This is a genomic window from Rathayibacter sp. VKM Ac-2801, assembly GCF_009834245.1.
GTDB lineage: Bacteria > Actinomycetota > Actinomycetes > Actinomycetales > Microbacteriaceae > Rathayibacter.
In genome coordinates, this window is record NZ_CP047183.1 from 56,558 (window position 1) to 169,715 (window position 113,158).

Genomic DNA, 113,158 nt, shown 5'->3' on the forward strand with positions numbered 1-113,158 from the left:
GGGTCGAGTGGACAGCTGGGTGTGCGCTGAGCTGCCGGACGGGCGCCGGGTCGGGGGCTGGTTCTCGTCCGACAGTTTCGTGTCGACCTCGACGCGATCTCGCGACATGTACATCGAGGAGCAGTTCTCCGTCCGCGAGGATGGGACTCTGGGGGAGCGGATCGAGGACACGGCCGGAGTCTGGGTCTCGCTGCCGGACCACTCCCTCGTGGAGTGGCGCACCGCCCCCGAGGCGGGAACCGACAGGAGGAGCGCGACATGACCGAGAAGATCGTCTGGAAGTTCGGATCGGTCGCCAGGGGCCGCCGACCCGTCTGGGGGCGTTCGGCTCCGGCCGTCCCCCCGACCTCGCCCTCAGGGGTCTACTACCCGCCCTCGCACCCGAACGCTCCGCGCGAGAAGAAGTAGCGGGATCCAGCAGGTACCGCCTCCGCTCGGCGCAGCGGAGGACAATGGAGGGACCCCCAGCGAAGGAGACCACCGTGGATCAGCCGCGCATGAACGTCGAGTCGTTCAACCTCGACCACCGCACCGTCGCCGCGCCGTACGTGCGCCTCGCCGACGCGAAGACGCTTCCCGGAGGCGACCACCTCGTCAAGTACGACGTGCGCTTCACGCAGCCCAACCGCGGGCACCTCGAGATGCCCACCGTGCACTCGCTCGAGCACCTCTTCGCCGAGAAGTCGCGCAACCACTCCGACCGCGTGATCGACTTCTCGCCGATGGGCTGCCAGACCGGCTTCTACCTGCTCCTCTCGGGCGAGCCCGAGCTCTCCGAGGTGCTCGGCCTGGTCGAGGCGACCCTCCAGGACATCACCGAGGCCGACGAGGTCCCGGCCGCCAACGAGACCCAGTGCGGCTGGGGCGCCAACCACTCCCTCGAGGGGGCGCAGGAGGCGGCGCGCACGTTCCTCGCGCACCGCTCGGAGTGGGAGACGGTCACCGCGTGAGCACGGCGATCGTCCTGGTCGCGATGGACGAGGAGGCAGCGCCGTTCCTCGCCGCGGCGACCAGCGCCTCCGAGCCGCGCGCCGTCGGCAACGCCCTGCAGTGGGAGCTCGAGCTCGACTCCCGCGCGGTGCTGCTCGTCCGCACCGGCATCGGTCTCGTCAACGCGTCCGGCGGTCTCACCGCGGCGATCCTGCGGGAAGCCGGCGAGCGGCCGCTCGTGGTGAGCGCGGGGACCGCCGGCGGCCTGGGCGCCGACGTCCGCGTGGGCGAGGTCGTGATGGGCACCGAGCACGTGCAGACCGACGCCGATGCGCGGGCGTTCGGCTACGCGCTCGGGCAGGTCCCGGGGATGCCCGCCCGCTACTCCGGGGACGACGCGGCGCTCGCCGCGGAGCTCGACCTGCCCGAGGGGCCGCCGGTGCGCCGCGGCCTGATCGTCTCGAGCGACGTCTTCGTCTCCAGCGCCCATGTGGACCGCGTGAGGAGCGACTTCCCCGGCGCGCTCGCCACCGACATGGAGTCAGTCGCACTCGCGCAGACGGCGCACGTGCACGGGCTGCCGTTCGTCTCGGTCCGCGGGATCTCGGACCTCTGCGCCCCCGGCGAGTTCGAGGCGCACGTCGACGACGCGGCCGACCGCTCCGTCGCCGTGGTGCGGGCTCTGCTGCGCGGGCTCGGCGACCGGGACTGACGGACGGGCGGCCCTCCGCGACAGCGCGGGAGGGCCGCCCCGCGGGGTCAGTCGTTGCCGACGTGCTGGTCGCCGGCCTCCTGGGCCTTGTCGACCTGGCCGGCGAACTTCCCGCCGGTCGCGGAGTCGGCGGCGTCGCCCGCCTTGTCGAGTCCCTTGTCGGTCAGCTCCTCGCCCTTGTCGCTGCTCGCGGCGTTCTTCGCCTTGTCCGCGAGTCCTCCGAGATCCACCATGGGGTCGTTCCTTCCGTCGATGAGCGCCCGTCGGGCGACGGGCCGTTGCCAGTCTCCGCCGCTCGCGGAGGGTCCGCGCGGGGGTTGCGGCTCGCAGCCGCCCCGAGGACGATGCACCGGCACCCGGCCCGCCCCGTCAGCCCGCTGCGCCGAGCCCCGTCACCGCACCGGCGATCGCCGTCGTCTCCTCGCCGTCCGGCCAGCGCAGCCGCACACCCGGCTCCGTGACGACGCTGCCCACCGCGGCCGTCGCGGTCCAGGGCGTGGACATCCGCGACTCCCCCCGCCGGTCGGCGGTGATCATCGCGAAGCCGGGGAAGCAGCCGAGCCAGTCGGCCGTGCCGGCCGCCTCGGGGACGGGGACCGCCGCGAGGTCGATCACCGCTCCTCCTCCGCTGGCCTCGGCGAGCATGCCGACCGTCCCCACCAGCCCGGCCATGCTCACGTCCTTCGCCGCCCTCGGCCGCGCGAGTCCGACGGAGGCCGCCATCGCCCGGAGCTCCTCCGCGCGCCGGGACGACGTCGAGTCCCACTGGGCGCCCGCGAAGCCGGGCCGCCAGCCGCCGCCGAGGTCGGCCGTCAGCGAGAGCTCGTCGCCCGGAGCGGCAGCGCCCGGCACCGGCGCCGCGGCACGGCCGAGACCGGTCACGCTCAGCGCCGCCGGCACTCCGAGCTGCGTGTGCCCGCCGAGCACGGGGACGCCCCAGGCGGCGGATGCGGCCCGCAGACCGCTCACGATGCGCGCGGCGGCGGCGGCGTCGCGAGCGCCGATCGCGTCCATCAGCCCAATGCAGGTCGCGCCCATCGCGGTGAGGTCGTTGACGTTGACCAGCACGGAGCACCAGCCCGCCCATTCCGGGTGGCGCTCCACCATGGACGGGACGATCGCGTCGCAGACGGCGACCAGGTCGCTGCCCGGGACCGGTGCTCCGTCGTCGCCGACGAAGCCCGCCCCACCGAGGCCCCCCTCGGCCGCCAGCGGAGCCAGCAGGGCGCCGAGGGCCGCCTTGGCCGCGGTCGCCGCCCGGTCGAGCCGGTCGATCGGCCAGCGCATCCGGGCGTGCTCGACTCCGGCGACGGTGCTCGTGCCGATCCTCCGCCAGCCGAGCCGCCGGAACAGCACCTCGTTGCGCAGTTGCACCGAGGCCTCGAAGCGGAGCACCCCGCGCGCCTCCGCCTCGGCGCAGGCCGCGCGCACGAGGGCGGCGCCGATCCCGGAGCCGCCCCGCGCCTCGCGCGCCACCACCAGGCGGCTGCCGGTCCACCAGCCCAGATCGCGTCCGCCGCCCACAGGCGCGAGCCGGACCCCGCCGAGCACCGCGCCGTCCGGCGCCACCGCGACGAGCACCACCGAGCGCGGATCGTCGTCGGCGTCGTCGTGGTCGTCGCCCGCGAACAGCCCCTGCTCGGAGACGAAGACCTCGCGCCGCAGGGCCCGGTGGGCGGCGAGCTCGCGCTCCTCCGCCCGCACCACCGTGAACGCGGGCGCGACCCGCACGCCCTCGAGGATCGAGAGCTCCACCATCAGGCGCCGGCCGTCTTCAGGACGCCGCACGCCCCGCACGCCGCGCAGCCCGCGCTCTGGCCGCTGCTCAGCATCCCGGCCTCGATCAGGAGCGCGGCGACCTCGGCGCTGACCCGCTCCAGCAGCGACCCGGCCGGCGGGAGCACGTGGTCGACCTCGGTCGCCAGGGTCCCGCGCAGCGGACGGAAGGGCACCACGAAGGGGTAGACCCCCATCCCGATCAGCTCGCGAGCGCTCGCGACCAGCTCGTCCGGGTCCTCGCCGAGGCCCACCAGGAGGTAGGTCGAGACCTGGTTGCGGCCGAAGATCCGCACCGCCTCGCGCCACGCCCAGCGGTACTCGTCCAGGCTGACCCGCGCCTTGCCCGGGGTCCAGCGCTGCCGAACCGCGTCGTCCATCGACTCCACGTGGATGCCGATCGAGACGGCGCCCGCGTCCTTCAGCGCCTGCAGCGCCGAGACGTCGGAGGGCGGCTCGCACTGCACCTGGATCGGCAGCCCGGGGACCGCCGCGAGCACCGCGCGGACGCAGCGCGCGAGGTGGGCCGCTCCGCGGTCGCGGCCCTTGGAGGTGCCGGTGGTCATCACCATCTGGCGCACGCCGTCGAGGCGGACCGCCGCCTCCGCGACCTCGGCGAGCTGTGCCGGGGTCTTGACCGCGATGGTCGCACCGGCGTCGAGCGAGGCCTCGATCGCGCAGAAGCGGCAGCGCTCCGCCTCGTCGTAGCGCATGCAGGTCTGGACGACGGTGGTCGCGAGGATGTCGCGGCCGTGCAGCCGGGCGATCTTCTCGTAGGAGACGCCGTCGGCGGTGTCGAGATCGTAGAAGCGCGGGCGGCGGACGGGAGTCACGTCCAGGCCGATGTCGGCGCCCTCGAGCAGGAGGCGGTTCCCGCTCACCACGTAGGGGCTGTCGGGATTCACCGGGATCGCGGCGCCCAGGCCGCCGAGCATCACGTGCCCGTCGTCGCTCGGGCCGGCGCCGGCCTCGCGGTGCACCGGTGCCTCGACGCGGATGCCCTGCAGGGCGATGTCGACGCGGGTGCGGAGGGCGGACGGGCCGGTGCGGCGGATCCCGGTCGAGTGCGCCCCGCCCGCGGAGTGCGCCCCGCCGGCCGAGTGCGGGCCGCCGGCCGGGTGCGCCCCGCCGGTCGCCGGCGGCGAGGACGCGGGGGAGGGACTGCGGAGATCGGTCACGAGGACTCCTTCGTGGCACCGCGGAGCGGGCCGGACGGGCCGCGCACAGCGGCGGCCGGGATGTCGGTGCGGTCGTCTCGCCCCCCAGTCAAGGCGCATCGTGTTTCGCCCTCGTGACGGGAGGAACGCGGTCTCGTTACGGATCCGCCGTCACGGGAGCTTCTTCCGGTGGAAACCACTCCGAAACATCCCGGCCGTTGACTGGACGCGTTCCACTCCGCACCACTGCTCCACCCCGGCGGACGTCTTCCCGCGTCGTCTCAGCGCATCCCGCCGGAGCCATGCACTCGCACGCCGCTTCGGCGGACCGACACCAGGAGGAACCATGTCCGTCTCCCAGGAGATCGAAGACCAGGTCAGCGCCAACATCGAGAAGTCGCGCTCCGAGATCGCCCACCCGGCGCTCCCGAAGGGCAGCAACCTCTACGGCTCCACCAAGGTCTTCCCCGACTACCAGGCCGAGCCCGGGGAGTCGTACCTGACCCTCGTGCACGGCATCGCCCACGAGTCCTCGGTCAGCTTCGTCGCGGTGCTCCAGGCCACCCGCGCGGCGCGCAAGGGCTTCGAGTCCGCGCTCTACTTCTACGGGCCCGGCACCATCAACGCGATGGCCACCCGCGGCTTCCCGACGGTCGGCGACTCCGGATTCCCCGGCGAGCAGAACCTCAACAACGCGATCGAGACCTTCGTCCAGGAGGGCAACCGCGTCTTCGTCTGCCGGTTCGGCATGGCGCTGCACGGCCTCCGCGAGGAGGACCTGATCGAGGGCTGCATCCCCTGCCACCCGCTCGACGTGCAGGACGCGCTCATCCACTACGCCCGCAAGGGCGCGATCATCAACTCCACCTACAACCTGTAGGCGATCGCGATGACCCTCGTCGGATCGGTCGCGGCGAACTTCACCCGCGACCTGGAGCAGAACTACGCGCTCATCGCCTCCCTGACCGAGGAGGCCCGCGAGAGGGGGGTGCGCTTCCTCGTGCTCCCCGAGGCCGCGATCGGCGGCTACCTCTCCTCGCTCGGCAACCACGGCGACACGGTCGCCACCACCCGCCGCTCCCTCCCGCCGGCGGTGCGCCTGGACGGGCCGGAGCTGCGGCGGGTGCAGGAGATCGTCGGCGACCTGATGGTGGCGATCGGCTTCTGCGAGCTCGACGACGACGGCGAGACCCGCTACAACGCGGCCGCGCTGCTGGACGGCGGGCAGGTGTACGGCAGCTACCGGAAGGTGCACCAGCCGCTGGGCGAGCACCTCTCGTACTCGCCGGGCCCGGGCTACGGCACCTTCGAGACGCCGGTCGGCCGGGTGGGACTGCAGATCTGCTATGACAAGGCGTTCCCCGAGGCGGCGCGGTCGATGGCGCTTGACGGGGCCGAGATCATCGCCTCGCTCTCGGCGTGGCCGGCCGCTCGGACGGCGACGGCCGAGAACCTGCAGGAGGACCGCTGGACCTACCGGTTCAACCAGTTCGACATCGCCCGCGCCCTCGACAACCAGGTGTTCTGGCTCGCCTCGAACCAGTCGGGGACCTTCGGCTCGCTCCGCTACGTCGGGAACGCGAAGGTCGTCGATCCCGGCGGCAACGTGCTCGCGACGACGCTGCTCGGAGCAGGCATGGCCGTCGCCGACATCGACGTGCGCGGCACGTTCGAGGCGATGCGCGGCGGGATGTTCCACCTGCGAGACCGTCGGCCCGACGCCTACGACATCGACCGCGTCTGGAACGGAGGACTCGTCCATGCCTGAGATGACCTTCCACGTCCGCTGGCCGGACGGCTCGGAGGAGCGCTGCTACTCGCCGAGCCTGGTCGTGCACGAGTTCCTCGGGACCGGGACGGCCTACTCGCTCGAGGACTTCGTCGCCCGTTCGAGCGAGGCGCTGCGCATCGCGTCGGACCGGGTGCGGGAGCGGTTCGGGTTCGCCTGCACCTCCGCGATGCAGCAGGAGTCCGACATCCTCCGCACGGCGCAGCGCTTCGAGGGCGGCACGGTCAGGGTGCTCGCGATGGAGCCGCCCGCCCCGGCCGGGCAGCGGGTGCGGCCGTGAGCGCCGAGATCGAGCCCGGGCGCCACGTCGAGGTCGCGGTGGTCGGAGGCGGGCAGGCCGGGCTCTCGATCAGCCGGCACCTGGTCGACGACGGCATCGAGCACGTCGTGCTCGAGCGCGCGAGCATCGGCCACGACTGGGTCGACCGCCGCTGGGACGCCTTCACCCTCGTCACGCCGAACTGGCAGTGCCGCCTCCCCGGGTACCCCTACGACGGGCCGGACCCGGACGGATTCATGACGCGCGACGAGGTGCACGCGTGGGTGCGCCGCTACGCGCAGAGCTTCGACGCCCCGGTGGTCGAGGGCGTGGAGGTGAGCCGGCTGCGCGAGCGCGCCGGGGGAGGGTTCGAGCTGGTCACGAGCGCGGGCTCGATCACGGCCGACCAGGTCGTCGTGGCGACCGGCGGCTACCACCGCCCGGTCCTCCCCGCCGTCGCCGCGCGGCTGCCGGCGGACGTGCTGCAGCTCCACTCCGCGGACTACCGCTCGCCGGAGGCGCTCCCGCCCGGCGGCGTGCTCGTCGTCGGCTCCGGGCAGTCGGGCGCGCAGATCGCCGAGGACCTCTTCCTCGCCGGGCGCGACGTCCACCTCGCCCTCGGCAGCGCACCGCGGGTGGCGCGCTTCTACCGGGGCCGCGACTGCGTCGCCTGGCTCCAGGACATGGGCGTGTACGACGTGCCCGTCCACGCGCAGGTCGGCGGGTTCACCAAGCGGGAGTCGACCAACCACTACGTGACGGGGCGCGGGGGCGGGCGGGACATCGACCTGCGCGCCTTCGCCCGCGACGGGATGCACCTCTACGGCCGGCTGGCCGAGGTGGAGGGGTCGCGGCTGCGGTTCGCCCCCACGGCGGAGGCCTCGCTCGACTACGCGGACTCGGTCGCGGAGTCGATCAAGGACGACATCGACCGCTACATCGCGGCGCACGGCATCGACGCTCCCGAGGAGGCCCGCTGCCGTCCGGTCTGGCGGCCGGAGTCCGAGGCGACAGAGCTCGACCTCGCGGGCATCGGCAGCGTCGTCTGGGCGGTCGGGTTCCGCTCCGACTACCGCTGGGTCGAGATCGGCGTGTTCGACGGCTCCGGCCATCCCACCCACCGGCGCGGAGTGACGAGCGTGCCGGGCCTGTCGTTCCTCGGGCTGCCGTGGCTGCACACCTGGGGGTCCGGCCGCTTCGAGGCGATCGCCCGCGATGCGGGGCACCTGGCGGAGGAGGTCCGGCGCGTGCGCGAGGCGGGGCGCTTCACGCGCGAGCACGAGCCGGATCTCGCCGGATAGCCTCCTCGCATGACGGAGACGGTGATGGGTGCGGTCGCAGCGCACTTCGGTCGCGACATCGACCGCACCCTCGCCAAGCTCGCCGGCATCATCGCCCAGGCGCGCGAGCGCTCGGTCGACCTGCTGGTGCTCCCGGACGCGACCCTCGGCGGCTACCTGCTCGACCTCCAGCACCCCGGGCCGGACCTGCCGCCGAGCCTCGAGCTCGACGGGCCGGAGGTCGCCCGCGTGGCCGAGCTGGCAGGCGATCTCACCGTGTGCTTCGGGATCGCGGAGCGCGCGCTCGAGGGCGGGCGCGAGCTCCGCTACGACACCGCGGTCTGCGTGCACGGCGGGCGCGTGATCGGCACCCACCGCAAGGTCCACCTGCCGCTGGGCGAGTCCGAGGCGTACCTGCCGGGCAGCGGCTTCGCCGCCTTCGACTCGCCGATCGGGAGGATGGGGATGCTGATCGACTTCGACAAGACCTTCCCGGAGTCCTCGCGTTCGCTGGCCCTCGACGGCGCGGAGGTGCTGGCCTGCCTCAGCGCGTGGCCCGCGAGCGTGACCGACCGCTCCGATCGGATCCGCAACGACCGCCAGGCCCACCTGTTCGATCTCTACGACTGCGCCCGCGCCGCCGAGAACCAGGTCTACCTCGTCTCCTCGAACCAGACCGGCGTGCTCGGCGGCCTGCGGTTCCTCGGGCAGGCGAAGGTCGTGGATCCGGCGGGAGAGATCATCGCGAAGACCTGGGCGAAGGGCGGGCTCGCGCTGGCTTCCGCCGACGTCGCCGGCTCCGTCGCCCGCGCCCGCCGCACGATGCACCACCTCCGCGACCGCGCGGAGCACGCCTACCGGAGCTGAGATGCGGATCTGCCTGCTGACCTACTCCACCCGGCCGCGCGGCGGAGTGGTGCACACTCTCGCCCTCGCCGAGGCGCTCGCGCGCGCCGGACACGACGTCACGGTCCGCACGCTCGCCCGAGGCGGCGACGACTCCTTCTTCCGCCCCGTCGATCCGTCCGTGACCGTGCGCGTGGTGCCCTTTCCGCACCGCGAGGGCGAGCCGGTCGGCGCCCGCATCGTCCGGTCCATCGCCGCGATGGCCGAGGCCCTGCGGGGCGAGGACGCCCCTGTCGTCCACGCGCAGGACTGCATCTCGGCCAACGCGGCGCTCGCCGCCGGACTCGCGTCTATCCGCACGATCCACCACCTGGACGACTTCACCACCCCGGAGCTGCGCGCCTGCCACGACCGCGCCGTCCGGCTCCCCCGGGCCCGGCTGTGCGTGTCCGCCGCGGTCGCCGAGGAGGTGCGCGCCGGCTGGGGGCTGCTGCCCGAGGTGATCCCGAACGGTGTCGACGCGGCCCGGTTCGCGGCCGCCGTCGACGATCCGCTCACCGGGGCATGGCGCGTCGAGCTCGGCCCGTACCTCCTCGCCCTCGGCGGCATCGAGCCGCGGAAGGGCAGCATCGAGCTGCTCGAGGCGTGGGCTCTGCTGCGCGAGCGCGGCCACGACGTCGCGCTGGTGCTCGGAGGCGGCGAGACCCTGTTCGACTACCGCGAGTACCGGACCGCCTTCGACCGGAGGGCGGTCGAGCTCGGGGTCGCTCCGGTGATCCTCGGCACCGTTCCGGAGGAGAGGCTCGCTCCGCTCGTCGCCGGCGCCTCCGCGCTGGGCTTCGTCTCGGTGAAGGAGGGGTTCGGGCTGGCGGCGATGGAGGCGCTCGCCGCGGGGGTGCCGGTCGTGGCGCGGGAGCTGCCGGTGATCCGCGAGGTGTTCGGGGACGCGGTCCGCTACGGGCGGGACCCCGCCTCCTTCGCCGACGCGCTGGAGGAGGCCCTGACGCTGCCCTCGCCGGACGGTCGGACCCTGGCCGCCTCGCACTCCTGGGACGACGTCGCGGCCGCGCATCTGCGGTTCTACGAGCGGGTGCTCGACGGATCGGTCCAGGACTCAGGAGGAACTCCTCCGGACGGGCCGGGATCCGCGAGAACAGGCGCCACCGGATGACTCCGTCCTGCACCGTGCACACGATCGGGCGCCGCCGGTGACCCGGAAGTCGATCTCGCGCATCCTCACCGGTCTCGCCGACGCCGATCCCGACCGGATCGTCGCCGTGGCCGACGAGGGCGCGCTGACGGCGGGGGAGCTCGACCGCGAGAGCACCCGCCTCGCCCGCGCCTACCGCGATCTCGGCGTCCGGACCGACGACCTCGTCACCGTCTCGCTCCCGAACTCGCTGGACGCGCTCGTCGTCTGCGCGGCGGTCTGGAAGGCGGGCGCCGTGCCGCAGCCGGTCTCGACCGGGCTGTCGGCGGCGGAGCGCGCCGAGGTGCAGCGGATCGCGCGGCCGGCGCTCGTCATCGGCGCGCCCTCCTCCTCCGCCGTCCCGTGGCGCGCGGGCGGCTGGCGGCCCGGGCCGGAGGTGCCGGCCGGCCCGCTCGAGGACCGGTGGGCCTCGTCCTGGAAGGCGCCCACCTCCTCCGGCAGCACGGGGCGGCCGAAGGTGGTGCTCGCCGCGGGCCCGGCGCTGCTGGATCCGGACGCGCCGGTCGCGCCGTTCCTGCCGCGCGAGGGCGTGCAGCTGGTGAGCGGCCCTCTGATGCACTCGGCGACCTTCACCTACGCCTTCCGCGGGCTGATGACCGGGCAGCGCCTGGTGCTGCTGCCGCGGTTCGACGCCGCCCGGGTCCTCGCGGCGATCGAGGAGCACCGCGTCACCTGGACCCTGCTCGTCCCGACCACGATCCGTCGCCTGCTGGCCGCGCCTGAGCGGTCGAGGGCGGATGTGTCCTCGCTCGCGACGGTGCTGCACCTCGGAGCGCCCTGCGCGCCCGCCGACAAGCGGGCGCTGATCGGCTGGCTCGGCCCGGAGCGGGTGGTCGAGGTCTACGCGGGCAGCGAGTCGAACGGGCTGACGATGATCACGGGCCGGGAGTGGCTGGAGCACCCGGGCAGTGTCGGGCGGCCGATCGGCGGGACGACCCTGCGCATCCTGCGGGAGGACGGCACGGAGGCTCCGACCGGCGAGCTCGGCCGCATCTGGCTGCACCGCGGCGAGACTCCCGCCTACCGCTACCTCGGCGCCGGCTCGCGGCGGACGGAGGAGGGCTGGGACACCCTCGGCGACGTCGGCCGCGTCGACGGGGACGGGTGGCTCTGGGTGGTCGACCGCGCCGACGACCTGATCCTCCGGGGCGGAGTGAGCCTCTGGCCGGCGGAGGTCGAGCGGGTGCTGGAGGCGCTGCCCGGAGTCCGCGGGGCGGTCGCCTTCGGCGTGCCGGACGCGGAGCTGGGGCAGGCGGTGGAGGCGGTCGTCGACGTGGGCGAGGCGGGCGTGGACCCGGCCGGCCTGCTCGCTCGGGCGAACGCCGAGCTGGGCGCCGAGCGGCGCCTCCGGGCCCTGCGGATCGTGCACGAGCCCGTCCGGAGCGATGCGGGCAAGGTCCGTCGCTCCGCGCTCGCCCCCGCGGCGCAGACGCTCGGGATCCGCCGTTCCGCCGGCGCTCCGGAGGCGTCAGAGTAGGCCGTGCGCCCCCGCGCACCGACCCCAGGGAGCCCCGATGAAGTACATGCTGATCATGCGCGCGACCGATGCGGCGAAGGAGGCCTACGCCGCCGTCCCGTTCGACGAGATCATCACCCGGATGGGGCAGTACAACGAGGCGATGATCGAGGCGGGCGTGCTGCTGTCGGGCGACGGCCTGGCCGACGACGTGGCCTCCTCCGGCTTCGTGGTCGACTTCTCCTCCCAGCCGCCGACCGTCGTCGACGGCGCCTACGGCCCGACGGAGTCGCTCTTCAACGGCTTCTGGATCATCGGGGTCGACTCGAAGGAGCAGGCCCGCGAGTGGGCGCTGCGCTGCCCGCTGGTGCCCGGCAACCGCCTCGAGGTGCGCCGGATCACCGACGAGAGCGACTTCGCGGAGTTCGCCGACAACGAGTACGTGCAGAAGGAGGCCGGCTGGCGCGAGGACGAGGCGGCGCGGGCCGCGGGCGACTGACGCCGCGGGCGGGCGTCACGCCTCGGTGACGACGCCCGCCTCGACGTGCCAGTGGCGCGTCAGCTGCACCGTCTCGAGCATCCGCCGGTCGTGGGTGACCAGCAGCAGCGTGCCCTCGTACGCCTCGAGCGCCTCCTCCAGCTGCTCGATGGCGACGAGGTCGAGGTGGTTCGTCGGCTCGTCGAGCACCAGCAGGTTCGTGCCGCGGGCCTGCAGGAGCGCCAGGGCGGCCCGCGTCCGCTCGCCCGGCGAGAGCTCGCCGACGCGGCGGCCGACGTGGTCGGCCTTCAGCCCGAACTTCGCCAGGAGCGTGCGGACCTCGGCGGTCGGCCACTCGGGGACCAGCGCCTCGAACGCGTCCGCGAGCGGCACCGCGGCGGCGAGCATCCCGCGGGCCTGGTCGATCTCGCCGATCGCCACGCTCGCTCCGAGGGAGGCGCCGCCCTCCTCCGGCTCGGCGCGGCCGAGGAGGAGCGACAGCAGCGTCGACTTGCCGGCGCCGTTGGGCCCGGTGATGCCGATCCGGTCGCCCGCGTCGACCTGGAGCGACACCGGACCGAGCGTGAACGCGCCCCGGCGGGCGACCGCGCCGTTCAGCGTCGAGACGACCGAGCTCGAGCGCGGGGCGCTCCCGATCGTGAAGGCGAGCTGCCACTCCTTGCGCGGCTCCTCGACCTCCTCGAGCCGCGCGATGCGGCTCTCCATCTGGCGCACCTTCTGCGCCTGCTTCTCGCTCGACTCCACCGAGGCCTTGCGGCGGATCTTGTCGTTGTCGGGGGCCTTCTTCATCGCGTTGCGCACGCCCTGGCTCGACCACTCCCGCTGGGTGCGGGCGCGGGAGACCAGGTCGGCCTTCTGCTCGGCGAAGTCCTCGTACTTCTCGCGGCGCTGGCGGCGCGCGGTCTCGCGCTCCTCCAGGAAGGCGTCGTAGCCGCCTCCGTAGACCCGGTTGGTGCCCTGCGCGAGGTCGAGCTCGAGCACGCGGGTGACGCTGCGGGCGAGGAACTCGCGGTCGTGGCTGACGAGCACCGCGCCGCCGCGGAGCCCGCGGACGAAGGCCTCCAGGCGCTCCAGGCCGTCGAGGTCGAGGTCGTTGGTCGGCTCGTCGAGCAGCACCACGTCGAAGCGCGAGAGCAGCAGCGCCGCGAGGCCCACCCGGGCCGCCTGCCCGCCGGAGAGGGAGGTCATCGTCGAGGAGGCGGCCGCGGCGCCGAGCGACAGGCCCAGGTCGGCCAGGACGACCGGGGTGCGCTCGTCGAGGTCGGCCGCGCCGCTCGCGAGCCAGCGGTCGAGCGCGAGGGCGTAGCGGTCGGCGATCGAGCCGTCGGGATCGGGGTCGGCCAGCGCGGAGGCGGCGGCGTCGAGCTCGGCGGACGCCTCGGCGCAGCCGGTGCGGCGCGCGATGTAGCCGGCGACGGTCTCGCCCTCGCGGCGCTCGTGCTCCTGCGGCAGCCAGCCGACGAAGGCGTCGCCCGGCGAGAGCACGACGGAGCCCTCGAGCGGAGCCGTCTCGCCGGCGAGGATGCGCAGCAGCGTCGACTTGCCGGCTCCGTTCGCCCCCACGACGCCCACCACGTCCCCCGGGGCGACCGTCAGGTCGAGTCCGTCGAACAGGGTGCGGTGCGCATAGCCTCCGGAGAGGCCCTTGGCGACGAGGGTGGCGGTCACCGGTCCAGCGTAGGCGCGGGCGACTCGCTAGACGGTCTGGTGAGCAGCCGGTCTAGGATGTGCGGATGAGCGACACGAGCCTGCGGAGCGGCGCCGGGTACTGGTACCCCGACGAGTCGTCCACCCGCCGCGCTGTCGAGGTGCTGAGCGCCATGCGCACGTACCGCGTCTCCGAGGTCTCGATGCGCCGCCGCACCCGCGAGCGGATGGCGATGGGCGAGACGGACCTGATCGCCATCCAGTACCTGCTCCGCCAGCAGCGCAAGGGCGAGCTGGTGACCGGCAAGGATCTGGCGACGCATCTCTCGATCTCGTCCGCGTCGACCACGGTCCTCATCGACCGCCTGGTCCGCAGCGGCCACCTCGTGCGCAAGCCCAACCCGACCGACCGGCGCGGGATCGTCGTGGAGGCGACCGTCGACAGCGACGACGAGGTCCGCGCCACGCTCCAGGAGATGCACCGCCGGATGCTCGCGATCGCGGAGGATCTGGACGCTCCGGAGGCCGAGGTCGTCGTCAACTTCCTCCGCCGGATGAGCGCGGCCGTCGACGAGATCGACGCGGAGCACGGCGACGGGCACGATACGGACGACGCGGGCGGCGCGGAACCCTCCGCAGCGAAATAGCTAGACGGACTAGTAATAAGCCGAGGGACCTATAGTCTGGCGACATGGGTCAATTCCTCTACGGCACTCCTCCCGCCGTCATCGAGATCGAGGACCGGACCCTGGCCCACCTCCAGATCGTGATCTACGCGAAGTTCCGCCGCGACGAGCGCTTCAGCCTCACCCTCGACTCCATGCCCGAGGGGGCGCGCGGCCGCCACTCCTTCTGGATGAACCCGAACATCGCCCTGCAGTTCCACTTCGCGGGGAGCCGTCAGCCGACGATCAACCCGACCTGGGTCGAGCTCCTGATGGATGCGGCGAACAGCGGCGGCGGGCTGCGCCTGCTCTCCGAGCCCCCGTCCTGACCCGGTCCCGCTGACGCCGGCCCGACCCGCTCGGACGCGGAGCTTCCTCCGCGACGGTTCCACCGCGATCCGCACGACCGGCGTCCCGCGATGGTGCACCTGCTGCGGCCGCCCGTCTCCTAGGGTGGAGCGCGCGCCGCGGGGCGCGCGGAGGGCGGGGGACATGCGCAGGACGGTCATCGGAGCGACGGCACTGGCCGGGGTGCTCGCGCTCGCGGGGTGCTCGGCTCCCGCTCCGGCTCCCACGGTCACGGTCACCGTGTTCGCCACGGCGACGCCGACGCCGGTGCCGGACCCGACCGTCACGGCGGCGCTCCCGCAGTCGACGGCCACGGTCTTCGCGCCGGTCCCCGAGGCGACGGTCACCTTCACGCCCAACGCGACGCCGGACATCCCCGAGACGGCCTTCGCCGTCGACAACGGCGCGGTCCCCGGGGCGAACGGCGAGCCGACCCGCAACGGCGAGGGCGACATCGTGAGCTACACCGTGGTGCAGGGCGACACCTTCTTCGACATCGCGCAGCGCTTCGGGATCCCGGTGCAGCAGCTGCTCCGGATGAACCCGACGATCGCCGGAGCCGGCGAGGCGGTCTACATCAACGCCGTCGTCAACCTGGATGCGAGCACCCTGGGCTGATCGGAGCGGCGAGCCGCAGAGGCGGCCGCCCGGTCGGTCGCGACCCGGCTACTGCGACTTCGGCAGGACGTGGAACGCGACCGCGAGCGATCCCGAGATCATCAGGATGCCGCCGACGAAGAGGAATCCTGCGATGTCGGGCAGCAGGAACGAGTTGCCGAGAACGAGGATCCCGCCGAGGAACAGCACGAACGAGAGGACGACGCCCAGACCAGTCATTCCCTCATCGTACGCAGGTCACGGGAGCAGGAGGTCCGCGAGCTCCTCGGCACCGGACACCAGCGCGATCGTCCCGACCGCCTCGAGCGGCGATCCGTAGCCCCACTCGACCATGATCGTCGGCACGCCGTGGGCGGCGGCGCCCTGCACGTCGTGCTCGCGGTCGCCGACCATCACCGGCGCCGAGAGGTCGACGCCGAGCCCGCGGAGCCGGCGCAGCGCCTCCTCGACGACGTCGGCCTTGGCGCTGCGGACCTCGTCCTCGGAGGCGCCGCAGATCACCGTGAAGTACTGCGCCAGTCCGTAGTGCTCGAGGATGCGCGTGGCCGCCGACTCCGGCTTGGAGGTCGCGAGCGAGAGCGGCACGCCGGCCTCGGCGATGCGCGACAGCACCTCGGGCAGCCCGGGGTAGACCGAGGAGTCGAACAGCCCGCCCGCGTTGTAGCGGCGGCGGTAGACCACGAGCGCGGCTTGCGCCTCCTCGACGGTCATCCCGCCGAGCTCGCGGAACGCCTCGAGCAGCGGAGGGCCGACGTAGGCCAGCAGCTCCGCCGGAGCGGGCACGGGGCGGCCCAGCTCGACGAACGTCTCGACGAGGGTGCCGGTGATGCCCGGGGCGGAGTCGGTGATCGTGCCGTCGAGGTCGAACAGGATGCAGGACCAGGTCCCGGCGCGCGCGTCGAGGCCGGTGGCGGCGAGGGTCGTGTCGGACATGGCGGGCTCCTGACCTCGGAGGACGGGGTGACGCCGGCGCTGCCCCGCCGGGGGCCACACTCTACGGCCGTTCGGCGTCCAGAGCCCGTTCGACGAACGAACGGGTGACGACCTGGGCGATCGAGCCGGGGTCGAGCTGCACGGCGACGAAGTCGGCGGTGCGGATCAGCGCGAAGGCCTCGCGCCCGGGGAGGACCAGCATCTGCACCCGGGGATGCTGCTGCCGCGGGACCGCGGTTCGCACCTCGTCCGTGGAGGTGAACAGCGGCAGGACCTGCTCGCCGGTGGTCGTCGCGACGGTGCGGACGTGCGGCACGCCTCCGGGCTGGGAGCCCGTGACGTCGACCACGAGGGAGCCGTCGAGGCAGGCCTCGAGAAGCCTGTCGACGGCCTCGGCGGTGGGAGCGGCGACGAGCGCCTCCAGTGCTTCCCGTGCCTCCGCATTGCGGTACGGACCGGGTCGCGCCGGGCGTGCAGGGGGTCCGCCTCGTCGTGCCATGACTCTACGCTAACGAAGACCCGGGCGTGATCGGAATCGCCGGGACCGGTTCCCGGGAATGCCCGCGATCGGTGTCCGGAATCGTTACGGCCACGTGCGGACACCGTGTCCTCTATTCGACGGCTGATGGCGAAGTGCTCGAATCCGCCGTGATTGCCTCCGCTTATCCTGAACATTCCCCTCGACATGGCGCGAGAAAGTGACGAATGGCGCCATTCATGACGCAGTCGATTGTGAAAGGGGGTAATGTCTCTCCCGGTCCGGGTCGAGACAGTCCGGTCCCGCGAACTCCAGGAGGAAAAGTGGCCCAGAAGATCACGCTTGTCGACGATATCGACGGAACCCCTATCGATTCGGGTGACGGCGGTACCGTCCGCTTCAGCATCGAGGGCGCCAACTACGAGATCGACCTCGGCCCCGACAACATCGCCGAGCTCCACTCGGCCCTCGAGAAGTTCGTCTCGAGCGCCCGCCGCGTCGGCTCGCGCCCCGCGGCCGCCACGAGCGTCGCCACCGCCTCCAAGAGCGACCCCAAGCAGCTCAAGGCCATCCGCGAGTGGGCGAACGCCAACGGCCACCCCGTCTCCGACCGCGGACGCATCCCCTCCGAGGTCCAGGCCGCCTACCAGGCCGCCCACAAGTAGGAGCGGCCGCCGGGCCCTCGGCCCGGTGGGACGCCGCATTCCCGGGCCCCGGACCCGACGCGCGGAAGGCCCCCGCGATCCGATCGCGGGGGCCTTCGCCGTGCCTGTCGCCGTGCCTGTCAGAACAGGCGCGTGTGCGAATCGTCGGTGCCGCGCATGGCCTCGTAGTCGAGCACCACGCAACGGATTCCGCGGTCCTCGGCGAGGGTCCGCGCCTGCGGCTTGATCTCCTGAGCGGCGAAGACTCCCGTCACCGGGAAGAGATGCGGATCGCGATTCATCAGCTCGAGATAGCGGGTGAGCTGCTCCACTCCGTCGATCTCGCCGCGGCGCTTGATCTCGACGGCGACGGCGGCCCCCGAGGAATCGCGGGCGAGGATGTCGACCGGGCCGATCGCGGTCATGTACTCGCGCCGCACGAGAGTGTGCCCCTCTCCGAGGAGGCCGATCTGCTCGGCGAGAAGGCGCTGCAGATGCGACTCCACTCCGTCCTTCACGAGTCCGGGATCGACGCCGAGCTCGTGCGCCGAATCGTGCAGCACCTCGTGGATCGAGACGACGAGAGCGTCGCCGGTCTTGCGGTGCGCGACGGTCCACTGCTGCGTGACTCCCGCGGCGCGCGCCTCCTCGTCGGGCTCGCCCGTGATCAGCGTGCAGGGCGGGCTCATCCAGTTCAGCGGCTTGTAGGAGCCGCCGTCGGAGTGGATGAGGACGCTCCCGTCGGCCTTGACGAGCAGGAGACGGGTGGCGAGCGGGAGGTGAGCGCTGAGACGGCCGGTGTAGTCGACGGAGCAGCGCGCGATGACGAGACGCACCCGTCGAGGATAGACGGCGCGGCTCCGGCGGGCTCCCGGCTCAGCGCGCGGCGGCGGGAGGCCGACGGCCGAGTGGAGGGGCGGCCGGCGGCACCGAGAGCGAGGCGCGCAGCGCGACCGCGAACTCGGCCGGCGCCTCCGCCCACGGATGGTGGCCGCTCGACTCGATGACGGCCAGGCTCGCCTGCGGCAGGAGGGCGGTGAGCGCCTCGAGGGCGGCGACGCCGGTCACCGGATCGTCCTCACCGCCGAGGACGACCGCGGGGCAGTCGAGGCGCTGCAGAGCGTCGCGGATCGCCGCGGTGTCGTCGGAGCCCGCGCGAGCCGCGTGCTCCGCCTGGGGACTGGGAGCCCGGTCGTCGATCCCGAGCCAGGCGGTGCCGGGGGCGATCAGGAGCAGGTGGGCGATGCGCTCGGGCGCGTCCACAGCGGCGAGCAGGACGGCGCGGCATCCGGAGTCGTGCGCGGCGAGATCGAGCTCGTCGACGCCGAGGTGGCGGCGCAGGTCCTCCACGTCGGCGGCCGTCGTGGCCGGGGGAGCGGGAGGCAGCTCCGCGGAGCCGCCCACTCCGCGCGGGTGCAGCACGAGGACGCGGCGCGTGCAGGCGATCGAGGCGAACGAGCCGAGGTAGGAGGGGTGGCGCTCCGGCTCGCCGGGGACGACCACCATGGGCCGCCCCTGACCGGCTCCGTGCTCGTCGACGTGGAGCAGGGCGCCGTCGCGCGCTCGGTACCGCATCCGCTCTCCCTCCGCCGCCGTGCTGGGAAGCCTACGGGGAGGCGCGCCGGGGCGCCGCGGCTCCGCGGGGGCGTGCGGAGGCGGGTGGAGCGCGGCGGTCAGCTCCGCCGGCTGCGGGCGGCGGGGGAGGCGAGCCCGGCCACGACCACCAGGGCCAGCACCAGGAAGAGGGCGTTCAGCAGGCCGTAGTGCTCGCCGAGGAAGCCGATCGCCGGCGGCCCGACCAGGAACGCGACGTAGCCGAGCATCGCCACCGCGCTGACGCGGGCGGCCGAGTGCGGTCCCTCCGCGGCGGCGGACATGCCCACCGGGAAGCCGAGCGAGCAGCCCAGGCCCCAGGCGATCGCGCCGACGACCACGAGCGCGTCGACCGGAGCGAGGACGAACAGCAGGATGCCGACGATCGCGAGACCGGCGGAGGCGCGCAGCACCGGGACGCGGCCGAAGCGGTCGAGCACGGGCCCGCCGATCACGCGTCCGACGGTCATGGCGGCGACGAACACGCCGAACACGACGGCGGCGGTGGTCTTGTCGGTGCCGTGGCCGTCGACCATCGCGAGGGTCAGCCAGTCGTTCGCGGAGCCCTCGGCGAAGGCCATGCCCAGCATGATCAGGCCGATGAGGACGAGGCGGCCGTCGCGCCAGACGCCGAGGGAGGCGGCGACGCGCTCGCGGACGGGCGGCTTCACCGTGGTCGCCGCGCCGGAGGTGTCGAGCTCCTCGCGGACCGGGACGAAGCGGATCGCGATCACCGCGGTCACGGCGATCACCACGGCGATCGCGCCGAGGTGGACGGCGACGGGGACGGCCAGGGCGGAGGCGCCCGCGCCGATCAGCGCGCCGGCCACGGTGCCGAGGCTGAAGAAGGCGTGGAACAGCGGCAGGAGCGTCCTGCCGAAGGCCTTCTCGTTGGCCGCTCCCTCGACGTTCATCATCACGTCGACCGCTCCGTTGCCGAAGCCGAGCATCGCCATGCCGGCGAAGGCGGCGGGGAGGACGCCGATGACGTCGGCCGAGACGCCCAGCACCGCGAGGCCCGCCGCCGAGACGGCGAGGCCGAGCGCCATGCCGCGCCGGGCGCCGATCGCGCCCATGACCGGCGTCGAGAACGCGAGTCCGACGATCGCGCCGATCGACATCGAGAGGATCAGCAGGCCCACTCCGGCGGTCGAGAGCTGGAGCTCGTCGCGGATGGCGGGGGTGCGCGAGACCCAGGTGGCGATCGAGATCCCGCTGAGGACGAAGATCGTGAAGACGGCGTTGCGCCAGGCGACCAGCTGCGGGCGCGTGAGCGCGGACGTCGAGGTCATGGCGGTTCTCCTGGTGCGGGCGGGATCCGGACATCGGATCGAGAGGCACGGTCGAATCGATTCGAAGCGAGCCGGTCTAAGCTATCCGGAACCCCGGGGACGGTCAACCGACGACGAGCGCGCCGCCCCCACGAGGAGGAACGTGGAACCCCGCAAGAGCCCCCGGCCGACGCTCGCCCGCGTCGCGAGCCGGGCCGGAGTGTCCCCCTCTACCGCCTCGCTGGTCTTCAGCGGCTCCGGCCCCGTCTCGGAGGCCACGAAGGAGCGGGTGCTGCGCGCGGCGTCCGAGCTCGACTACGCAGGTCCCGACCCGAGGGCGCGCTCGCTCCGCCGCGGACGCTCGGGGATCGTCGGGGTCGTCGTGGACGAGCGGATGCTGCACGCGTTCCGCGACCCGATCAAGATCGCCATGCTCGACGGGATCGCGGACGTGCTCGGCGGAGTCGACGCCGGGATCCTGCTGCTCACCGAGACGGGGGACGGCGCGGGCCTGCTGGCGACCGCCCCGGTGGACGCGATGATCCTGGTCGGCTGCAGCCCGTCGGTCGACGACTCCGTCGCCGTGCTGCGTCGCCGGGGAGTGCCGGTCGTCGTGGTCGAGGGCCTCTCGGAGCTGGGGGGCGCCGTGATCTCGCTCGACAACCGCGAGGCCAGCCGCACTCTCGCGGAGCACCTGCGCGAGCTCGGCCACGAGCGGGTCGCCGTGGTCTCGCTCCCGTTCGCGAAGGACCGCCGCCGCGGCGCGATCCCGGCCGGCTGGCGGGCGAGCCCCAGCATCACTCCGGTCGACCGCCTCCTCGGCGTGCAGGACGTCTTCCCGGAGGCGTCGGTCGTCGCGGCCGCGGCGAGCTCGGTCGACGAGGGGGTCGCCGCGGGTCGGACGCTGCTCGAGGGAGCGGAACGGCCGACCGCGGTCGTGGCGCAGAGCGATCTGCTGGCCGCGGGCGTGATCCTCGCGGCGGAGGAGCGCGGGCTGCGCGTGCCCGAGGACCTCTCGGTGGTCGGCTTCGACGGCGTGCAGGTGCCCGGGCTCGCGGCCGAGTACGACCTCACGACGATGGCCCAGCCCGCGGTCGAGAAGGGCCGCGCGGCGGGCCGGGCCGCGGTCGCCCTCCTCGCCGACGAGGAGGCGGAGGCGGTCTGCTTCCACGCCGTCTTCCACCGCGGGAACACCAGCGCGCCGCCGCGCTGAGCGGAGTTGTCCACAGGCTTCTCCACAGGGGAGGGGAGCGCGGTCAGCGGAGCCAGACGTCGCTGCGGACCCGGAGTCCGAGGGTGACCGCGCGGGCGCCGAGGAAGCCCACGGCGAAGGCGAGCCAGAGCGCGAGGAGGCGCCACTCGGCGGGCGCGGTGGGCGCGAGCAGGGCGAGCGGGACGAAGGCGGCGAGGTTCGCCAGGCCGCTGAGAGCCAGGTAGCGGCCGTCGCCGGCGCCGATCAGCACGCCGTCGAGCACGAAGACGTAGCCGCCCAGCGGAGCGGTGAGGCCCACGACCGCGATCGCCGCGGGCAGCAGCCGCAGCACCTCCTGGTCGCTCGAGAAGACGTACGGCAGGACACCGCTCAGACCGGTGACCAGCGCTCCGAGCACCACGCCGGCACCGATTCCCCAGGTCACGCAGCGTTTCGTGACCGCTCGCGCCTGCTCGGCGTCGCCCGCGCCGAGGAGGCGGCCGAGCAGCGCCTGCGCGGCGATCGCCACAGCGTCGAGGGCGAAGGCGACCGTCGAGAACAGCGTCATCGCGACCTGGAAGGCGCCCAGCTCCTCCGCCCCGAGCGAGGTGGCGGTCGCGACCGCGAGCAGGATCGCCGCGCGGAGGCTCGCGGTGCGCAGCAGCATCCAGCCGCCGGATCCCGCGGAGGAGGCCAGGCCCGCGAGGTGCGGCCGCAGCGGCGCGCCGACCCGCCGGGCGAGCCGCAGCGCGACTCCCGCGTAGGCCGCGAGCATGGCCCACTGCGCGATCACCGTCCCCAGCGCGGAGCCGGTTATCCCCAGGCCCGCCGGGTAGATCAGCACGGCGTTGAGAGCGGCGTTGAGGCCGAATCCGCCGGCCGCGATCACCAGCGGAGTGCGGGTGTCCTGGAAGCCGCGGAGGAGCCCGGTGAGCGCGAAGACGCCGAGCATGGCGGGGATCCCGGCCATGCTCACCGACAGGTACCGCACGCCCGCCTCGGCCACCGCCGGCTCCGCGCCGAAGAGCGCCACGACGGCCGGAGCGGTCAGCGCGCCCACCACGGCGATGCCGGCGCCCAGGAGCAGGGCCAGCCAGCCGCCGTCGATCCCGGCCGCCACGGCCCTGCGCTCGTCGCCCTCGCCGAGGGCCCGGCCGACCCGCGGAGTAGTGCTGTACGCGAGGAAGACCATCAGGCCGACGATCGTCTGCAGCACCGTGCCGCCCAGCGCGAGCCCGGCGAGCGGGACGGCGCCGAGGTGTCCCACCAGGGCGGAGTCGGTGAGCAGGAACAGCGGCTCGGCGACCAGCGAGCCCAGCGCCGGGACGGCGAGCCGGAGGATGCTGCGGTCGAGGGCGGAGGTCACCGCTCGACGCTAGCGGCTGCCGCGGCTCCTGGACGGGCGTACCGTGGGCGGGATGCAGCGCTTCGGGATCGGGCTCGCGGCCGTGGGCCGGCCGGCGTACATCACGGCCGGGCGCGACGGCGACCTCGGTCCCGCCTCGGAGCGGAGCGTCGACGCGCTGCGCGAGCGCACGCACCTGCTCCTGGATGCGGCGTGGGACGCCGGCGTCCGCTTCCTCGACGCCGCTCGCTCCTACGGGCGGGCGGAGGAGTTCCTCGGCGGCTGGCTCGCCCGGCACCCCGAGCGGCGGGCGGCGCTCACGATCGAGTCGAAGTGGGGCTACGAGTACGTCGGCGGGTGGGCGATGGACGCGCCGGTCCACGAGCGCAAGGAGCACTCGGTCGCGATGCTCGACCGGCAGTGGCCGCTCACGCTCGACGCGCTCGGCTCGGCGCCCGACTCCTACCTCGTCCACTCGATCACCCCCGAGAGCCCGGCCCTCGCCGACCGGCCGCTCCTGGACCGCCTGCGCGGCCTCGCGGGCTCCGGAGTGCGGGTCGGCCTCTCGACCAGCGGCCCCGAGCAGGCGCGCGTCATCGAGCTCGCCCGCGCGATCCCGGAGTCGCCGTTCAGCGCGGTCCAGAGCACCTGGAATCCGCTCGAGCAGTCCGCGGGCCGGGCGCTCGCCGCGGCGCACGACGACGGCTGGCTGGTCGTGGTCAAGGAGGCCCTCGCCAACGGGAGGCTCGTCGAGCACCCGATCGAGCACGCCGGTGCCGCGCCGGACGCCGTCGCCCTGGGGGTCGCCCTCGCGCAGCCCTGGGCCGACGTCGTGCTGAGCGGTGCGGCGACTCCGGAGCAGCTGCGGGCCAACCTGCGCGCGCGGCCCCGGGAGCTCGCGGAGCTCTCGGCGCTCGCCGTGGATCCGGCCCGCTACTGGGCCGAGCGCGCCGCTCTCGACTGGACCTGAGAGCACTCGAACGAAGTGGTGCGTGCGTTCCGCCGCCGCATTGGATAGCGTTCTCTTCAGTACCCCGTCTGCCCTCTCTGCGAGGGCTGGCGCGCGGATCGGCCCTCGTGATATCGCCCGAGGGGATCCGCCCCGGCCCGCCACCCCTCTTCGAGTGCGGCTGAATCGAGACTTCCTCCGCACCCCGTGCGAGCCCCGCGTCCGGTCCTAGCGTGACGCGCAGGTCGTCGATGCGACCGGCTCGCCCCCACCCCCAGGCGAGCGTTCGATCCTCGATCCGACGCCCAGCGGAGTGCCCCCATGTCCCGTGCCCGAACCGTCCTCCTCGTCACCGCCGCCCTCGTCGCCGGCCTCCTCACGGCCCCGAGCGCCGCGGCGGCCGCGACTCCCGCGACCACTCCCGTCACCGGGTTCGAGAGCGGCTCGCCCGCGCTCGCGACGGTCACCGGCACGGCCTCCACGGCCGCGTCCGACGACAGCACGGAGGGGGACTCGTCGCTCGAGGTCTCGTACGACGTCACCGGAGGGCTCGCCGAGCTCGGCTTCGACCCGCTGCAGGCGCCGGTCCTCCCCGCGCCCGCCTCGGCCCTGACGGTGGACCTCCGCGGCGACGGCTCGTACAACACCGTCTACCTGCGAGTCCGCGACACGAGCGGCGAGACCTTCGTCCACCGTGTCGACGCGATGCGCTCGACGCAGTGGCAGACGCTCACGGTGGACCTGACCGCGGAGCCGGCGGCTCGCGACGGCGGCGACGGCAACGGAGTCATGGACGCGCCGCTCACCGTGGCCGGCGTCCTCGTGGTCCGCAACGGCGAGCAGCCGCCCACCGGCACCTTCGCCCTCGACGACGTGCGCGCGGACACCACCGGCTGGACCCTCCCCGTCGCCGCGTCGACCTACGTCGCCGCCGGGGCGAGCGCAGCGCTCTCCTTCGACGCGGGAGCCGCGGGCGACTGGGAGCTGCGGCTCGCGGACGCCGCCGGGCTCTCGCGCACCCTCACCGGCACGGCCGGCGCGGCGGGACCCGTCGCCGTCGACTGGGACGGACTCGACGACTCCGGAGCCGCGATGAGCGGCGACGTCCGCGCAGTCCTCCGCCAGGACGGCTCGGCCGACGGCTCCCTCGGCGCCGCGACGACGACCGGCGTCCCGTTCCTGCTGACCCTGGCCGCGGCGGACGACCCCGACGCGACCTCGGTGGTCGAGGCCTTCGACGGCGGGGACGCCGGCTGGGGAGTGGCCACCGGATCCGCCACCCTGCGCCGCGCCTCCGCGGCCGAGGCGAAGGGCGGCGCGACCAGCACCGAGGGCACCGACGCGCTCGCCGTCGACTACGACCTCACCGAGGGCATGGCCGGCATCACCCGCACCGCGCCGCTCGACGTCGCCACCGGCCCGGTCACTGGACTGAAGGTCGACCTCAAGGGCGACGGCAGCTACAACACGGTCTACCTCCGCGTCACCGACGCGAGCGGCGAGGCGTTCACCTACCGGATGGATGCGATGCGGCAGACCACCTGGACCTCGGTGCCCATCGACCTCACCCAGGACCCGGTGCTCGCCGAGGGCGGCAACGCCGACTCCGTGCTCGACATGCCGCTGACGCTCACCGGCTTCTTCGTCGTGCGCAACGGCGAGCAGTCCGCCACCGGCTCGCTCGTGCTCGACAACCTGCGCGCGGTGAGCAGCCGGTGGACGATGCCCGTCGCCGACACCGAGTTCCTGGTGCCGTCGGAGGGCGCAGTCGTGAGCCTCGCGTTCTCGGCCGCCACGGCCGGCGACTGGATGATCGTCCTCCGCGACGGGACCGGCCGCAGCCGCTCGCTCACCGGCACCCTCGCCGAGCCCGGCGAGGCCGCCGTGCAGTGGGACGGGAAGGCCGACGACGGCCAGGAGATGGACGGCCCGATCCGCAGCACCTTCCTGCAGGACTCGAGCCCCGACGGTCAGTTCTCCGCGTCGCGGACCCGCTCGGCGACGCCGACCCTGCTGACGGTCGCCGCGGCGCAGCCGTCGACGACGAGCGTGGTGGAGGGCTTCGAGGGCGCGGCGTCGGGCTGGAGCGTCGCGATGGGCTCGGCAGCGATCTCGCGCACCAGCGCGCAGAAGACGCAGGGCTCCTACGCCCAGCGCATCGACTACGACGTCTCCTCGGGGCTCGTCGAGACGGTGCAGAGCACCCCCGCGACGGTGATCGCGAAGCCGGCCACGTCGCTCCGGATCGACCTCAAGGGCGACGGCACCTACAACACCGTCTACACGCGCCTCCGCGACGCCTCGGGCGAGACCTTCACCTACCGGCTCGACGCGATGCGCTCGACGGCGTGGGCGACCATCGACGTCGACCTCACCGCCCCGGCCGCGCTGATCGAGGGCGGCGACGGCGACCAGGTGCTCGACTTCCCGGTGAAGCTCTCGGGCGTCATCATCGTCCGCAACGGCAGCCAGCCCGCCACCGGGACCGTCGTGCTCGACAACCTGCGCACCCTCGCCTCCGGCTGGTCGCTGCCGGCCGCCGCGAACGCGTTCTTCACTCCGGCCGCCTCGGCGACCACCTCCTTCTCGTTCACCGCCGCCGGCCCGGGCGACTACCGGCTCGAGCTGCGCGACAAGGAAGGGCGCCTGAAGACGATCACCGGGCGCGCCGCCGCCGCCGGCCCGGTGACGCTGCCCTGGGACGGCTCCGACGACTCCGGAACCCGCCTGCGAGGCGACGTCAGCGGCGTCTTCTCGCAGGACGGGACCGACGACGGCGCTCTGGCCTCGAACGCCACCCGCAGCGGGATCCCCCTTCTGCTGACCCTCGCCGAGATCGACGCCGACGCGAGCCTCGCGCAGTCCTTCGACTCCGCCGGGACCGACTGGGTGCAGGCCGCCGGCACCGCGACCCCGTCGACCTCGGCCACCCGCACGGAGGGCTCGGGCGCGCTCAAGATCGCCTACGACCTCTCCCGCGCCGACGCCGAGATCGAGACGACGACGACTCCGGTGCCGCTGCTGACGCAGCCCGCGACCGCGCTCAAGGTCGACCTGCTCGGCGACAGCAGCTGGAACACCGTGTTCCTCAAGCTGCGGGACGCCACCGGCGAGATGTTCTTCTACCGGGTCGACGCGATGAGCCTCAGCCGGTGGACGACCGCGACGATCGACCTCCGGTCGCCCGCCGCGAACACCCACCTCGGCAACGACGACGGCGTGCTCGACTACCCGGTCTCGCTGGTGCGGGTCAACGTGGTGCGGAACGGCGCCTCGGCCCCCGCCACCGGCACCGTCGTGCTCGACAACCTGCGCGTGCTCGACAAGGACTGGACGCTGCCGACCGCGAGCGCCGCGCGCTTCTCGCGCGAGAACGCGGCGACCACGACCGTCCGCTTCACGGCGGGCGGGCCCGGCGACTACGCCCTGGTCCTGCTCGACAGCGCCGGCCGCACCCGCACCTTCGGCGGGACCGCCGCCGCCGCGGGTGAGATCACCACGACCTACGACGGCACCGACGACAGCGGAGCCGCGATGTCCGGCAGCATCGCCGGACGCCTCACCTGGGACACGACCGCCGACGGCGCGCTCTCGGGAGCCGCCACGGCGACCCGCCCGTACCTCACCGGAGTGAGCGCCCGGGTCACCGAGGCGTCGCCCGCCTCGATCAGCGGCATCAACAGCTTCCTCACCGAGCAGGACTCGCCCGCCGAGGCCGACCGGCAGGCCGCCCTCCTCGAGGACGCGCAGGTGCGCTGGGCCCGCGAGGAGTTCGAGTGGAAGCGCATCGAGCCGCGGAAGGGCTACTACGACTGGGCGAAGTTCGACCAGGCCGTCGCGATCAGCCAGGCGCGCAACGTCGACATGATCGGCAAGCTCGCCTACTCGGCGCCCTGGGCCTCGTCGGCCCCGGCCGGCACCGCGGCGGAGGACGCGCAGTACTACCCGCCGCGCAGCAACGCCGACTTCGCGTCGTACGCGGCGGCGACCGTGGCCCGGTACAAGGACCGCGTGCACGTCTGGGAGGTGTGGAACGAGCCGAACACCGACTACTACTGGCGCGGAGGTGCCACGGCCGGCCAGTACGGCGAGATGCTGAAGGCCGCGTACACGGCGATCAAGGCCGTGGACCCGACGGCGACCGTGCTGGTCGGCGGGCTCGACCAGTTCAGCGACCCGTTCATGGCGGGGGTGCTGGCGGCCGGGGCGGGCGACTCCTTCGACGGACTCGCGATCCACACGTACACGGTCGACGGAGCGCCCGAGACCGGAGCGATCCCGACCTACCTCGATGCGGCGCAGAACTTCCTCACCCGCAGCGCGCCGGGCCGGAGCCTGTGGATCACCGAGGTCAGCTGGGCGACCTGCACCACCTGCACCGGCGCCACCAGCGAGGCCGACCAGGCGTCGTACCTCTCGCGCTCCTACCTCGACGCCGCGGCCCGCGGGATCAAGGCGATCGCCTGGTACAACCTCGTCGGAGGCCCCGACCCGCAGGCGCCGCTGGACACCTTCGCGGTGACCGAGCGCTCCGGACGGCAGAAGCCCGCGTACGCGGCGCTGAAGGAGGTCGGCGCGGTCCTCGCGACCGGCACCGCGGTCGGCCGGGCGAGCGCGACCGCCTCCGCCTCACCGGTGAAGGTCGACGACCTCTCCTCCACGAGCGGATGGGCCGTGGCGCCGATCGGCGGCGGGACCGCCTCGCTCGCCGCGACCTCGGCCGGCTACTCCGGCTCGGGCGCGCTGAAGCTGACCTACGACTTCTCCGGCACCTCGAAGGGCGCACAGCTGCACACCTCGCGCACCCTCCCCGGCTCGCCGACGGCGGTCTCGGTCTGGGTCAGCGGCGACGCGAGCACCAGCCCCGTCTACCTGAAGCTGCAGGACGCGACCGGGGAGACCTTCCAGGGCCTCGTGGGCAACGTCGGCGGAACGCCCTGGCAGAAGATGACGCTGTTCTCGGACGGGCTGAACGCCAACTACACGCACTCCGGCGGAGACGGCGACGGCGTGTGGGACTACCCGGTGAAGCTCGTGGACGCCTTCGTCTACAAGGCGATGTCGGGCATCACCTCCGGCACGGTCTCGATCGACGACGTGACGGCCGACTACGGGGTGAACCTGCACGGGACGGTGCTGCAGACGCCGACCGAGACGGTGCAGGCGCTCTACACCGCGGGTCCGTCGACGGCCTCGGTGCAGGTCTCGGGGGCGACGGCGTCGGTCCGGACCACCGCGGGCAGCACGGCGCTGACCGTCGCCGACGGCCACGCGACGGCGACGCTCGGCAGGACGCCGGCCTTCGTGGTCTCGGCGCCCGCGGTCACCCGCCCCGGCGGCACGACGACGCTCGACTGGATGACCGGCGACGGCGCGACGACCAGCGTCGCGGTGCTCACCGCGTCCGGGGGAGTCGCGAAGCAGCTGACCTCGTCGATCCGGTACCTGGCGGGCCGGCAGACCCTCGCCTGGGACGGACGCCTGACGAACGGCGCCGTCGCCCCGGCCGGGTCGTACAGCATGCGCATCACGACGACGACGCTCGACGGGCGCACCAGCGTGCAGAAGGTCGCGTTCACGCAGCCCTGATGCGGGTCGCCGCGGGACGGCCGCCCCCTCGACTCCTGGAGTCTCGGGGCGGCCGTCCCCCTCGACTGTTCAGGAGTTGTCGCACTCGGGTGTCGAGTGCGACAACTTCTGGACAGTGGCGAGCGGCGGACGGTCGTCCTGTCGACTCTCCAGGAGTTGTCGCATTCGGGTGTCGAGTGCGACCACTTCTGGACAGTGGCGAGCGGCGGACGGCCGTCGCGGGCGGGCGCCGGGGCGCCTCAGGACCAGTCGCCCTCGCCCGTGCCGAGGCGCTCGCGGCCGAGCTCGGTGATCGGGACGGCCGCGAGGCTGGTGAGGCCGATGCCGAGGAGCGTCGCCCGGGGCGCGCCGGACGCGCCGAGCAGGGCCATTCCCTCCAGCACCGCGCAGAAGTAGGCGCCGAGCGCCTCCGGATCGGCGGAGGCGTCGATCTCGCCGGCCGTCCGCGCGTCGTCGATGCAGGCCGCGTAGTGCGAGCGCATCGCGTCGAACGCGGTCGCGACCGTCGCCGCGATCTCGGGGTCGCGCGCCGAGAGCTCCACCGCGGTCCGGGTGAACAGGGACGGAGCCGACTGCGCCGCGCCGTGCTCGACCGCCACCCTCACGAGCTGCGACCGGATGCGCGCCAGCGGGCTCTCGGTTCCGTGGCGGATCGTCTCCACGGCGTCGACCGCCTCGGCGGTGTCGCTGAGGAACGCCCGCATGAAGAGCTCCTTCTTGCCTCCGAACGCGTTGTAGAGGCTCTGCCGCGCCAGGCCGGTCGCCTCGAGCAGCGTGTCGAGCGAGGTGCCCGCGTACCCGGTCTCGGCGAAGGCCGTCCGTGCGCGGGCGACGACGTCGGCCTCGTCGAAGGTGCGGGGTCGGGGCATGATCGTCCTCCTGGTCGGGTGGCCCGTCCATCCTGACCCACCGCGGGGGGTCCGCGGGCCGGGCGGCGGATCGGAGGGACGGGCGCGCGGGTCGGGGTCCGAGGCTCCGGGTCCGGGGTCCGAGGCTTCGGGTCCAGGCTCGGGTTCGCGCTCGGGCTCGCGCTCGGTGCTCCGGGCTCAGGCGATGGACGCGCCGCCGTCGACGAGGATCTCCGCACCGGTGATGCCCGAGCTCTGGTCGGAGACGAGGAAGAGCACGGTCGCGGCGATCTCCTCGGGACGCAGCAGCCGGCCCAGCGGCATGCCGGAGGCGATCTGCTCGAGGAGCGCGGAGGGGTCGCCGAGGGCCAGGGCCGCGAGGCCGGGCGTCTCGGTCGGCCCGGGCACGACGGTGTTGATGCGGACGCCGCGCGGCGCCAGCTCGGCGGCCCAGGTGCGGGTCATCGTCGCGACGGCCGCCTTCGAGGCCCCGTACAGGCCGAAGCTCTTCTCGGTCCCGGAGCCGGCGGTCGAGCCGGTCACCACGATCGCGGCCCGGTCGGTGAGGTGGGGGAGCGCCCCCTGGACCGTCAGGGCGGTGCCGCGGACGTTGGTCGCGAAGGCCGTGTCGATGTCGTCGGCGGTCACGTCGGCCAGGTCCTTGAACCCGCCTCCACCCGCATTGGCGTGCACGGCGTCGAGGCCGGACCTGCGGGCGGCGACCGCGTCGAAGACCGCTCGCGCGCCGTCGGGCTCCGCAGCGTCCGCGCGGACGACGGTCACGGCGTCGCCGAGCTCCTCCGTCACCGCGTCGAGCTGCTCCTGGCGCCGGCCGGTCACGAACACGTGCGCGCCCTCCTGCACGAACCGGCGGACGACCGCCAGGCCGATGCCCGAGGTCCCGCCCGTCACGAGGGCCGTCCGACCGCTGAGTGCTGCATCCATGAGAATCTCCGTCCGAGTTGTTGACTGATCGTTCTCGTACGGTAGTCGTGCTGGATCGATCAGTCAATAACTCGCGCGGTTCCCGCTCATCGCCGGGCCGCCCACGCAGAAGCGCACCGCCCCCGGAGGGACGGTGCGCTTCTGCGGCGGATCAGACCGGGACGAGCCAGGTGAGCTGCGAGTGCGGCTCGACGATCAGCGGGCCCAGCTCCCTGTTGAACTCGGCTCCGTAGTCGGCCGAGATGTGCGCCTGGAAGGCGTCCTCGTCGCGGTAGACCTCGTAGACGAAGAACCGGGCCGGGTCGTCCTCCCGGCGGTGAGGCGTGAACTCGATGTTCCCCGGCTCCCGGCGGACCAGGACGGCGAGGTCGGCGATCATGCCGGCGACCGTCTCCTCGTGGCCGGGCTTCGCGGTGAACTCGGCGTAGAGGATGCGGGCGCTCATGCCGTCGCCGCCCCGGTCATGATCGCGACCGCGTCGGTCATCGAGTGCGACTGCGGGGTGATGGTCGCGGCCTTCTTGCCGAGGCGCTGGATGTGGATCCGGTCGGCCACGTCGAAGACGTGCGGCATGTTGTGGCTGATCAGGATGACCGGGATGCCGCGGTCGCGCAGATTGCGCACGAGCTGCAGCACCTGGTTCGACTCGCGGACGCCGAGGGCGGCGGTCGGCTCGTCGAGGACGACGACCTTCGAGCCGAACGCGGCGGCACGGGCGACGGCCACGGCCTGGCGCTGTCCTCCGGAGAGGTTCTCGACCGGAACCGTGACGTCCTGGAGAGTCGAGATGCCCAGCTCGGTCAGCTCGGCGCGCGCCTCCTTGCGCATTCCGGCGGTGTCGAGCATCCGGAAGACGGAGCCGAGGATCCCCTTCTTGCGCTTCTCGCGGCCGAGGTAGAGGTTCGAGGCGACGTCGAGCGCCGGGGAGACGGCGAGGTTCTGGTAGACCGTCTCGATGCCGGCGCCGCGGGCGTCCTGCGGGCGCTTGAACGTCACGGGCTGCCCGTCGAGGAGGATCTCGCCCTCGTCGGGGATCTCGGCGCCGGTGAGGCACTTGATCAGCGTCGACTTCCCAGCGCCGTTGTCGCCGATGATGGCGAGGACCTCGCCGGGGTAGAGCTCGAGGCTGACGCCGTCGAGCCCGACCACGCGGCCGAAGGTCTTGACGAGGCGCTTGGCCTGCAGGACGGGGGTGCGGGTAGCGGCGGGAGCGGTGCCCGCGGCGTCGATGAGGGTCACTTGCGAACCTTCCGGATCCACTGGTCGACCGAGACGGCGACGATGATGAGGACGCCGACAGCGAGCGTCTGGTAGAGGACGTCGAGCCCGGCGAGCGAGAGCCCGTTGCGGAAGACGCCGACGATGAGGGCGCCGAGGAGCGTGCCCCAGACCGTGCCGCGCCCGCCGAAGAGACTGGTGCCGCCGATGACGACCGCGGTGATCGAGTCGAGGTTGAGGTCGGCTCCGGCGTTCGGGCTCGCCGCGTTGGTGCGGCCGATCTGGATCCATGCGCCGATGGCGAGGATCGCGCCGGCGGCGAGGTAGACGCTCATCAGGACGCGGTTCACGCTGATCCCGGCCAGGCGGGCGGCCTCCTTGTCGTCGCCCACCGCGTAGACGTGGCGGCCCCAGGCGGTCTTGCCGAGGATGAACGCGATCACGATGTAGACCAGGAGCATCAGCAGGACGCCGTAGCTGATGCGGACGCCGAGGATGTCGAAGGTGCCGCCGGTGGAGGGCAGCAGGGCCGGCATGTCGGTGCCGCGGACCGTCGATCCGCTCGAGTAGAGGAGCGTCAGCGCGACGAAGATGTTGAGCGTGCCGAGGGTGACGATGAACGGGGGGAGCCGGAGCTTCGTCACGAGCAGGCCGTTGAAGGCGCCGGCCGCGAGGCCGACGACCAGGCCCAGGAGGAGGGCGACGATCGCCGGAAGGCCGTTCTCGGTCGCGGTCTGCGCGATGACCATCGAGGTGAGGACCATGACGGCGCCGACCGAGAGGTCGATGCCGGCGGTGAGGATGATCAGCGTCTGCGCAACGGCGAGGGTGCCGACCACCGCGACCTGCTGCGTGATGAGCGAGAGGTTCGACGGGTCGAGGAAGCGGTCGTTCAGGAGCCCGAAGACGATGACGGCCAGGACGAGGACGACCGCCGGGCTGACGGCCGGATAGCGGTGCAGGACTCCGCGGACGCGGTCCAGCGGCGTGCGGCGGTCGAGGAACTCGCTCGCGAGGTCGAGTGCGGAGGTCGGCGGATTCGGGTCGGTGGTCTTCTGAGCCACGATGGCCTTTCTGGAGTCGCTGGGAGCGGGAGGAGGAGGGCGGGGCGCCGGGGCGCCCCGCCCGCGGTGGGCTACTCGCCCCAGCAGATCCCGGCGGCGTCGTCGGAGGTGATGCTGTCGAGGCCGTCGACGGGGGTGTCGGTCACCAGCTGCGAGCCGGTGTCGAAGAAGTCGAGGCCCTCGCTGGTGCTGGGCTTGGTGCCGTCCTCGGCGAGCTGGGCGATCGCCTCGACGCCGAGCTGGGCCATCTTCACCGGGTACTGCTGCGCGGTGGCGCCGATGAGACCCTCCTTGACGTTCTTCACGCCGGCGCAGCCGCCGTCGATCGAGACGAGCAGGACGTCCTTCTCCTTGCCCGCGGCCTGGAGGGCCTGGTAGGCGCCGTAGGCAGCCGGCTCGTTGATCGTGTAGACGACGTTCACGTCGGGGTTCTTCGACAGGAGCGTCTCCATGGCGGTGCGGCCGCCGTCCTCGGCGCCCTGGGTCGCCTCGTTGCCGACGATCTCGTAGTCGCCGCCGCTGTAGCTGCCGGTCTTCGCCTCGTCGCCGTTGGTCTGGTCGTCGGCGACGTCGATCCCCATGCCGGTGAGGAAGCCCTGGTCGCGGTTGTAGTCGACCGAGACGACCTTGTCGTCGAAGAGGTCGAGCATCGCGATGGTCGCCTTCTTCCCGTCGAGCTGCGCGGCGGTCCACTCGCCGATGGCCTCGCCGGCCTTGAAGTTGTCGGTGGCGAAGGTGATGTCGACGGCGTCGGCGGGGTCGGGCGCCGTGTCGAGGGCGATGACGAAGAGACCGGCGTCGCGCGCCTTCTGGATGGCGTCGACGACAGAGGGGCCGTTCGGGGTGATCAGGATGCCCTTGTCGCCCTTCGAGATGGCGTTCTCGATGGCCTGGATCTGGGTGTCCTCGTCGCCGTCCTCCTTGCCCGCGGCGAGCGTGAGGTTCACGCCGGCGGAGGTGGCCGCCTCCTTGGCGCCGTCCTCCATCGCGACGAAGAAGGGGTTCGTCGTGGTCTTGACGATGAGGGTGACGCCGACGCCGTCTCCGCTGCCGGCGGTGGAGCCGGCGTCGGACGAGCCGGGGCCGGAGCTGGAGCAGGCGGTCATGCCCAGGGCCGCGAGGATCGCGACGGAGCCGAGGCCGATGTACCGGGTGAGGCGAGGGGAACGGTTCGTCATTGAAAGTCCTGTTCATAAGGCGGGAGCAGCCTCCCGACAACGATGTCAGAGGTAGGTCTATCGGGTTTGTGACGCTATGGTCAAGCGATCCTCCAGAAAGCGAGACCCGACCGTGACATCGTTGTCAGATCGAAGCGGCGCCGGTGCAGGCCGCCGTCCGACCATGAAGCACGTCGCCGCTCTGGCCGGCGTGGGCATCAAGACGGTCTCCCGGGTCATCAACGGCGAGCCGAACGTGTCGGCCGCCACGATCGAGCGGGTGCAGGCCGCCGCCTCGCAGCTGCAGTACCAGCCGGATCTGCACGCCGGGAACCTCCGCCGCTCCAACGGGCGCACCAACACGCTCGGCCTGCTGGTGGGCAGCGTGGCGAACCCCTTCTCGGGTGCTCTCCACCGTGCCGTCGAGGATCTCGCGAACGAGCGCGGTGTCGCGGTCTTCGCCTCGAGCCTCGATGACGACCCCGCCCGCGAGCGCTCCTCGGTCAACGCGTTCGTCTCGCGGCGCGTCGACGGGCTCATCCTGACCACGGTCGCGCCCAGCCAGGCCTACCTGGGCGTCGAGGTCGACCGAGGCACGCCCGCCGTGTTCGTCGACCGCGTCCCCTCGGGGATCACGGCGGACGCGGTGATCACCGACAACGCCGCCGGCATCGCCCGCGCGGTGGGCCACCTCGCCTCCTTCGGGCATCGCCGCATCGCCTTCCTGGGCGACCGGCCCGAGATCTTCACCGCGCAGGAGCGGGAGCGCGGCTTCCTCGAGGAGATGAGCCGGCTCGGCCTGCCGGTGCCGCCCGGGTACGTGCGCCACGGCGCCCACGACGAGCACGCGGCGGAGGAGATGGCGACCGCTCTGCTCGACCTCGAGGTGCCGCCGACCGCGATCGTCGGCGGGCAGAATCTGATCACGATCGGCGTGCTCGCCGCGCTCCGGCGTCGTGGCGCGCACGGAAGAATCGCCCTGATCGGCTTCGACGACATCCCTCTGGCCGAGCTCCTCGAGCCCGCCGTCTCGGTGATCGCGCAGAACCCCGCGGTCATCGGGCGGACGGCCGCCGAGCGGGTGTTCCTCCGCCTCGACGGCGAGGACGAGCCGGCGCAGACGTTCGTGATCCCCACCGAGCTGATCGCCCGCGGCTCCGGCGAGGTGCCCTGCCCCGACTGAGAAGCCGCGGGACGGAATCTGATCTTTCTCGCAGACCGCTCTTGAATTGTCCGGAGGACAGTCCGTAGATTGCCCAGCAATTGACAACGTTGTCACTCGTGACACGCGCAACGAAGGGCGTTCTTCCGTGCTTTCTCCTCATCGCTCGCTCCCACGGCGCAGCGGCCTGGTGGCCGTCGCCGCCGCGCTCTGCCTCGTCGGCGGCGGGCTCTCCGTCCCCGCCGTCTCTGCTGCTCCGCTCGACGCCGCAGCGGAGACCTACCGTCCGGCGATCCACTACTCGCCGACGAAGAACTGGATGAACGACCCCAACGGGCTCGTCTACTACGAGGGCGTCTACCACCTCTACTACCAGTACAACCCGCAGGGGACGCGCTGGGGGAACATGAGCTGGGGCCACGCCACCAGCACCGACCTCACGCACTGGACCGAGCAGCCGCTCGCCATCCCGGGCGACGCGGAGTCGGACATCTTCTCCGGCTCGATCGTCGTGGATAAGGACAACACCTCCGGGTTCGGCACCGCCGAGAACCCGCCCCTGGTGGCGATGTACACGGCCGCGTACAAGACGGGGGAGCAGGCGCAGGCGCTCGCCTACAGCACCGACGCCGGGCAGACGTGGACGAAGTACGAGGGCAACCCGGTCATCGACCGGGACCAGAACGACTTCCGCGACCCGCACGTGTTCTGGTACGACGGCGGCACTCCGGAACTCTCCTACTGGGTCGTCGTCACCGTGGAGGCGGACGACCACAAGGTCCTCCTCCACAAGTCGACCGACCTCAAGAACTGGACCGAGCTCAGCGAGTTCGGCCCGGCGAACGCGACCGGCGGCGTCTGGGAGTGCCCGGACCTCTTCCCGCTGGCGGTCGACGGCGACCCGTCGAACATCAAGTGGGTCATGGTCGTCAACCTCAATCCGGGTGCGGTGGGAGGCGGCTCCGGCGGACAGTACTTCGTCGGCGATTTCGACGGCACCACCTTCACCTCCGAGTCGACCGTCGGCTCCGACACCCTCCCCGAGGGCACGACCCTCGCCGGCTTCGACGACGGCACCTACAACGGGTGGACCGCGAAGAACGAGCCGGGGAACTGGAAGGACGGACCCTTCGGCGCCGCGCCCGCCACCGGAGCGATCGACGGTCAGCAGGCCGTCACCGGCTTCGCCGGAACGGGTCTCATCAACGGCTTCAACGACGGCGACTGGCCGGTCGGCTCGATGGAGTCGCCCGCCTTCACCCTCGACCAGGACCACCTGAACTTCCTCGTCGGCGGCGGGAACCACCCGCACGTCGACGGCACGCAGCTCGCCAACGACCCTCCCGCGGGCAGCGAGCTCCTCTTCGAGGGCTTCGAGTTCCCGGACCAGCAGAGCCTCGCGGACAACGGCTGGACCGTGACCGGCGACTTCGCCGGCGGCACGAACCCCTCCACGAACGGCGGCGAGTTCTTCCTCGGCCAGAAGCGGATCAACACCTTCGAGGGCGGTCCGAAGGGCGACGACAACACCGGCACCATGACCTCGCCGGAGTTCACGATCGACAAGAGCAGCCTCAGCATGCTCGTCGGCGGCGGCTTCCGCCCCGAGGGCGACGCCCAGACCCTCGAGGTGCAGCTCGTCGTGGACGGCGAGGTGGTCGAGACCACGGCCGGGACGAACGACGGCGCCCTCAACTGGAAGAGCTGGGACGTCTCGGCGTACCAGGGGAGGACGGCGACGATCGTGGTGCAGGACGGCGCGACCGGCGGCTGGGGCCACCTCACCGTCGACCACGTCGTGCTCGCCGACACCGCTGCGCAGGTCCGCTCGAACGAGACGAGTGTGAACCTCGTCGTCGACGGCGAGATCGTCCGCACCGCGACCGGCAGCGACAGCGAGACGCTGGACTGGAAGAGCTGGGACGTCGCGGACCTCGCCGGCCGCACCGCGCACCTGCAGGTCGTCGACAACAACCGCGCGGGCTGGGGCCACATCCTGGCCGACCAGTTCATGCTGTCCGACGAGCCCGCGCAGAGCCGCCTCGTCGACTACGACTGGCTCGACTGGGGCCGCGACTACTACGCCGGAGTGACCTTCGACAACGCACCCGACGACAAGCGCATCATGATCGCGTGGATGAACAACTGGCAGTACGGCGAGGCGATCCCCACCGGCACCTGGCGAGGAGCGATGGCGCTCCCGCGCGAGCTCTCCCTCGAGACAGTGGACGGCGCCCCGAAGCTCGTGCAGAAGGTCGTCGACCAGACGGCGGGCCTCGAGCGCGGCGACGAGGCGTTCACGCTGGGCGCCACGGACATCGCCGACGGTGAGACCGCACTCCCGGCCGCGGCCGAGGGCAGCGTCTACAAGCTCGACGCCACCTTCAGCGCCGGGGACGCGGACTCCTTCGGCCTCTCGGTCCGCAACTCCGCTGACGGCTCCCAGCGCACGCCGATCACCTACGACGTCGCGTCCGGTCAGCTGAGCGTCGACCGCACCCGCTCGGGCGACGTCGGCTTCGACGCCGACTTCCCGTCGGTCGAGACCGCGCCGGTGTCCCTCGACGACGGCGAGCTGCACCTCGAGCTCTACGTCGATCACGCCTCCGTCGAGACGTTCGCGCAGGGCGGCCGCGCGACGATCACCGACCAGGTCTTCCCCGACCCGAGCAGCACGGGTGTCTCGCTCCTCTCCTCCGGGGGGACGGCGCGCCTCGAGAGCCTGACGGTCACACCACTCACTCCGTCGATGTTCACCGACCCCGCGGCGGTCGCCTCGCTGACCCCCGCGGGCGCGCCGCAGACCGTCGAGACCGGAGCGGCGATCACCGGCCTCGGAGTCACCGCGGCGAACGCGGCCGACGAGCCGGTGGCGGGTGCGGACGTCGCGTACACGATCGAGGGTCCGGCCCGCTTCGCCGACGGAGGCACGACCGCCACCGCGACGACCGGCGCCGACGGCTCCGCTCCGCTCCCCGCGGCCACGGCGGGTCCCGGCACGGGTGCCGTCTCGATCACCGCGGTCTCGGGAGGCGTCAGCCGACTCCTCCCCGCCGTCACCGTCGTCGCCCCGGCGACACGGGTCGACGTCGACGTGACGATCACCGGCGTGAAGCGCGGCGGATCGGTCGTGCTGACCGCCACCGCGACGAACCAGGGGAGCACGCCGGTCCGTCTCAGCATCCCGACGGCCTTCGGTGAGCTGAAGGTCACCTCGCTGGCGGCGGGCCGCACCAGGACGGTCTCGGTCGACACGCACCTCTCCCGGGTGCCGTCGGGCTCGTTCCGCGTGACGGCGACCGCACCGGACGGGACCCGGGAGACCTTCCGGGTCGCGTACCGCGGCACCGGGAAGTAGCGGCGGGATGAGGGGGCGGCGGCTCGGGGCTGGACCCGAAGCCGCCGCCCCCTTCCCGCGCCCGCTGCCGGATCGCGCGTCCAGGAGACCGCGTCCGGGCGCCACGCCCGGGCGCGGGAGCCGCGGTCGACCGCGCTCGTTCTCGGACGAGCGGGCCGACGGACGCTCTCCGGCCCGGCCAGGGCTCCTCCCCGCGCCGCCGGGCGAGCCGCCGCTGCAGCCCTTCCGCTCCCAGGGCGGCGCCCAGGATGGAGTCCTGCCTCGGACGAGCGATCGATGCGTCACGAATGGGCGCCATGCGCGGCCGGAAGCGACCGTTCGTGACGCATCGATCGCGGGCCGGGGGAGTGCGCGGCGAGCGCCGCGCGGAGCGGGGTCGTCAGGTGCCGAACGGCTCCCGGTCGCGGGTCAGCGGTGCCGCCCGCAGCGCCCGCATGTAGATCCCGTAGCGCCGCAGCTGTGCGGCCGATGCCGCGGCGCGTCCGGGGCGCAGGCCGGACAGCCGGTACACCAGCATCCGCGACGCCATCCCCGCGAGCACGACCGCCCGCCAGACCTGCTGCTGCAGATCCGAGCGCGCCATCCGCCAGCCGTAGAGGTCGAAGAGGTTGACGATCCAGGCGGTGCTGACGCGGCCGTCGACATCGCTCGAGGAGCCGCCCATCGCGTGCAGGGCGTGCAGGCTCGGATCGAGGACCACGCGCAGGCCCTCGGCGCGCAGGCGGAGGCAGATCTCGACGTCCTCGGCGTACATGAACCAGCGGTCGGTGAGGCCGCCGACGCGGTCCCAGACGGCCAGCGGAATCATCAGGCAGCCGCCGCTCACCCAGTCGACGTCGCGCGGCCGCCCGTGCAGGTCGGCAGCGAACAGGTAGTGGCCCTCGAGGGAGGGGAAGCGCCGGCCGAGGCGCGAGAGGCCGGTCTGATGCAGGAGCATCCGCCGGACCGTGGGGGCGTGGCCGGCGGCGACGATCACGACGTCCTCGCCCTCGTTCTCGAGGAGGGGGGAGACGGCGCCGATCGTCGGATCGCTGTCGAGAAGTGACGCCAGCGAGCCGACGACCTCCGCCGAGATCTGCGCGTCCGGGTTCAGCAGCAGCAGGTGGCGGCCGGTGGCGTGGGCGGCTCCGAGGTTGACGGCCCGCGAGAACCCGGCGTTCTCGGTGTTCTCGACGACATGGACGTCCGGGTACTCGGCGCGCAGCACGGCGACCGTCTCGTCGCGCGAGAGGTTGTCGACCACCAGGATCTCGACGCTCTCGTCGCGGCCGGCGAGCGCGTCGAGGCAGGAGCGGATCACGCCGATGCTGTTGTAGGTGACGATCACGATCGACACGGACGGCCCGCTCACGGGAGCACCGCCACCATCGCGGCGCGCAGCCGGGCGACCACGGCGTCCCAGCTGTAGTACTCGAGCACCGGAGCCGGATCGAGCGGTTCCGGCGGGTCGGCGACGAGTTCGCGGATCGCCGCCGCGATCGCCCGCACGTCGCGCGGATCGACCAGGCGGGCGTGCTCGCCGAGGATCTCGCGGAACACGGGGATGTCGCTGGCGAGGATCGGCGTGCGGCAGGCCAGGGCCTCGAGGGTCGGCAGGCCGAAGCCCTCGTCGAGGGTGAGGAAGAGGAACAGCGCGGCGTTCTCGTAGAGCCAGCGCAGCTCCTCCGTCTCGATCCGGCCGAGCAGGCGCACCGAGCCGTCGTCGAGCGCGGCGCGCACGGCGGGAGGGAACTCGGTGGGCACTCCGGAGGCCTCGCCGACGACGAGGAGCGGGAAGGAGGGGGAGAGCACCTGGGCGGCGAGTGCGGCCTCGATCGTGGTCGCGAGGTTCTTGCGGGCGTTGAGGCGTCCGACGGCGAGGAGGAAGCCGTCGAGTCCGTCGACGCCCGAGGGCGCCATGGGCTCCGCGTCGGCGAACGCCCGGTTGAGGCCGAGGCCGACGGGCACGGCGCTCGGCGCGGCCGACGTGCGGACGATGCGGTGCGACTCCGCGACGCTGCTCGCGATCACCACGTCGGCGCGGCGGACGGTGAGAGGCATGAGCGAGAAGTAGGCGCGCTCCCTGCGGGTGAACCACTCCGGATTCGTGAGGAAGAGGAAGTCGTGGATGAACACCGCGGACCGCCCCAGAAGGGGGGTGAAGTTGTGCGTCAAGGTGATGTCCGGACGGAGTCGGAGAGAGAGCAGGGCGAGTTCGAGAACGGCACTGACGCCCTGCGGCCGGAGCCTTGTCGGTACCACTCGGGCGAGTCCCGCTAATTCCCGTCTCGCCGTCTCCACCCCCGTCAGGGGGACGGCAATGACAAGTGAATCCTCAGGAAAGAGTCGTGCCCAGGAGAAGGCGATCTCTCGCATGACCTCACGGTTCGAGATCGGGCCGCGAATCCACCAATTACCATCGAGCAGGACCCGTAGGGATCCTCGGTGCGAACCTGTGCCGGGCATTCGACCCCTGTCTGGGAATGGGTTCTCATGGATGTCCCGACTGTAGCGAACGGACTCCTGCACCGGACGCCCACGAGTACCGGCCCGAGGGCCGCCGCACCGAGGAGAGGGCCCCATGAGAGCTCGACGCCGCACTGCACTCGTCCGCTGGGCCGTCGCCGCGCTGGGGGCGGTCGTGGTGCTCGACGCGGTCGTCGTCGCCCAGACGCAGGTGGGCTCGGACGCGACCGCCGACTTCCTGAGCTCGGTCACGGCGCTGACCAACATCCTCTCGGTGGTCTCCTTCGCGATCGCGGGGCGGAGCGCCTGGCGATCCGCGCGATCCGGCGGCAGGAGGAGTGCCGCGGCGCACGGGGAGTCGCGGGCGGTCACCGCGATGCGCACCCTCAACGCCGCCACTCTGCTGAGCATGTCCGGCCTGTTCCTGGTGATCTACGGGCCCGCCGTGCTCGGCGACCCGGCCCAGCTGAACCCGGGCACGGTGGTCCTGCACGTGCTCGTGCCGGCACTCGCGCTGATCGAGCTGCTCGCGGTCCCGGGCGCCCGCCCGGTCGACCTCCGGCTGGTCTGGGCGGTGATGGTGTTCCCTGTCCTGTGGTTCGTCTACACCTTCGTCAGGGGCGCCCTCACCTCGCGCTACGTGTACGAGTTCCTCGATCCGGAGCTCTCCGGCGGGGAGCGGATCATCGTCGGGATGACCGTCCTGATCCTCTCGATCTTCTTCCTGATGGGTGTCGCGATCCTGTCCCTCCAGCGGTGGCGGACGGCGGTCCGTTCGCCGCTAGTATGAGCGCCGATACCCGCCTTCGGGGGTGCGAGTAGGCCGTCGAATGAATGCTGTGCACCGTCGCATACGCCTGGTATTGCGACAGCAGATTTCGTCCGGCGATCGCCTTTGGCGAGGCGACGCACAACAAAGGGAGAACCGCGACATGGGCAGGTCGGTCGCCATTATCGGCACGCGGGGCTATCCCAGTTACTACGGGGGATTCGAGACAGCCGTCCGGCGTCTCGCGCCATACCTGGCGGAGCAGGGATGGGAGGTCACGGTCTACGGAAGGCCGGGCACCACGGCCCGCCAGGACCCGGATCGCGACGAGCGGGTGATCACCCGGCAGACGCGGGGTGTCGAGAGCAAGTCGCTCAGCACCCTCTCCTACGGACTCACGGCCGCTCTCGACGCGGCGAAGCGCAAGCCCGACGTCGCGCTGGTGCTAAACTGCGCCAACGGCTTCTGGCTGCCGATCCTCAAGCAGCGCGGCATCCCCACCGTCGTCAACGTCGACGGCATCGAGTGGGACCGCGCCAAGTGGGGCCGGTTCGCGAAGTTCGTCTTCCACCAGGGTGCGGTCTGGACCGCCCGCCACGGCGACCGCATGGTCTACGACGCCGCGGCGATCGAGACGCGCTGGAAGCGGGAGTTCGGCCGCGACGGCGACGTCATCCCCTACGGCGGCGACGTCCCGCCGGAGCACCCGGTCGAGCCGGGGCTCACCCACCGCGGCTACGCGCTGATCGTGGCGCGCTTCGTCCCGGAGAACACGGTGCCCGAGTTCGTCGAGGCGGCCGAGCGGATCGCGCGGACCCACGACGTCGTCATCGTCGGCTCCTCCGGCTACGGCGGTCCGATCGACCAGGCGGTCAGCGCCCTCGCGCAGCAGAACGCGCGGGTGCACTGGTTCGGGCACGTCAGCGACGACACCCGGCTCCACTCCCTCTGGCAGCACGCCGGGGCCTACTTCCACGGGCACAGCGTCGGCGGCACCAACCCCGCGCTCGTGCAGGCGATGGCCTGCGGAGCTCCGGTCGTCGCCCGCGACACCGTCTTCAACCGCGAGGTGCTCCAGGAGGCGGGGCGCTTCGTCGCTCCGACCCCGGACGCGATCGCCGAGGGCGTGCTCTCGGTGCTGAACGACCCGATCGAGCAGGAGCGGCTCTCGTACCGGGGGCACCTGCGGGCCCTGCACTCCTACTCCTGGGCCGAGGTGAACGCCGGCTACGAGCGCTCGCTGCTCAGCGTCATCGCCGAGCGGGCCTCCGCGGGGGCGAGCAGGAGCCGGGCGTGAGAGCCCCGCGCGACCTCGGCTACGACGACCTCCTGATCGGCTACCACGTCGGTCCGCTGACCGGCGTGACGGCGGAGCGCGTGCGTGCCGCTCTCCGTGACGTCCTGCTCTCGCCGCGCGGCGCGGTGCTCCTGCGCCGCCGCACCCGGTACCGCGGATGGCGTCGGATCAGCGCGGCGGCGGCCCTGGACGCCTCGGAGCGCGCTGTCGACGTCGTCGCCGGCCCGCTCGAGCGCGAGGTGCTGGCGCACCGCCTGATCGGCGCGCAGTTCGCTCCGGGGGAGCTGCCCGTCCGCATCCTGTTCGACGGCGCGACGGTCGGCTTCACCCTCCCGCACAGCCTCTTCGACGGCACCGGAGCGACCGCGGTCGTCGCGCTCGTGATCGAGAAGCTGGGCGCCCCGGGGATCGACGCCGTCGCTCCGAAGCCGCTCGCCGCCGCTCCGCTGCGCGAGGTCGTGGAGCGCTTCGAGCTGACCGGCCTCGCCGGCGTCCGGAAGGCCCGCGACACCTTCCGCACGCTGACCGCCGCCACGGACGCGGGCTACCAGCTCGACGCGACCCTCTCGAAGCAGGAGTCGGACCGCCTCTCCCGCCTGGTGACGACGGTGCTCGATGCCGACGCGCTCCGCCGGATCGCCGCGACGCCCGAGACCGCGCGCGACGGGAAGCGCCCGGCCCGCCCACCGGTCTCGCTCAAGGTCGCGAGCCTCGTGCTCCGCTGCCTCCAGGACTGCGCCGCCGACGGCCTCGACTTCCGCGTCGTGGTCCCGGTCGACGGCCGCCGCTGGGTCGCCAAGGGCACCGAGGTCGCCGGCAACCTCTCGCCCTCCCTCCCGCTCGGCCGGCTCCGCGCCGACGACTGGTCGGCCACCTCGCTCCTCGAGCGGCTGTCCGCCGCGACGAAGTCCGGGCTCCCCGCGACCTGGCTGCTGGCCAGCGCGCTGGTGAGCGTGAAGAACCTCGTGCAGCACCCGCTGGCCGCGGTCCGCCCGCCGAGCGGGACGCCCCGCGTGCCGTTCGAGATCCACGTCTCCCTGCCCTCGACCGAGGTGCCGGTGCCCGAGGAGCTCCTGCCGCGGATCGAGGCGGACACCATGATCGGCGGGATGCCCGCGCACCTGCGCTTCCCGCTCGGCGTCTGGGTCGAGGTGGCTCCGATGCGCGACAGCATGCACCTGACCGTGCACGACGAGACCGGCACCTTCGCTCTCGACGGCTTCGAGGAACGGCTGCGCGCCGCCGTCGGCGCTTCGGCCGCGGAGGCCTCGTGAGCGGGCTGCTGCGCCTCCTGAACTCCCCGATCGCCATGCTCGCCAGCCGCCTCTCGGTGGCGGCGCTCGGGCTGGTGAGCGCCCCGCTGATCGCCCAGTCCCTCGGTCCGAGCGGACGCGGCGAGACGGCCGCGGCCCTCGCCTCGATGTACCTCGTCCCGATCCTGCTCGCTCTCGGGATGCCGCTGGAGATCCGCCGGCGCGTGCTCGCCGCGGCGGGCGACCTCGGCGCGGTGCGCACGGCCCGGCGGCTCGCGCTGCTGACCGCGATCCCGGCCGCGCTGATCGCCTGGCTGCTCACCTCGACCCTCCTCTCGGCGCTCGACGAGGCGGCCACGGTCGCGGTGTTCGTCGCGCTCACCGGCACCCCGCTGATGGTCTGCTGGATGATCGACATCGGCGTCGTCGGGGCGCAGCGCCGCTTCGGAGCGGTCGCACTGCTCCAGGCCACGCAGCCGCTGGTCTACGTCGGCGGGATCGTCGTGCTGTTCCTCCTCGACTCGATCACCGTCTCGGGCGTGATCTGGTCGAACTTCGCCGGCTCCGTGACGACGGCGCTGATCGGCTCGCTGCTCAACCGTCCCCGCGGAGCAGCACCGGCGCCCTGGCGGCCGCTCGTGCGCGGCTCCGTCACCTTCTACGGCGCGCAGGCCTCGGACGCCGCGTACCAGCGCCTCGACCAGGTGATCATGCTGCCGCTGATCGGCTCGCACCAGGCCGGCCTCTACTCCGTCGCCGTGACGATCGGCACCCTGCCGGTGTTCCTCGCGCACGCGGTCGCCGCTCCGGTCTTCTCGGACATCAGCCGGACGGAGGGCGGCGCCCGCGTCACCGCCACCGGCGACGCGCTGCGCTCGGCCTTCGCGGTCGGCCTGGCGTCGGCGGTGTTCCTCGCGGTCGTCACCCCCTGGGGCGTGCCGTTCCTCTTCGGAGAGGAGTTCGCGGAGGCGATGCCCGCGGTCTTCTTCGCGATCATCGGCTCCGTCTTCGTGGTCGTCACCGTCAGCGCCGGCGAGGTGCTCTCGGCGCGCAACCGCGGCATCAGCCTCACCGTCGCGCAGGGCGCCGGGCTGATCACCTGCCTCGTGCTCCTGTTCGCGTTCGGCCCGGCGAACGGCGCGATCGCCGCCGCCATCGCGAACGCGAGCGGGATCCTGATGGCGCTGGTGGTGATGGTGGTCGCGATCCGGCCCCCGGCCCGGACCATCGTCCCGCGGCCCTCCGACGTGCCGCTGGTGGTCCGGCGCCTCACGATGCGGGGCGGCGCGGCATGACCCGGACGGCGGCGCCGCTGCCCCGGGCGGGCTCCCGCACGGTCGCCCGCGGACCGGTGCGCACCCGCCGCACGCTCCGCGCCCTCCTCGGCCGTGACGGGCTCGGCCTGCCGTGGCTGGGCGTCCTGCTGCTGGTCTTCGTCCTCCCGGCGAACGGAGTCGCCTCCGCGTTCCTGCCGGGCGCCACGGCGACCGCGTTCGGCGCGATCAAGGACGCCGCGATCCTCGGGCTCTTCCTGCTCGTGCTGGTCAGCGGGCGGATCAAGCGGGTGCCGGTGCCGATCGTCGTGCTCGTGCTGATGATCGTCGGCCTCGGCGCCGTCTCGGCCGTGTGGACCGAGAACCCGATCCAGGCCGCCTACGGCTGGCGCAACGACTTCCTGCCGTTCCTCGCCCTCATCGTGGTGCCCGCGGTGCTCGAGAAGCGCCATCTCGCGATCCTCGCGACCGCGTTCGTGGTCGCGCTGCAGCTCTCGTCGATCACGACGATCCTCACCTGGAACCAGGGGCTGGACTGGCTGTTCACCCTCGGGGTGTTCCCGCTGGCTCCCGGGACGCCGTTCCCCTCCTCCCTCTTCGTCGCCGGCAGCATCGTGCCCCGCGGCTTCAGCCCCTACAGCGCCCCGAACGAGAGCGCCGTCGCCGTCACGATCGCGCTCGCCGTGCTGTGGACCCGACCGCGCTGGCCGCTGTGGCTGAAGGGCGCGCTGACCCTCCTGCCGCTGGTGGCCGTCTACCTGACGCAGTCCCGGAGCGGCTACATCGGCCTCGCGATGCTCGCGGTGACCCTGGTGGCCTGGGCGCTGTTCCGCGCGAAGCCGATGCTGGTCTGGGCGATGCTCACTGTGACCACGGCCGCGGCGATCGGCGGAGTCACGCTCTACCTCTACATCGACAAGGTGATCTCGCACGTCGCCGACCCGTCGCTGATCGGCCACAGCGACAGCCTGCTCGAGAACATCCCGCTCCTCGTCGCGCACCCGTTCGGCTTCGGCCTGGGCAAGGTGGGGCCGCGCGCTCAGCTGTACTCGACCGACAGCGTGCTGGTCGAGAGCTTCTTCCTGGTGCTCGCGATCGAGTCGGGGATCCTCGTGATGCTGCTGTTCGCGGCGCTGCTGGTGTACCTGTTCCTCCGCGGGCTGCGCGCGCCGACCCTCGACGGCTTCCTGCCCACGGCCGTGGTCGCGGGCACGCTGGTCAGCTACACCGTGCTGCCGACGCTCCAGGAGGGCCCGGTGGCGTACACGCTCTGGATCGTCTGCGGCATGGGCATCGTGGCGGGGCGGGGCGAGCAGGCGGCGCGCCCGAGCACCGCGCGGGTCCGCGAGCCCTCACCCTCGCGCAACGCCGCCCACCTCGACGGGCCGCGCGCCGGCACCGGGGCGCACGTCGTCACCTCCCGAGGGGAGGGGCGCCGGCGCCGGCCGCAGCGCTCCCGCGTCTCAGGCGGACGCCGTCGCCGCGGCGGCGACGACCGTGCTGCGGGGGGCCTGCGCGACCACGGTCCCGAGGACGTCGCCCCCGACGTCCCGTAGGCGGTCGGCCGCGGCGACGAGGTCGGCCGAGGACGAGATCCCGGCGCCCGCGACGAGGACCGTCGTGGCGACCATCTTGCCCAGCAGCACCGCGTCCGTGGCCGAGAGGATCGCCGGGGAGTCGACGATCACGTGGTCGTAGCGGCGCGAGAGGTGCGCGATCACGCGCTCCATCGCGGGGGTGCCGATCAGGTCGCTCGGGTTCGCCTGGCTGCCGCCCGCCGTCAGCACGGTGACGCCCTGGGCGCTGACGGGCAGCGACCCGTCGGCGGGCAGGGTGCCGGTGCGGAGCAGGTCGGCGAGGGTCGGTCCGCCCGTGGGGACGCGGAAGACGGTCGACTGCGCCGGATCGCGGAGGTCGGCGTCGATCAGCACGACGGTGCGGCCGATCTGGGCGATCGAGACGGCGAGGTTCGCGGCCACCGTGCTCTTGCCGTCGCCCTCGCGGGCGGAGGTGACGAGCAGGGTCCGCTCGTGGGTGCCGGATCCGAAGAGGAGCGTCGTGCGCAGCATCCGGAACGACTCGGCGACGGCGCTGCGGCCGTCCACGACGAGGGGCGAGCGGCGGACGGCCGTGTCGTAGGGGATCGACTCGAGCACCGGCAGGGTGGTGCCGGCGGCGACGTCCTTGGCCGAGCGGATGCGGGAGTCGCCGAGCGAGCGCAGCACGACGACGCCGACACCGAGGATCAGGCCGGTCGCTCCGCCGAGCACGAGGTACACGAGCAGGTCGGGGCTGAGCGGCGAGCCCGGCACGGACGCCGCCTCGAGCACCTTCACGTCGACCCGGCTCGCGCCGCCCGTGACGGGGCGCTCGATCTGCGCGACGTAGCTGCTCAGGCTCTCGGCCACCGCGTCGGCGATCCGCGCGGCCCGCTCGGCGTCGGCGTCGACCACGTCGATGCTCATGATGACGGTGCCGGGGAGCGCGGCCGGAGTGACCTCGCCCGCCAGATCGCCGACGGTCATGTCGAGACCGAGGTCGTCGATGACGGGCTGCAGCACCGAGCTCGAGTCGACCAGCGCGACGTAGGAGGCGACCCGCGCCTCCGCGCTGGTGAAGGAGGCGCCGACCTCGGCGCTGGACTGGTTGTCGGCGGTCGCGACCGAGACGAACACGGTCGTCTGCGCCCGGTACTCCGACTCCGACGCCATGGTCGCCACCGACGCGGCCGCGAGGCCGAGGGCGACGAAGATCGAGATGACGAGCCAGCCCCGGCGGAGGAGTCGTCCGTACTCGCGAATTCCCACAGTGCCGTCCTTGTCGAGGAGGGATCCGGCGGAGCGGATCGAGACGATGAGCGTGCTGCTGTCGATCCTGGCAGAAGCGCGCCGCGTGTCCCCGGCGCCGGGCCGCAGCGGAAGCGCCGTCATCGCGGCGCGGACGTGAACGGGGCCGGATCCGTCGCGTTCGCCCCGGCCCGTGGCGTCGATCGACGGACGTCAGCCCCGCCGCACCCGCAGCCGCGTCTCCTCGAGGTCGAGCAGCGATTGGGCGTCGCGGAGGATGCGTTGCGGGTAGGCGCGGCGCGAGCGCGCGTCCAGCAGCGCCTCCCGCTCGGCCGCGACCACAGCGAGGCGCAGGGCCCGGTACAGGCGGTGCGGAGTGTCCGCGACCGACCGCTCCGTGCCGCGCGAGCGCTCCCAGGCGGCCTCGGAGCGGAGGAACGACGTCTGGCGCACCCGCTCCAGGACGTCCGGAGCGACGTCGTCGGCGCCCTCGACGGCGTCACCCGGACGCTCCAGAACCGAGAGGCCCTTCTCGGTGATCTCGTCGAGCAGGCCCGCGAGCGCGCGCTGGTCCTCGGGCACGTCGATCCCGCGGATGCCCAGCGCGCGGATCAGCAGGGGCAGCGTGCTGCCCTGGATCAGCAGGGTCGCGACGGCCACGGTGAAGGCGATCAGCACGAGCTGCGGGCGGTACGGGATGTCCTCGGGCAGCGACTGCGCCGCCGCGAGGGTCACCACTCCGCGCATCCCGGACCAGCCGAGCACCAGCCCGCCGCGCCAGCCGATGCCGTTGCGGCTGAAGTGCCGGTAGTCGCTGCGCCGCAGCAGGTAGCGCCGCTTCGCGCGGCCGCGCTCCTCCTTCGGCAGCTCCTGCCCTTCGGGCGACTCGAGCAGCTCCTTCTGCTCACGGGCCCGGCGCTCGGCCCGGCGCGTCTGCCAGCGCTCGCCGAGGAGGACCGGGCCGACCCAGAGGAAGCGCACGACGATCAGTCCGACCACCGCGATCAGGCCGATCCCGACCGCTCCGGGCACGGAGAGGCGCGCACTGTCGGCGTCCTGGATCAGCGAGCGGATCTCGAGTCCGATCAGCAGGAAGACGCCGTTCTCGAGCAGGAACTGCACGGTCCGCCAGTTGATCCGGTCGTTCACCCGCGACTGGGCGGTGAAGGCGCGGGAGGAGGCGTGCCCGGTGTGCAGGCCGGCGACGACCACCGCGAGCACGCCCGAGGCGCCCAGGCCCTCGGCGGGGATGAACGCGACGAAGGGGACGATGAAGGAGAGGACGGTGTTCAGCACCGGGTCCTCGATCCGCGAGCGGATGAAGACGGTCACCACGCTGGCCACGAAGCCGACCACGACGGCCACGACGACCGCGTAGAGGAAGTCCCCGATCGCGGCCCACGGGGTGGCGAGCGTCCCGGCGGCGGCAGCGAGGGCCGACCGGAGGAGCACCAGCGCGGTCGCGTCGTTGATCAGCCCCTCGCCCTCGAGCAGGGTGAGCAGCCGCGGCGGGAGGCCGAGGCGCCGGCCGACCGAGGTCGCGGCGACGGCGTCGGGCGGGCTGATGATCGCGCCCACGGCGACCGCCAGGCCCAGCCCGAGCTCGGGGAGGAGGAGGAAGAGGAGCGCACCGACGCCGGCCGCCGAGATCAGCACCAGCACGACCGACAGGCCGGTGATGGTGGCGAGGTTCCGGCGGAAGTCGATGAACGGCACGCTGAGCGCCGCCGCGTAGAGCAGAGGCGGCAGCACGCCGTCGAGCACCCACTCGTGCGGGACGACCACCTCCGGCACCCCGGGGATGTAGGAGAGGCCGACTCCGGCGAGGACGAGGACGATCGGCGCGGCGACGCCGAGGCGCCGCGAGAAGACGGCGACCGCGACGAGGACCGAGACGCCGATGATCGCGGCGATGCCCAGCTCCATCAGCGGAGGCTCGCGAGGGCGCAGAGGGGCATGGTCTCGTCTCCAGGGGGTGGCGGGCGATCGCCCGGGACGAGTCTGCGCCTCTCGGCTGATGCGGGGCAGGGGGTTGCGAGCGCCCGGCGTCCCGCGCCGGGGTCACCCGTCGTCGCGAGCGGCGCGCCGGTCGAGCAGGCGGGCGAGCGCGAGGAGGAGCGCCATGGCGCCGAGCGCGGCGACGGCCAGCGCGAGCGCGGCGCCGGGCTCGAGCGTGATCCCGCGCTCGACGACCTGCGCCCGCAGCACCGGGTCGGCCGAGACGACGAGCAGGCCGATCGAGGCGGCGGCGAGGACGAGGCCGTAGAGGACGGCGCCGACGCGGATCCGCGGGCGAGCGGTGGCGGGGGTGGGCGTGGTGGTCATCGTGCGGCTCCGGTCTCGGGGGTGGGGCTCGGGGTGGGTGTCGGGGTGGCGCCGGCGTCCGGCGCAGTGGTGCCGGAGTCGGCGTCCGGCGTCGAGTCGTAGACGCGGATCGACCCGCCCTCCTGGGCGATGCGGACCACGAACGGCTCGGCCTCCGGATCGCCGAAGGTCTGCGTCCAGAGCTGACGGCCCCCGGCGGTGCGGACCTCGCGGGGCGCGTCGATCGCGCCTCCGTCGGCGTCCAGCACCAGGAGCTCGGTGTCCTCGGTGGTCGCCTCCAGGCGGACCGCCGTGCCCTCCATCGTGGCGAGGGACACCTGCCCGTAGCCGATCCAGAGGTCCAGCGGCTCTCCGGAGGCCTCGTAGCCGGGTGCGACCGTGACCTGCAGGTCGCTCGCCGCGAGCGTCGCGTAGCGGCCGGGGGCGGCGCTCGAGAAGCCGTAGGACCCCAGCACGGGGAGCAGCTCGCGGTCGGTCGGCAGCACGGCGGCGCAGGCGGCGGTGATCAGCGCGACCGTCGCGAGGGCGATCAGCGCGATCGCGCGCCTCCGGAACAGGCCGGCGAGCACGATCACCACGGCGAGCACGAGCGCGGCGGAGGCGGCTCCGACGACGAGGGACGTCGGTCCGGAGGCGGTGAGCGAGACCAGTGCGCCGGTCAGGGCGGCGGCCCCCAGGGCGAGCAGCGTGAGGCTCGCCCGCAGCCGGGGGTTCGCGGCGCGTCGGAGGCGCTGGCGCTCCAGGCGCGCGGCGGTGACAGCGGCGGCGGCGAGTCGCGCCTCCTCCGCCCGGGTTCGGGCCGTCTCGCGGGCCGACGCGCTCTGCTGGGCGCGGAACGCCTCCCGCTCGGCCCGCCACGCCTCCTGGCGCTCCCGCCACTCGGCGACGGCCTCGGGGGACGAGGGGCGCTCGTCCTGCAGGCCCGGGTCGGGTGCGGGGTAGGCCGGAGCGGCGGGCGCGGGGTACGGGAGCGTCGCGGAGGGGCCGGCGGACGGGGCCGCGGTCTGCGGGCCGGCGGCCGCGTCGTCCGGTCGTCGGCTCCGCCGCACGACCCAGACCACGAACGCCACGATCAGCCCGAGCACCACGAGCGACCACAGCGTCCGCCCGGTCGCAGGCGCCCAGGGCATCGCCCCGGTGTACGCGCCGCCGAGCGACCAGAAGCCCTGCGCCACCGGCAGCATCGAGGCGAGCACGAGGACGCCGATGCCGGCGTGCACCTTGTCGAGCGAGCCGCGGAGCAGCCGCTCCACCGGCAGTGCGCCGTCCTGGTCCGGCAGCAGCAGCCAGGCCGCGGCGTAGAGGAGGAGCGCGGGCCCGCCCAGCACCGCGACGACGAGCACGATGCCGCGCACGATGAGTGGGTCGATGCCGAGCCGGTCGGCGATCCCCGCGCAGACTCCGCCGATCCAGCCGGGGCGGCGGGGCAGGTCGAGGCCGCGCAGCCAGAGCACGAAGCGGTTCTCGGGCGCGGGGGGCGGATCGGCGGGGCCGGGGGCTCCCGGGCCGGGGCTCTCGGGGCCGGGGCTCTCGGGGCCGGCGGCTCCGGGGTCCGCGGGCCGCGAGGCGCCCTCGGCCTCGGGATCCGTCCCGATCGGCGTCGTCGCCGTGCTCGCCGCGTCCGTGCCGTCCGGCTCCGGGGAGCCCGGCGGGATCGTGCTCTGTCCTGTCATGCTGCGAGTCTCCCGTGCGCTCCACAACCCGGACCATCGGGGGAACCCCTGATCCGACCCCGAGAGCACCCCCGATCGCGCGGCCGACCTGTTTGGATGCAGGGGTGAGCACAGTCCCCGGCACCGCCGTCCGCCCCCCGCTGCGGCGCCCGCGGACGATGCTGCTCGGCGGAGTGTGCACCGCGGTCGCCGACCACCTGGGCTGGAGCGTGCGGAGGACCCGCGTCCTGGCCCTCCTCACGACCGCGCTCGGCGGCGGCGGCGCGCTCCTCTACCTCTGGCTCTGGGCGCTGGTGCCCCTCGCGCCGCTCGACTCGCGCGATGCGGATCCGGCCGTCCGCCGCTCCGCTCCCGTCGCCGGCCTGCTGACCCTCGCCGCCGCTGTCGCGGCGCTCGCCGTGCTGATTACCGTCGACCGCGGGGACGACGCCGACATCACGCGCGCGCTCGTCGCCGTCGGCCTGCTCGCCGGAGGGGCCGTCGGCTGGAGCCTCGGACTCGACCGCGGCGACGCCGTCCGCCCCGCCCGCTACGGCTCGGCGGTGCGCCTCGCCTCCTGCGCGCTGCTGGTGCTCGCCGGAGCGGCCGTGCTCACCGGCCGCCCGAGCGCCCTCAACGCGGTGCTCGCCGTGGGCGTGCTGCTGATCGCCGCCGGCGTGCTGGCCGCGCCCCGGGTGGTGACCCTCTGGTCCGAGCTGATGGGCGAGCGGGCCGCCCGGGTGCGCGAGGAGCAGCGGGCCGAGATCGCCGCGCACCTGCACGACTCCGTGCTGCAGACCCTCGCGCTCATCCAGAACCGCGCGGGAGCCTCGAGCGAGGTCGCCCGCATCGCCCGCGCCCAGGAGCGGGAGCTGCGCGACTGGCTGTTCGAGCGCGACGTCCCGGTCGCCAACGACCTGGCCGCCGAGGTCCGGTCGATCGCCGCCGCCGTCGAGCTCGACTACCCCGTGCACCTCGAGGTGGTGGCCGTCGGAGCATCCGTCCCCGGCGCCGCGGCGCTCCTCGCCGCGACCCGCGAGGCCGTGCTGAACGCGGCCCGGCACGCGGGCGGGGACGTCTCGGTGTACCTCGAGTCCTCCGTGCAGGGCGTCGACGTGTTCGTGCGCGACCGCGGCCCCGGCGTCGTCCTCGACGAGGTCCCCGGCGACCGCCTCGGCATCCGCGAGTCGATCATCGGCCGGATGGCGCGCGCCGGCGGCAGCGCGACCGTCCGCCCCGGAGTCGGCGGCACCGGCACCGAGGTGCATCTGCGCCTCCCGGCGGAGGTCGAGCGATGACCCGCGTGCTGCTGGTCGACGACCACTCCATCTTCCGCTCCGGCCTGCGCGCCGACCTCGCTCCCGAGCTCGAGGTCGTCGGGGAGGCGGCCGACGTCGACTCCGCCGTCGGCCTGGTCGCGGCGCTCGCGCCCGAGGTGGTGCTGCTCGACGTGCACCTGCCGGGCGGCGCGGGCGGGGGCGGGGCCGAGGTGCTGCGGCGCAGCGCCGGCTCGTCGTCGCGCTTCCTCGCGCTGAGCGTCTCGGACGCCGCGGAGGACGTGGTCGGCGTGATCCGCGCCGGTGCCCGCGGCTACATCACCAAGGCCAGCTCCGGAGCCGAGGTGAGCCGGGCCGTGCTCGCGGTGGCGGGCGGGGACGCCGTGTTCTCGCCGCGCCTGGCCGGCTTCGTGCTCGACGCCTTCGGGGCGCTGGCGGGCGAGCAGGCGGAGTCGGTGGACGAGCTCGACCGGCTGTCGGCCCGCGAGCGCGAGGTGATGCGCCTGATCGCCCGCGGCTACGCCTACAAGGAGGCGGCCGCCGAGCTCTTCATCTCGGTCAAGACGGTCGAGTCCCACGTCTCCGCCGTCCTCCGCAAGCTGCAGCTCTCCTCCCGCTACGAGCTCACCGCCTGGGCCTCCGCCCGCCGCCTGCTCTAGGAGTCGAGGGCGGCCGTCGTGCGATCCGCAGGGGATCCGCGCTCTGCGGGACGCGCCGTGCGGCGGAACGCCCTTCTCGACGTTGATCCCCTGCAGATCGCACGTTCGGCGGGCCTACGAGGGGCGCCGGTCCGGGTGCCACTGTGCGATTCGCAGGAGATCTGCCATCCAGGGGGCGCATCAAGCGGCAGAACGCCCCTTCGCGCGCGGATCCCCTGCGAATCGCACAGCCCACCTCACACCTCCGGGTCGCCCTCGGCGGCCGCGCGGCGGCGCGCTCCGAGCCCGAGCGCGGTGGCGCCCGCGGCCAGGAGCGCGGTGGCGCCCGCGATCAGGCCGACGCTCTCGACTCCGGTCGAGGCCAGCCCGCCGCCCGAGCCGCCGACGGGCAGCGGAGTCGGCGTGCCGGTCGGCGCCGTCGTGGGCACCGGGGACGGAGCGGCGGTGGGCGCCGCGGTCGGCCCGGCGGTCGGTGCCGTGGTGGGAGCCGCCGTGGGTGCGGTGGTGGGCGGGGTCGTCGGTGCCGTGGTCGGTCCGGCGGTCGGCGTCGGAGTCGGCGCCACCACCTGCGACGCCGGCAGGATCTGCACGATGGTCGGACGCGGTGCCGCCACCGCTCCCGCCGCCGTCGATCCGTAGTCCGGGAAGAACGAGGTCGGCGCCTCGAAGGTGCCCTCCTCGCCCGGGTGCTGCACGGCCACGAACACGTGCTGGTCGAGGTCGTGGACGATCGGGCCGCAGGTCTCGGCGTCGCGCGGGACCGAGAGGAACTGCTCGACCTTGCCGCGCGTCGCGCCCTCGAGCGCCACCTTGAACAGCCCGTCGTTGTAGCCGATGCCGCTCGGGGCGCCGTCGGTCGAGATCCAGAGGTTCCCGACCGAGTCGAAGGCCAGGTTGTCCGGGCACGAGATCGGCGAGACCTGGTCCGCCGGGAAGCCGGAGAAGTAGACGACGTCGCCCTGCGCCTGGTCGCCGCAGAGCATCAGCAGGTTCCAGGTGAAGGTGCGGCCGGTCTGGTCGCCGCCGTCCTCGATGATCTCGACGATGTGGCCGTCGCGGTTCTCGGTGCGCGGGTTGACCTCGGTCGCGCCCTCCTTGCTGCCCTCGGTGCCGCGGGCGGAGTTGTTGGTGCAGGCCACGTAGATCCGGCCGCTGACCAGGCTGGGCTGCACGTCCTCGCAGCGGTCCATCTTGGTCGCGCCCGCCGCGTCCGCCGCCTGGCGGGTGTGCACGAGCACCTCGGCGACGCTCATCCCGGCGATCGTCGAGGCGCCGTTCAGCACCAGGGGCAGCCACTCGCCGATCCCGTCGAAGCCGCCGTCCGAGGGGACCGCTCCGGTGCCGGTGATCTCGGCCACGGGGGAGTCGCCGGTGAAGCGGGCGACGTAGAGGTCGCCCTCCTCCAGCAGGGTCTTGTTGTGGGCGCGGTCGCCCTCGATGTAGCGCTTCTTCGAGACGAACTTGTAGAGGTAGTCGAAGCGCTCGTCGTCGCCCTGGTACGCGACCACGCGGCCGTCCGGGGCGATGATGACGTTCGCGCCCTCGTGCTTGAGCCGGCCGAGCGCCGTGTGCTTCTTCGGCGTGGAGTCGGGGTCGAAGGGATCGAACTCCACGATCCAGCCGAAGCGGTTCGGCTCGTTCTCGTAGCCCGGGGTGCGGGCGTCGAAGCGGGGGTCGTCGAGCTCCCAGAGACGCGAGGTCTCGGAGTCGGCGAGGCCGTAGCGCTTCTCGGCGTCGCTGGTGCCGACCGCGCGGAAGTAGCCGTTGAAGTTCTCCTCGCCCGAGAGGATCGTGCCCCACGGCGTCGTGCCGCCGGAGCAGTTGCCGAGCGTGCCCAGCACGGTGCGGCCCTCGGGGTCGGCGACCGTCTTCAGCAGGTCGGAGCCGGCGGCGGCCCCGGTCACCTCGTAGGGGGTGTCGATCAGGTAGCGGCGGTTGCGCTCGCCCCCGCGGACGTACGCCCACGGGCGGTCGACCGCGGTGCGGACCAGCTCGACGACGCTGAGGCCGTGGGCGGCGCGGCCGACGGCGCGCACGCGCTCCGGCTCCGCCTCGAGCTGCGCGGCCGGGAACATGATGCTCTCGTTCGTGTACTCGTGGTTCACGACGAGCAGGGCGCGGAGGCGCTTCGAGCCCGGGATCTCGACGATGTCGGTGTAGTCGTTGTTGTAGCCGAACTGCGCGGCCTGGGCGGCCTCCGTCTGGTCGGCGATGTCGAAGGCGGGGCTGTCGGCGAAGAGCGGGTCGCCCCAGCGGATGATCGGCTGCCAGGCGAAGCCCTCGGGGACGGTGAACTGGTCGACGGTGTACGGCACCGGAGCGATCGGAGTGAAGGCGAGCGGTGAGCCGTCGGCCGCGGTCGCCACGGCCGCCTCGGCGGTGGGCGCTCCTCCGGCGGAGGCGACGGCGACGGTGACCGCGCCGGCCAGGCCGAGGCCGAGGGCGCTGCGGCGCGAGAGCTGCGACGAGACGATGTCGCGGAAGTAGCTGTTGTGCGACGTGTTGCAGGTCGCGGTGGAGCAGGCGTTGGCGCACTTCAGGGCGCAGGTGACGGGGCTGCGCTTGCCGCGCACGTGGCCGGCCATCGGGAGGAGGAGCGGGCGGCGGGCGGTGTCTGACATGGAGGTCCTTCGATCACGAGCAAGAGATGCGACCGAGGCAAGCAGGGGGAGGGGGCGCCGATGCCGCCGGGTGGCGGCTCCTCCCTGAACGGAACATGAACGTTCTCACAAGAAGGTGAGGCTCACCTGACCTCCTGGCGACCCTCCGAGCGGGCCTCCAGGACGGCCCCGACGTTCCCCGCGATCCACTCGACCACCGGCAGCAGCCGCTCCGCCAGCTCGGCTCCCAGCGGCGTCAGCCGGTACTCGACGTGCGGCGGGACGACCGGCCGCGCCTCGCGGTGCACGAAGCCGTCCTCCTCGAGGATCCGCAGCGTCTGGGCGAGCATCTTCTCGCTGATCCCGCCGATCCGGCGCCGCAGCCCGCCCCAGCGGAGCGTGCCCGGAGCGAGCGCCGCGAGCACCAGGACGCCCCACTTGCTGGTGACGTGCCCGAAGATCTCGCGGCTCGGGCAGTCGGCGGAGTAGACGTCCCCGGCGAGCAGGGGGGAGTCGGCGATCGTCACGGGTGCTCCTCGGAATCGGGGTGATGGGAGTACTAACGAAATAGTGGGTACTGCATTCCGGGAAGCACCAGGAGGATGCGCCGGTTGCACCCTCCTGGCGGCGGACCCCGCCCGCCCCACCCGTCAGGAAGGACCCCTCATGACCCTCGTCGTCACCGGAGCCACCGGCCACCTCGGCCGTCTCGCCGTCGAGCACCTGCTCGCCCGCGGCACCGCCGACTCCGACATCGTCGCCACCGGCCGCGACGCCGCGAAGCTCGAGGCGCTCGCCGCCGACCTCGGCGTCCGCACCGCCGTCGCCGACTTCGACGACCCCGCCTCGCTCGACGCCGCCTTCTCCGGCGCCGAGGCCGTCCTCCTCGTCTCGGGCTCCGAGGTCGGCAGGCGCGTCGCGCAGCACACCGCCGCGATCGACGCCGCCGTCCGTGCCGGCGCGCGCCTGGTCTACACGAGCGCCCCGAAGGCGACCACGAGCGCGCTCATCCTCGCGCCCGAGCACAAGGCCACGGAGGAGGCGATCGCCGCCAGCGGCGTCCCCGCCGTCGTCCTCCGCAACGGCTGGTACAACGAGAACTACGAGCAGACCGTCGCCGAGCTCGCCTCCACCGGCAGCACCCTCTCGAGCGCCGGCGGGGGCCGCGTCGCCAGCGCCGCCCGCACCGACTACGCCGAGGCCGCCGCGGTCGCCCTGACCGATCCGTCCCTGGTCGGCACCGTGCACGAGCTCTCCGGCGACACCGCCTGGAGCTTCGACGAGCTGGCCGCGATCGTCGCCGAGGTCGCCGGACGCGACGCCGCCATCAGCCACGTCTCCTCCGACGAGCACGCCCGCGTCCTCACCGGCGCCGGCGTCCCCGAGGGCGGAGTCGGCTTCGTCGTCGGCCTCGACGCGAACATCGCCGACGGCCTCCTCGGCGAGGCCGACGGCTCCCTCGCCCGCCTGATCGGGCGGCCGACCACGCCGATCCGCGCGTACGTCGAGGAGCAGCTCGGGCGCTGACGCTTCGGCGTCCCCCCGTCCGGCTCGCAGGAGCACCTCGCCCCCGCGAGCCGGACGCAGGCGCGCCCGGCCGCCCGCGGCCCCGCGCCGGTCCTCCCGCGGCTCCGCGCTCGACCCGCCGCACCTCGCGCCCCGTGTCGGCGCCCCGACGTAGGCTGTGCGCCATGACCTCGACGACGCCTCGCTCCGGTATCGACCGCTCCGAACTCGACCCCGCGACGCGCCCGCAGGACGACCTCTACCGGCACGTCAACGGGCTCTGGATCGACCGCACGGAGATCCCCGCCGACAAGGCGCGCTACGGCTCCTTCCACCTCCTCCAGGAGGAGGCGGAGAAGGCCGTGCGCGACATCATCGTCGAGGCGCAGACCGCGCAGCACGGCACCGAGGAGCGCCTGTTCGGCGACCTCTACGCCTCCTTCATGGACGAGGAGCGGGCCGAGGAGCTCGGCGCCGCCCCGATCGCCGACGACCTCGCCGCCGTGCAGCGGGTCGACTCGATCCCCGGCCTGCTCCGCGCCGTCGGCGCGTTCGAGCGCACCGGCGTCCCCGGGCTCTTCGGCCTCTTCGTCGACAACGACCCGGGCAGCCCCGAGCGCTACCTCGTCTTCGTCAACCAGGGCGGCCTCGGCCTGCCGGACGAGAGCTACTACCGCGAGGAGGAGTTCGCCTCCGTCCGCGAGGCCTACACGCCGTTCGTCGCGCGGATGCTGGGGCTGGCCGGCATCGACGCCGCCGACGCTCGCGCCGAGCGCATCGTCGCCCTCGAGACCGATCTGGCCGCCGCGCACTGGGACAAGGTCCGCAGCCGCGACAGCCAGGCGACCTACAACCTCCGCTCCTGGTCCGAGGTCGAGGAGCTCGCCGCGGGCGTCGACCTCGACGTCTGGCTCACCGCGATGGGCGCTCCGGAGGGGGCTCTCGCCGAGGTCGTCGTCCGCCAGCCGAGCTTCCTCCAGGGCCTCGCGGGCCTGCTCACCGAGGACCGGCTCCCGGCCTGGCGCGACTGGCTGTCCTGGCAGGTGATCCGCGGAGCCGCGGCCTACCTGTCCAGCGGCTTCGTCGACGCCAACTTCGACTTCTACGGCCGCACCCTCACCGGCACCCCCCAGAAGCGGGAGCGCTGGAAGCGCGCCGTGTCGCTCGTCGAGGGCTCGCTCGGCGAGGCGGTCGGCCGCACCTACGTCGCCCGCCACTTCCCCGAGACTGCGAAGGCCGCGATGGACGTGCTGGTCGCGAACCTCATCGAGGCGTACCGGCGCTCGATCGTCGACCTGGAGTGGATGAGCCCCGCCACCCGCGAGCGCGCGCTCGAGAAGCTCGCGAAGTTCACGCCCAAGATCGGCTACCCGGTCCGCTGGCGCGACTACTCCGCCCTCTCGGTCGACCCGGCCGACCTGCTCGGCAACGCGCGCCGCGTGGCCGAGTTCGAGTTCGCCCGCGAGCTCGGCAAGATCGGCCGCCCGCTCGACCGCGACGAGTGGTTCATGACCCCGCAGACGATCAACGCGTACTACAACCCCGGCTTCAACGAGATCGTCTTCCCCGCCGCGATTCTGCAGTTCCCCTTCTTCGACGAGGAGCGCGACCCCGCCGCCAACTACGGAGCGATCGGCGCCGTCATCGGCCACGAGATCGGCCACGGCTTCGACGACCAGGGCTCGCGCTTCGACGGCGACGGCCGCCTCACCGACTGGTGGACCGAGGAGGACCGGGCCGCGTTCGAGGAGCGGACGAAGGCGCTCATCGCGCAGTACGACGCGCTCGCTCCCGCGACCACGCCCGGGCACTATGTGAACGGCGCCCTGACCATCGGCGAGAACATCGGCGACCTGGGCGGCCTCGGCATCGCCTGGAAGGCCTACCTGCTCTCGCTGGACGGCGAGGAGCCGCCCGTCGTCGACGGTCTGACCGGCGCCGAGCGGTTCTTCCTCTCCTGGGCGCAGGCCTGGCAGCAGAAGTCCCGCGACGAGGAGACGATCCGCCTCCTCGCCATCGATCCGCACGCCCCGGCCGAGTTCCGCTGCAACCAGATCGTCCGGAACATCGACGAGTTCTACGCTACTTTTGACGTCTCCGAAGGCGACGCCCTCTGGCTCTCCCCGAGCGAGCGCGTCACCATCTGGTAGTCGCCGAAGACCACCTCCGCACCACGGACGAGGAGCCCCGGGCATCGAGAGCCGACCGATGCCGCGGGGTCGTCCGCCGATCGCGCGTCCCGCCGGCGCGTGAGGACTCAGGTCCCCCCTCCGCACGACCGCACTCCCGACCCGTAGAGGGGCCGTACCCGTGGTGATCCCCACCAGCGAGACCCGCCGTGAGAGCCGACGCAACCGCCGGGGGCGCCACAAGGGCGGCGGCGACCGCGAGAACTTCCAGCGCGGGTTCGACGCCCTCGGCCGTCTCGCGATCGACGGGGTCGTCGTCTCGGCGCGCGCCGTCGACCTGGCGACCGGCCGCGCCCTGTTCGCGGTCGACGACTCCGTCTCGATGCCCACCGCCTCCCTCGGCACCGTCGTGCTGCTGATCGAGGTCGCCGCCCGGCTGGCGAACGAGCCGCAGGAGAACCTGCGCCTGGTCGACCGGACCGCGGCGGACGCCGTCGCCGGCTCCGGGATCTGGCAGCACCTCCAGGTGCCCTCGATGCCCATCGCCGACCTCGCCGCGCTCGTCGGGGCCTCGAGCGACAACCTCGCGACCAACGTCCTGCTGCGCCGCGTCGGCCTCGACGCCGTGCGCGAGCGGGCCGAGGCGCTCGGCCTCTCCCGCACCGCCCTGCTCGACGTCGTGCGCGACGAGCGCGGCCCGGACGACGCGCCGCAGCTCTCGATCGGCTCCGCCCGCGAGCTGACCTGGCTGCTCGCCACCCTCGCGAACGGCGAGATCGTCGACGCGGCCGTGAGCTCGCGGGTGATCGGCTGGCTCTCGCTCGGCACCGACCTCTCGATGGTCGCCGCCTCGTTCGGGCTCGACCCGCTCGCGCACCGCCACCCCGACCACGGGGTCCTGCTCGTCAACGCGACCGGCACCGACGTCGGCGTCCGCGCGGAGGCGGGCGTCCTCCGCGGCCCGCGCGCCGGAGTCGCCTATGCCGTCGCCACCCAGTTCGACGACACGACCCTGCACTACCGCCTCGCGGTGCTGGAGGGCATGCGCACCCTCGGAGCCGACCTGCTCGAGTACGTGCACTGACGGCTGCCGCGGCGGATGCTCCTCCGGAGCAGGCCGACGACACGGGACCCCTCGGGTGCTCCGTCAAGTCCGTGACCGCCTCCGGGGCCGCGACCTAGGCTGCCCGCAGCGGCGCCGCTTCCCGGGCGCACCGCGGAGAGGGAACCATGAGCAGCTTCGGCTTCGACGCCCCCGAGGACGTCACCGATACCACCCGCCCCGACGGCGACTCCCTGCCGGTCCCGCCGGAGGACCCGGCGGAGATCGACGACCCGGAGTCGATCGACGAGGCGCTCGACGAGGGCGCCGACGCCCGTCTCGGCGACGACCAGGACCCGCCGGAGCACCCCTTCATCCCGTCGCCCAGCTGATCGGCGGAGCCGGGCGCTCGAGCGGCGTCCGGCTCCTCCGAGCGGACTGCTCCTCCGAGCGGACTGCACCTCCGAGCGGACTACTCCTTCGACCCCGGCTTCAGGCGGTGCGCGAGCCGCTTGATCGGGTGGGCGGGCTCGCGCTCCGCCGGGTCCTCGACCTCGAGGCCGTAGAACGTGCCGATGTCGCCGACGAACGCCCTGCGGCGGGCCTTGTCGTAGGCGCGGATCTCGCGGCGGAAGGCGATCACCGTCGCGATGCACATCAGGATCATCACGACGCTGAACGGCAGGGCCGACAGGATCGCGGCGGTCTGCAGGGCGTCGAGGCCGCCGGCGATCAGGAGCGACAGGGCGAGCAGCGCGGTCGCGACGGCGAAGAACACGCGGATCGGGTTGCGCGGCTCCGCTTGGCCGCCGGTCGCGATCATCGCCATGACCAGCGCGCCGGAGTCGGCGGAGGTCACGAAGAAGATGCCGATCAGGATGATCGCGCCGATCGTCAGCACCGAGCCAGCGGGAAGCCCCTGCAGCATCGAGAAGAGCGCCAGGTTCGTGTCCACCGAGCCGTCGGCACCGACGAGGCCGCCGTCGCCGTACAGCTCGCGGTAGATGGCGGTGCCGCCGAGGACACTGAACCAGAGGAAGGTCATGATCGTCGGCACGAGCAGAACACCGCCGACGAACTCGCGGACCGTCCGGCCCTTGGAGACGCGGGCGATGAAGATGCCGACGAACGGCGCCCACGACATCCACCAGCCCCAGTAGAACGTGGTCCACGAGGCCTGCCACTGCTCGCCCTCGCGGCCGGAGTAGGCGCTGACCGTGAAGGTCAGGCCGATGAAGTTCTGCAGGTAGTTGCCGAGCGACTGCACGAACTCGCGCAGGAGGAACTGGGTCGGGCCGGCGACGAGCACGAAGACGAGAAGCGCCGCGGCCAGCAGCAGGTTGCCGGTCGAGAGCCACTTCATGCCCTTGCCCACGCCCGAGATCAGCGAGAAGACGGTCAGGGCCGTGACCACGGCGATGACCACGATCTGCACGGCGAGCGACGACTCCACGATGCCGCTCGCCTCCAGGCCCGCCGAGATCTGGGTGACGCCCAGGCCGAGCGAGGTCGCGACTCCGAACATGGTGCCGACCAGGGCGACCACGTCGATCGCGTTGCCCCAGCCTCCGCGGACCCGGCGGCCCAGCAGCGGCTCCAGCGCCCAGCGGATCGACACCGGCCGCTTGCGGCGGTGGATCGCGTAGGCGAGGGCGAGGCCGACCACCACGTAGATGGACCAGGCGTGGACGCCCCAGTGCAGGTAGGTCTGCGAGATCGCGCTCTGCGCGAGCTCCGTCTCGGTGCCGGTCACGCCCGGGCGCGGAGTGGCGAAGTGGGTGAGCGGCTCCGCGACGCCGTAGAAGACGAGGCCGATGCCCATGCCGGCGGCGAAGAGGAGCGAGATCCAGGCGAGCATCGAGAACTCGGGCTCGTCGTCGTCGGCGCCGAGCTTGATGTCGCCGAAGCGGCTGACGCCCATCCAGATCGCGAAGGCCACGAAGACCGCGGCGATCAGCACGTAGTACCAGCTGAACGTGTTGACGACGGTGGTCTGCAGCGTCGAGAACACGGAGGTCGCGGCGTCGGGCGCGAGGATCGCGAAGGCCGCGATCGACAGCGTGAGGGCCGCCGCGGGCCAGAAGACCCACCGCGCGAGGCGGTGCGGAGGAGTGGGGGTGCCCGCGGTGGCGGGGGCGGTGTCCGGGGAGGACGGGTGCTCGGACATGGGGTCCTCTCGTCGGCGGCAACCGTCCACGGTACACGGGGGCCTGTCGGCGGCCCCGGCCGGGGGAGCCGGGCTGGCACGATCCTGCCCCGGTGCGGGAGGCTGGTCCCGTGCAGTTCAGAGTCTTCACCGAACCCCAGCAGGGCGCGAGCTACGAGGACCTCCTCGCCGTCGCGCAGGCCGCCGAGAGCCTCGGCTACGACGGCTTCTTCCGCTCCGACCACTACCTCCGGATGGGCGCCGGCGACCCCGGCGTCGGGCCGTCCGACGCGTGGACGACGCTCGCCGGCCTCGCCCGCGAGACCGAGCGCATCGCGCTCGGCACCCTCGTCTCCTCCGTCACCTACCGGCCGCCGGGGATCCTCGCGATCCAGGTCGCCCAGGTCGACGCGATGTCCGGGGGCCGCGCCGAGCTCGGCCTCGGCACCGGCTGGTTCGAGCAGGAGCACGCCGCGTACGGCATCCCCTTCCCTCCGCGCCGCTTCGACCTGCTCGAGGAGCAGCTCGAGATCGTGACGGGCCTGTGGTCGACGCCCGTCGGCGAGCGCTACTCCTTCGTCGGCGAGCACTACAGGCTGACCGACTCCCCGGCCCTGCCCAAGCCCGCGCGCCTGCCGCTGCCGGTGATCGTCGGCGGCGGAGGGCCCAAGCGGACCCCGGCGCTCGCGGCGCGGTTCGCGAGCGAGTTCAACCTGCCCTTCCCCGAGTTCGACGCGATCCCGGGCGCCTTCGAGCGCGTCGACGAGGCGTGCCGGGCGATCGGGCGCGAGCCCTCGTCGCTCGTGCACTCGGTCGCGCTGATCGCGGTCGGCGGAGGCGACGAAGCGGAGTTCACGCGCCGTGCGGAGGCTATCGGCCGCGAGCCGGCCGAGCTGCGCGAGCACGGAGTGGCCGGCGGAGTCGACGAGGCGGTCGACCGCCTCGAGTCCCTCCGCGAGGCCGGCTGCGAGCGCGTCTACCTGCAGTTCATGGACCTGCAGGACCTCGACCACCTCGACTTCTTCGCCCGGGAGGTCCTGCCGCGCCTGTCGGCCTAGGCCGGCCGCGGCCTCTGCGCCGAGTGTCAAAAGTTGTCGCACTGGACGCCGAGTGCGACAACTCCTGGACACTCGCGGGCTCTGGTCACCGCGCCCGGTCGCCCACTGTCCAGGAGTTGTCGCACTCGCGCTCGACTGCGACAACTCCTGGCTTCTCGTGGTCCCCGTCCCCGCGGCTCCGCGCCGACTGTCCAGAAGTCGTCTCACTGGACGCCGACTGCGACAACTCCTGGACACCCGCGGGCGCCGGGCCGCGCGCCCGGGCGCCCGCGCGCGCCGCCGCCTACGCTGGAGGGATGGCGGACACGATCGAGCGCGCGGATGAGCGCCTGGCGACCCGCTCGGCGGCCGAGGTCCCGTGGATCGTGCTGGTCTGGGACGACCCGGTCAACCTGATGTCGTACGTCTCGTACGTGTTCCGCAGCTACTTCGGCTTCGGCCGGGCCGAGGCGGAGCGGCTGATGCTGCAGGTGCACACGGAGGGGCGCGCGGTCGTCGCGACCGGCAACCGCGAGGAGATGGAGCGGCACGTGGAGGCGATGCACGGCTACGGCCTGTGGGCGACGCTGCAGAAGGCCGACGCATGAGCGCCCCGCTGCGCCCCGCCGCTCCGGTGACCGGAACGGAATCCGCCCGCGGCACCCGAGGACCTCGCTGATGCGCGCGTTCCGCCGCGACTCCTCCGGAGCGGCCGTCGCCCGCTTCGACCGCGAGGAGGCCGGGATCCTCCGCCATCTGGCCGGCGAGATGCTCGAGCTGCTCGACCGGGGGGCGTCCTCGGAGGACGCCCGCTCCGATCCGGCGCTCGCCCGCCTCCTGCCCGACGCCTACCGCGACGACGCCGAGGCGGCCGACGAGTTCCGTCGTTTCACCGCTCCGGACCTCGCCGCCCGCAAGATGGACGACGCCCGCGCCGTCACGGCGGCCCTCGACGCCGGCGACGGCACGAGCCACGGCCGGATCTTCGAGGGGCTGGGCGAGGTCGCGGTCCGTCTCGAGGAACCGCAGGCGATCGCCTGGCTCCGCGCGCTGACCGACATGCGGCTCGCTCTGGCCGTGCGGCTCGGGATCGACGACACCGACGACGTCGTCCCGGAGGAGGGGAGCGCGGCCGCGATCCGCAGCGTCTACGACTGGCTGGGCGGCGTGCAGGACGGGCTCGTCCGCGCCGTCGACGTGTGATCCGCACGTCCCTCCCGTGATTCCACAGCTGTGGACAACCCTGTGGAAAGGTGTGGAGAACCGGCTCCGGGAGCACCTCGGAACGGCGGAGAGCCGGGCACGAGGGTGTGGAAACGCGTAGCGTCCACCCTGTGAACACTCCGAGCACCGCCGACGCCCAGCGCACCGCCGACGACATCCAGGACTCGCGGGCGGTGAGGACCCTCGCCCGTGGCGGCTTCGCGGCGAACGGCCTCGTCCACCTCCTGATCGGAGTGATCGCGCTCGGCGTGGCCCGCGGCGGCGGAGGCGAGGCCGACCAGAGCGGCGCCCTCGGCGCCCTCGCCGCGCAGCCCGGCGGACTGGTGATCCTCTGGATCTGCACCGTCGGCCTCTTCGGCCTGGCGCTCTGGGGCCTGCTCGAGGCGTTCCTCGTCCGCCCGCGCGAGAGCGCTCTGAAGACCTGGGGCAGCCGGCTGAAGGAGGCGGGCAAGGCCGTCGTCTACGGCGCCCTCGGCGTGACGGCGCTGACATTCGCCACCGGCGGCGGGTCGAGCTCGTCCGAGTCGTCCGAGAGCGCGAGCGCCAGGATCCTCGCGGCGCCGGGCGGAGTCGTGCTGCTCGTGATCGCCGGACTGGCCGTCCTCGCGGTCGGCGGCGTCTTCGTGTACCGCGGAGCGAGCCGGAAGTTCCTCGAGAACGTCGCGGAGCCGGGAGGCACGGCGGGCACCGTCGTCACCGTGCTCGGCGTCGCCGGCTACGTCGCCAAGGGCGTGGTCCTCGGCGCGCTCGGCGTGCTGCTGATCGTCGCCGCCGTCACCCACGATCCGGAGCAGGCGGGCGGGCTCGACGAGGCGCTGAAGTCGCTGGTGGAGCTGCCGGCCGGCGTGTTCCTGCTGGGATTCGTCGCGATCGGCCTCATCGCCTACGGGCTCTTCTGCTTCGCCCGCGCCCGCTGGCCGCGCCTCTGAGACCGGTCGGCGGTCCCGCTCCTTACCCGCCACCCCCCGTCCGCGCAACCGGTCCCACCGTCGCGGAGTCGGTGACACGCTGAGGCCTGTGAGTGCTGGAGGCGAGGACGCGACCGGAGGACGGGTGCGTCCGCCGCTGACGCAGGACGCCGCCCGTCTGCTGACCCGCTCCGCGACGGGGGACGCCTCCGCTCTGGGCGAGCTCGTCGACCGCTTCGGCGGCCTCGTCTCGGCGTGCGTCGGCACGGTCCAGGCCGACCCGGCCGGCCGCGACCGGCTCTGCTCCGACGTCTTCACCGCCGTCTGGCGCCGCTCCCGCGAGGGCGCCCGCTCGCCGGAGCCCGTGCTCTGGGTGCTCGAAGTGCTCTGCGAGACCCTCGGCTCCGCGCACGAGCTCGCCCGCCGTCCGCTCGGCAGCGGCCTGCTCGCCCTCGACTGCCCGGACCGCGAGCTGCTGCTGCTGGCCGCGGCCGGAGGCTTCTCGCAGGCCGAGATCTCGGCGCTGACCGGGATCGGCGAGTTCCGGCTGCGCTCGATCCTGCGGACCGCGCTCGAGGCGCTCCGGGCCCGCGACAGCGATCTTCTGACGGCCTGACCGCCGGAGCCTTCGCGGGAGTAAAGTTGAGTCCGTCGAACTCAACTCTTGAGCCACGGAGGAGACCACCATCATGCAGGCCGGTCGGATGCCCCAGCAGGACGAGAAGTCCGCCCTCGAGCAGTACGGCGTCAACCTGACCGCCATCGCGGCGAGCGGCAAGCTCGACCCGGTGATCGGGCGGGACGCCGAGATCCGGCGCGTCAGCCAGGTGCTCACGCGCCGCACCAAGAACAACCCGGTCCTCATCGGCGAGCCCGGCGTCGGCAAGACCGCCGTCGTCGAGGGGCTCGCCCAGCGGATCGTCGCGGGCGACGTCGCCGAGAGCCTCAAGGGCAAGCAGCTGGTCAGCCTCGACCTCTCGGCCCTGATCGCCGGAGCGAAGTACCGCGGCGAGTTCGAGGAGCGGCTGAAGGCCGTGCTGCAGGAGATCGAGGAGTCCGACGGCCGGATCATCACCTTCATCGACGAGCTGCACACGCTGATGGGCGCAGGCGGCGGCGAGGGGTCGGTGGCGGCCGCGAACATGCTCAAGCCCATGCTGGCCCGCGGTGAGCTGCGGATGATCGGCGCGACGACGCTCGACGAGTACCGCCAGTACATCGAGAAGGACGCCGCTCTCGAGCGCCGCTTCCAGCAGGTCTTCGTCGGCGAGCCGACCGTCGAGGACACCGTGGCGATCCTCCGCGGGCTGAAGGAGCGCTACGAGGCGCACCACAAGGTGGCGATCGCCGACTCCGCTCTGGTCGCCGCCGCGTCGCTCTCGAACCGCTACATCACCTCCCGCCAGCTGCCGGACAAGGCGATCGACCTGATCGACGAGGCCGCGTCGCGGCTGCGCATGGAGATCGACTCCGCTCCCGTCGAGATCGACGAGCTTCGCCGCTCCGTCGACCGGCTGAGGCTCGAGGAGCTCGCGCTGAAGAAGGAGAAGGACGAGGCCTCGAAGGCGCGGCTGGAGAAGCTGCGCGAGGACCTGGCCCGCCGCGGCAACCAGCTCGAGGAGCTGCAGGAGCGCTGGGAGCGCGAGCGCGCCTCCCTCAACCGCGTCGGCGAGCTCAAGAACCGGCTGGACGCCCTGCGGATCGCCGCCGAGCGGGCGCAGCGCGAGGGGAAGCTCGAGCGCGCGTCGAAGCTGCTCTACGGCGACATCCCGGTGATCGAGCGCGAGCTCGCCGCCGCCGAGGCGGAGGAGGAGCCGGCCGAGGGCCGCATGGTCAACGAGCAGGTGACGGCCGACGACATCGCCGCGGTGATCGCCGCCTGGACGGGGATCCCGGTCGGGCGCCTCCTGCAGGGCGAGACCGAGAAGCTGCTGCACCTCGAGACCGAGCTGCACCGCCGCCTGATCGGCCAGGACGAAGCGGTGTCGGCCGTCGCGGACGCGGTCCGCCGCACCCGGGCGGGCATCGCCGACCCCGACCGGCCGACCGGCTCCTTCCTCTTCCTCGGGCCGACCGGCGTCGGCAAGACCGAGCTGGCGAAGGCGCTCGCCGACCACCTCTTCGACGACGAGAAGGCGATGGTCCGCATCGACATGTCGGAGTACGGCGAGAAGTTCGCCGTCTCGCGGCTGGTCGGCGCCCCTCCCGGCTACATCGGCTACGAGCAGGGCGGCCAGCTCACGGAGGCGGTCCGCCGCCGCCCCTACTCGGTGGTGCTCCTCGACGAGATCGAGAAGGCGCACCCGGAGGTGTTCGACGTCCTGCTCCAGGTGCTCGACGACGGCCGGCTCACCGACGGCCAGGGGCGGACGGTCGACTTCCGCAACACGATCCTCATCCTCACCTCCAATCTGGGGTCGCAGTTCCTCGTGGACCCGGCGCTGTCGCGGCCGCAGAAGGAGGAGGCGGTCCAGCAGATGGTGCGCCAGGCCTTCAAGCCCGAGTTCGTGAACCGGCTCGACGACATCGTGATCTTCGACGCGCTCGACCGCACGGAGCTCGGCGAGATCGTGTCGCTGTACGTCGACCGGCTGTCGAGGAGGCTCTCGGAGCGACGGCTCGACCTGGCCGTGACCCCCGCGGCCCGCGGGTGGCTGGCCGAGCGCGGCTACGACCCGCAGTACGGCGCGCGGCCGCTGCGCCGGCTGATGCAGCGGGCGATCGACGACCAGCTGGCGACGGCGCTGCTCGGCGGCACGGTGCGCGACGGGGACGTGGTGCTGGTGGACGTGGCGCCGGACGGCGAGAGCCTGTCGGTGACGGCGGGGCTGCCCACGTCGGGCTGACCGGGGCGCCCGATCTCTGTCGCGAATCCTCGGAAGTCGCGGTGGTCGCGGTCGAGCACCGCGACGTCTGCGTTCTCGCAGGGGGAGGAACGCGGGGGCGACGACAGGAGGTCCCTCCACAGGACGCGCGGACGCGGCGGTCGTCCACAGTCGCGGGATCCGCGGTCCGCGCGTCCGGTCGGCTCCGTAGCGTCGGCGGCATGTCCTTCGAAACGCCCGGCCCCCGGATGGCCGACCTCCCTCCCGAGGAGCGGCCGCGGGAGCGCCTCCGCGCCTACGGACCGGAGGCGCTCACCGACGCCGAGACCCTCGCCGTGCTCATCGGGGCCGGCGTCCGGGGCGCGAACGCGACCGTCGTGGCGCAGCGACTCCTCGCGCGCTTCGGCGGCATCGACGCGGTCGCCCGTGCCGGGGTGGCCGATCTGATGCGGCACCGCGGGGTCGGCGAGGTCGCCGCCTGCCGCCTGGTCGCCTCCTTCGAGCTGCGGCGGAGGATGAACCGGGCCTCGCGCGCCGCCCGCGTGACCGACGCCGCGGGCCTGGCCGAGCTCGTCGCTCCGCTGCTGGCCGCCCGGCCGCTCGAGACCGTGCTGGCCGTGGCGCTCGCCGAGTCCGGAGCCGTGCGCGACGTCCTGACGCTGGCCGACGGAGCCCCGGCGCACGCCGAGATCCCCGTGGCCGCCGTGCTCGCCGAGGTGCTGGCGCGGGGCGCGGCGGGCATCGGCCTCGCGCACAGCCACGCGGGTGAGGCGGTGGTGCTCGCCTCGGACCGCGCGGCGACGCGGGCGATCGCCGACGGGGCCGACGCGTGCGGCCTGCGGTTCCTCGCGCACGTCGTGATCGGGCGCGACGGCTGGGCGGAGGCGCTGCCGTGACGCGGGGCCGGGCTGCTGCGACGCCGGTTCCGACAGGACGCCTCCCGGCCGGCCCCGCACCGTCCACGGTGGCGCCCCTGAGCTCCGCCCGTGCCGCGTCGGCGCGTTCGTGCAAGCCCCCGCCTCTCCTGCGCCCGCGGCCGGTCGCGGGCGTACCGTGGACGCCGACCCCACCCCCCTCCCGACCAGGAGCACCCATGCGAGCAACACTCATCCACGGCGAGCGCGACATCCGACTCGAGGAGGTCCCCGACCCGCAGCTCTCGACGGGGCGCGACGCGATCGTCCGCGTCACCGCCGCCTGCGTCTGCGGCTCCGACCTCTGGCCCTACCGCGGCGTCACGCCCACCAAGGAGGCGCACCGCATCGGCCACGAGTTCGTCGGCGTCGTCGAGGAGATCGGCGACGACGTGCACGACGTCGCGGTCGGCGACTTCGTGATCGCCCCGTTCTACGTCTGCGACGGCACCTGCGCGAACTGCGCCAACGGCGTCTCCACCTCGTGCCTCACCGGCGGCTGGTGGGGCGCCGAGGTCCGCGAGGAGGGCTTCGCGGACGGCGCCCAGGGCGAGAAGGTGCGCGTCCCCCTCGCCGACGGCACGCTCTTCCGCGTGGGCATCGACCCGGACCCGGCGCTCATCCCGAGCCTGCTCACCCTCGCCGACGTGATGGGGACCGGCCACCACGCCGCGGTCTCGGCCGGTGTCACCGCGGGTTCGACCGTCGCCGTCGTCGGCGACGGCGCGGTCGGCCTCTGCGCCGTCCTGGCGGCCAAGCGCCTCGGCGCGACCACGATCATCGCGATGTCGCGGCACGAGTCGCGGCAGAACCTCGCCCGCCGCTTCGGGGCGACCCACATCGTCGAGACCCGCGGAGACGAGGGCGTCGCGCGCGTCCGCGAGCTGACCGGCGGGATCGGCGCCGACTGCGTGCTCGAGTGCGTCGGCACCAAGGAGTCGATGCAGCAGGCCCTCGACTCCACCCGGCCCGGCGGCATGGTCGGCTACGTCGGCGTGCCCAACGGCGGACCCGAGCTGCCCGTCCGCCAGATGTTCGGCTCGAACGTCGGCGTCAACGGCGGAGTCGCGCCGGTCCGCGGCTACATGGCCGAGCTGCTGCCCGACGTGCTCAGCGGCGCGATCGAGCCCGGTCTGGTCTTCGACCTCGAGCTGCCCCTCGAGGAGATCGCCGAGGCGTACGCCGCCATGGACGAGCGCCGCGCGATCAAGACCCTCGTGCGTCCGTAGCGAGCGGCCGCGGGGAGGATCGGCCGGTGCGGAGACGCCCGGCCGGTCCGCCTGTCGGCGCGCCCTGCGGTAGGTTCCCCCTGCCCGCCCGCCACGCCTCCTGGAGACCGCAATGGACATCGACCGCCTCGCCACCCGCTACGAGATCGCCCTGCCCGCCTGGATCGGCGACGCCCTCCGCGACGTCCCCGAGGTCCTCCCGAGCCTCGAGGACCGGATGGCCCTCGTGCACGCTCTCGCCGACCGCAACTTCCGGGAGGGGAACGGCGGCCCGTTCGCGGCGATCGTCGTCGAGCGCGACTCCGGCCGGCTCGTCTCGGTCGGAGTGAACGTCGTCCTCGGCAGCGGAGTCTCGTCCGGCCACGCCGAGGTGACGGCGCTCGGTCTCGCGCAGGCCGCGCTCGGCACCTGGGACCTCGGCGGCGAAGGCCTTCCCGCGCACGACCTGGTCGTCAACTGGCGCCCGTGCGTGCAGTGCTACGGAGCGACGATGTGGTCCGGAGTGCGCCGCCTGGTCGTCGCGGGCTCCGGCCCCGAGCTGGAGGAGATCAGCACCTTCGACGAGGGGCCGATGCGCGAGGACTGGGCCGCCCAGTTCGAGGCCCGCGGCATCGAGGTCGTCGACGGCGTGCTCCGCGACGAGGCCCTCGACGTGTTCCGCGCCTACCGCGCCTCCGTCGACTCCGGCGCCGCCCTCGTCTACAACGCCCGCACCGACTCCTGACCCCTCATCTCGCGAAATTTCGCGAGATGCCCCCCAACGGACGAGATCCCCCGCCGCGGCAGGGGATCTCGTCCGTCCACCCCGATCTCGCGGGGTTCAGCAGGGGAGTCAGCGCCACCAGTCGTCGAACAGGGACAGCGGCACCCGGCGCTTGTGCTCGGTGGCGAGGTAGCGGGCCTCGATGAGGTCGGCGACGGCCGGATCGATGTCGCCGCCCTCGAGGTACGTGTCGAGATCGGCGTAGGTGAGCCCGAGGTTCGTCTCGTCGGTCTGGCCGGGGTTGTCGTCGAGCAGGTCCGCCGTCGGCGCCTTCTCGTAGAGCCGGGCCGGAGCGTCCAGGTGCTCGAGGAGCGAGCGCCCCTGCCGCTTGGTGAGACCGGTGAGCGGGAGGACGTCGGCGCCGCCGTCGCCGTACTTCGTGAAGAAGCCGGTGACCGCCTCGGCCGCGTGGTCGGTCCCGACGACGAGCATCCCGGCCTGGCCGGCGATCGCGTACTGCGCGATCATGCGCATCCGCGCCTTCACGTTGCCCTTGACGAAGTCGCTGATCGGCTCGTCGACCGCGTCGCCGAACGCCGCCGCCACGCCGTCGACGCCCTGGTGGATGTCGAAGACGACCTGGCGGTCCGGGCGGATGAACGAGAGGGCCAGCTGGGCGTCCTCCTCGTCGGCCTGCACCTTGTAGGGCAGGCGGACCGCGATGAAGGAGGCGTCGCCGCCGCTCGCGCGGACCTGCTCGACCGCGAGCTGGCAGAGGCGCCCGGCGAGGCTCGAGTCCTGGCCGCCGCTGATGCCGAGGACGAGGCCCTTCGCGCCGGTGCTGCGGAGGTAGTCGGCGAGGAAGCCGCTGCGCCGTTCGACCTCGGCGGCCGGATCGACGACGGGGGAGACGTGGAGCTCGGAGATGATCTGCTGTTGGACGTCGCGCACGGCTTCACGCTACTCCGGATGCTCCCGGGCGGCCCCTCCTCGCCGCGGACGCGCAGGCTCCGGACGTCTCCCCGAAACAGGCGCTGCCCGCGCCCGGGCCGTGCCGCCCGCCGAGACACCGTGCCGCCCGCCGAGACACCGCGCCGCCCGCCGAGACGCCGCTGCGACGACGGCGCCTCGGCCGACGGCACGGTGTCCCACGACGGCCCGCGCCCCCCCCTCGAGCGCAGCATCCGCTCGGGGCGGCGCCTACCCGCGCTCGGCGACGATGCGGGCGATGCGCGACGGGACGGTGTCGTCCTGGAGGCTCGTCACGTCTCCGAGCGGGCGGCCGTCGCGGATGTCGCCGAGCAGCCGTCGCATGATCTTGCCGGAGCGGGTCTTGGGCAGATCCGGCACCACCACCACGTCGCGCGGCTTGGCGATCGGCCCGATCGCGACCGCCACGTGGTCGCGCAGCAGCGCCGAGAGCGTCGTGCCGAGAGCGGTCCAGTAGGCAGGGTCCTCCTCGGCGCGGTCGACGGCCTCGTCGGAGGGGATGACGAACGCCGCGATCGCCTGCCCGGTCGTCGCGTCGGCGACCCCGACGACTCCGGCCTCGCCGACCGCGGGATGGGCGACGAGGGCCGACTCGATCTCGATCGTGGAGAGGCGGTGGCCGGAGACGTTGATGACGTCGTCGACGCGTCCGAGCACCCAGACGTCGCCGTCGGCGTCGTACTTCGCGCCGTCCCCGGAGAAGAACCACCCCCGGGACGCGTAGCGGGCCCAGTAGGAGTCGCGGTAGCGCTCCGGGTCTCCCCACACGGTGCGGGCGAGCGCCGGCCCGGTCCGGTCGACCACGAGATAGCCGCCGGAGCCGTTCGGCACCCGCTCGCCGTGCTCGTCCACCACGAGGACGCCGAGCCCAGGCAGTGCTCCGAGCGACGAGCCCGGCTTGAGGGTCGAGACGCCCGGCAGCGGGCACATCACCGCGGCGCCTGTCTCGGACTGCCACCAGGTGTCGACGATCGGGCAGCGCCCGCCGCCGATCGCCTCGTGGAACCAGACCCAGGCCTCGGGGTTGATGGACTCGCCGACGGTGCCGAGCAGGCGCAGGCTCGAGAGGTCGTACTGCGCGGGCACGCCCTCGGGGAACCAGGTCATCAGCGTGCGGATCAGCGTCGGCGCCGTGTAGTAGACGGTCACCCCGTACCGCTCGATGATCTCGAAGTGCCGGGCCGTGTGCGGGGTGCTCGGGGTCCCCTCGTAGATCACCTGGGTCAGCCCGTTCGAGAGCGGTCCGTAGATCTCGTAGGTGTGCGCGGTGACCCAGGCGAGGTCGGCGGTGCACCAGTGGACGTCGTCGGGCTTCGCGTCGAACACGGCCCAGTGCGTCCAGGAGGCCTGCGTGAGGTAGCCGCCGCTGGTGTGCACCAGCCCCTTGGGCTTCCCAGTCGTGCCGGAGGTGTAGATGATGAACAGCGGCGTCTCGGAGTCGAAGGCCTCGGCCTCGTGGACGTCGCTCTGCGCGTCGACCAGCTCGTGCCACCAGACGTCGCGACCCGGGGTCCAGGGGACGTCGGTCTCACCGGTGCGGCGGACGACGAGGACGTGCTCGATCGACGCGACGCCCTCGACCGCCCGGTCGGCGCTCGCCTTGACCGGCACCGCCGCACCGCGCCGGAACTGCCCGTCCGTGGTGACCAGGAGCTTCGCGCCGGTGTCCTCCACGCGGAACCGCACCGCCTCGGCCGAGAAGCCGCCGAAGACGAGCGAGTGGATCGCTCCGATCCGCGCGATCGCGAGAGTGATGACGACGGTCTCGGGGATCACCGGCAGGTAGACGACGACGCGATCGCCCTTCCCGATCCCGAGCGCGGTCAGCGCGTTCGCGGCGCGGGAGACCTCGCGCTGGAGCTCGGCGTAGGTGATCGACCGCCGGTCGCCGCGCTCGCCCTCGAAGTGGAGGGCGGTCTTCTCGCCGCGACCGGCGTCCACGTGGCGGTCGACGCAGTTGACGGCCACGTTCAGCCGTCCGCCCTCGAACCAGGTCGTGCGCGGCACCGAGAGCGAGCCGTCGGGCAGCGCAGCGGCGGGCTCCCAGGTGTGCGCGGTGTGCCACGGCTCCGCCCAGTCGAGGCGGCGGGCCGCCTCCTCCCAGAACGCGACCGGATCGGCGGCGGCGCGCGAGTACTCCTCCGCGCCGGCGTTCGCCCGCGCAGCGAAGTCCGCGGGCGGCGGGAACCGGCGGTGCTCGTCGAGCAGGTTGACGATCGTGTCGCTCACGCTCGGAGCTCCCTCCCCGGCGCTCACGCCCACTTCCTCACGGCGTAGCGCTGGAACACGCCGACGACCGCGTCGGTGAGCTTGCCGAGCACGGCCAGCAGGACGATCGCGAGGAACACCCGGTCGATCCGGCCGTTGTTCTGGCTGTCGATGAGCCGGAAGCCCAGGCCCATCGACGAGGCGATGAGCTCGGAGGCGACCAGGAACAGCCAGGACTGGGCGAGCGCGAGGCGCAGCCCCGAGATCACGGAGGGGATCACCGCGGGCAGCTGCACCGTCGTGAAGAGCCGGACGCCCGAGAGCCCGAAGGCGCGGCCCGCCTCGACGAGGTGCCGGTCGACGTGGCCCAGCGCGGTGGCCACCGTGGTGAAGACGGGGAAGAAGGCGCCGATCGTGATCAGCGTGATCTTCGACTCCTCGCCGATGCCCATCCAGAGCAGCAGCAGCGGGACCCAGGCCAGCGACGGGACGGCGCGGATCGCGCCGAGGGTCGGCCCGAGGACGACCTCCCAGACGCGGGAGAGTCCGAAGAGCGCACCGACCACGAGCCCGAGGGCCGACCCGAGCGCGAACCCGATGAGCACGCGCTGCGTCGAGATGGCGACGTCCTGGCCGAGGTCGCCGCGCTGGGCGAGGTCGACGCCGGCCGCCCAGACCATCGCGGGCGAGGGGAAGACCGCGACCGAGACCATCCCGGTCGTCGTCGCGATCTGCCAGGCGGCGAGCAGCAGCACGGGCAGGACCGCGCCTCCCGCGACGACGAACCACCGCCGCGACGTCAGCGGGCGGGAGCGGTCCTCGCGGAGGCGGCGCTGGGAGGCCGCGACCGACGGGCCCGCCGTCGCGAGTACGGGCGCATCCGGCATCGGCGCGGACAGCGCGCTCCGGCGCAGCACGTCGGCGTCGGTCGCGGTGTCGTCGTCGCGGATCGTCATCGTCGGTCTCCTCGGATCACGGGGTCGGGGGCGGAGGGCCGGACCCTCAGGCGCCGATGGCGCTCGGGTCGGCCGCCGAGGCGTAGGTGTCGTCGAGCAGCGAGTCGAGCGCGTCGTCGACCTGCTGCTGCGAGGCGACGTCGCCGTTCTCGACGAAGATCGGGCCGATCACGGCGAGCACGTCGGTCTGCGCGGAGCCGGGGACGTTGTCGACGTCGAGGTTGCTGCGCTCGGTGATGACCGTCGTCGCCACCGCCACGTCGAGGCCGGCGACGGAGGCGAGGATGCTCGCCGTCTCGTCCTGGTTCTCGAGCGCCCAGGCGCGGGCGTGCTCGTACGCGTTCACCACGGTCTGCGCGAGGTCGGGCTTCTCGGCGAGGAAGCTCTCCGTCGCGTTGAGCAGGCCGTAGGAGTTGAAGTCGACGTTGCGGTAGAGCAGGGTCGCCCCGGCCGCCTCGGCGCCGGCCATGATCGGGTCCAGGCCCGCCCAGGCGTCGACGGAGCCGTTCTGCAGCGCCGCCCAGCCGTCGGCGTGCTGCAGGTTCTGCACCGTCACGTCGCCGATGCCCAGCCCGGCGGCCTCGAGCGCCTGCACCAGGAAGAAGTAGGGGTCGGTGCCCTTGGTGGCCGCGATCTGCCTGCCCTTGAGCTGCTCGACCGAGGTGATCGCCGAGCCGGCCGGGACGACGAGGGCCGACCACTCCGGCTGCGAGAAGATGTCGATGGTCCTGATCGGCGAGCCGTTCGAGCGCGCGAGCAGCGCGGCCGAGCCCGCGGTCGAGCCGACGTCGATCGCCCCGGCGCGCAGGGCCTCGTTGGCCTTGTTCGAGCCTGCCGACTGCACCCAGGCGACGGTGACCTGCTGGTCGGCGAGGGCCGCCTCGAGCCAGCCCTTCTCCTTGATGACCAGGCTCAGCGGGTTGTAGGTCGCGAAGTCGAGCGTGAGCGTGCCGCCCTGGGTCCCTCCGGAGGCGGCGTCGGCGGTCGCGGCCGCCGCTCCTCCTCCGCCCTCGCCCTGCACGCAGCCCGCGAGGAGCGGGACGGCGGCGGCGGTGAGCAGACCGGCGAGAGCGGTGCGGCGGGTGAGCGGGGAGCTGGTGAACGACATGGGGGCCTCGGCTTCGGGGATGCGGTGACAGTGAGTGTGGATGCTGCGGGGGAGGGGCGGTGCGGGGAGGAGCTCGTGCGGTGGAGAGCGGGAGGAGGAGGCGGCTGGGGAGGGAGGTTGTGCCGCCCGGACCGTGCCGCCCGGACCGTGCCGCCCGGACCGTGCCGCCCGGGTGGGAGACGCGGGTCGATCCGCCCGGCTTCAGTGCCGCTCGATGCCCAGCCCCGCGAGGAGCTCCGCCCGGTGCTCGGCGAGCTCCGCCGAGCCGCGGTCGCGGGGCCGCGCGCCGGGAACGGTGACGATCCGCTGGATGCGCGAGACGCCTCCGGGCTCGTCGCGCCCGAGCAGCACGATGCGGTCGGCCAGCTGGAGGGCCTCGTCGACGTCGTGGGTGACGAGCAGGATCGTCGCCGGTGCCGCCGCGTGCACGTCGAGCAGCAGGTCCTGCATCCGCAGGCGGGTCAGCGCGTCGAGTGCCCCGAAGGGCTCGTCCAGGAGGAGCACGCCGGGGTTCCGGGCGAGGGCGCGGGCGAGGGAGGCACGCTGGGCCATCCCTCCGGACACCTCGCGGGGCCGCGAGCGGGCGTGCGCGGTGAGGCCGACCAGCGAGAGCAGCTCCTCGACGGCGGCGCGGGCCGCCGGGCGCGGGGTGCCGCGGGGCAGGCCGAGCGCGACGTTGTCAGCGATGCTCCGCCACGGCAGCAGCCGCGGCTCCTGGAACGCCACCGCGCAGCGCGGGTCGATGCCGGAGACGGGGGCGCCGTCGATGAGGACGGACCCCTCGGAGGCGGTGTCCAGGCCCGCCGCGATGCGCAGCAGCGTCGACTTGCCGCAGCCGCTCGGGCCGAGGATCGCGATGACCTCGCCCGCGGCGGCCTCGAGCGTCACGTCCGTCAGCACGGGGGCCCCGGGCGCGAAGGTGCGGCCGACCCCCTCGAAGCGCACGGGGAACGCCGACTGGCCGAGCTCGGCGTCGAAGGCCAGGCTCGTGCGGGCGGCGGGGGTGGCGGGCATGTCTCTCCGGACGGCGGGACGGGCGGGCGGATCGTCCGATCGTACGGAGAGGCTCCCGGCGGCACAGCGGGGACCGACACGGGGAGTAACACAGGGGGAGGGACGCGGAAGGCCTCCCCGGTCCGCGAACGGGGGAGGCCTTCCGTCGGAGGGCTACGCCTGGACGAGCACGAGCTCCTCGAGGGGCAGGCGGGTGCGCGGCGCGGTCTCGCGCTCGCGGAGGGTCTCGTTCGGCAGGGCGTCGGCGTCGGCCGCGACTCCGACCGCGGCGATCGTCACCGGGTCGAAGCGCTCGTCGACGCCGAACGCGGCGCGGACGGCGTCCTTGTCGAAGCCGGCCATCTGGTGGACGTGCAGGCCCTCGTGGTGCGCCTGGACGCTGAGGTGGGCGATCGACTGGCCGAGGTCGTAGACGGCCCAGGGGCGCGGCTTCCCCTCGGAGTCGACGGTCTCGGCGAGCGCGACGACCAGGACGGCGGCGGAGCCGGCCCAGGCGCCGTTGAACCCGGCGAGCGTCGCGACGATGCGGTCGAACTCGTCGGATCCGCGGCGGGCGACGATGAAGCGCCACGGCTGCGAGTTGCTGGCGGACGGGGACCAGCGCGCCGCCTCGAGGAGGGACGCGAGGGTCTCGTCCGAGACGGTCGCGGTCGCGTCGTAGGAGCGGGGGCTCCAGCGCTCCGCGAGGACGTCGAGGATCGGGGCGCTGGTGCTGGCGGTGCGGGAGGCGGTGGCGGTCATCGCGGGCTTCTTCCGTGCGGGGACTGGGGGAAGGGCTCCGTTGCCCGAGGAGCCCAACCGTCTGCGCCCCGCGGGCATTCCCATGCGCGCACGTCAGGCGGCCGCGCGCGCGTTCGCCCACGGAGGAGCGGGCCGTCTCCGAGCCCCGGAACGGTACGGTGGGAGACGGCGTGGTCACCCCGCGCACCACCATCCACGACTCTGGAGGATCATCCATGGCCCAGCACTTCGACGTCGTCGTCCTGGGGGCAGGCCCCGGCGGATACGTGGCCGCGATCCGCGCCGCCCAGCTCGGCAAGTCCGTCGCCGTCGTCGAGAAGCAGTACTGGGGCGGTGTCTGCCTCAACGTCGGCTGCATCCCGTCCAAGGCGCTTCTGCGCAACGCGGAGCTCGCCCACCTCTTCCACACCCAGGCGAAGCAGTTCGGCATCTCGGGCGACGTCTCCTTCGACTTCGGCGCGGCGTTCGACCGCAGCCGCTCGGTCGCGGACGGCCGCACCAAGGGCGTCCACTTCCTGATGAAGAAGAACAAGATCGCCGAGTTCGACGGCGTCGGCTCCTTCACCGGCCCGCAGGGCCTCGACGTGCAGCTGAGCAAGGGCGGCACCGAGTCGCTCACCTTCGACGACGCGATCATCGCGACCGGCGCGAGCGTCCGCCTCCTCCCCGGCGTCGAGCTCTCCGAGAACGTCGTCACCTACGAGACCCAGATCATGACCCGCGAGCTCCCCGACACGATGGCCATCGTGGGCGCGGGCGCGATCGGCATGGAGTTCGCCTACGTCCTCAAGAACTACGGCGTCGACGTGACGATCATCGAGTTCATGGACCGCGCCCTCCCCAACGAGGACCCGGACGTCTCCAAGGAGATCCAGAAGCAGTACAAGAAGCTCGGCGTCGAGATCCTGACCTCGACGAAGGTCGAGTCGGTCGTCGACAAGGACGGCTACGTCACGGTCACCTACACCGCGAAGGACGGCACGCAGTCGACCCTCGAGGTCGACAAGGTGCTCATGTCCATCGGCTGGGTCCCCCGCACCGAGGGCTTCGGCCTCGAGAAGACGGGCGTCGAGCTCACCGAGCGCGGCGCGATCGCGATCGACGACCACATGCGCACCAACGTGCCGCACATCTACGCCATCGGCGACGTCACCGCGAAGCTCCAGCTCGCGCACGTCGCGGAGGCGCAGGGCGTCGTCGCCGCCGAGACCCTCGCCGGTGCCGAGACCCAGACCCTGGGCGACTACCGGATGATGCCGCGCGCGACGTTCTGCCAGCCGCAGATCGCCTCTTTCGGCCTCACCGAGAAGCAGGCGACGGACGAGGGACACGAGATCACCGTCTCGACCTTCCCCTTCATGGCGAACGGCAAGGCCCACGGCCTCGGCGAGCCCACCGGCTTCGTGAAGCTCATCGCGAGCAAGAAGTACGGCGAGCTCCTCGGCGCGCACATGATCGGCCCGGACGTCTCGGAGCTGCTCCCCGAGCTCACGCTCGCCCAGAAGTGGGACCTCACCGCGACCGAGCTGGCCCGCAACGTGCACACCCACCCGACGCTGTCGGAGGCGCTGCAGGAGGGCTTCCACGGCCTCAAGGGGCACATGATCAACATGTAGGGCTCGTCCCTCCACGGCCTCCGGCCCGCAGGATCCCTCTCGGCTCGTCCGCCGCGGCTCCTGCGGGCCGGACCCGTCTCCGGGGGCGGCCGCGGCGCCGCTCCCGCTACCGTGGCCCGATGGATCCGCGCCTGCTCGACCGCCTCGCCGCCGACGCCTGGCCCGCGCTCGTGCGGCGCCCCCTCGGCGCGTGGGAGCTGCGCGCCTCCGCGGGGGTCACCAAGCGCGCCAACTCCGTGCTCGCGTCGGGCGAGGTCGTCGACCAGGGGGCGGCCCTCGACGCGGCGGAGGCGTTCGCCCGCGAGCACGGGATCGCGCCCCTCGTGCAGATCGGCCCGCCGAGCCCCGACGGTCTGACCGGGCTGCTCGCCGAGCGGGGCGCCGCGCCGATCGACCGGACGCTCGTGCTGACGGGATCGGTGCAGGAGGCGCTCGCCGCCCTTCCCGCGCCGTCGAGCTCGGCGCCGCCGCCTCGCGTCCGCCTCGCCCCGGCCCCCGATGAGGACTGGCTCGCCCTCTGGTGGTCCGTCGACGGTCGAGGGGGAGCGGAGGAGCGCGCGGTCGCCGAGCGCATCCTCGCGGGCTGCCCCTCCTCCTACGCCCTCGTCAGCGACGAGGACGGACCGGCCGCGACCGGCCGCCTCGCGCTCGTCGCGGCGCCGGACGGCGAGCTCTGCGGCGGCCTCTACGCCCTGGCGACCCGACCGGACGCCCGGCGCCGCTGGCTCGCCTCCGCCGTGATCCGAACCCTCCTCGAGGACGCGTCCCGCCGGGGCGTCGCACGCTTCTGGCTCCAGGTGCTCGCCGAGAACGCCGGCGCCCGCCGCCTCTACGCGTCTCTCGGCTGCCGCGAGTCGTCCTGGTACGAGTACTGGCGCTGACCCGCCCGTCCGCCTCTGCGAGATGCCACTCCGGTACGCGACACGCCGGTGGAGGCGTACCGAAGCGGCATCTCGCGGGGAGGAGCGGGGCGGCCGGTCAGGCGTTCGCGAGCACGGCGCGGGCGACGGCCTCGGCCTTCGCCGCGTCGCCGGTGACGGTCACGCGCCACCAGACGTCGTCTGCCAGCGCGTCGATCTCGCAGACGCCCGCCGCGCAGCCGGTGAGGGCCTTCTCGCCGAAGCCGTCGAGCGGCTCGAGGGGGATCGCCAGGCCCGAGGTCAGCGAGAGGTTCCGCCAGCCGTCGTCGCCGTTGGGCAGCGCGTCGACCGTCACGCCCGAGTAGGCGGCGCTGGAGGCGTCGCTCCAGCTGCAGGAGGCGTACCCGGCCCGGGCGGCCGCAGCGGCCGACGCGGTCATCGGCGTCCCGGTCCCGGTCCCCGCGGTCGCCTGCGCGAGGCCGGCGGCACCGGACAGCTGCTCGGCCGTCAGGACCTCGGTGCAGACGGGAGCCGTCGCGGTGACCGGCTCGTCGAGGGTGCCGAGCGCGGCGGAGGCGGTGCCGGTCGCCAGCGCGGCGAGGTCGACCGCGGCGGGGGCGCCGCGCAGCTGCAGCGTCACCCAGGTGGCGCCGGCGAGCAGGTCCAGGTCGCAGCTGCCGTCGGTGCAGGAGCCGTACGCCTCGACGCCGGTCTCGAGGCGCGGGCCCGGGCGGCCGGCGAACGCCTCGGCGGCGTCGTCGACCGCCGCCGCGGTGATCGAGGCGTCCTCGTCGTACCAGGCGCAGCGGAGCACTCCGCCGTTCTCCTCCGCGGCCTCGCGGATCAGCTCTCCCGAGGAGCGCGTCGTCACCTCGCGGCTGCCCTCGAGAGCGCTGCGGGAGACCCCCAGCGCCGAGGCCGCTCGCGTGGCGGGGAGGAGGGAGTCGCAGCCCAGGCGGGTCGAGGCGGTGGGTGAGGGCGTCGGTGTCGCGGAGGGAGTCGGAGCGGCGGTCTCGGACGCCGACGGGGTGGCCGCCACGTCCGAGCGCTCGGCCGTCGTGCAGCCCGTCAGCGCGACGAGCACGGCGAGCGCGGCGCCGACCGTCGCCAGGCGCGGCGGGCGGGCCCTCACGCGGCCAGCTCGCGCTCGATGGCGGCCGTGAACGCGTCGATGTCGTCCTCCGTGGTGTCGAAGGAGCAGACCCAGCGGACCTCGCCGGTCGCCGGGTTCCAGTCGTAGAAGCGGTAGGCGGCGCGGAGCCGGTCCGCGACTCCGGGCGGCAGCGTCGCGAACACCGCGTTGGCCTGGGTCTGCTGGGTGAACTCGAGCCCGGTGATCCGCCCGGCCGCGATCGCCTCCTCGAGCCCCGACCGCAGACGCGCCGCCATGGCGTTCGCGTGCCGGGCCGAGCGGAGCCACAGGGGCTCCTCCTCGCCGCCGTCGCCGAGCAGGGCGAGCAGCTGCACCGAGATGAAGCGCATCTTGGAGGAGAGCTGCATGTTGGTCTTGCGGAGGAAGGTCAGCCCGGTCGAGGCCGCCGGGTCGAGCACGACGATCGCCTCGCCGAGCAGGATGCCGTTCTTGGTGCCGCCGAACGAGAGCACGTCGACGCCCGCGTCGGTGGTGAACGAGCGCAGGGGGAGGCCGAGAGCGGCTGCGGCGTTCGCGATGCGCGCCCCGTCCATGTGCAGCCGCATCCCGAGGCCGTGCGCGTGGTCGGCGAGCGCGCGCACCTCCTCGGGGGTGTAGACGGTGCCGAGCTCGGAGGACTGGGTGATCGAGACCACGAGCGGCTGGGCGCGGTGCTCGTCGCCGAAGCCCCACGCCTCCTGGTCGACCAGGGCCGGGGTCAGCTTGCCGTCGGGCGCGGGGACCGTGAGGATCTTGATCCCGCCGACCTTCTCGGGTGCTCCGCCCTCGTCGGAGGTGATGTGCGCGGTGCCCGCCGAGACCACGGCGCCCCAGCGCGGCAGCATCGACTGCAGGCCGGTGACGTTGGCGCCCGTGCCGTTGAAGACGGGGAAGGCCTGGGCCTGCTCGCCGAACTCGCGCCGGAACGCCTCCTGCAGCCGCTCGGTGTAGACGTCCTCGCCGTAGGCGATCTGGTGCGCTCCATTGGCCGCGGCGATCGCGGCGAGGACCTCGTCGTGCACTCCGGAGTAGTTGTCGGAGGCGAAGCCGCGGACGTCGGGATCGTGCAGAGCGCTCATCCCTCCATCTTCGCAGCCCGCCGCCCGGAGGAGCCCGGGAGGCGCCCTCCGCGACGCCCCTCCTGCCCCCCGTTTGTTTCGGGCAGGTGAACGGACGACGACCCGAAAGCCGATCTCCGTCAAGAAGTTGGTATCGGCTGGGAGGCAGGCCACTCTTGACCTATGCGCATGGACACCTCGGGAGCTGTCCGCGACATGCCCGCCCCTCCCGGGGTGGACGAGATCGCGGCACGCTTCGGCGATCCCGTCCTCGCGTTCGCGCCCCAGCCGCGGCTGGAGGAGTTCGCCGCCGCGCAGACGATGGCGCTCGGCCGCTTCGTCGAGATCTCGCTCTCGTACTCGTTCTACAAGAACCCGCGCAACCGCGCCGACCCCGTCAACCACGTCCCGCTGACCCCCGAGCAGAAGCGCGCGATCGAGCGGGCCGAGAACGACCACCTTCCGCCGTGGATGGTCGACCAGGTGACGCGGATGCGGTACCCGGTCCTCTGGGAGGCGGTGCGCACCTCCGTGCCGATCCCCGCCGAGCGCAGCCGGCCTCTGGAGTCCCGCCTCGCGGCCCACATGGGCGACGTGCTCCGCAACACCTTCCCGGGCCGTGTGCGCAGCCGCCGCGGCGGGATGCCGGTGGTCGCGGCCGCGCTCCGCGACGAGGACGTCGTGCGCGGCGTGCCGGTGATCGTGGACGGGGAGGCGTTGCGCGGCTACCGCGTGGACACCGACCCGGACGTGGTCGCGATCGGCGCCCGCGTCGACGGCCGCTACATGACGGTCGTGCTCGACCGGAAGATCGTGCCGGAGATCCGGATGGAGTTCGTTCGCCGCACCCCGCCGCGCCCGGCCTCGAGCCAGCCCCGGCGCTGACCGCCCCGGCGCTGACCGTCCCGGCGCTGGCCGTCCCCGCGTCGAGCGCTCCGGAGCCGGCCGCCCCGCTGCCCGCCGCTCAGGGGCGCCCCGGCACCGCGATCCCGTGCTCGTAGGCGAACACGACCGCCTGGATGCGGTCGCGCACGCCGAGCTTCATCAGGATCTTCGAGACGTGCGTCTTCACGGTCGCCTCGCCCACGAACAGCTCGGCCGCGATCTCGGCGTTGGACCAGCCCCGCGCCAGGTGCACGAGGACCTCGCGCTCGCGGTCCGTCAGCTCGGCGACTCCGGAGTGCTCGGCGGCGGCCGGGGTGTGCTCGGGCACGGACGCGAACCGCTCGATTACGCGCCGGGTGACGTCGGGGGCGAGCATCGCGTCGCCGCGGGCGACCACCTGCACGGCCTCCACCAGCTCCTCCGGCGACGCGTTCTTGAGCAGGAACCCGCTGGCGCCGGCCGAGAGCGCCTCGAAGAGGTAGTCGTCGCGGTCGAAGGTGGTGAGGATGAGCACCCGCGAGCACAGGCGCGGGTCGGCCACGATCTCCCGGGTCGCGGCCAGGCCGTCGAGCCCGGGCATCTGCACGTCCATGCAGATCACGTCGGGATGGAGCTCGGAGGCGCGCTGCAGGGCCTCGAGCCCGGTGCGGGCCTCGCCGACCACCTCGATCCCCGGCTCCGACTCGAGGATGATGCGGAAGCCCACGCGGACGAGCTCCTGGTCGTCGACGAGCAGCACGCGCACGTGCTCGGTCATGGGCGGCCCCCGCTCGCTCGCTCCTGACGCCCCCGCGACGTCTCCGACGACGGTACCCGGTCGCCGGCGTCCGGCACGCTCGCCCGGACGTCGGACAGCGGGACTCGCGCGTGCACGAGGTAGCCTCCGCCCCTCGGCCCCATCTCGATCCAGCCGCCGACCGCAGCGGCGCGCTCGCTCATGCCGGTGTGCCCCAGTCCGCAGGAGGCCGGGGCGCTCGGGTGAGGGCCGGACCCGCCGTCGTCGGCGATCTCGAGCTCGACCGCGTCGGGGGCGTAGCGGAGGCGCACCTCGGCGTGCGCACCGCGCCCCGCGTGCTTGCGCACGTTCGTGAGCGACTCCTGCGCGATGCGGTAGAGGCTGAGGCCCACCGTCGCGGGGATCTCGCGGGGCGTGCCGAGGGTGAGGAAGACGGTGGGCAGACCCGACCCGCTGGACGCCGCGACCAGCTCCTCGAGCTGGGCCACCCCGCGGGTCGAGGCGGCGTCGGTGAGCGGATTCGGCACGGCGTCCTCGGCGCGCAGCGCGACCAGGATGCGGTGCAGCTCCTCGATCGCCGAGCGCGCGTCGCCCTCGATGGCGCTGAGCGAGGCCGCCGCCTGCTCCGGATCCCGCGCCAGCACCCGCCGCGCCGCTCCGGCCTGCACGCCCATCACGCTGACGTGGTGCGCGACCACGTCGTGCAGCTCGCGCGCGATCCGGAGCCGCTCGGAGGACACCGCCTGACGGGAGGAGCGCTCCCTCTCGTCGTCGAGCTCGGCCGTGCGCGTCTCGAGCGCCTCCAGCCGACGGGCCGACTGCCACGACGCCTCGCCGAAGACGTAGGCGCTGCCGAAGTAGAGCAGGTTCGAGACGACGGCGAGGGCCGACTCCGCCGCGTAGGGCGAGAGCAGGCCGGGGGAGTCGTCGACCGGCACGGAGCTGCCGAAGTACTCGCCTGTGGCGAGGGTGGTGAGCAGCCAGCCCAGCATCCCGACCGCGATCGCCACCCGGACGACGAGGGCCGTGCGCCGGTTCCGGCCCCACGCGCCGACCGTGTACAGCGCGAGGAACAGGCAGATCTGGCCGAAGAGCGACTCCGGCACCTGGAGCACGATCCCCAGCGCGTAGACGACGGAGAGCCCGGCCGCCACGCTCGCGGGGAACCGCCGCCGCAGCGCGAGGGGCAGGGTCATCAGGACGGCCCAGTGGGCGCTGACGACCGGATGCGCCGCGCCGGGGAAGCCCGCCGAGGAGTACAGCGCGACGGAGACGATCGTCGCCACCAGCAGGATCCCCGCGGTGATCGCGTCGTGGACGTATCCGGCCCGGCTCGGCGGTCGCCGGATCCAGCCCGCGTCGAGCGGGTCCGCGGCTCCGTCACCTGAGGGCATGCGCCCCACGCTAACCGACGCCGGTCGGACGGGCCCCCGGGAGACGGAGGAGCGCACCCCGCCGCCCCCCGGGCACCGCGTCAGTCCCGGCCGGTGATGCCCCGGGTCGAGGCGATCACGTCGCCCATCTTCTTCCCGAGGGCCTCGTAGAACATCGACAGCGGGAACTCGTCGTCCAGCACCGCGTCGGTGAGGCCGCGCGGGGCGCCGAGCAGCACCTCGTCCGGGAGCCCGCGGGCCCAGGCGGAGGCGGGGTGCGGAGTGAGCACGGCCGCGATCAGCGCGTGCGCGGCCAGCCAGTGCGCCGTCTTGGGCCGGTCGATCGAGCGCCAGTAGAGCTCGTCGATCGCGTCCGAGAGGGCGACGACCACGTCGGCGACGCCGTCCCACTCGAACGCCAGCCGGGTGTCGGTCCAGTGCAGGACGCCGTGCTGGTGCAGCCAGGCGAAGAGCAGCTGGCCGCCGAGGCCGTCGTAGTTGCGCACCCGCGACCCGGTGAGCGGGAAGCGGAAGAGCCGGTCGAACAGGATCGCGTACTGCACGAAGCGCGAGCGCTCGGCCAGCGCCTCCTCCTCGCCGTCGCGACGGTCCAGCGCGCCGAGGCGGCGCTCGATGGCGACGGCCTCGCGGAAGGCGGTGAGGTCGCACCGCAGCTCCTCCAGCGAGTAGAGGAAGAAGGGCATCCGCTGCTTGATCATGAACGGGTCGAACGGCAGGTCGCCGCGCATGTGGGTACGGTCGTGGATGAGGTCCCACATCACGAAGGACTCCTCCGCCAGGCGCTGGTCGGCGAGCAGCCGCTGCGCGTCCTCCGGGAGCTCGAGCCGGGTGATCCGCGCCGCCTCCGTGACGACGCGGCGGAACCGGGCCGCCTCGCGGTCGGCGAAGATCGCGCCCCAGGTGAAGGACGGGACGGAGCGCATCGCGACCGTCTCGGGGAACAGCACGGCGCTGTCGGTGTCGTAGCCGGCGGTGAAGTCGACGAAGCGCACGGGCACGAAGAGGGCGTTCGAGTAGTCGCCCGCCTCCAGCTCGGCGACGAACCGCGGCCAGACGACCTCGACGAGGACGGCCTCGACGTGGCGGTCGCGGCTGCCGTTCTGGGTGTACATGGGGAAGACGACGAGGTGGCGGCGGCCGTCGACGCGCTCGAGCTGCGGCTGGAACGCGGTGAGCGAGTCGAGGAAGTCGGGCAGGCCGAGGCCGTCCGCGCTCCACCGCTCGAGGTCGACGACCAGCGCGTCGAGGTACGCCGCGTCGTGCGGGAACGCGGGGGCGAGGGCACGGACACCGGCGACGATCCGCTCGACGAGGGAGCGCGCCTCCTCGATCCGCTCGGGCTCCGCGAGCGAGCCGTCCTGTGACTGGAGCGGCTGCAGCGCGGCGGCGGCGGCCTTGAGGTCGAGCCAGGCGGCGGAGTCCTCCACGCGGTCCTCGACGACCTCGGGTTCTCCGACGACGGTGCTCTGCACGGCTTGCGACATGGTGATCCTCCTCACGCTGGTGATACGGGCTGCAGGAGCGGGACGCGCTCCGACTCCGAGCGTATGGGCTCGTGCGCGCGCTTTTCTTGCGTCTCGGCGGAGCGAAGCGGCGATCTCATGGGAGCGGGCGCACGTCTCCGCCGCCCCTCGGAGACCTCGCGGTCAGCGGTTGCCCAGGTGTTGTGCAGGTGCCGCCCCCCGTCCGGGGCTAGATTCCTCACCGCTTCCGTTTCCGTCCCCTGATCGGGTCGAAGATGGGGCGATACCGTGTCCGCATCCCGAGTGCGGGGACATCCGATCGGACCGGCGCGCCGAACACCCTGGCGGCGCGCTCGATCGGCGAGCCATCCTGAGAGAGAGGATCGGAGCGCGTGACGGGACCCGAACCCGGAAGCGACCAGAGAACAGCCAGCATCGACCACCACCCCGAGAACCTCCGCCTGCTCCCTTGGCCGCAGGCGGACGCCTCCGTCCTGCGCGACACCCTCGCGCACGCGGGCGGCGGACTCGAGAGCGAGAGCGAGATCCTCGTGCGCCACGACCGCTACCTGCGCGGTTGGGCGGACGGCGATGCGTTCTTCTACGTGGTCGAGCTGGACGGACTCTCCGTCGGCTCCATCGGCTATTGGTACGGCTGCTCGCGCGGCGTCGTCGCCTACGAGGCGGCGTGGAGCATCGCTCCGCACGCCCGCGGCGTCACGGTCGACTCCGTGCGGATGCTGCTCGAGGAGGCGGCGGCGTTCCCCGTGCCCCGCTTCGTTCACGCCTTCGTGGCGGAGAACGACCTCGACGCCGGTGCGACCTGCGTCGAGGCCGGCTTCGACCGGATCGACCTCGTCGAGCAGGGCGAGCCGCCGGAGCGCTACGTGGACTGGGCGTTCGACCTGGCCGCCGTCGCCTGATCAGATCCCGTGGCGCTCCAGCCACGGCCGCAGCACCGCGAGGAACTCCTCGGGGTGCTCGAGGCTGGGCAGGTGCGCGGCGTCCTCGAGCACGTGCAGCTCGGCACCGCTCACCGCGGCGGCGAGGTGCTCGCAGACCGGCAGCGACTCCGAGAGGTCGTGCGCACCCGCCACGACGAGAGTCGGCACGGCGATCTCCCCGAGGCGCTCGCCCGCCGGCCCGGACGGCTCGACCGGGCGCGGAGCCTCCGCCTCGTGGCCGACGCCCGTGAGCGCGAGCTCCCGGACCCGCGCGAGGAACTCCGGAGCGACGTCGTCCGCGGAGCGGTCGGGACCCACGGCCCAGAGCTCCGCCTCGACGATCGCCGCGGCCTCCCGCTCGCCCGCGAGCTCCAGCGCCTCGACCTCACCGAAGCGGCGCTCCTCCTCCGCCGTCAGCGCGGGGTAGTCGAAGCCCGCCAGCCCCGGGGCGATCACGGCCAGGCCGGTCACCCGCTCCGGATGCTCCAGCGCCAGGTCGAGGGCGAGCGTGCCGCCCCGCGAGCAGCCGACGACCACCGCGCGCTCGACGCCGAGGTGGTCGAGCACGTCCAGGGCGTCCCGGCGCGGGTCGTACTCCACGTCCTCCGTGCTCGTGCCGCCGGCGCCGCGGACGTCGTAGCGGATCGCCAGCCGGTCGCGCGAGAGGTCGGGGACCAGCGGGTCCCACATCCGCAGGTCGGCGATGCCCGCGTGCACGAGCAGCAGGGCGGGCGCGGAGGCGTGGCCGTCCGCCTCCCAGTGGAGGCTCGCGCCGGGGACCTCGAGATGCGGCATGCCGCACACCGTAGGCGCGTCGCGCCGGCGCTGCAACGCCCGGGCACTGCCTAGGGTGGAGGCGCGACAGCGGACGGGCCGCGGCGGGGAGGCGGCGGCGTGGAGGGCGTGCTCACCGGCTTCTCGATCATCGGGGTCGTCATCGCGGTCGGGTACCTGATCGCGCGGTTCCGGATCGTCCCTCCCGAGAGCCGGCTGATCCTGTCGCGGATCGCCTTCTTCGTCACGACGCCGGCGCTGCTGTTCACGGTGCTCTCGCGGGCCGACGTCTCCGTCCTCTTCTCCTCGTTCCTGCTCGTCTCGCTCCTGACGGTGCTGACCGTCGCCCTGCTCTACGTGCTCGCGTCGCGGCTGCTCTTCCCCCGCCCGCTGCCGGAGACGGTGATCGGAACCGCGGCCTCCTCCTACGTCAACGCCAACAACATCGGACTGCCGGTCGCCATCTACGTGCTGGGCGATCCGCAGTGGGTGGCCCCGACGCTCCTGCTGCAGCTGATCCTCCTCGCGCCGACGATCCTGACGCTGCTCGACGTCTCGACGAGCGGGCGGACGTCGGTCGGCGCGATCCTCACTCAGCCTCTGCGGAACCCGATGATCATCGCCTCCGCCCTCGGCCTCGTCGTCGCCGTCACCGGCGTGGAGCTGCCCGCGCCCGTGCTGCAGCCGTTCTCGATCATCGGCAACGCGTCGATCCCGCTGGTGCTGATCGCCTTCGGGATGTCGCTGCGCGGGCAGCGGCCGCTGGAGGCGGGACCGGCGCGGGTCGAGGTGGTCGTCGCCTCCGTGCTCAAGTCGCTCGTGATGCCGGCGGTCGCGCTGCTGCTGGGGCGCTTCGCGTTCCACCTCGACTCCGAGCACCTCTTCGTGGTGACGGTGACCGCCGCGCTGCCGACCGCGCAGAACATCTTCACCTTCGCCTCGCGCTACGACCGGGGCATCGCCGTCGCCCGGGACACGGCCCTCGTGACCACGGTGGCCGCGGTGCCCGTGCTCATCGGGGTGTCCCTCCTGCTGGGCTGAGCGGAGCCGCCTCCCCGGCTCCGGCTCGGTCCCGGCGGAGGCGCCGGGCGGCCCGCGCATCCGCGACGCGTGTCCCTCGTCCTGGGACGGGGACGGTGGCGCAGGTCCCGTCGCACTCCGCCGACCGTCGCTTAGGCTCTCTCGAATGAGCACCACCACGTCCGCCGACCGCCCCGCCCGCGGCAGGCCGCGCCGCCGTCGCGGCCTCTGGATCACGCTGATCGTCCTCCTGGTCCTGCTGATCGGCGCCGTCGTCGCGGTGCTCCTCGGCGTGCGCACCTACGACAAGGCGATGACGGTCCGCGACAAGCTGACCGAGGCGATCCCGCTGGTGTCGCAGGTGACGGACAGGCTGACGACGTTCGACACCTCGGGGGCCGGGGAGACCGCGGCCCAGATCGCGACTCTCACCGGCGAGGCGCGCGACGAGACCGACGACCCGGTGTGGCGGGTGATGGAGGTGGTGCCCGTCCTCGGGCCGAACCTGTCCGCCGTCCGCGCCGCGACCGAGATCGCCGACGACGTCTCCGGCCGGATCGTCACGCCGCTCTCCACGACCTCGCTCGACATCCTCAAGCCCGTCGACGGCAGGGTCGACCTCGCGGCGATCACCGAGCTGTCGCAGAAGATCACCGTCGCCAAGGAGGTCGTCGACGCCGCGCAGACCCGCGTCGAGGGCATCGACCGCGGCCCGCTCGTGCCGCAGGTGGCCTCGGCCCTCGACTCCTTCACTCCGCAGCTGGCCACCGCCACCGCGGCGATGGAGCAGGTCGAGCCGCTCACCGCGATCCTCCCCGACTCCCTCGGAGCGTCCGGCCCGCGCCACTACCTGGTGATGTTCCAGAACCTGGCGGAGTCGCAGGCCCTGGGCGGCGGCGCCTCGTCGGTGATGCAGCTCGACGTCGACGGCGGCGCGATCTCGATCGGCCGTCAGCTGGGCAGCGGGGACTTCCGCGGACTGGCGCCCGTCACCGTCGACCAGAGCGCGCTCGACACCATCGGCGAGAACCTGGCGACGACGTTCAACGTCTCGACCAGCCGCCCCGACTTCCCCACCGCCGCCTCGATCGCCTCGCAGTTCTGGGCGCAGAAGTTCCCCGAGCAGAGGATCGACGGCGTGCTCGCGATCGACCCCGTCGCCCTCTCCTACCTCCTCGGCTCGACCGGGCCGGTGACCCTCACCGACGGCACGGTCCTCACGAGCGAGAACACCGTCTCGACCCTGCTCAACGAGGTCTACTTCCGCTACCCGGAGTCGGTCGTCGCCGAGCGCACCGACGAGTTCTTCTCGGAGGCGAGCGCGACGGTCCTCGGCAAGATCCTCGGCGGGGAGATGGAGCCGACGAAGATGCTGCCGGCGATCGTGAAGGCGGTCGACGAGAGCCGCATCCTCGCCTACAGCTCCGACGCCGACGAGCAGGCGCTCCTCGCGCCCACGCCGATCGCGGGGGTCCTGCCGGAGACGACGGCCGACGGCACGACCACCGGAGTGTTCTTCCAGGACGCGTCGGGCGGCTCGAAGATGGACTACTACCTGAGCACGGCGGTCGCGCAGTCGAGCACGGGCCGGTGCGCCGCCTCCGGCGCGGTCTTCACCACCTCCGTCACCGTGACCAACACGATCTCGAAGGCGGTCGCGCGGACGCTGCCCGGCTACGTCGCGGCGGCTGGCGGGCGCGGTGCGTACCCCCTGGGCGACTTCGTCACCAACATCTACGTCTACGGTCCTCCCGGGACCACGGTGTCGAGCGCGGCCTGGGCCGACGGCACGGGCTACGGGCCCGAGAGCCTCGACGACCTCGGCCGTCCCGTCTCGAAGGTCGCCGTGCAGCTCTCGCCCGGCCAGTCCGAGACGTTCGACGTGCAGTTCAGCGCCGGCGACGCCTCCGGCTTCGGCGACCAGGCCGTCCGGGTGACCCCGATGATCAACCCCACCGCGGTGACGCTGAACGACGAGCCCGCCTGCGGCTGACGCTCCTCCCGGGTCGGTGCCGGACCGGCGCCGGCCACGCCCGCCGCGGGCACGCCCCGGGGCGGTGCCGAGCCGGCGCCGACCACGCCGGCCGTGGGCACGCCCCAGGTCGGTGCTGGGCCGGCGCCGACCGCGCCGGCCACGCCGGCCGCGGGCACGCCCCGGGGCGGTGCTAGACCAGCGCCGATCCGGGGATCGAGCTCGTGACGAGCGAGGAGGCGAGGAACGCGGTGGCGATGCAGAGCACGAACCCGATGACCGGCACGAGGAACGCGCGGCGGCCGACGAGGTAGCGCACGATCGTCACGACCACGGCGATCACCGTCAGCGCGGGCGGCCCGATGAGCGCGATCGAGACGCCCCAGTCGATCCGGTCGAAGTCGCAGGCGAAGTTCTGGCCCTCGCACTGCGCGGGGAAGACCGAGAGGATCGCGGCGAGGTAGCCGAGCACGATCGTGAGCATGCCGAGGGCGAGGCAGCCGAGGATCGAGAGCACGAGGTCCCAGCGGCGCCGGCGCGGCTTCCCGGCGGCGATGATCTCGCCGACCGAGCGGTAGGCGTCGGACCGGAACTCGTCGTGGGCGGCTCCGGCGCGGGCGGCGGCGGGGCGGGCGGCTCCGGGGCGGGACTGTGCGGGTCGGGCGGCGGGGCGGGCCGCACCGTCCGGGCCGCCCTGGGCCCGCGCGCGCTTCTTCTTCGACGAGGCCACGGTCAGAAGATCATCGGGCGGTCGTCGTCGAGGGTCGTCTCGAGGTCGAGATCGACCACCACCGGGACGTGGTCGCTCGGGGCGTCGCCCTTGCGCTCGTCGCGGTGGATCGAGGCGCCGGTGACGAGCTCGCCGAACGCGGCGGATCCGAGCACGAAGTCGATCCGCAGCCCCTCGTTGCGCGGGAAGCGGAGCTGCTTGTAGTCCCAGTAGGTGTAGCCCTCGGGCACGAGCGGGCGGACGACGTCGCGCAGGCCCGCGTCCTCGAAGGCGGCGAAGGCGGCGCGCTCGGGGATCGAGACGTGCGTCGATCCGGGGCCGAGGCTCGGGTCGCCCACGTCGCTGTCGAGCGGGGCGACGTTCCAGTCGCCGACCAGGGCGAGCGGCAGGTCGGGCTCGGCGGCCAGCCACTCGCGGGTGCTCGCCTCGAGGGCAGCGAGCCACTCGAGCTTGTAGAGGTAGTGCGGGTCGTCGACCGCGCGGCCGTTCGGGACGTAGAGGCTCCAGACGCGCACGCCGTCGACGGTGGCGCCGATCGCGCGGGCCTCCAGCGGGTAGGAGCCGTCGGCCGCCGCCTCCTTCGCGAAGCCGGGCATGCCCGGGAATCCGACCTGCACGTCCTCCATCGGCAGGCGCGAGGCGATGCCCACGCCGTTCCACTGGCTGAGCCCGACCATCTCGACGTGGTACCCGGCGTCGGCGAAGGCCTCGTGCGGGAACTGCTCGGGCTTGCACTTGAGCTCCTGCATGGCGAGCACGTCGACGTCCTCGCGCACGAGCCAGTCGACGACGCGGCCGGTGCGGGCCCGGATGGAGTTCACGTTCCAGGTGGCGATGCGCATCCTGGAAGTGTAGGAGCCGCCGCCGACACGTCTCCTGCGCGTCCTCCGCGCGTCCCGGCGGCGGCGGGCCGGGGGAGTCATCCCCTCGGCGGATTGCGGAACCGGTGTCGGTGGTCGATGGTTGTCTAGCGCCGTCCCGACCGGCCGTTCGTCGCGCCGTCCGGACGCCGCCGCCGCCCGCGCCGTGCGGGCCCGACGGGCTCCCCGACCCTCCGCGCTCCCGGGCCCGGTCCCCTCCCCTCCCGCTCCTGCTCCGCCCCTCCGGAGGACCCATGATCCTGCTCCGCCTCGCCTCCGCCTACGCGAAGCCCTACGCGCGCTGGGTGGCCGCCGTCGTCGTGCTGCAGCTCGTCGCGACGCTCGCCGCGCTCTACCTGCCGAGCCTCAACGCCGAGATCATCGACCAGGGCATCGGCCGCGGCGACACCGACTTCATCTGGGGCACCGGCATGACCATGCTCGGCGTCTGCGTCGTGCAGGTCGCCGCGGCGATCGGAGCCGTCTACTTCGGCGCCCGCACCGCCATGTCCGTCGGCCGCGACCTGCGCCGCGACGTCTACCGCCGCGTCGACTCGCTCAGCGGGCTCGAGGTCGGCGGCTTCGGCACGGCCACCCTGATCACCCGCGGCACGAACGACGTGCAGCAGGTGCAGATGCTCGTGCTGATGACCCTCAACTTCATGGTGTCCGCGCCGATCATGTGCGTCGGCGGCATCGTCTTCGCCCTGCGCGAGGACGCCGGCCTCTCCTGGCTGGTCTGGGTGTCGGTGCCGCTGCTGTTCGTCGTGGTCGGCTTCCTGGTGTTCCTGCTGCTGCCGCTGTTCCGCCTCATGCAGGACCGGATCGACGGGATCAACAGCGTGCTCCGCGAGCAGATCACGGGCATCCGCGTGGTGCGCGCCTTCGTGCGCGAGCCGTTCGAGTCCGAGCGGTACCGCAAGGCCAACGCGGCGATCACCGAGGTGTCGATCAAGGTCGGCAACATCTTCGTGCTGATGTTCCCCGCGATCATGATGATCCTGCACCTGGCCACCGCGGCCGTGCTGTGGTTCGGCGGGCAGCGGGTCGACGCCGGTCAGATGCAGGTGGGCTCGCTGACCGCGTTCCTGCAGTACCTCCTCCAGATCCTCACCGCCGTGATGATGGGCGTCTTCATGGTGATGATGATCCCGCGCGCGGTCGTCTGCGCCGAGCGGATCCAGCAGGTGCTCGACGCCCGCACCAGCCTCACCACGCCGGAGGGCGGAGTCCCGACGCCCACGCGCGGCCGCGTCGAGTTCTCGGGGGTCGTCTTCGGCTACCCGGGCGCCGAGCGCCCCGTGCTCGCGGGCATCGACATCGTCGCGGAGCCGGGGCGCACCACGGCCGTCGTCGGCTCCACCGGCGCCGGCAAGACGACCCTGCTCGGCCTCGTGCCGCGCCTGTTCGACCCGCAGGAGGGCACCGTCACGATCGACGGCGTGCCCGTCTCCTCCCTCGACCGGGCGCAGCTCGCCGAGGTGATCGGGCTCGTGCCCCAGCGCCCCTACCTCTTCTCAGGGACGATCGCCTCGAACCTGCGCTTCGGCCGCCCCGACGCGACGGACGCCGAGCTGTGGGAGGCGCTGCGCATCGCCCAGGGCGAGGACTTCGTGCGGAGCAAGGAGCACGGGCTCGACGAGCCGGTCTCGCAGGGCGGCACCAACGTCTCCGGCGGGCAGCGCCAGCGGCTCTGCATCGCGCGGGCCCTCGTCGCGAAGCCGCGGGTCTACCTGTTCGACGACTCGTTCTCGGCGCTCGACGTCGCGACCGATGCGCGGCTGAGGGAGTCGCTGGCCGACGCCACGACCGACGCGACCGTGATCATCGTGGCCCAGCGCGTGTCGACCATCCGCCACGCCGACCAGATCGTCGTGCTCGACGCGGGCCGCGTGGTCGGCCGCGGCACGCACGACGAGCTCCTCGAGACGAACGCGACCTACCGCGAGATCGTCGAATCCCAGCTGAGCGTCGAAGGAGTGTCCTGAGATGGCGCGCACACGCGACACCACCGCCCCTGAGGAGACGACGTCTCTCGAGCCCGAGTTCGAGCCCGGCGAGGGCGACGGCGGCATGTTCGGAGACGGGCCGCCCGCCCGCAAGGCGCAGAACTTCTGGCCGTCGGCCAAGCGGCTCTTCTCGCTGCTCGGCCCCGAGCGCGCCCGGATGGTCCTCGTGGTCGCCCTGGTCTCGCTGTCGGTCGTCCTCACCGTCATCGCGCCCAAGATCCTCGGGCAGGCGATGGACACGATCTTCAACGGCGTGATCGGCTCGCAGCTGCCCGCCGGCGTCCCGCTCGAGCAGATCATCGAGCAGCAGCGCGCCTCGGGCAACGGCACCTTCGCCGACATGCTGGCCAAGACCGACATCGTGCCCGGCGCGGGCATCGACTTCGTGGTCCTCGGCCGCCTGATCATCATCGTGCTGCTGATGTACGTGGTCGCGTCGGTGCTCATGTGGGCGCAGGGCTACATCCTCAACGGCCTCGTGATGCGGGTGGTCTTCGGCCTCCGCCAGGACATCGAGGCCAAGCTGAACCGCCTCCCGCTGCGCTTCTTCGACACCCGGCAGCGCGGCGACGTGATGTCGCGCGTCACGAACGACGTCGACAACATCCAGACGGCGCTGCAGCAGGCCTTCTCGCAGCTGGTGCAGTCGGTGCTCACCATCATCGGCATCGCCGCGATGATGTTCATCGTCTCGTGGCAGCTCGCGCTGATCGCGCTGATCTCGATCCCGCTCTCGGGCGTGATCGCGGGAGTGATCGGCGCCCGCTCGCAGAAGCTCTTCGCCGCCCAGTGGAAGAACACGGGCGCGCTCAACGGCCACATCGAGGAGACCTTCTCCGGGCTCGAGATCGTCCGCGCCTTCGGCCGCGACCGCGAGATGCTCGAGGAGTTCGACCGCCGCAACGACAGCCTCTACACCGCCTCGTTCGGCGCGCAGTTCGTCTCGGGCATGATCATGCCCGCGATGACCTTCGTCTCCTACCTCTCCTACGTGCTCATCGCCGTGGTCGGCGGCCTGCGGGTCGCCTCCGGTCAGCTGACGCTCGGCGACGCGACCGCGTTCATCCAGTACTCGCGCGAGTTCACCCAGCCGGTGACCCAGCTGGCGAGCATGGCGAACATGCTGCAGTCCGGCGTCGCCTCGGCCGAGCGCACGTTCGAGCTGCTCGACGCCGAGGAGCAGGAGCCGGAGACGGCGACCGCGTCGCTCCCGCAGCGCACCGACGGCCACGTGGAGTTCGAGGGCGTCTCGTTCTCGTACGACCCGGAGCAGCCGCTGATCGAGGACCTGACCTTCTCGGCGCAGCCCGGGCAGACGGTCGCCATCGTCGGCCCGACCGGCGCCGGCAAGACCACGCTGGTCAACCTGGTCATGCGCTTCTACGAGCTCACCGGCGGGCGCATCCTGCTCGACGGCGTCGACATCACCAGCCTCGCGCGCGGCGATCTGCGCTCGCGGGTGGGCATGGTGCTGCAGGACGCGTGGCTCTTCCAGGGCACGATCCGCGAGAACATCCGCTACGGGCGCCTCGACGCGACCGACGACGAGATCGTCGACGCGGCGAAGGCCACCATGGTCGACCGCTTCGTGCGCCGGCTGCCCGACGGCTACGACACGGTGCTGGACGCCGACGGCGGCAGCGTCTCGGCGGGCGAGCGGCAGCTGATCACCATCGCGCGCGCGTTCCTCGCGAACCCGTCGCTGCTGATCCTCGACGAGGCGACCTCCTCGGTCGACACCCGCACCGAGCTGCTCGTGCAGCACGCGATGAACGCGCTGCGCACCGACCGGACCTCGTTCGTGATCGCGCACCGGCTCTCCACGATCCGCGACGCCGACACCATCCTGGTGATGGAGTCGGGCCGGATCGTCGAGCAGGGTGGGCACGAGGCGCTCCTGAAGCAGCGCGGCGCCTACTACGAGCTCTACATGACCCAGTTCCGCGGAGGCGGCGACGAGGCGGGCGAGCACGCCGCAGCGGGCGCGCTCCCGACCGGGGGAGGGGTCGCCCCGTAGAGTAGGCGCGTGACCGACGCACGCCAGCAGCTCATCGAGTACATCGGCTCCGACGCCGTCTTCCACGGGGACTTCACCCTCACCAGCGGCAAGAAGGCGTCGTACTACGTCGACCTGCGCCGCGTGAGCCTCGACCACCGCGTCGCGCCGCTGATCGGGCAGGTCATGCTCGACCTGATCGCGCCGATCGAGCGCGTCGACGCTGTCGGCGGTCTCACGATGGGCGCCGACCCGATCGCCGCCGCGATCCTCCACCAGGGCGCCGCCCGCGGCCTCGCCTACGACGCGTTCGTCGTGCGCAAGGAGCCCAAGGACCACGGCCGCGGCCGGCAGGTCGAGGGCCCCGATCTCGAGGGCAAGCGCGTCGTCGTCGTCGAGGACACGTCCACCACCGGCGGCTCGCCGCTGAAGGCGATCGAGGCCCTGCTGAAGGTCGGAGCCGAGATCGCGGGGGTCGCCGTCGTCGTCGACCGCGCGACCGGGGCCCGCGAGATCATCGAGGACGCCGGCTACCCGTACTTCGCCGCGATCGGTCTGGCCGACCTCGGCCTGAGCTGATGGTTGACGAGGGGGGACGCGACGGGGGCTCGGGAGGCGGCGAGCACCCGGAGCGCCGCGGGTCCGAGGACCGCGAGCCGGAGCAGGCCGGATCGGGGAACTCCGAGCCGGAGCGTCCCGAGCCGGAGCGTGCCGAGCCCGAGCGTCCCGTCGGCAGCAGCGAGTGGCTGCTCCAGCAGCTCAGCGGAGGCCGCCTGAAGAGCATCTTCGATTCGCCTCGCCCCGCCGCGCCCGAGGAGGAGTCGCGCGAGGAGCGGACGCCCGGCCCAACCGGGTCCGCAGCTGACGAGGCACCCGCGCCGGAGGAGGAGCGGAGCGACACGAGCGAGCCGGCCTCCGTCGCCGATGCGGCCGGAGCGTCCTCGGGCGACAGCGACAGCGACCCCGGTGCGCCGCCGCGCCGGGCCCCCGCCGCTCCGGTCGGCCTGTGGCCGGGGGAGCCCGTGCTGAGCGCGACGCCCGGCCCCGACGGGGCCGGCGACGATCTTCTGGCCTCTGCGGACGACTCCGCTCGGGCGGAGGAGCGGAACGAGGACGACGCCCGCGGCACGGTCCCGGAGCCGGAGCGCTCCTCCGACCGCGACGACGGCTCCGTCGATGGGCGGAACTCCAGGGGCGGTGACACGGGAGTCCCCGCCTCGGAAGTCCCCGCCACGGGAGCGCCCGAGACGGGAGCGCCCGAGACGGGAGCGTCCGAGACGAGTGGCCGCGAGACCGGCACCCGCGAGACGAGCGCCTCCGACGCGGACGTGTCCGACGAGGACCCCTTCGACGTGTTCTTCGCCCCTCTTCGCAACGACGCGGACGGCTCCGACGCGTCTGCCGATGCCGGCCGCACCGAGGTGCACCGCCGCGGGGCGGACTCCGTGCGCCCGGTCCTGCCGCACACCGACCCTCCCGCCGACCTGCCGACCGCCCCCGCCGGACTGCGCAGCGCCCACCGGCCGGACGACGAGCCCGATGCCGGATCCTCGACCGACGTCGACCCGGCGGACCGCTCCGGTGCCCGCCACCCCGCCGACGGACGCCCGGTCGGCGCGACCCCGCCGACTCCGCGCGAGCCGACTCCGCCCGCCGTCTACGAGTGGCCCGATCCGCGCGGGGACTGGGACCAGCCGCCCGTGTGGGAGCAGGTCGTCGCTCCGCGCGACGAGCCCGACGAGGACGGCGGCGACGAGGAGCTGTGGCGCGAGACCGCCGGCGCCTACACCTGGAACCTCGAGCCGGCCGCCGAGCCCACCGACAGCGCCGAGCCCGCGCCCTTCCGGACCGCTCCCGCGACGGCACACGTCAACGCCGCTCCGCCGCGGAAGCGCCGCTCCGCCCGGTCTCGACCCGAGAGCCGCGAGCGCGACTCGGCGCCAGCCGGAGCGCCCGCGTGGCGCACGCTCAGCCGGCGCCGGCTCCTGATCGGCCTGATCGCGGCGGGTGCGGTGATCCTCCTCGCCGGGCTCTTCGCGATCGGCATCGCCGTCGGGAGCGCCGGCGGACAGGCCGAGCCGCAGGCCGCCCCGGTCGTCAGCGAGACGCCCGCGGCGAAGCCGACCCCCTCGCCGACCCCGACCGCGACCCTCCCGACCGTCGGCCCGCTGCCCGTCGGCCCGCTGCCCGTCGGCACCTGGGCCTGGAGCGCGCTCCTCGGCGGCGAGTGCGTCGATCCCTTCGACTCCGTCTGGGCGGAGGAGTTCACCGTCGTGGACTGCGCGACCGCGCACTCCGCCCAGCTCGTCGCCACGGCAGAGCTGACCGACGCGGCGTTCCCCGGCCAGGACGCACTGGCCGTCACCGTCTCCTCGCTCTGCCAGGCGCAGGGCGTCGTGGACGTCGCCGCGGCCGAGACCTACGGCGACGTGCAGGTCGCCGGTGCGTTCCCCGTCACCCAGGAGCAGTGGGACGCGGGCGAGCGCAGCTACTACTGCTTCGTCGACCGCGCCGGCGGCGGCGAGCTGACCGGCTCCCTCGCCGGCACTCCCGCGGCCTGACGCGCTCCGTCTCTCAGACCTCGGGGATGCCGCAGGGCGCCTGCTCGGTGCGCCCGGCCGAGCCGGGGAGCGCCCAGTAGGATCGCTCGTCGTGCAGGAGAACGAGGCGACCCCCGCGACCGGACCCGCCGCCTCCGTGGAGCTCACCACGAACGGCGTCGGCCCCTGGCAGGGGGAGTGGCCCGAGGACGACCGCCTCGACCCGGAGCTGCTGGAGCGCGGCGACGCGCGCAACGTGATCGACCGGTTCCGCTACTGGCGGATGGACGCGATCGTCGCGGAGCTCGACCGCACGCGGCACCCGTTCCACGTCGCGATCGAGAACTGGCAGCACGACATGAACATCGGCTCGATCGTGCGCAGCGCCAACGCGTTCGGCGCGGAGGGTGTGCACATCGTCGGCCGGCGGCGGTGGAACAAGCGCGGCGCGATGGTCACCGACCGCTACCAGCACGTCCAGCACCACGAGACGGTGGCCGACCTCGTGCAGTGGGCCGCGGAGGCGGAGGTGCCCCTCCTCGCCGTCGACAACGTCCCCGGCTGCGTGCCCCTCGAGACCTACCGGCTGCCCGAGCGCTGCCTCCTGCTGTTCGGGCAGGAGGGACCCGGGCTCTCGGAGGAGGCGATCGCCGCCTCGGAGGCCGTGCTCGAGATCTCGCAGTTCGGCTCGACCCGGTCGATCAACGCCTCGGCGGCGGCCGCCGTCGCGATGCACGCCTGGGTGCTGCAGCACGTCCGCTTCTGACTGCTCCGCGGGGCGTGCGGCTCAGACGGCGGAATCGGGCGGGAACTCGGACTCGAGGGGCTCGGACGACAGGAGCTCGTGCACCCCGCTCAGCACCTCGTCCGGGCGGAACGGGTAGCGCTCGATCTCGGCCTCGTCGCTGATCCCCGTCAGCACCAGCACGGTGTGCAGGCCCGCCTCGATGCCCGCGACGATGTCGGTGTCCATCCGGTCGCCGATCATCCCGGTGTTCTCGCTGTGCGCGCCGATCTTGTTCATCGCCGAGCGGAACATCATCGGGTTCGGCTTGCCGACGACGTACGGATCCTTGCCCGTGGCCTTCGTGATGAGCGCGGCGATGGCCCCCGTCGCCGGGAGCACGCCCTCGGCGCTCGGACCCGTCGCGTCGGGATTGGTGACGATGAAGCGCGCACCCGCGACGATCAGGCGGATCGCCTTCGTGATCGCCTCGAAGCTGTAGTTGCGGGTCTCGCCCACGACCACGTAGTCCGGCGCCGTCTCCGTCATGATGAAGCCCGCTTCGTGCAGCGCAGTGGTGATCCCCGCCTCGCCGATCACGAACGCACTCCCGCCCGGCTTCTGCGACGCGCAGAAGTCCGCCGTCGCCAGGGCGCTCGTCCAGATCCGCTCCTCCGGCACGTGCAGCCCCGAGCCGCGCAGCCGCGCCGCCAGATCCCGCGGCGTGAAGATCGAGTTGTTGGTCAGCACCAGGAACGGGGTGCCCGAATCGGTCCACTCCTGGATCAGCTCGGGCGCTCCGGGGAGCGCCTTGTTCTCGTGCACCAGCACGCCGTCCATGTCCGTGAGCCAGGCCTCGACTTCACTGCGGTTCGTCGCCATGGGTCGATGCTATCGGCGGCACCCCCGGACACGACGGCGACGACCAGCGAACAGCCCGGCTCCCTCCGCCGATGCCCCTGTGGAGGGACGACCGCCGTGCGCCGGACGGCCGGACCCCGGACCCGCACAGCCGCGAGCGGGATAGCCTGGGAGGCATGAGTGGCGAGAACCTGCTGGGCCCCGAACCGACCCTCCTCCCCGACGAGCCCGCGGTCACCGCGGCCCTCGCGAAGCACGCGAACCCGGGAGCCGTCGAATTCGCCGCCCTCGCCGCCGCCCACCCGCGCTCCCCGCTGGCCTGGGCACTGCTCGCCGACAGCGTCTGGGGCATCGACGCGGCCCTCCCCTCCTACGCCTACGCCCGCGTCGGCTACCACCGCGGCCTCGACCTCCTCCGCGGAGCCGGCTGGCGCGGCCAGGGCCCCATCCCCTGGCGCCACGGACCCAACCGCGGATTCCTGCTCTCCCTCTACGCCCTCCGCCGCGCCGCCGAATCGATCGGCGAGACGGAGGAGGTCACCCGCCTCACCCAGTTCCTCCAGCAGGCCGACCCGATCGCCATCGAGGAGATCGAGCGGTACCACGAGGACGCGTTACCCCCTACCGCCGCCATCATCATCCTCGGCAACGACTAGGCGCCGCCCGGGTGCGGTTCTGGCGGCGTTGTCGTCGGGCGCCGTAGCGCCGCTACGGCTTCCTCCTCCGCCTTGCCAGAACCGCACCCGGACGGCGCCTAGCCCTGTGCTGGGGGGGTGGGCGCCGTGCCGGGGGCACGAGCGCGAGGCGCCGTGCCGAAGGCACGAGCGGCCACGGGGAGGCTTGAGCGGGGGCCGTGCCTGCGGCACGAGCCTGCTCCGGGGTGGACGCGGGGGGCCGTGCCTGCGGCACGAGGCCGCCGCTGCAGGGGCTGGAGCGTCGGGCCGTGCCTGCGGCACGAGCTGCTCCCGGACGTGAACGTGGCTGTGTCTGCGGCGGGAGCCGGCTCGGTGGATGCCGCTGGCGCCGGACTGGAACCACCCACCCCGCCACCCGAGGGCTGCGGCAGGATGGGAGGATGGACGACGGAGCGGTGGAGCGGCTTCTCGAGGGGCTCGCGGGGGCGGAGGCGGGATTCCCGTTCGGGGAGGGGACCCGGGTGTGGAAGGTCGCGGGGAAGGTGTTCGCGCTCGAGTCGGAGCGGTTCGGGCGGCCGGTGGTGAGCGTGAAGGCGCTGCCCGAGAACGTCGTGCACCTGGTCGCGGGGGTCGACGGGATCGAGCCCGGCTACCACCTGAACAAGAAGCACTGGGTGACGGTCGACGTCGGCGGGGCCGTGGAGCCCGGGCTGGTGCTGGAGCTCATCGAGGAGTCGCACGCGATCGTGGTCGCGAAGCTGCCGAAACGGCTCCGCCTCGCCCTCGACGGCACCGCGTCCGGATCGCTGAACGAGGACGCCTGACAGCGTCCGGGACCCGCAGGGCCCGGAACCGCAGCGTCCGGACGCGCGGCGCCCGAGACTCACGACCTCCTGGAGGCCTGAGAGAGGCTGGACGCGCGGTCCACGGACGCACGGCGCCGGCACGCGCAGCACCCGCGACCCGTGCCCACTCGCGAACGCACGGGATCCCCCGCCGGAGCAGGGGATCCCGGAGCGTCTCGCGTGCGGAGAGGCCGGACTACAGGCCGTAGGAGCGGAGGTACGCGGCGGTGTCGTGCCAGCCCTCGACGGCGAAGCACTCGACGCCCATCGCCTTGACGGGGTAGTCGTTGCCGTCCGGGTCGAGGCGGTCGCCGACGAAGATCATGTCGTCGAGGGGGATGCCCGTCAGCTCGGTGAGCTTGTTCATCCCGTAGGCCTTGTCGATGCCCTTGCGGGTGATGTCGACCGAGGTCGAACCGCCGGAGCGGACCTCGAGGTCGGGGAGCACGGCCTGCACGGCCTCGCGGAGGGTGTTCTTCTTCTCGCCGTCCGGGTCCCAGGCCTGCTTGACCTCGACGGGCGCGGACTGGCCGAGGGCCGAGAAGGTGATCTGCGAGTCGCGGTCCTCGAGGATCGGGCCCCAGGTCTCGGACTCCCAGTAGCCGAGCTCCTTCGCCTTCTCCTCCACGGCGGCGAGGGCGCGCGACTTCTCGTCCTCGGTGAGGTTCTCGGCGTAGATCTGCGTCCAGTCGCCGTTCTCGTACCGGTAGTACTGCGTGCCGCAGGTGGGCATGAGGTGCAGCTTCGCGAGGACCTCGGGGTCGGCGCCCTCGAGGCGGTCGAGCACCTGCATCCGGAACTGGCCGATCTGGCCGCCCGAGATGATGCACACCTCGGTGGCCTGGAGCAGCTTCACGAAGAGGTCGGCCATCGCCGGGTCGACGGGGGACTTCGAGGCGGCGAGGGTGTCGTCGAGGTCGAAGGCCATCAGGCGGGGCAGGGTGCTCATGGAACTCGTTTCACGGTCTGCGGACGGGGCGGTAACGAGGATACGGGGCGCCGCCGGAACGCGCGCGCGGTCGGCGCGGGCGGGCTCCGAGCGCAGACTGGGGGCATGACCGCCGCCACAGCGCCCGACGGAGGACGCCGCTCCGTCCCGCGCACTCTCGCCCGCATCCTCCTGGGCCTGGTGCTCGTCACGGCCGGCACGGCGCACCTGACGGTCGCTCGTCAGGCCTTCCAGGCGCAGGTCCCGCCGTGGCTGCCGGTCGACCCGGACCTGGTGGTCGTCGCGTCGGGCGTCGTCGAGATCGCGCTCGGGCTCGCGCTCGTCGTGCTCGTGCGGTGGCGCGTGATCGTGGGAGTCGTGGTGGCCGCGTTCTTCGTCGCGGTCTTCCCCGGGAACATCTCGCAGCTGGTGACGCGGACGCCGGCGTTCGGCCTCGAGACGGACACGGCGCGCGCGGTGCGGCTCGTCTTCCAGCCCCTGCTGGTGGTCTGGGCGCTCTGGTCCACGGGGGCGTTCTCGGCCTGGCGGGCCCACCGGTCGCGCAGGCGCGGGGACTGAGCCGCCGGTCCGCGGCCCGATCGTCCGCGAATCTGCAGGCCCGCGAACGACGAGCGGCGGCCGGCGGGGAGACCCCGCCGACCGCCGCCCGTGCCCTGCTCGGCTAGGCCGCGAGGCGGCGTCGCGCGACGACCAGCGCGAGACCCGACAGCAGCAGCACGAGGGCGCTGCCGATCAGGCCGGCCGCGTCGGCGCCGGTGTTCGCGAGCGAGCCCGGGCCGGAGCCTCCCGCGACGGGGGCCGCCGTAGTGGTGGGGTGCGGCGACGGAGCGGTGGTGGGCTGCTCCGTCGGGGTGCCGGGCTCGGTCGGCGCCGGGGTGACCGGGACCTCGGCGGCGGGCTCCGTCGTCAGCGACCAGTTGGGGTCGTAGAAGTCGGCCTGGTCGATCACGCCGCGGGCGGTCGACCAGTCGATGAGGAGCTGGCGGATCTCGAGGCGCTCGTCGTAGACGAGGGGGGCCTGCGCGACGGCCGGGTAGGCGCCTCCGCCGCTCTGGCGGTAGTTGTTGACCGCCATCACGAAGCGCTCGTCGTCGGCGACCGGGGTCCCGTCGGCGTGGGCGAGACCGCGGATCCGCGAGCCGGCGGGCTGGGAGACGTCGATCACGTAGTCCACGCCCGAGATCGCGTCGTAGTTGTAGTCCGGGATGCCGTCGGGGCGGTCCTCGGTCGTCGCGTTGGTGCCGGTCTCGGGGTCGAACACGGCGCCCTCGGCGGTCTGGACGAAGTAGCGGGCCGAGAACTCGAGGTAGTCGCGCACCTCGGCTCCGGTCAGCTCCACTCCGCGGAGGGTGTTCTCGTAGATGTACAGGCCCGCGATGTCGCGGATGCTGACCTGCCCCTTCGGGAAGACGGCGGTGCGCGAGAACGGCGACGCCTGCGAGATCACCGGCAGGTCGGCCCACTCGGTGCCCTCGAGCGCCGTCTCGACGGTCTCGGCCTGGACGGTGTTGATGAAGTCGATGATCGGGGTGTCCTCGTAGCGCGAGGTCGCGGCCGAGAGCTCCTCGACCGAGTCGGCGACGGGGGTGTTCACGTACTCGATCGTGGCGGCGTGCTGCTCGGCGAGGGCGTCGACCAGAGCGGGCGACTCCTCGGCGATGTCCGGTGCGTAGACGGGCTTCGCGACCGGCGCGCTCCCGGCCGACCAGTCGACCTCGAGGCCGCCCGCCGCATCCGGCACCAGGTTCAGGGTGACCTCGGTGAGGCCCTGCGCCCAGAACTTCGGCTGGGTGACCAGCACCTGCTCGCCGGCGACGTTGGTGAACAGCGTCTGCGGCAGGTCCTTGTGGCTGTGGCCGGCGACGACCACGTCGATCCCGGGGACCTGCGTCGCGATGTTGTTCACGACGTCCTCGTTGAGGTCGGCGGCGTCGTACTCGGCGTCCGGGACCGTGCCCTGGCCGGTGTGCGCGAGGACGACGACCACGTCGGCCTGCTCCTGCACGATCGGGACCCACTGCTTCGCGGCGGCGACCATGTCCTGGAACTCGAGGACGCCGTCGACGTACTGCTTGTCCCAGACGCGGACGCCGGGGGTGACGAGGCCGAGGACGCCGACGGTGACCGTCTTCCCGTCGATCTCGCGCTCGATCAGCGTGTAGGGGTCGTGGTACGGCTCGCCGGTGGCGACGTCGACGACGTTCGCGCCCAGCAGCGGGGCGTTCAGATCGCCCTCGTACGCGCTGAGCATGTCGAGCCCGTAGTTGTACTCGTGGTTGCCGACGACCTGCGCGTCGTAGCCGATGGTGTTGAACGCGGTGGCCATCGGGTGCGTCGTCTCACCGGAGAGGACGCCCGCGGCGCCGTCGCCGAGGCCGTAGTAGTAGGTGAGGGGTGTGCCCTGGATCGCGTCGCCGTTGTCCATGACGAGCACGGACTCCTCGCCCTTCTCGGCGCGGAGGCGGTCGACCTCGGTCGCGACGCGGGTGAGGCCGAGCGTCCCGGCGGCCGGATACGGCGCGTTCGCGAAGTAGTCCCAGTCGTAGACGTGCCCGTGCGTGTCGGTCGTCGACACCAGGGTGAGCTCGACGCCGTCGTCGAGAGGGGCGGCCGAGGCGACCGGAGCGGCGGTGGCGGCTCCGAGTGCGACGACGGCGAGGAGGCTTGCGGCGCGGAGTCTGCGCATCGTGGTCCTGTTCGCGTGATGAGTGGAGTGTGAACGTCCTCGAATCTATGCGCCGCGTGTGAACTTCGCATGACGGGATCGAGAGCATTGCTCGGCGATGCGTCCACTGAGCCGCCCGGTGTCGGGGGAGTCCGCGGGGTCGGCCGTGCGCGCTGGAGGCGTCCTCCGGCCCCTCCGCTAGAATCGAGCGGCTGGTCGCGCGGAGGCGGCACGACTGCCGCGCCGCACCGCCCACCCCCGCCCCTCCCGTCGAGAAGGACACGCCATGCCAGCAATCGTCATCACCGGCGCCCAGTGGGGCGACGAGGGCAAGGGACGCGCCACCGACCTCCTCGGCAGCCGCGTCGACTACGTCGTGAAGTTCAACGGCGGCAACAACGCCGGGCACACCGTCGTCGTGGGCGACGAGAAGTACGCCCTGCACCTGCTCCCCTCCGGCATCCTCACCCCGGGCGTCGTCCCGGTCATCGCGAACGGCGTCGTCGTCGACATCGAGGTGCTGTTCCACGAGCTCGAGGCGCTGAGCGCCCGCGGCGTCGACGTGTCGAAGCTGCTCGTCAGCGCCAACGCGCACGTCATCACCAGCTACCACCGCACCCTCGACAAGGTGACGGAGCGCTTCCTCGGCAAGCGCCAGATCGGCACCACCGGCCGCGGCATCGGCCCGGCCTACGCCGACAAGATCAACCGCGTCGGCATCCGCATCCAGGACCTCTTCGACGAGAACATCCTCCGCCAGAAGGTCGAGGGCGCCCTCGACCAGAAGAACCACCTGCTGGTGAAGGTCTACAACCGCCGGGCGATCCTGGTCGAGCAGGTGCTGGAGGACCTGCTGCAGTACACCGAGCGCCTCCGCCCGATGGTCGCCGACACGTCGCTCGTCCTCTCTCAGGCGCTCGACGCCGGCAAGACCGTGCTGTTCGAGGCCGGACAGGCCACGATGCTCGACGTCGACCACGGCACCTACCCGTTCGTCACCTCCTCCAACGCGACCTCGGGAGGAGCGGCCACCGGCTCCGGAGTCGCGCCGAACCGCATCGACCGCGTCATCGCGGTCATCAAGGCGTACACGACCCGCGTCGGCGCCGGCCCCTTCCCGACCGAGCTCTTCGACGAGTGGGGCGAGTACCTCCGCCGGCAGGGCTTCGAGTTCGGCACCACGACCGGCCGCCCGCGCCGCTGCGGCTGGTACGACGCCCCGATCGCCCGCTACTCGGCGCGGATCAACGGGGTCACCGACTTCGTCCTCACCAAGCTCGACGTGCTCTCGGGCCTCGAGTCGATCCCGGTCTGCGTCGCCTACGACGTCGACGGCGTGCGCCACGACGAGGTCCCGGTCTCGCAGAGCGACTTCCACCACGCGAAGCCGATCTACGAGGAGTTCCCCGGCTGGCAGGAGGACATCTCCGGCTGCCGCGAGTTCTCGGACCTGCCGCAGACCGCGCAGGACTACGTGCGCGCGCTCGAGGCGATGAGCGGCGCCCGGTTCTCGGCGATCGGCGTCGGCCCGGAGCGCGAGCAGGTCGTCGTGCTGCACGACCTGCTCGACTAGGAGCCGCTTCCTACTGCAGTCGGCGCGGGCGGCGGCTGACTGGAGCCGGCGCGGGCGGCGGCTGACTGGAGCCGGAGCGGGCGGCGGTCCGTCACAGGTGGTGCAGGCCGCGGTCGATCGCCGTCAGGATCGCCCGCTCGACCTCCGGCCACTGCGTGAGCACCTGGGTCGCCGAGAAGCGGAGGGTGACGTAGCCGTCGACCGCGGCGAAGAGGTCGCGGCGGCGGTCGTTCTCGAAGTCGTGCGTCGATCTGCCGTCGAGCTCGACGATCAGCGTGCGGCCGACCAGCAGGTCGACCCGGCCGACGCCGGGCACGGCCACCTGCGCCCGGGCCTCGACGCCGATCCGGTGCAGGCGCCAGCGGGTGAGGGTCTCGAGGCCGGACTGCGCGTCGTCCCGGGCGAACGCGAGGGCGGCGAGGAGCCGGGCCGGGCAGGCCTCTCGGAGCCGGGCGACGTCGTCCCGGCCGAGCAGCCTCTTCTCGAGGGCCGACTCGAGCGCGACCAGCATGTCCTCGGCGCCGAGGGTGCGGCCCAGCTGCAGCAGCGCGTGCGGGACGGACACCCGCAACGACTCGTCGTCGGGCGAGGCCGGGTCCCAATGGAGGCGGACGCCGCGGGGAACGGCGAACCGACCGGCGTTCGGCCCGACGTGCACGTGCAGCCGCGGCGAGCGCAGAACCCAGAGTCCGTGGGAGCGAGCCGCATCGGTCGCAGCGAGGCGGCCGCCGAGCCGGAAAGCGGTGAGGGCCTCCGGAGGAAGGTTCGGCGAGGCGTACCGGCCGCTCCGGCCACGGACCAGGCGGCCATCCGCGACCGCTGCCGTGAGGCCGCGAGCGGTCGCGCCGGCCGCGAGCAGGACCGACCGCGAGGAGACTCCGCCGTGGAGGGACAGCAGGCGATCGAGATCCACACGGCGAGCCTGACGTCCGTCCGCTGTTCGGGGAGGGCCGCCTGCCTGCGCCGCGACGACCGGGCCGTGCGATTCGCCTGTGGAGGGACGTCTCACGCCTCTCCGACGAGCGATCGTGTTCACAACTCAGGACGAACGTCCTCCGGCCGACGAATTCATGCGGATCCGGCCGGGTAGGAACGAATCCTTCCTGAGTTGTGAACACGACCGCCGCCGAGCGCGCCGGATAATCGGCGCATGCAGATCTACGCCGACCTCCCGGCCGTCCGCGCGCGGCAGATCCTGGCCGACGCCCTCGCCCTCGGTGTGGCCGTCGTGGCGGTCGCCGCGGGGATCGCTGTCGGCTCGCTGATCGCCGGCCTGGCCGAGATCGGCCGTCGGCTCGAGAGCGCCGGCAGCGGCTTCGGCTCGACCATGAGCGACGCCGGCACCACCCTCGGCGGCATCCCACTGCTCGGCGACGCCGTGCGCGCGCCGTTCGACGAGGCGAGCGGGGCCGGCTCCGTGCTGGCCGCCGCCGGACGCGACCAGCAGCAGCTCGCGAGCGCCCTGGCCGTGGTCGCCGGGCTCGCCGTCGGGGGCCTCCCGCTCCTGCTCCTGGCCGTGCTCTGGCTCCGGCCCCGGCTCCGCTTCGCCCGCCGGACCGCCGAGCTGCGCGCCCTGGGCGCGACCGGCGGCGGAACCGAGCTGCTGGCCCTGCGCGCGCTCACCCAGGCGTCCCCCCACGACATCCTCGCCGCGAACCCGGACGCCGCCGCGGGCTGGCGGACCGGCGACCCCGCCGCGACCGCCGCGCTGGCGGCCCTCGCCCTCCGCCGAGCGGGACTCCGGCCCCGCTGACCCCGAGGACCACCGCGGGTCCGCCGGAGGGATGATGCCGCGAGCCACTGCGGACGACGCCGGCGACACGGCCGCGTCCGTAGCGTCGAGGACATGCAGAACCAGACCTCCTCCGTCGTGGCGCGCGTCGAGGGCGTGCGCAAGCTCTACGGCAGCACGCCGCCCGTCGTCGCCCTCGACGACGTCACCCTCTCGATCGAGCGGGGCGAGTTCACCGCGGTGATGGGCCCCAGCGGATCCGGCAAGTCGACGCTCATGCACGTCCTCGCCGGCCTCGACACCGCGTCCTCCGGCCGCGTGTTCCTCGGCGACGCCGAGATCACCGCGATGAGCGACGCCGAGCTGACCGTGCTCCGCCGCCGCAGCGTCGGCTTCGTCTTCCAGGCCTTCAACCTCGTCCCCACGCTCGACGTCCGCGGCAACATCCGCCTCCCGTTCGAGCTCGACGGCCGCTCCGTGACCGGCGACGAGGAGCAGTGGATCGCCCGGCTGATCGAGTCCCTCGGGCTCCGCGAGCGCCTCACGCACCGGCCCCACGAGCTCTCGGGCGGGCAGCAGCAGCGCGTGGCGATCGCCCGAGCCCTCGCCACCCGGCCGCAGCTGATCTTCGCCGACGAGCCGACCGGCAACCTCGACTCGCGCACCGGCCGCGAGGTCCTCAGCCTGCTCCGCGCCTCCACCCGCGAGTACGGCCAGTCGATCGCGATGGTCACCCACGACCCGATCGCAGCGGCCTACGCCGACCGCATCGTCTTCCTCCGCGACGGGGCCGTCGTCGACGACCGCCGCGGGATGAGCGCCGAGGAGATCTCGCGCGCCATGCTCACGATGGAGGGCGCGGCGTGAGCGGCGTGCGCACGGGCTCCCGTCAGGGCGGGGGCGCCATCGTCACCGTCGCCGCACTCGCCGCGGCCTTCGGCGCCGTACTGGTGCAGGTCATCGCCGACATGGTCGCGGCCTTCGCGGCGGCGGGGATCGACGGCATCGGCCAGGTCGCCCTCATGCTCGGGATGGTCGGCGCCGTCTTCTTCGGCATCGCGGTGTTCGTGGGCGGGATCGTCACGGCCAACGCCGTCTCGACCGTCATCGCCGGGCGCACCCGCGAGATCGCCCTGCTGCGCCTGCTCGGCGCCTCCGGCCGGTCGCTGCGCGGCGGGATCGTCCGGACGGGCCTCCTGCAGGGGCTCCTCGGCGCGGCGATCGGCCTGG

General features: G+C 73.1%; 102 protein-coding genes and 1 pseudogene (2 of these 103 cut by a window edge). 59 read left to right on the forward strand and 44 right to left on the reverse strand.

Annotated features, from left to right (window positions below):
• The 4 genes in view from GSU45_RS00250 to mtnN are tightly spaced (at most 44 nt apart) and all read left to right on the forward strand, a layout consistent with a single transcriptional unit that may run on beyond the window.
• On the forward strand, positions 1-262 hold the end of the coding sequence (locus tag GSU45_RS00250) for a DUF6338 family protein (protein WP_159911705.1). It extends 293 nt beyond the left edge of the window; only the last 262 of its 555 coding nucleotides appear in the window; the start codon falls outside the window, past its left edge; it ends in the stop codon at positions 260-262.
• Positions 259-408 (forward strand): hypothetical protein, encoded by a 150-nt coding sequence (locus GSU45_RS00255; RefSeq protein ID WP_159911707.1) that lies wholly within the window; start codon positions 259-261, stop codon positions 406-408. The genes GSU45_RS00250 and GSU45_RS00255 overlap by 4 nt, the downstream gene beginning before the upstream one ends.
• Positions 409-452: 44 nt before the next feature.
• Positions 453-950, forward strand: a complete 498-nt coding sequence (locus GSU45_RS00260) for an S-ribosylhomocysteine lyase (RefSeq protein WP_308470742.1) — start codon at positions 453-455, stop codon at positions 948-950.
• Positions 947-1,642 (forward strand): 5'-methylthioadenosine/S-adenosylhomocysteine nucleosidase, encoded by a 696-nt coding sequence (gene mtnN, locus GSU45_RS00265; protein ID WP_244248159.1) that lies wholly within the window; start codon positions 947-949, stop codon positions 1,640-1,642. The genes GSU45_RS00260 and mtnN overlap by 4 nt, the downstream gene beginning before the upstream one ends.
• Before the next feature lie 47 nt (positions 1,643-1,689).
• On the opposite strand, the gene GSU45_RS00270 is transcribed toward mtnN, so the two are convergent.
• The 3 genes from GSU45_RS00270 to GSU45_RS00280 all read right to left on the reverse strand — a co-directional run bounded on the left by GSU45_RS00270 (position 1,690) and on the right by GSU45_RS00280 (position 4,596).
• A complete protein-coding gene (locus GSU45_RS00270; protein ID WP_104282784.1) occupies positions 1,690-1,875 on the reverse strand; it encodes an antitoxin in 186 nt (61 codons plus the stop codon).
• A gap of 136 nt (positions 1,876-2,011) precedes the next feature.
• A complete protein-coding gene (locus GSU45_RS00275) occupies positions 2,012-3,400 on the reverse strand; it encodes an MSMEG_0567/sll0787 family protein (RefSeq protein ID WP_159911709.1) in 1,389 nt (462 codons plus the stop codon).
• A complete protein-coding gene (locus tag GSU45_RS00280; protein ID WP_104237999.1) occupies positions 3,400-4,596 on the reverse strand; it encodes an MSMEG_0568 family radical SAM protein in 1,197 nt (398 codons plus the stop codon). The genes GSU45_RS00275 and GSU45_RS00280 overlap by 1 nt, the downstream gene beginning before the upstream one ends.
• 325 nt (positions 4,597-4,921) lie before the next feature.
• On the opposite strand from GSU45_RS00280, the gene GSU45_RS00285 reads away from it, so the two are divergent.
• The 8 genes from GSU45_RS00285 to GSU45_RS00320 are packed head-to-tail and all read left to right on the forward strand — an operon-like array spanning position 4,922 to position 11,914.
• The gene (locus tag GSU45_RS00285; protein ID WP_159911713.1) at positions 4,922-5,455 is read left to right on the forward strand and encodes an MSMEG_0572/Sll0783 family nitrogen starvation response protein; all 534 of its coding nucleotides are present in this window, start codon (positions 4,922-4,924) and stop codon (positions 5,453-5,455) included.
• A gap of 9 nt (positions 5,456-5,464) precedes the next feature.
• Positions 5,465-6,343, forward strand: coding sequence for a carbon-nitrogen hydrolase family protein (locus tag GSU45_RS00290; RefSeq protein ID WP_159911715.1), 879 nt, complete (start codon positions 5,465-5,467; stop codon positions 6,341-6,343).
• Positions 6,336-6,644 (forward strand): MSMEG_0570 family nitrogen starvation response protein, encoded by a 309-nt coding sequence (locus GSU45_RS00295; RefSeq protein WP_104222634.1) that lies wholly within the window; start codon positions 6,336-6,338, stop codon positions 6,642-6,644. Before GSU45_RS00290 ends, GSU45_RS00295 begins: the two co-directional genes overlap by 8 nt.
• On the forward strand, positions 6,641-7,924 hold the full coding sequence (locus tag GSU45_RS00300) for an MSMEG_0569 family flavin-dependent oxidoreductase (protein WP_208543465.1): 1,284 nt from the start codon (positions 6,641-6,643) through the stop codon (positions 7,922-7,924). Before GSU45_RS00295 ends, GSU45_RS00300 begins: the two co-directional genes overlap by 4 nt.
• 9 nt (positions 7,925-7,933) lie before the next feature.
• Entirely contained in the window at positions 7,934-8,770 is an 837-nt protein-coding gene (locus GSU45_RS00305) for a carbon-nitrogen hydrolase family protein (protein ID WP_159911717.1), read from the forward strand.
• A 1-nt stretch (position 8,771) separates the two neighbouring features.
• Positions 8,772-9,920, forward strand: a complete 1,149-nt coding sequence (locus GSU45_RS00310; protein WP_159911719.1) for an MSMEG_0565 family glycosyltransferase — start codon at positions 8,772-8,774, stop codon at positions 9,918-9,920.
• Positions 9,921-9,957: 37 nt separating this feature from the next.
• Positions 9,958-11,436: an AMP-binding protein gene (locus GSU45_RS00315; protein WP_159911721.1), complete on the forward strand. Its 1,479-nt coding sequence runs from the start codon at positions 9,958-9,960 to the stop codon at positions 11,434-11,436.
• Between the two features lie 37 nt (positions 11,437-11,473).
• Positions 11,474-11,914 (forward strand): YciI family protein, encoded by a 441-nt coding sequence (locus tag GSU45_RS00320; RefSeq protein WP_159911723.1) that lies wholly within the window; start codon positions 11,474-11,476, stop codon positions 11,912-11,914.
• Positions 11,915-11,929: 15 nt separating this feature from the next.
• Here the strand turns inward: GSU45_RS00320 and GSU45_RS00325 are convergent, their stop codons facing one another.
• Positions 11,930-13,582, reverse strand: a complete 1,653-nt coding sequence (locus tag GSU45_RS00325) for an ABC-F family ATP-binding cassette domain-containing protein (RefSeq protein ID WP_159911725.1) — start codon at positions 13,580-13,582, stop codon at positions 11,930-11,932.
• Between the two features lie 65 nt (positions 13,583-13,647).
• Between GSU45_RS00325 and GSU45_RS00330 the strand changes: the two genes are divergently transcribed.
• From GSU45_RS00330 to GSU45_RS00340, 3 genes are all read left to right on the forward strand, one after another.
• Positions 13,648-14,208, forward strand: a complete 561-nt coding sequence (locus GSU45_RS00330; RefSeq protein WP_159911727.1) for a MarR family transcriptional regulator — start codon at positions 13,648-13,650, stop codon at positions 14,206-14,208.
• A 44-nt stretch (positions 14,209-14,252) separates the two neighbouring features.
• Entirely contained in the window at positions 14,253-14,555 is a 303-nt protein-coding gene (locus GSU45_RS00335; RefSeq protein ID WP_159911729.1) for an ATP-dependent DNA ligase, read from the forward strand.
• Between the two features lie 163 nt (positions 14,556-14,718).
• On the forward strand, positions 14,719-15,192 hold the full coding sequence (locus GSU45_RS00340) for a LysM domain-containing protein (protein WP_159911731.1): 474 nt from the start codon (positions 14,719-14,721) through the stop codon (positions 15,190-15,192).
• 48 nt (positions 15,193-15,240) lie between these two features.
• On the opposite strand, the gene GSU45_RS00345 is transcribed toward GSU45_RS00340, so the two are convergent.
• The 3 genes from GSU45_RS00345 to GSU45_RS00355 form a co-directional block, all read right to left on the reverse strand.
• A complete protein-coding gene (locus GSU45_RS00345) occupies positions 15,241-15,411 on the reverse strand; it encodes a hypothetical protein (RefSeq protein ID WP_159911733.1) in 171 nt (56 codons plus the stop codon).
• Positions 15,412-15,429: 18 nt separating this feature from the next.
• Positions 15,430-16,125 (reverse strand): HAD hydrolase-like protein, encoded by a 696-nt coding sequence (locus tag GSU45_RS00350; RefSeq protein WP_159911735.1) that lies wholly within the window; start codon positions 16,123-16,125, stop codon positions 15,430-15,432.
• 61 nt (positions 16,126-16,186) lie between these two features.
• Positions 16,187-16,624, reverse strand: a complete 438-nt coding sequence (locus tag GSU45_RS00355; protein WP_104222625.1) for an SseB family protein — start codon at positions 16,622-16,624, stop codon at positions 16,187-16,189.
• A 302-nt stretch (positions 16,625-16,926) separates the two neighbouring features.
• Here GSU45_RS00355 and GSU45_RS00360 point away from each other — a divergent pair, with 302 nt between their 5' ends.
• Positions 16,927-17,268 carry an Lsr2 family protein gene (locus GSU45_RS00360; protein ID WP_181110125.1) on the forward strand — a complete coding sequence of 114 codons (342 nt, stop codon included), beginning with the start codon at positions 16,927-16,929 and terminating at the stop codon, positions 17,266-17,268.
• Positions 17,269-17,387: 119 nt separating this feature from the next.
• Here the strand turns inward: GSU45_RS00360 and nucS are convergent, their stop codons facing one another.
• From nucS to GSU45_RS00375, 3 genes are all read right to left on the reverse strand, one after another.
• Entirely contained in the window at positions 17,388-18,083 is a 696-nt protein-coding gene (gene nucS / locus GSU45_RS00365) for an endonuclease NucS (protein WP_104222623.1), read from the reverse strand.
• A 40-nt stretch (positions 18,084-18,123) separates the two neighbouring features.
• On the reverse strand, positions 18,124-18,822 hold the full coding sequence (locus GSU45_RS00370; protein ID WP_159911739.1) for an alpha/beta hydrolase: 699 nt from the start codon (positions 18,820-18,822) through the stop codon (positions 18,124-18,126).
• A gap of 98 nt (positions 18,823-18,920) precedes the next feature.
• The gene (locus GSU45_RS00375) at positions 18,921-20,132 is read right to left on the reverse strand and encodes an MFS transporter (RefSeq protein WP_159911741.1); all 1,212 of its coding nucleotides are present in this window, start codon (positions 20,130-20,132) and stop codon (positions 18,921-18,923) included.
• A 142-nt stretch (positions 20,133-20,274) separates the two neighbouring features.
• Here GSU45_RS00375 and GSU45_RS00380 point away from each other — a divergent pair, with 142 nt between their 5' ends.
• Positions 20,275-21,324, forward strand: coding sequence for a substrate-binding domain-containing protein (locus GSU45_RS00380; RefSeq protein ID WP_279631102.1), 1,050 nt, complete (start codon positions 20,275-20,277; stop codon positions 21,322-21,324).
• Positions 21,325-21,367: 43 nt separating this feature from the next.
• Here the strand turns inward: GSU45_RS00380 and GSU45_RS00385 are convergent, their stop codons facing one another.
• Complete coding sequence (locus GSU45_RS00385; protein WP_159911743.1) at positions 21,368-22,669, reverse strand: MATE family efflux transporter; 1,302 nt, start codon at positions 22,667-22,669, stop codon at positions 21,368-21,370.
• Positions 22,670-22,721: 52 nt separating this feature from the next.
• On the opposite strand from GSU45_RS00385, the gene GSU45_RS00390 reads away from it, so the two are divergent.
• Positions 22,722-23,618: an aldo/keto reductase gene (locus GSU45_RS00390; RefSeq protein ID WP_159911745.1), complete on the forward strand. Its 897-nt coding sequence runs from the start codon at positions 22,722-22,724 to the stop codon at positions 23,616-23,618.
• A gap of 300 nt (positions 23,619-23,918) precedes the next feature.
• The gene (locus tag GSU45_RS00395) at positions 23,919-29,186 is read left to right on the forward strand and encodes a cellulase family glycosylhydrolase (protein ID WP_159911747.1); all 5,268 of its coding nucleotides are present in this window, start codon (positions 23,919-23,921) and stop codon (positions 29,184-29,186) included.
• A gap of 239 nt (positions 29,187-29,425) precedes the next feature.
• On the opposite strand, the gene GSU45_RS00400 is transcribed toward GSU45_RS00395, so the two are convergent.
• The 6 genes from GSU45_RS00400 to GSU45_RS00425 form a co-directional block, all read right to left on the reverse strand.
• Positions 29,426-30,055: a TetR/AcrR family transcriptional regulator gene (locus GSU45_RS00400; RefSeq protein WP_104282778.1), complete on the reverse strand. Its 630-nt coding sequence runs from the start codon at positions 30,053-30,055 to the stop codon at positions 29,426-29,428.
• A gap of 177 nt (positions 30,056-30,232) precedes the next feature.
• Complete coding sequence (locus tag GSU45_RS00405; RefSeq protein WP_159911749.1) at positions 30,233-30,979, reverse strand: SDR family oxidoreductase; 747 nt, start codon at positions 30,977-30,979, stop codon at positions 30,233-30,235.
• 151 nt (positions 30,980-31,130) lie between these two features.
• Positions 31,131-31,424, reverse strand: a complete 294-nt coding sequence (locus GSU45_RS00410; protein ID WP_159911751.1) for a putative quinol monooxygenase — start codon at positions 31,422-31,424, stop codon at positions 31,131-31,133.
• Positions 31,421-32,218: an ATP-binding cassette domain-containing protein gene (locus tag GSU45_RS00415; protein ID WP_159911753.1), complete on the reverse strand. Its 798-nt coding sequence runs from the start codon at positions 32,216-32,218 to the stop codon at positions 31,421-31,423. Before GSU45_RS00415 ends, GSU45_RS00410 begins: the two co-directional genes overlap by 4 nt.
• A complete protein-coding gene (locus GSU45_RS00420; protein ID WP_159911755.1) occupies positions 32,215-33,261 on the reverse strand; it encodes an ABC transporter permease in 1,047 nt (348 codons plus the stop codon). The genes GSU45_RS00415 and GSU45_RS00420 overlap by 4 nt, the downstream gene beginning before the upstream one ends.
• A gap of 71 nt (positions 33,262-33,332) precedes the next feature.
• A complete protein-coding gene (locus GSU45_RS00425; protein WP_104238959.1) occupies positions 33,333-34,439 on the reverse strand; it encodes a substrate-binding domain-containing protein in 1,107 nt (368 codons plus the stop codon).
• A 163-nt stretch (positions 34,440-34,602) separates the two neighbouring features.
• Here GSU45_RS00425 and GSU45_RS00430 point away from each other — a divergent pair, with 163 nt between their 5' ends.
• Together GSU45_RS00430 and GSU45_RS00435 are read left to right on the forward strand one after the other, a co-directional pair.
• The gene (locus GSU45_RS00430) at positions 34,603-35,601 is read left to right on the forward strand and encodes a LacI family DNA-binding transcriptional regulator (protein WP_159911757.1); all 999 of its coding nucleotides are present in this window, start codon (positions 34,603-34,605) and stop codon (positions 35,599-35,601) included.
• Positions 35,602-35,872: 271 nt separating this feature from the next.
• Positions 35,873-38,938, forward strand: a complete 3,066-nt coding sequence (locus tag GSU45_RS00435; protein ID WP_279631120.1) for a GH32 C-terminal domain-containing protein — start codon at positions 35,873-35,875, stop codon at positions 38,936-38,938.
• A gap of 379 nt (positions 38,939-39,317) precedes the next feature.
• Here GSU45_RS00435 and GSU45_RS00440 read toward each other — a convergent pair whose 3' ends face one another.
• Positions 39,318-40,274 carry a glycosyltransferase family 2 protein gene (locus GSU45_RS00440; protein WP_159911759.1) on the reverse strand — a complete coding sequence of 319 codons (957 nt, stop codon included), beginning with the start codon at positions 40,272-40,274 and terminating at the stop codon, positions 39,318-39,320.
• Positions 40,275-40,285: 11 nt separating this feature from the next.
• On the reverse strand, positions 40,286-41,092 hold the full coding sequence (locus GSU45_RS00445) for a glycosyltransferase family 1 protein (RefSeq protein WP_159911761.1): 807 nt from the start codon (positions 41,090-41,092) through the stop codon (positions 40,286-40,288).
• 406 nt (positions 41,093-41,498) lie between these two features.
• On the opposite strand from GSU45_RS00445, the gene GSU45_RS00450 reads away from it, so the two are divergent.
• The 5 genes from GSU45_RS00450 (at position 41,499) to GSU45_RS00470 (ending at position 47,532) form a co-directional block, all read left to right on the forward strand.
• Complete coding sequence (locus tag GSU45_RS00450; RefSeq protein ID WP_159911763.1) at positions 41,499-42,173, forward strand: Pr6Pr family membrane protein; 675 nt, start codon at positions 41,499-41,501, stop codon at positions 42,171-42,173.
• A 142-nt stretch (positions 42,174-42,315) separates the two neighbouring features.
• Positions 42,316-43,449 carry a glycosyltransferase gene (locus tag GSU45_RS00455; RefSeq protein WP_159911765.1) on the forward strand — a complete coding sequence of 378 codons (1,134 nt, stop codon included), beginning with the start codon at positions 42,316-42,318 and terminating at the stop codon, positions 43,447-43,449.
• Positions 43,446-44,723, forward strand: coding sequence for a hypothetical protein (locus GSU45_RS00460; RefSeq protein ID WP_159911767.1), 1,278 nt, complete (start codon positions 43,446-43,448; stop codon positions 44,721-44,723). Before GSU45_RS00455 ends, GSU45_RS00460 begins: the two co-directional genes overlap by 4 nt.
• Positions 44,720-45,997 carry an oligosaccharide flippase family protein gene (locus GSU45_RS00465; RefSeq protein ID WP_159911769.1) on the forward strand — a complete coding sequence of 426 codons (1,278 nt, stop codon included), beginning with the start codon at positions 44,720-44,722 and terminating at the stop codon, positions 45,995-45,997. Before GSU45_RS00460 ends, GSU45_RS00465 begins: the two co-directional genes overlap by 4 nt.
• On the forward strand, positions 45,994-47,532 hold the full coding sequence (locus GSU45_RS00470) for an O-antigen ligase family protein (RefSeq protein WP_159911770.1): 1,539 nt from the start codon (positions 45,994-45,996) through the stop codon (positions 47,530-47,532). Before GSU45_RS00465 ends, GSU45_RS00470 begins: the two co-directional genes overlap by 4 nt.
• On the opposite strand, the gene GSU45_RS00475 is transcribed toward GSU45_RS00470, so the two are convergent.
• The 4 genes from GSU45_RS00475 to GSU45_RS00490 all read right to left on the reverse strand — a co-directional run bounded on the left by GSU45_RS00475 (position 47,440) and on the right by GSU45_RS00490 (position 52,760).
• Positions 47,440-48,906 carry a polysaccharide biosynthesis tyrosine autokinase gene (locus GSU45_RS00475; RefSeq protein WP_159911772.1) on the reverse strand — a complete coding sequence of 489 codons (1,467 nt, stop codon included), beginning with the start codon at positions 48,904-48,906 and terminating at the stop codon, positions 47,440-47,442. The genes GSU45_RS00470 and GSU45_RS00475 overlap by 93 nt on opposite strands.
• Positions 48,907-48,975: 69 nt before the next feature.
• On the reverse strand, positions 48,976-50,688 hold the full coding sequence (locus tag GSU45_RS00480) for a cation:proton antiporter (RefSeq protein ID WP_159911774.1): 1,713 nt from the start codon (positions 50,686-50,688) through the stop codon (positions 48,976-48,978).
• 135 nt (positions 50,689-50,823) lie between these two features.
• Positions 50,824-51,087, reverse strand: a complete 264-nt coding sequence (locus GSU45_RS00485; protein ID WP_104225751.1) for a hypothetical protein — start codon at positions 51,085-51,087, stop codon at positions 50,824-50,826.
• Positions 51,084-52,760, reverse strand: a complete 1,677-nt coding sequence (locus tag GSU45_RS00490; protein ID WP_159911776.1) for a PspC domain-containing protein — start codon at positions 52,758-52,760, stop codon at positions 51,084-51,086. The genes GSU45_RS00485 and GSU45_RS00490 overlap by 4 nt, the downstream gene beginning before the upstream one ends.
• A 104-nt stretch (positions 52,761-52,864) precedes the next feature.
• Between GSU45_RS00490 and GSU45_RS00495 the strand changes: the two genes are divergently transcribed.
• Together GSU45_RS00495 and GSU45_RS00500 are read left to right on the forward strand one after the other, a co-directional pair.
• Positions 52,865-54,037: a PspC domain-containing protein gene (locus GSU45_RS00495; protein ID WP_159911778.1), complete on the forward strand. Its 1,173-nt coding sequence runs from the start codon at positions 52,865-52,867 to the stop codon at positions 54,035-54,037.
• On the forward strand, positions 54,034-54,675 hold the full coding sequence (locus GSU45_RS00500) for a response regulator transcription factor (RefSeq protein ID WP_159911780.1): 642 nt from the start codon (positions 54,034-54,036) through the stop codon (positions 54,673-54,675). The genes GSU45_RS00495 and GSU45_RS00500 overlap by 4 nt, the downstream gene beginning before the upstream one ends.
• Before the next feature lie 581 nt (positions 54,676-55,256).
• Here the strand turns inward: GSU45_RS00500 and GSU45_RS00505 are convergent.
• A pseudogene (locus GSU45_RS00505) lies at positions 55,257-57,296 on the reverse strand (PhoX family phosphatase); the annotation flags it as partial.
• A 122-nt stretch (positions 57,297-57,418) separates the two neighbouring features.
• Positions 57,419-57,802 carry a helix-turn-helix domain-containing protein gene (locus GSU45_RS00510; protein WP_208543466.1) on the reverse strand — a complete coding sequence of 128 codons (384 nt, stop codon included), beginning with the start codon at positions 57,800-57,802 and terminating at the stop codon, positions 57,419-57,421.
• Between the two features lie 139 nt (positions 57,803-57,941).
• Between GSU45_RS00510 and GSU45_RS00515 the strand changes: the two genes are divergently transcribed.
• The 4 genes from GSU45_RS00515 to GSU45_RS00530 all read left to right on the forward strand — a co-directional run bounded on the left by GSU45_RS00515 (position 57,942) and on the right by GSU45_RS00530 (position 62,344).
• Positions 57,942-58,802: an NmrA family NAD(P)-binding protein gene (locus GSU45_RS00515; RefSeq protein WP_159911784.1), complete on the forward strand. Its 861-nt coding sequence runs from the start codon at positions 57,942-57,944 to the stop codon at positions 58,800-58,802.
• A 164-nt stretch (positions 58,803-58,966) separates the two neighbouring features.
• Complete coding sequence (locus GSU45_RS00520; RefSeq protein ID WP_159911786.1) at positions 58,967-60,931, forward strand: M13-type metalloendopeptidase; 1,965 nt, start codon at positions 58,967-58,969, stop codon at positions 60,929-60,931.
• Positions 60,932-61,091: 160 nt separating this feature from the next.
• On the forward strand, positions 61,092-61,994 hold the full coding sequence (locus GSU45_RS00525) for a serine hydrolase (RefSeq protein WP_159911788.1): 903 nt from the start codon (positions 61,092-61,094) through the stop codon (positions 61,992-61,994).
• A gap of 146 nt (positions 61,995-62,140) precedes the next feature.
• Positions 62,141-62,344 (forward strand): hypothetical protein, encoded by a 204-nt coding sequence (locus tag GSU45_RS00530; RefSeq protein WP_159911790.1) that lies wholly within the window; start codon positions 62,141-62,143, stop codon positions 62,342-62,344.
• A gap of 80 nt (positions 62,345-62,424) precedes the next feature.
• Here GSU45_RS00530 and GSU45_RS00535 read toward each other — a convergent pair whose 3' ends face one another.
• Complete coding sequence (locus tag GSU45_RS00535) at positions 62,425-64,119, reverse strand: BCCT family transporter (protein WP_159911792.1); 1,695 nt, start codon at positions 64,117-64,119, stop codon at positions 62,425-62,427.
• Positions 64,120-64,229: 110 nt separating this feature from the next.
• On the opposite strand from GSU45_RS00535, the gene GSU45_RS00540 reads away from it, so the two are divergent.
• The 9 genes from GSU45_RS00540 to GSU45_RS00580 all read left to right on the forward strand — a co-directional run bounded on the left by GSU45_RS00540 (position 64,230) and on the right by GSU45_RS00580 (position 72,959).
• Complete coding sequence (locus GSU45_RS00540) at positions 64,230-65,156, forward strand: LLM class F420-dependent oxidoreductase (protein WP_159911794.1); 927 nt, start codon at positions 64,230-64,232, stop codon at positions 65,154-65,156.
• 296 nt (positions 65,157-65,452) lie between these two features.
• Entirely contained in the window at positions 65,453-65,743 is a 291-nt protein-coding gene (gene clpS / locus GSU45_RS00545; RefSeq protein WP_104222829.1) for an ATP-dependent Clp protease adapter ClpS, read from the forward strand.
• 70 nt (positions 65,744-65,813) lie between these two features.
• Entirely contained in the window at positions 65,814-66,338 is a 525-nt protein-coding gene (locus tag GSU45_RS00550; RefSeq protein ID WP_159911796.1) for a DUF2017 domain-containing protein, read from the forward strand.
• A 131-nt stretch (positions 66,339-66,469) separates the two neighbouring features.
• The gene (locus GSU45_RS00555) at positions 66,470-67,288 is read left to right on the forward strand and encodes a DUF1206 domain-containing protein (protein WP_159911798.1); all 819 of its coding nucleotides are present in this window, start codon (positions 66,470-66,472) and stop codon (positions 67,286-67,288) included.
• An 88-nt stretch (positions 67,289-67,376) separates the two neighbouring features.
• Complete coding sequence (locus GSU45_RS00560) at positions 67,377-67,883, forward strand: hypothetical protein (RefSeq protein WP_159911800.1); 507 nt, start codon at positions 67,377-67,379, stop codon at positions 67,881-67,883.
• 73 nt (positions 67,884-67,956) lie between these two features.
• Entirely contained in the window at positions 67,957-70,113 is a 2,157-nt protein-coding gene (locus tag GSU45_RS00565; protein ID WP_159911802.1) for an AAA family ATPase, read from the forward strand.
• A 200-nt stretch (positions 70,114-70,313) separates the two neighbouring features.
• The gene (locus tag GSU45_RS00570) at positions 70,314-70,988 is read left to right on the forward strand and encodes a UPF0758 domain-containing protein (protein WP_159911804.1); all 675 of its coding nucleotides are present in this window, start codon (positions 70,314-70,316) and stop codon (positions 70,986-70,988) included.
• A 197-nt stretch (positions 70,989-71,185) separates the two neighbouring features.
• Positions 71,186-72,235: a zinc-dependent alcohol dehydrogenase family protein gene (locus GSU45_RS00575; RefSeq protein ID WP_104258179.1), complete on the forward strand. Its 1,050-nt coding sequence runs from the start codon at positions 71,186-71,188 to the stop codon at positions 72,233-72,235.
• A gap of 112 nt (positions 72,236-72,347) precedes the next feature.
• Complete coding sequence (locus tag GSU45_RS00580; protein WP_208543467.1) at positions 72,348-72,959, forward strand: nucleoside deaminase; 612 nt, start codon at positions 72,348-72,350, stop codon at positions 72,957-72,959.
• A gap of 108 nt (positions 72,960-73,067) precedes the next feature.
• Here GSU45_RS00580 and nadE read toward each other — a convergent pair whose 3' ends face one another.
• The 6 genes from nadE to GSU45_RS00610 form a co-directional block, all read right to left on the reverse strand.
• Entirely contained in the window at positions 73,068-73,889 is an 822-nt protein-coding gene (gene nadE, locus GSU45_RS00585; RefSeq protein WP_159911806.1) for an ammonia-dependent NAD(+) synthetase, read from the reverse strand.
• A gap of 249 nt (positions 73,890-74,138) precedes the next feature.
• Positions 74,139-76,157, reverse strand: coding sequence for an acetate--CoA ligase (acs, locus tag GSU45_RS00590; protein WP_159911808.1), 2,019 nt, complete (start codon positions 76,155-76,157; stop codon positions 74,139-74,141).
• 23 nt (positions 76,158-76,180) lie between these two features.
• On the reverse strand, positions 76,181-77,092 hold the full coding sequence (locus tag GSU45_RS00595) for an ABC transporter permease (RefSeq protein WP_244248161.1): 912 nt from the start codon (positions 77,090-77,092) through the stop codon (positions 76,181-76,183).
• Positions 77,093-77,138: 46 nt separating this feature from the next.
• Positions 77,139-78,200 carry an aliphatic sulfonate ABC transporter substrate-binding protein gene (locus GSU45_RS00600; RefSeq protein ID WP_159911810.1) on the reverse strand — a complete coding sequence of 354 codons (1,062 nt, stop codon included), beginning with the start codon at positions 78,198-78,200 and terminating at the stop codon, positions 77,139-77,141.
• Positions 78,201-78,401: 201 nt separating this feature from the next.
• Positions 78,402-79,214 (reverse strand): ABC transporter ATP-binding protein, encoded by an 813-nt coding sequence (locus GSU45_RS00605; protein WP_159911812.1) that lies wholly within the window; start codon positions 79,212-79,214, stop codon positions 78,402-78,404.
• Between the two features lie 153 nt (positions 79,215-79,367).
• Positions 79,368-79,955, reverse strand: a complete 588-nt coding sequence (locus GSU45_RS00610) for a nitroreductase family protein (protein WP_159911814.1) — start codon at positions 79,953-79,955, stop codon at positions 79,368-79,370.
• Positions 79,956-80,170: 215 nt separating this feature from the next.
• On the opposite strand from GSU45_RS00610, the gene lpdA reads away from it, so the two are divergent.
• Both lpdA and GSU45_RS00620 read left to right on the forward strand, forming a co-directional pair.
• Entirely contained in the window at positions 80,171-81,571 is a 1,401-nt protein-coding gene (lpdA, locus tag GSU45_RS00615; protein ID WP_104222818.1) for a dihydrolipoyl dehydrogenase, read from the forward strand.
• Between the two features lie 119 nt (positions 81,572-81,690).
• Positions 81,691-82,452 carry a GNAT family N-acetyltransferase gene (locus tag GSU45_RS00620; RefSeq protein WP_159911816.1) on the forward strand — a complete coding sequence of 254 codons (762 nt, stop codon included), beginning with the start codon at positions 81,691-81,693 and terminating at the stop codon, positions 82,450-82,452.
• Between the two features lie 97 nt (positions 82,453-82,549).
• On the opposite strand, the gene GSU45_RS00625 is transcribed toward GSU45_RS00620, so the two are convergent.
• Together GSU45_RS00625 and GSU45_RS00630 are read right to left on the reverse strand one after the other, a co-directional pair.
• Entirely contained in the window at positions 82,550-83,563 is a 1,014-nt protein-coding gene (locus GSU45_RS00625) for a hypothetical protein (RefSeq protein WP_159911818.1), read from the reverse strand.
• A complete protein-coding gene (locus GSU45_RS00630) occupies positions 83,560-84,642 on the reverse strand; it encodes a beta-eliminating lyase-related protein (RefSeq protein ID WP_159911820.1) in 1,083 nt (360 codons plus the stop codon). Before GSU45_RS00630 ends, GSU45_RS00625 begins: the two co-directional genes overlap by 4 nt.
• 162 nt (positions 84,643-84,804) lie before the next feature.
• On the opposite strand from GSU45_RS00630, the gene GSU45_RS00635 reads away from it, so the two are divergent.
• Positions 84,805-85,506, forward strand: a complete 702-nt coding sequence (locus tag GSU45_RS00635; RefSeq protein WP_146082167.1) for a hypothetical protein — start codon at positions 84,805-84,807, stop codon at positions 85,504-85,506.
• 79 nt (positions 85,507-85,585) lie between these two features.
• Here GSU45_RS00635 and GSU45_RS00640 read toward each other — a convergent pair whose 3' ends face one another.
• From GSU45_RS00640 to GSU45_RS00650, 3 genes are all read right to left on the reverse strand, one after another.
• A complete protein-coding gene (locus tag GSU45_RS00640) occupies positions 85,586-86,263 on the reverse strand; it encodes a response regulator transcription factor (RefSeq protein ID WP_159911822.1) in 678 nt (225 codons plus the stop codon).
• Positions 86,260-87,636: a histidine kinase gene (locus GSU45_RS00645; protein ID WP_159911824.1), complete on the reverse strand. Its 1,377-nt coding sequence runs from the start codon at positions 87,634-87,636 to the stop codon at positions 86,260-86,262. The genes GSU45_RS00640 and GSU45_RS00645 overlap by 4 nt, the downstream gene beginning before the upstream one ends.
• A gap of 80 nt (positions 87,637-87,716) precedes the next feature.
• Positions 87,717-89,120: a DUF6421 family protein gene (locus GSU45_RS00650; RefSeq protein WP_159911826.1), complete on the reverse strand. Its 1,404-nt coding sequence runs from the start codon at positions 89,118-89,120 to the stop codon at positions 87,717-87,719.
• A gap of 371 nt (positions 89,121-89,491) precedes the next feature.
• Between GSU45_RS00650 and GSU45_RS00655 the strand changes: the two genes are divergently transcribed.
• Positions 89,492-90,022 carry a hypothetical protein gene (locus tag GSU45_RS00655; RefSeq protein WP_159911828.1) on the forward strand — a complete coding sequence of 177 codons (531 nt, stop codon included), beginning with the start codon at positions 89,492-89,494 and terminating at the stop codon, positions 90,020-90,022.
• Here the strand turns inward: GSU45_RS00655 and GSU45_RS00660 are convergent, their stop codons facing one another.
• The gene (locus GSU45_RS00660; protein WP_159911830.1) at positions 90,023-90,838 is read right to left on the reverse strand and encodes an alpha/beta fold hydrolase; all 816 of its coding nucleotides are present in this window, start codon (positions 90,836-90,838) and stop codon (positions 90,023-90,025) included.
• A 99-nt stretch (positions 90,839-90,937) separates the two neighbouring features.
• On the opposite strand from GSU45_RS00660, the gene GSU45_RS00665 reads away from it, so the two are divergent.
• Together GSU45_RS00665 and GSU45_RS00670 are read left to right on the forward strand one after the other, a co-directional pair.
• The gene (locus GSU45_RS00665) at positions 90,938-91,858 is read left to right on the forward strand and encodes an AEC family transporter (RefSeq protein WP_159911832.1); all 921 of its coding nucleotides are present in this window, start codon (positions 90,938-90,940) and stop codon (positions 91,856-91,858) included.
• Between the two features lie 145 nt (positions 91,859-92,003).
• Positions 92,004-93,830, forward strand: a complete 1,827-nt coding sequence (locus GSU45_RS00670) for a DUF4012 domain-containing protein (RefSeq protein ID WP_159911834.1) — start codon at positions 92,004-92,006, stop codon at positions 93,828-93,830.
• Positions 93,831-94,002: 172 nt separating this feature from the next.
• Here GSU45_RS00670 and GSU45_RS00675 read toward each other — a convergent pair whose 3' ends face one another.
• Both GSU45_RS00675 and GSU45_RS00680 read right to left on the reverse strand, forming a co-directional pair.
• Positions 94,003-94,539 carry a hypothetical protein gene (locus GSU45_RS00675; protein WP_159911836.1) on the reverse strand — a complete coding sequence of 179 codons (537 nt, stop codon included), beginning with the start codon at positions 94,537-94,539 and terminating at the stop codon, positions 94,003-94,005.
• A gap of 2 nt (positions 94,540-94,541) precedes the next feature.
• Positions 94,542-95,381, reverse strand: a complete 840-nt coding sequence (locus tag GSU45_RS00680; RefSeq protein ID WP_159911838.1) for an exodeoxyribonuclease III — start codon at positions 95,379-95,381, stop codon at positions 94,542-94,544.
• A gap of 272 nt (positions 95,382-95,653) precedes the next feature.
• On the opposite strand from GSU45_RS00680, the gene GSU45_RS00685 reads away from it, so the two are divergent.
• The 5 genes from GSU45_RS00685 to GSU45_RS00705 all read left to right on the forward strand — a co-directional run bounded on the left by GSU45_RS00685 (position 95,654) and on the right by GSU45_RS00705 (position 102,710).
• Positions 95,654-97,387 (forward strand): ABC transporter ATP-binding protein, encoded by a 1,734-nt coding sequence (locus tag GSU45_RS00685; protein WP_159911840.1) that lies wholly within the window; start codon positions 95,654-95,656, stop codon positions 97,385-97,387.
• Position 97,388: 1 nt separating this feature from the next.
• Entirely contained in the window at positions 97,389-99,425 is a 2,037-nt protein-coding gene (locus GSU45_RS00690; protein WP_159911842.1) for an ABC transporter ATP-binding protein, read from the forward strand.
• Positions 99,426-99,434: 9 nt separating this feature from the next.
• Complete coding sequence (gene pyrE, locus GSU45_RS00695; protein ID WP_104222804.1) at positions 99,435-99,983, forward strand: orotate phosphoribosyltransferase; 549 nt, start codon at positions 99,435-99,437, stop codon at positions 99,981-99,983.
• On the forward strand, positions 99,983-101,965 hold the full coding sequence (locus tag GSU45_RS00700; protein WP_159911844.1) for a septum formation family protein: 1,983 nt from the start codon (positions 99,983-99,985) through the stop codon (positions 101,963-101,965). The genes pyrE and GSU45_RS00700 overlap by 1 nt, the downstream gene beginning before the upstream one ends.
• 91 nt (positions 101,966-102,056) lie before the next feature.
• On the forward strand, positions 102,057-102,710 hold the full coding sequence (locus GSU45_RS00705; RefSeq protein WP_159911846.1) for a TrmH family RNA methyltransferase: 654 nt from the start codon (positions 102,057-102,059) through the stop codon (positions 102,708-102,710).
• Positions 102,711-102,731: 21 nt separating this feature from the next.
• Here GSU45_RS00705 and GSU45_RS00710 read toward each other — a convergent pair whose 3' ends face one another.
• Positions 102,732-103,550 (reverse strand): HAD-IIA family hydrolase, encoded by an 819-nt coding sequence (locus GSU45_RS00710; RefSeq protein ID WP_104225721.1) that lies wholly within the window; start codon positions 103,548-103,550, stop codon positions 102,732-102,734.
• A gap of 155 nt (positions 103,551-103,705) precedes the next feature.
• Between GSU45_RS00710 and GSU45_RS00715 the strand changes: the two genes are divergently transcribed.
• Entirely contained in the window at positions 103,706-104,185 is a 480-nt protein-coding gene (locus GSU45_RS00715) for a DUF3151 domain-containing protein (RefSeq protein ID WP_159911848.1), read from the forward strand.
• A gap of 419 nt (positions 104,186-104,604) precedes the next feature.
• On the forward strand, positions 104,605-104,988 hold the full coding sequence (locus GSU45_RS00720; protein ID WP_159911850.1) for an MmcQ/YjbR family DNA-binding protein: 384 nt from the start codon (positions 104,605-104,607) through the stop codon (positions 104,986-104,988).
• A gap of 217 nt (positions 104,989-105,205) precedes the next feature.
• Here GSU45_RS00720 and GSU45_RS00725 read toward each other — a convergent pair whose 3' ends face one another.
• A complete protein-coding gene (locus tag GSU45_RS00725) occupies positions 105,206-105,958 on the reverse strand; it encodes an HAD-IIB family hydrolase (RefSeq protein ID WP_159911852.1) in 753 nt (250 codons plus the stop codon).
• 105 nt (positions 105,959-106,063) lie between these two features.
• On the opposite strand from GSU45_RS00725, the gene GSU45_RS00730 reads away from it, so the two are divergent.
• Entirely contained in the window at positions 106,064-106,516 is a 453-nt protein-coding gene (locus GSU45_RS00730; protein ID WP_159911854.1) for a DoxX family membrane protein, read from the forward strand.
• Between the two features lie 103 nt (positions 106,517-106,619).
• Here GSU45_RS00730 and GSU45_RS00735 read toward each other — a convergent pair whose 3' ends face one another.
• Entirely contained in the window at positions 106,620-108,644 is a 2,025-nt protein-coding gene (locus GSU45_RS00735) for a 5'-nucleotidase C-terminal domain-containing protein (protein WP_159911856.1), read from the reverse strand.
• Between the two features lie 265 nt (positions 108,645-108,909).
• Between GSU45_RS00735 and GSU45_RS00740 the strand changes: the two genes are divergently transcribed.
• Entirely contained in the window at positions 108,910-110,196 is a 1,287-nt protein-coding gene (locus tag GSU45_RS00740) for an adenylosuccinate synthase (protein ID WP_159911858.1), read from the forward strand.
• A 91-nt stretch (positions 110,197-110,287) separates the two neighbouring features.
• On the opposite strand, the gene GSU45_RS00745 is transcribed toward GSU45_RS00740, so the two are convergent.
• The gene (locus GSU45_RS00745; RefSeq protein WP_159911860.1) at positions 110,288-111,109 is read right to left on the reverse strand and encodes a DUF559 domain-containing protein; all 822 of its coding nucleotides are present in this window, start codon (positions 111,107-111,109) and stop codon (positions 110,288-110,290) included.
• A gap of 237 nt (positions 111,110-111,346) precedes the next feature.
• Between GSU45_RS00745 and GSU45_RS00750 the strand changes: the two genes are divergently transcribed.
• From GSU45_RS00750 to GSU45_RS00760, 3 genes are all read left to right on the forward strand, one after another.
• Positions 111,347-111,949: a hypothetical protein gene (locus GSU45_RS00750; RefSeq protein ID WP_159911862.1), complete on the forward strand. Its 603-nt coding sequence runs from the start codon at positions 111,347-111,349 to the stop codon at positions 111,947-111,949.
• Positions 111,950-112,042: 93 nt separating this feature from the next.
• Positions 112,043-112,795 carry an ABC transporter ATP-binding protein gene (locus GSU45_RS00755; protein WP_159911864.1) on the forward strand — a complete coding sequence of 251 codons (753 nt, stop codon included), beginning with the start codon at positions 112,043-112,045 and terminating at the stop codon, positions 112,793-112,795.
• A protein-coding gene (locus GSU45_RS00760) for an FtsX-like permease family protein (protein ID WP_244248162.1) crosses the window boundary here: on the forward strand, positions 112,792-113,158 show its beginning. The gene runs 1,037 nt beyond the window's last position; the window shows 367 of its 1,404 coding nt (coding positions 1-367); its start codon is at positions 112,792-112,794; its stop codon lies off the right edge, out of view. The genes GSU45_RS00755 and GSU45_RS00760 overlap by 4 nt, the downstream gene beginning before the upstream one ends.

Bases quoted from the DNA above. Each gene is read 5' to 3' on its own strand.
- GSU45_RS00425 (WP_104238959.1), bottom strand. From the start codon at position 34,439: ATGACGAACCGTTCCCCTCGCCTCACCCGGTACATCGGCCTCGGCTCC.
- GSU45_RS00375 (WP_159911741.1), bottom strand. From the start codon at position 20,132: ATGACCTCGACGTCCGCGCTCACGCGCCCGCAGCTGGTCGCCTGGCGC.
- GSU45_RS00275 (WP_159911709.1), bottom strand. From the start codon at position 3,400: ATGGTGGAGCTCTCGATCCTCGAGGGCGTGCGGGTCGCGCCCGCGTTC.
- GSU45_RS00715 (WP_159911848.1), top strand. From the start codon at position 103,706: ATGAGTGGCGAGAACCTGCTGGGCCCCGAACCGACCCTCCTCCCCGAC.
- GSU45_RS00755 (WP_159911864.1), top strand. From the start codon at position 112,043: ATGCAGAACCAGACCTCCTCCGTCGTGGCGCGCGTCGAGGGCGTGCGC.
- GSU45_RS00450 (WP_159911763.1), top strand. From the start codon at position 41,499: ATGAGAGCTCGACGCCGCACTGCACTCGTCCGCTGGGCCGTCGCCGCG.
- GSU45_RS00610 (WP_159911814.1), bottom strand. From the start codon at position 79,955: ATGACCGCCACCGCCTCCCGCACCGCCAGCACCAGCGCCCCGATCCTC.
- GSU45_RS00485 (WP_104225751.1), bottom strand. From the start codon at position 51,087: ATGACCACCACGCCCACCCCCGCCACCGCTCGCCCGCGGATCCGCGTC.
- GSU45_RS00255 (WP_159911707.1), top strand. From the start codon at position 259: ATGACCGAGAAGATCGTCTGGAAGTTCGGATCGGTCGCCAGGGGCCGC.
- GSU45_RS00735 (WP_159911856.1), bottom strand. From the start codon at position 108,644: ATGCGCAGACTCCGCGCCGCAAGCCTCCTCGCCGTCGTCGCACTCGGA.
- GSU45_RS00345 (WP_159911733.1), bottom strand. From the start codon at position 15,411: ATGACTGGTCTGGGCGTCGTCCTCTCGTTCGTGCTGTTCCTCGGCGGG.
- GSU45_RS00475 (WP_159911772.1), bottom strand. From the start codon at position 48,906: ATGACGGCGCTTCCGCTGCGGCCCGGCGCCGGGGACACGCGGCGCGCT.
- GSU45_RS00710 (WP_104225721.1), bottom strand. From the start codon at position 103,550: ATGGCGACGAACCGCAGTGAAGTCGAGGCCTGGCTCACGGACATGGAC.
- GSU45_RS00295 (WP_104222634.1), top strand. From the start codon at position 6,336: ATGCCTGAGATGACCTTCCACGTCCGCTGGCCGGACGGCTCGGAGGAG.
- GSU45_RS00685 (WP_159911840.1), top strand. From the start codon at position 95,654: ATGATCCTGCTCCGCCTCGCCTCCGCCTACGCGAAGCCCTACGCGCGC.
- GSU45_RS00550 (WP_159911796.1), top strand. From the start codon at position 65,814: ATGCGCGCGTTCCGCCGCGACTCCTCCGGAGCGGCCGTCGCCCGCTTC.
- GSU45_RS00535 (WP_159911792.1), bottom strand. From the start codon at position 64,119: ATGTCCGAGCACCCGTCCTCCCCGGACACCGCCCCCGCCACCGCGGGC.
- GSU45_RS00430 (WP_159911757.1), top strand. From the start codon at position 34,603: ATGAAGCACGTCGCCGCTCTGGCCGGCGTGGGCATCAAGACGGTCTCC.
- GSU45_RS00630 (WP_159911820.1), bottom strand. From the start codon at position 84,642: ATGAGCGCTCTGCACGATCCCGACGTCCGCGGCTTCGCCTCCGACAAC.
- GSU45_RS00500 (WP_159911780.1), top strand. From the start codon at position 54,034: ATGACCCGCGTGCTGCTGGTCGACGACCACTCCATCTTCCGCTCCGGC.
- GSU45_RS00350 (WP_159911735.1), bottom strand. From the start codon at position 16,125: ATGTCCGACACGACCCTCGCCGCCACCGGCCTCGACGCGCGCGCCGGG.
- GSU45_RS00725 (WP_159911852.1), bottom strand. From the start codon at position 105,958: ATGAGCACCCTGCCCCGCCTGATGGCCTTCGACCTCGACGACACCCTC.
- GSU45_RS00690 (WP_159911842.1), top strand. From the start codon at position 97,389: ATGGCGCGCACACGCGACACCACCGCCCCTGAGGAGACGACGTCTCTC.
- GSU45_RS00730 (WP_159911854.1), top strand. From the start codon at position 106,064: ATGACCGCCGCCACAGCGCCCGACGGAGGACGCCGCTCCGTCCCGCGC.
- GSU45_RS00480 (WP_159911774.1), bottom strand. From the start codon at position 50,688: ATGGAGCTGGGCATCGCCGCGATCATCGGCGTCTCGGTCCTCGTCGCG.
- GSU45_RS00410 (WP_159911751.1), bottom strand. From the start codon at position 31,424: ATGAGCGCCCGCATCCTCTACGCCGAGTTCACCGCGAAGCCCGGCCAC.
- GSU45_RS00700 (WP_159911844.1), top strand. From the start codon at position 99,983: ATGGTTGACGAGGGGGGACGCGACGGGGGCTCGGGAGGCGGCGAGCAC.
- GSU45_RS00635 (WP_146082167.1), top strand. From the start codon at position 84,805: ATGCGCATGGACACCTCGGGAGCTGTCCGCGACATGCCCGCCCCTCCC.
- GSU45_RS00565 (WP_159911802.1), top strand. From the start codon at position 67,957: ATGCAGGCCGGTCGGATGCCCCAGCAGGACGAGAAGTCCGCCCTCGAG.
- GSU45_RS00260 (WP_308470742.1), top strand. From the start codon at position 453: ATGGAGGGACCCCCAGCGAAGGAGACCACCGTGGATCAGCCGCGCATG.
- GSU45_RS00740 (WP_159911858.1), top strand. From the start codon at position 108,910: ATGCCAGCAATCGTCATCACCGGCGCCCAGTGGGGCGACGAGGGCAAG.
- GSU45_RS00395 (WP_159911747.1), top strand. From the start codon at position 23,919: ATGTCCCGTGCCCGAACCGTCCTCCTCGTCACCGCCGCCCTCGTCGCC.
- GSU45_RS00370 (WP_159911739.1), bottom strand. From the start codon at position 18,822: ATGCGGTACCGAGCGCGCGACGGCGCCCTGCTCCACGTCGACGAGCAC.
- GSU45_RS00470 (WP_159911770.1), top strand. From the start codon at position 45,994: ATGACCCGGACGGCGGCGCCGCTGCCCCGGGCGGGCTCCCGCACGGTC.
- GSU45_RS00330 (WP_159911727.1), top strand. From the start codon at position 13,648: ATGAGCGACACGAGCCTGCGGAGCGGCGCCGGGTACTGGTACCCCGAC.
- GSU45_RS00750 (WP_159911862.1), top strand. From the start codon at position 111,347: ATGCAGATCTACGCCGACCTCCCGGCCGTCCGCGCGCGGCAGATCCTG.
- GSU45_RS00670 (WP_159911834.1), top strand. From the start codon at position 92,004: ATGAGCACCACCACGTCCGCCGACCGCCCCGCCCGCGGCAGGCCGCGC.
- GSU45_RS00335 (WP_159911729.1), top strand. From the start codon at position 14,253: ATGGGTCAATTCCTCTACGGCACTCCTCCCGCCGTCATCGAGATCGAG.
- GSU45_RS00490 (WP_159911776.1), bottom strand. From the start codon at position 52,760: ATGACAGGACAGAGCACGATCCCGCCGGGCTCCCCGGAGCCGGACGGC.
- GSU45_RS00320 (WP_159911723.1), top strand. From the start codon at position 11,474: ATGAAGTACATGCTGATCATGCGCGCGACCGATGCGGCGAAGGAGGCC.
- GSU45_RS00390 (WP_159911745.1), top strand. From the start codon at position 22,722: ATGCAGCGCTTCGGGATCGGGCTCGCGGCCGTGGGCCGGCCGGCGTAC.
- GSU45_RS00515 (WP_159911784.1), top strand. From the start codon at position 57,942: ATGACCCTCGTCGTCACCGGAGCCACCGGCCACCTCGGCCGTCTCGCC.
- GSU45_RS00270 (WP_104282784.1), bottom strand. From the start codon at position 1,875: ATGGTGGATCTCGGAGGACTCGCGGACAAGGCGAAGAACGCCGCGAGC.
- GSU45_RS00660 (WP_159911830.1), bottom strand. From the start codon at position 90,838: ATGCCGCATCTCGAGGTCCCCGGCGCGAGCCTCCACTGGGAGGCGGAC.
- GSU45_RS00620 (WP_159911816.1), top strand. From the start codon at position 81,691: ATGGATCCGCGCCTGCTCGACCGCCTCGCCGCCGACGCCTGGCCCGCG.
- GSU45_RS00680 (WP_159911838.1), bottom strand. From the start codon at position 95,381: ATGCGCATCGCCACCTGGAACGTGAACTCCATCCGGGCCCGCACCGGC.
- GSU45_RS00595 (WP_244248161.1), bottom strand. From the start codon at position 77,092: ATGACGATCCGCGACGACGACACCGCGACCGACGCCGACGTGCTGCGC.
- lpdA (WP_104222818.1), top strand. From the start codon at position 80,171: ATGGCCCAGCACTTCGACGTCGTCGTCCTGGGGGCAGGCCCCGGCGGA.
- GSU45_RS00575 (WP_104258179.1), top strand. From the start codon at position 71,186: ATGCGAGCAACACTCATCCACGGCGAGCGCGACATCCGACTCGAGGAG.
- GSU45_RS00720 (WP_159911850.1), top strand. From the start codon at position 104,605: ATGGACGACGGAGCGGTGGAGCGGCTTCTCGAGGGGCTCGCGGGGGCG.
- GSU45_RS00600 (WP_159911810.1), bottom strand. From the start codon at position 78,200: ATGTCGTTCACCAGCTCCCCGCTCACCCGCCGCACCGCTCTCGCCGGT.
- clpS (WP_104222829.1), top strand. From the start codon at position 65,453: ATGGCGGACACGATCGAGCGCGCGGATGAGCGCCTGGCGACCCGCTCG.
- GSU45_RS00570 (WP_159911804.1), top strand. From the start codon at position 70,314: ATGTCCTTCGAAACGCCCGGCCCCCGGATGGCCGACCTCCCTCCCGAG.
- GSU45_RS00645 (WP_159911824.1), bottom strand. From the start codon at position 87,636: ATGCCCTCAGGTGACGGAGCCGCGGACCCGCTCGACGCGGGCTGGATC.
- GSU45_RS00355 (WP_104222625.1), bottom strand. From the start codon at position 16,624: ATGGCACGACGAGGCGGACCCCCTGCACGCCCGGCGCGACCCGGTCCG.
- GSU45_RS00290 (WP_159911715.1), top strand. From the start codon at position 5,465: ATGACCCTCGTCGGATCGGTCGCGGCGAACTTCACCCGCGACCTGGAG.
- GSU45_RS00400 (WP_104282778.1), bottom strand. From the start codon at position 30,055: ATGCCCCGACCCCGCACCTTCGACGAGGCCGACGTCGTCGCCCGCGCA.
- GSU45_RS00455 (WP_159911765.1), top strand. From the start codon at position 42,316: ATGGGCAGGTCGGTCGCCATTATCGGCACGCGGGGCTATCCCAGTTAC.
- GSU45_RS00520 (WP_159911786.1), top strand. From the start codon at position 58,967: ATGACCTCGACGACGCCTCGCTCCGGTATCGACCGCTCCGAACTCGAC.
- GSU45_RS00640 (WP_159911822.1), bottom strand. From the start codon at position 86,263: ATGACCGAGCACGTGCGCGTGCTGCTCGTCGACGACCAGGAGCTCGTC.
- GSU45_RS00310 (WP_159911719.1), top strand. From the start codon at position 8,772: ATGCGGATCTGCCTGCTGACCTACTCCACCCGGCCGCGCGGCGGAGTG.
- GSU45_RS00305 (WP_159911717.1), top strand. From the start codon at position 7,934: ATGACGGAGACGGTGATGGGTGCGGTCGCAGCGCACTTCGGTCGCGAC.
- GSU45_RS00605 (WP_159911812.1), bottom strand. From the start codon at position 79,214: ATGCCCGCCACCCCCGCCGCCCGCACGAGCCTGGCCTTCGACGCCGAG.
- GSU45_RS00580 (WP_208543467.1), top strand. From the start codon at position 72,348: ATGGACATCGACCGCCTCGCCACCCGCTACGAGATCGCCCTGCCCGCC.
- GSU45_RS00650 (WP_159911826.1), bottom strand. From the start codon at position 89,120: ATGTCGCAAGCCGTGCAGAGCACCGTCGTCGGAGAACCCGAGGTCGTC.
- GSU45_RS00285 (WP_159911713.1), top strand. From the start codon at position 4,922: ATGTCCGTCTCCCAGGAGATCGAAGACCAGGTCAGCGCCAACATCGAG.
- GSU45_RS00405 (WP_159911749.1), bottom strand. From the start codon at position 30,979: ATGGATGCAGCACTCAGCGGTCGGACGGCCCTCGTGACGGGCGGGACC.
- GSU45_RS00340 (WP_159911731.1), top strand. From the start codon at position 14,719: ATGCGCAGGACGGTCATCGGAGCGACGGCACTGGCCGGGGTGCTCGCG.
- GSU45_RS00530 (WP_159911790.1), top strand. From the start codon at position 62,141: ATGAGCAGCTTCGGCTTCGACGCCCCCGAGGACGTCACCGATACCACC.